Raw genomic sequence first — 115343 nt, 5'->3', positions numbered from 1 at the left:
CCTGGCAGCCCTGGCCGTGGCCATCGGCTTCCGGATGAACCTCTTCAACATCGGCGTCGACGGCCAGTACCGCCTCGCGGCGATGCTGTCCGCGGTGGTCGGTGCCGCCGTCACCCTGCCGGGCCCGCTGCACATCCTGCTGATCGTGCTCGTCGCCATGCTGGTCGGCGCCTCCTGGTCCGGCATCGCCGGCATCCTGAAGGCCAAGCGCGGTGTCAGCGAGGTCGTCTCCACGATCATGCTGAATGCCATCGCGACCAGCCTGATCGCCTGGCTGATCCTGCCGAAGAACCTCGGCGTCCAGCCGGCCGGCTCCAACGACCTGACCACGGGCGACATCGCCGAGTCCGGCTGGTTCCCGGCCGTGTCCCTCGGTGACGGCCTGGAGATCTACGGCTTCACCTTCGTGGCGTTCGCCCTCGGCATCGTCTACTGGTTCGTGCTCAACCGGACCCGCTTCGGCTTCGACCTGCGCGCCACCGGCGCCAGCGAGTCCGCCGCGCAGGCCTCCGGTGTGGACGCCAAGAAGATGATCATCACCTCGATGCTCATCTCGGGCGCCGTCGCCGGCCTCGCCGGCATGCCGGTGCTGCTGGGCGACAGCCACACGTACAGCCTGTCCTTCCCGGTCGGCGTCGGCTTCACCGGCATCACCATCGCGCTGCTCGGCCGCAACAGCCCGGTCGGCATCCTCCTCGCCGCGTTCCTGATGGCCTTCATCGACAAGGCCTCGGCCTCGCTCGACACCGAGGGGTACGCGAAGGAGATCGGCACGATCATGAAGGGCCTGATCGTGATCGCGGTCGTCGTCTCGTACGAGCTCGTCCGCCGCTACGGGATCCGCCGCCAGCAGCAGAAGGTCGGCGAGGAACTCGCCGCCGGCGGCGCCATCAAGACCGACAAGGAGGTCGCGGCGTGAGCACCAGCACCGTTTCCGCGACGGCCGCCGCCCCGAAGAAGTCCGGCGGCCGCAAGAAGCTGTCCCTGCCCTGGATCATGCTGATCATCGCGGCCGCCCTCGCGCTGGTCTCGCTGGTCCGCCTGATCAGCGGGGCCGACGACCTGACCTCCGTCGGCCAGGTCTCCGGCGCGCTCTCGCTCGCCGTGCCGATCGGCCTCGCCGGCCTCGGCGGCCTGTGGGCCGAGCGCGCGGGCGTCGTCAACATCGGCCTCGAAGGCATGATGATCCTCGGCACCTGGTTCGGTGCCTGGGCCGGCTACCAGTGGGGCCCGTGGACCGGTGTCATCGCCGGCATCATCGGCGGCGCCATCGGCGGCCTGCTGCACGCGATCATCACGATCACCTTCAACGTCAACCACATCGTCTCCGGTGTGGCCGTCAACATCCTGGCGCTGGGCTTCACCCAGTACCTGTCGAACTTCACGTTCGCCGAGGCCAAGGGCGGCTCCTCCAAGCAGTCGCCGCAGGTCGAGGGGATCTACAAGATCACAGTGCCGGGGTTGTCGGACTGGATGGCCGACCTCCAGGGCAAGCACTGGTTCTTCATCTCGGACCTCGCCGGGGTCATCGGCGGCCTGGTCACCGAGATCTCGCTGCTCACGATCCTCGCCCTGCTGCTGATCCCCGGCACCTGGTGGGTGCTGTGGCGCACATCCTTCGGCCTGCGCCTGCGCTCCTGCGGTGAGAACCCGGTCGCGGCGGAGTCGCTGGGCGTCAACGTCTACAAGTACAAGTACATCGCCGTGATCGTCTCGGGCGCCCTTGCGGGCCTCGGCGGCGTGTTCCTGTCGATCGTGGCGAGCCCGATCTACCAGGAGGGCCAGACGGGCGGCCGCGGCTACATCGGCCTCGCCGCGATGATCTTCGGCAACTGGATGCCGGGCGGCATGGCGCTGGGCGCGGGCCTGTTCGGCTTCATCGACAGCCTCAAGCTGCGCGGCGGTGCCGAGAACGTCCACGCGATGCTGCTGCTCCTCGCGATCCTGCTGGTCCTGGTCGTGGCCTGGCAGATCTACAAGAAGAAGTACGTCCAGGCCGGCATCGCGGCGGTCTGCGCCGCGGGGCTGTTCCTCTGGTACGCCCTGACCGACGCGGTGCCCAGCCAGTTCGTGGACGCCGCCCCGTACGTGACGACGCTGCTGGTGCTCGCACTGTCGGCGCAGCGGCTGCGGATGCCGAAGGCGGACGGCCTGCCGTACCGCAAGGGCCAGGGCAAGTGACGACGGCGCTCGGCCCCGACTGGGAGTCCCTGCGCAAGGCGGCCCGGGACGCGATGTCCCGGGCGTACGCCCCGTACTCGGGCTTCCCGGTCGGCGTCGCCGCCCTGGTCGACGACGGCCGGGTCGTCGTCGGCTGCAACGTGGAGAACGCGAGCTACGGGCTGGGCCTGTGCGCCGAGTGCGGCCTGGTCTCCTCCCTCCAGGCCACGGGCGGCGGTCGCCTGACGCACTTCACCTGCGTCGACGGCAAGGGCGAGATCCTCGTCCCCTGCGGGCGCTGCCGACAGCTCCTGTACGAATTCGGCGGCCCGGAACTGCTGGTGGAGACCCCCGACGGGATCCTTCCGCTGGCGCAGATGCTGCCGCAGGCCTTCGGGCCCGACCACTTGAGATAACCGCGTCGACGGCCCTTCGCCCTGCCGGGCGGAGGGCCGTCGTACTTGTCTCCCCTCCTGCCACACCCTCCCTCTCTCTATGCGCGTAGAAGGAAGCACATCATGGACGTCATCTCCGTCATCCGTACGAAGCGGGACCGCGGCGAGCTGAGCCCGGAGCAGATCGACTGGGTCATCGACGCCTACACCCGCGGCGTCGTCGCCGACGAGCAGATGTCGGCGCTGGCCATGGCCATCCTGCTCAACGGCATGAACCGTACGGAGATCGCCCGCTGGACCGCCGCGATGATCGCCAGCGGTGAGCGCATGAACTTCGACTCGCTGTCGCGCCCGACCGCCGACAAGCACTCCACCGGCGGCGTCGGCGACAAGATCACGCTGCCGCTGGCCCCGCTCGTCGCCGCCTGCGGTGCGGCCGTGCCGCAGCTGTCCGGCCGAGGCCTCGGCCACACCGGCGGCACCCTGGACAAGCTGGAGTCCATCCCCGGCTGGCGCGCGCTGCTCTCCAACGAGGAGATGCTGAACGTCCTGGACACCACCGGCGCGGTCATCTGCGCGGCGGGCGACGGCCTGGCCCCGGCCGACAAGAAGCTGTACGCCCTGCGCGACGTGACCGGCACCGTCGAGGCCATCCCGCTGATCGCCTCCTCGATCATGTCCAAGAAGATCGCCGAGGGCACGGGCTCGCTGGTCCTGGACGTGAAGGTCGGCACCGGCGCCTTCATGAAGAACATCGCGGACGCCCGCGAGCTGGCCTCCACGATGGTCGGCCTGGGCACCGACCACGGGGTGAAGACCGTCGCGCTGCTCACCGACATGTCCACCCCGCTCGGCCTCACCGCGGGCAACGCCCTGGAGATCCGCGAGTCCGTCGAGGTCCTGGCCGGCGGCGGCCCCTCCGACGTGGTCGAGCTGACCCTGGCCCTGGCCCGGGAGATGCTGGACGCCGCGGGCATCAAGGACGCCGACCCGGAGAAGGCCCTGGCCGACGGCTCCGCGATGGACGTGTGGCGCCGGATGATCGCCGCTCAGGGCGGCGACCCGGACGCGGCGCTGCCCGTGGCCCGCGAGCAGCACGTCGTCACCGCCCCGGAGTCGGGCGTGCTGACGCGCCTGGACGCGTACGGGGTGGGCGTGGGCGCCTGGCGCCTGGGCGCCGGCCGCGCGCGCAAGGAGGACCCGGTGCAGGCGGGCGCGGGCATCGAGCTGCACGCGAAGCCGGGCGACACGGTGACCGCGGGCCAGCCGCTGATGACGCTGCACACGGACACCCCGGAGAAGTTCGAGTACGCCCTCGCCTCGCTGGACGGCACCTTCGACATCGCCCCGGCGGGCACGGCCTTCTCGGCCACGCCGATCGTGCTGGACCGCATCGCGTAGTCCTGCACGCTCACTCGTACAGCTGAACGGGACCAGTGGACGACCGCCGGTCCCGTTCGTCATGCTGGGATCGGTGCCAACAGCTTGAGGAGCACACCATGAGCGCACTCACCGTCCAGCACGAGCCACGAGGTGGCGACGACTGGGACGAGCTCGTTCGTATCCGCGAGGAAGCGAACTGGCCGGAGGGCTGCAAGGTGGAGATCATTGAGGGGATCCTCACCGTGGCACCACAACCGTCCTACGAGCACAATTTCATCGCGGCCAAGACCGCTCGTCGCCTGAACTCCGTGATTCCCGAGGACTGGGAGGTCTACCAGACCTTGGGGTTGGCTCTCCCCGCGCGTAGCGGCCTGTACATCCCCGACCTCGTAGTGGTGCAGGACGGTGTGGAACGCGATCCTGACGGTCACGTACCAGCGGCTGCCGCCGAACTGGTCGTCGAGATCACATCAAGGTCAAACGCCAAGCACGACCGCGTCGCCAAGCTGGCGGGGTACGCACAAGCAGGCGTCCCGCTCTACCTTCTCATCGATGCCTTCGCTGCCCTGGGCCCCACGATCACCCTTCATGGGCAACCTAGGGGTGATCTCTACCGAGTCCTGCGAGTCGGCAAGTTCGGCGAGACGTTCCATCTACCCACGCCCTTCGACGTCGAGCTCGACACGTCGGCATTCCCGACCCCGTGAGGTGATCCCCCGGCGCCGATGAGTTCCAGGCCGCGGGGGAGTCATCACCTCGTGGAGATCATGCGACTCGTGCTGCCCGGGGCGAAACCGACCGCGCAGGACACGGCCCGGCTGTGTGCCCGGCTCTACGCGGACGGGGCGTCCGCCGTGGTGTGCGACGCCGGAGCCGTCACCGAGCCGGGGCTGGCCGACGTGAACGCGCTGGCCCGGCTGCGGCTCGCCGCCGGGGACCGGCCGTTCCGGGTCACCGGGGCCGGTCCGGCGCTACGCGCCCTACTGGACCTCGTAGGACTCGTCGAGCTGCTCGGGGAGCCCGAAGAGGGGGAACCACCGGGCGGTGTCCAGGAAGGCGTTGAGCCCGACGATCTTCCCCTCTGACACCTCCAGGACCTGGAGCGCCCACGGGGTCCAGCCCGGCTGCCCGTCCTCCCGCGGCCGGTACTGGCCGAAGGCGGGCATGCCGTTCGCCGTCGTCGGGAGCAGGCGGGAGCCGCGGCAGCCGATGCCCTGGTTCAGGTGCCAGGCCGCGATGTCCTCGTGGCCGCGGAGCCAGAGGTCGAACGGCGGCATCGACAGCACCGCGTCCTCGTGCAGGAGGGCGGTGAGGCGGGTGATGTCGTACGCCTCGAAGGCCGACAGGTACTGCTCCAGCAGCTTGGCCTGGTCGGTGTCCAACGGGTCGGCGGACTCGCTCTCCCGGATCCGGGTGGCGGCCAGGGTGGCCCGGGCCCGCTGGAGCGCGCTGTTCACCGAGGCCACGGTGGTCTCCAGCAGCGCGGCGACCTCGTCGGCCTTCCAGGCCAGCACCTCGCGCAGGATCAGCACGGCCCGCTGCTTCGCCGGCAGGTGCTGGAGCGCGGCCACGAACGCGAGGCGTACGGACTCCTTCGCCAGCGCCATCTCCGCCGGGTCGGCGGTCTGCGGCAGCACCCGGCCGTCCGGGACCGGCTCCAGCCAGGTCACCTCTGGCCGCTCGTTCAGCACGGCGGAGGCCTGGTGCTGCGGGGCGGTGAGGTCCATGGGGCGGGCCCGCTTGTTCCCCGCGTTCAGCAGGTCCAGGCAGACGTTGGTGGCGATCCGGTACAGCCACGAGCGCAGCGAGGAGCGGCCCTCGAACTTGTCGTAGCTGCGCCAGGCGCGGATGTAGGTGTCCTGCACCGCGTCCTCGGCGTCGAAGGAGGAGCCGAGCATCCGGTAGCAGTAGCCGGTGAGTTCGACCCGGTGGCGGTCCATCGCCGCGTCGAGGTCGCTGCCGGTCGCCGTGTCTGTCATGTCCGTCGATCCCCCTGGTAGAGCCCGATGCTTCGGAACCTACCGGACGGCTCTGACAGCCGCAGCCGGGACGGCGAACCGGGCGGCCCGCGCCGCGTGCGAACCGTACAGGGTGATCGAGACGACGCCGAGCACCGCGAGCAGGGCGATGCCGGTCGTCGCGGCCCAGCCCGCCGAGTGGTAGGCGAGCGCGCCCAGGGTGCCGCCGGCGCTGGAGCCGAGGTAGTACGCCGACTGGTAGAGCGCGGAGGCCTGGGCGCGGCCCGTCTTCGCCGTGCGGCTCACCGCCGCCGCGGCCACCGCGTGGCCCGCGAAGAACCCGGCCGTGATCAGGACCAGGCCCGGCAGGATCGCCGCCAGCGACTGCGAGAGGGACAGCAGCAGGCCCAGCGCGGTGGTGGTGACCGCCAGGTAGAGCGCGCCGCGCCGGCCCACGCGGCCCACCAGCCGGCCGGCGGCCGCGGAGGAGACCGTACCCACCAGGTAGACCAGGAAGATCGAGCCGATCACGCCCTGCCCGAGGGAGAACGGCTCCTCCACCAGGCGGTAGCCGATGACCGTGTACACGGCGCCGAACACGGTCATGAACAGCGCGCCGATCCCGTACAGCCGCAGCAGCAGCGGGTCGCGCAGGTGGCCGGCGACGGTACGGCCCACCGCGCGCGGGTTCAGCGAGGCCGGGCGGAAGAACCGGGCCCGGGGGAGCAGGACGCGGAAGGCGACGGCGCAGGCCAGGGCGAGGACGCCGACCGTGAACAGGGCCGCCCGCCAGCCCCACGCCTGGGCCGCCCAGCCGGTGACGATGCGGCCGCTCATGCCGCCGATGGAGTTGCCCGCCACGAACAGGCCGATCGCGGCGACCAGCGCCTTCGGCTTGACCTCCTCGGCCAGGTACGCCATCGCGGAGGCGGGGATGCCCGCGATCGCCGCGCCCTGGACGGCGCGCAGCGCGACCAGCCACTCCAGGTTCGGCGCGAAGGGGACGAGGAGCGCGACGCCGACGGCCACCGCCATCGACCAGGTCATCATCCGGGTCCGGCCGAACCGCTCGGACAGGGCGCTGAGCGGCAGGACGAACAGCGCCAGCGCTCCGGTGGCCGCGGACACGGTCCAGCTGGCCTGACCCGCCGTCACCCCGAAGCCCTCGGAGATCGCGGGCAGCAGCGCCTGGGTGGAGTAGAGGAGGGCGAAGGTGGCCAGTCCGGCGGCGAAGAGCGCGAGGCTCAGGCGGCGGTAGCCGGGGCGGCCGGGGGAGTGGGCTTCGAACTCCGGTGCGGGGGACGGCGAGGTGGAGGCACCCGCGGTGACGGGTGCCCCGGTATGAGCGGGAGGCATGGGAAAACGGTAGGCCGCGGTTTTTCATGCGTCCAATGCGTGAAATCGCGATAATCGATCCACTGCTGCATCACCACAGCTCAGAGGGGTGTATGTCGATGAACCGTTACGAAGAAGACATGGCCGTGACAAGCGTGCTGGCCCCCCGCCTCGCGTACTTCGTCGCCGTGGCCCGGCACGAGCACGTCACCCGCGCCGCGCACGAGCTGGGTGTCCCGCAGTCCACCCTGTCCCGGGCCATGGTCCGGCTCGAACAGGACCTCGGCGTCACCCTGTTCGCCCGCAAGGGCCGTACGGTCGCACTCACCACGGCGGGCCGGACCTTCCTCGCCTCGGCGCAGCGCTCGCTCGCCGAGATCGCCCGCGCCGCCGGATCCGTACAGCAGGACGCGGACCCGGCCTTCGGGAAGGTCGCCTTCGGCTTCCTGCACACCCTGGGCCCCGAGACCGTGCCCGGGCTGATCCGCGCCTTCCGCGCCGACCATCCGGGCGTGCGGTTCTCCCTCGTGCAGAACTACGGCGAGGCGATGCTGGAGCGGCTGCGTGCGGGCGAGCTCGACCTCTGCCTGACCTCGCCGCTGCCCGACGCCCCCGACCTGGTGGCGCGCCGCCTCGACGAGCAGCGGCTGCGGCTCGTGGTCCCCGACGACCACCGGCTCGCGGGGCGCAAGCGGATCCGGCTGGCCGAGGCCGCGCAGGAGACCTTCGTGACCCTGGAGCCGGGCTACGGACTGCGCCGGATCACCGACGACCTGTGCGCGGAGGCCGGGTTCGCGCCCCGGGTGGCCTTCGAGGGGGAGGAGGCCGAGACCCTGCGCGGCCTCGTCGCGGCGGGCCTGGGGGTGGCCCTGCTGCCGCCGCCCGCCGTGGCCAGGCCGGGCGTGGTCGAGCTGACCGTGACGGCTCCGCGGGCGGTCCGGGAGATCGGCGTGGCCTGGCTCGACGGGCATCCGGACACGCCGCCGGTGGCGGAGTTCAAGCGGTTCCTGCTGTCCCGCCGGGGGCGGCTGCTCCCGGAGATCTGAGGGGCGACGGGCCGGCGCTCGCACCCGCACCCGCGGCGGCCGACAGCAGGAAGCCCGCCTGGAAGCGGGACTTGGCCCCCACCGCGCGCATGACCTCGGCGATGTGGCGCTGGCAGGTGCGCTCCGACATGCCCAGCCGGCGGGCGATGACCTTGTCCTCCAGCCCCTCCGCGAGGAGCCGGACGATGTTCTGGCGCAGCTCGTCGGAGATGGACCGGGCCTGGTCCGGGCCGACCGTCGTGGCGAAGGGCTCGGCCTCGACCCAGGAGCGCTCGAAGGCCTGCACCATGAAGTCGACGACGTTCGGCTCGCGCACCACGAGCGCGGCGGCGGTGTCGTCGCGGACGGCCATGATCCCGGTGTGCTGGTCGATGAGGATCATCCGCATCAGGCCGTCGCCGAGGGTGCGGACCTGACCGCCGCGAGCCGCGACCCGCTCGACGTACGCGGCCGTCGGGCGCGAATAGCGGGCGGTGTGCTGGTAGATCGTACGCATCCGCACCCCCCGGCCCAGCAGCGACTCGTCCCGGTCGATCGCCTGCTCCAGGACCCGGGTGGGGCGGCCGCCGCCCGGATGGGAGGTCAGTACCTCGTGCTCCGCCGCGGCGAGCATGTGCCCGATCAGGTGCTGGATGGCGGCGGGGTCGGTGATCAGCTCCAGGTGCTCCGTCTGTTCCAGGCCGCGTCCCGCGCTGCCCGCCTCGTACGCCGGGACCAGCGCCTCCAGCAGGCCGCGCAGGCGGTCCATCTCGTCGTGGGTGTCGCGTACGCGCAGGGCCAGCGGGGCCAGCGAACGGGCGGCGGCGGCGCGCGGGGACACGGCGCCCCACCGCTCGGCGGCGTCCGGGCCGAAGCCGTCCGGGACGCGCTGGAGCAGGTGGGCGGAGGAGAGCTCGGCGATCGCGGCGCCGGCCGGCGCCCCCAGGGCGGCGGTGGCCTCCGCCCCGGTGAAGGAGCGCCGCTCGACCGCATAGACGTACAGGTGGCGGGCCGCAGGGCTCAGCCGGTCGCCCTCCGGAGGAAGGGAAGCATCCGCTGGCATGTCCATATTCGTCCCGGCCTGTGGCTGTTCGTAAACCCCTCGTGTTCCCGCAAGGCACCAAGACGATGCCCTCCGAACGGCTGGAGCATATGCCGAACAGGCACAGTGGTTCCACGGCGTATTCGGGGGAGGGCGCGGGCCACAGGCCCGCGCCCCGCCGTGCTTCCGGTGGCCGCGCCGGATCTGCCCGTGCCTTCCGTCCGGGAGGGGACGGTTCGGCCGGTACGGGCGGATCCGCGCGGCCACCGGTGGGCGCGCACCACGGACGGCGGACCCCGGTGTCAGATCCGGGTCAGCTGCGGCACCTGCTGTCCGACCGGCCCGCCCGCGGGCTCCGGCGCCGGGGCCGGATCCGGATCCGGGACCAGGGCCGGCTCCGGGAACTCCGACTTCGCGCGCCGGCGCTCCAGCCGGTCCACGGCCGGCGCCGTGACCGCCGTGGTCACCAGCGCCATCAGCACCAGCATGGTGAAGAGCTTCGGACCGATCACGCCCAGCTCCAGGCCGATGTTGAGCACCACCAGCTCCGTCAGGCCCCGGCAGTTCATCAGCGCGCCCAGCGTCATGGCCTGCGACCACGGCCGCCCGGTGGCGCGCGCCGCGAGCGCGGACCCGCCCCACTTCCCGCAGACCGCGACGACGAGCACCGCGCCCGCCCACAGCCACTGCACCGGATCGGCGGCCAGCATCGCCAGGTCGGTCTTCAGCCCGGTGTGCACGAAGAACAGCGGGAGCAGCAGCGGCACGGTGACCGCGCGCAGCCGTCCGGCGGAACGCGTGACCGCGGAGTTGCCCCGCGGGGTGACGACCCCGAAGAGGAACGCGCCGAACAGCGCGTGGATCCCGATCCGGTCGGTGGCCAGCGCGGCCAGGCACAGGCCGCTGAAGAGCACCGCGAGGAGGATGCCGTCGCGGTGGGCGGTGTCGGTGTCGGTGTCCGGGCCGTCGCCGTCCGCGCGGGCCACGATCCGGGCGAGCAGCGGACGTACGACCTTCAGCATCAGCACCACGAAGCCGACGGTGAGCACCGCGGTGACCACCGCGCCCATGGCCGAGCTGCTGGTGGTGACGGCGACGACCACGGCGAGCAGGCACCAGGCGGCCACGTCGTCGACGGCCGCGCAGGCCATCGCGAGCGCCCCGGTCGGGGTGCCGTACATCCCGCGGTCGGTGAGGATCCGGGCGAGCACGGGGAAGGCGGTGACGCTGACCGAGACGGCGACGAACAGCACGAACGGCAGCCGGCCGACGCCCTCGGGGGCGTAGTCCGCGTACAGCGCGAGGGCCAGCGGGACGCCCAGGGCCAGCGGCAGGGCGATGCTCGCCCCGCTCACGCCGAAGGCGGTGCGGCTGTGGCCGCGCAGCGCCTTGAGGTCGAGCTCCAGGCCGACCAGGAACATGAAGGCGAGCAGGCCGATGTTGCCGAGCATCCCGGTGAAGGGGATGACGTAGGACGGGAACAGCCAGGACTGCGAGGCGGGCCAGAGCCAGCCGAGCAGCGAGGGCCCGAGCACGATGCCGGTGGCGATCTCGCCGATGACCGCCGGCTGGCCGAAGCGGCGCACCAGGCTCGCTCCGGCCCGGCACGCCAGGATCACCGCCGGTACGGCGAGCAGCACGGCGGGCAGTGGATCAGGTGCTGCGGCCATGACTGGTGGCTCCTTCCCGGACGGCGGCGGACCACGCGGCGTACCGTCGGCGGCCGTAGAGCAGGGGTGCGTCGTCGGTGTCGCGCAGGGTGACGCGCTCGACGCGGGCGAAGACGGCGGTGTGGTCGCCGAAGGGCATCGTACGGATGACCCGGCAGTCGGCGGTGGCGTGGGCGTCGGCCGTCAGGTGCGGTCCGCCGGCGCCGAGGGGCAGGCGCCACTCGGTGACGCCGAAGCGGTCGGCGGCGGCCGAGGCGAAGAGGTCGGAGGTGGCGCGGGCCCGCTCGTGGAGCAGGTTGATGGCGAACTGGCCGTCGGCCAGGATGGATTCGAGGGTGGGGCTGGCGGTGCGGACGCCGACCATGACGGTGGCCGGGGACAGGGCGACGCTCGCGAGCGAGCTGCAGGTCATCCCGCGGGGTTCGGCGTTCTCGTCGAGGGTGGTCAGTACGGTGACGCCGGTCGGGAAGCCGGCCATGAACGGCCGTATGTCGGCCTCCGCGGCCGGCGTGTGTGGCACTGCTTCGGACATGTCGGTCTCCTGAGTGGGGAGGATGCGGGGCGGCTGCGCGAGCCGGGCGGGCGGTACGGGCGTACGACGCGGTACGGGCGTACGGGCAGTACGGGCGTACAGGCGGTACGGGCGGTACGGGCGCACGCGCCGCCCGGGAGCAGCGCGGCCCGGCCGGCCGGAGGGGGGAGATCCGGGCGGCCGGGCCGTGCGGGGAGCGACTACTGCTTGCCGTGCAGCTGGCGCAGGTAGTCGTAGGTGCTGGGCAGGGTCTCCAGCAGGTTCTGCTGCTGGCGCTTGACCGTGTGGAACAGCGGCTCGGCCCCGGCGACCGACTCAGGCTTGTGCGCGAGGGAGGGCAGCGGGGCGTCCGGCTCCAGGCCGAGGCCCGCGAAGATGCAGTAGTAGCTGCCGTTGGTCCAGAAGTTGCGGAACTCGGCCTCGAAGTTGCCGTAGTACGTGGACTCGTCGGTGATCGGCGAGTTGATGGGCAGGCCCGCCTTGTACGCGGCGATCTTCTCCTGGATGTTCTTCGGGAGCGTGAGCTCCTTGTTGGCCTGCCAGAACGGGGTGTCGTTGCGCGGGGCGTAGTAGAAGTGCGCCTGGATGAAGTCGCGGGTGTCGTCGAACATCACCTCGATCTCGTGGTTGAACGCGTCGACGAGGGCCGGGGTGAAGTTGCGGTCCGGGAAGTGCTTGGCGAGCTGGTAGATCGCGGCGGTGATGAAGTAGATGCCGGTCGACTCCAGCGGCTCCAGGAAGGCGGAGGACAGGCCGATGCTGACGACGTTCTTGACCCAGGCGCGCTCGTTGCGGCCGACGCGGAAGCGGACGTGGTTGAACTTCGTCGTCTCCGGGTCGAGGTTCCAGAGCTTGCAGAACTCCTCGGTGGCCTCGTCCTGCGTGGCGAACTTGCTGGAGTAGACGTAGCCGGTGCCGAAGCGGCCGAGCATCGGGATCTTCCAGGTCCAGCCCGACTTCATGGCGATGGCAGAGGTGTACGGCTCGATGCCGTTGGCGGCGTCGTCGTGCGGGACGGCGGTGGCCACCGCGCTGTCGCACAGGAGGTGGTCGCTCATGTCGATGAACGGCTCGCCCATGGCCTTGTTGATCAGCAGGCCGCGGAAGCCGGAGCAGTCGACGAAGAGGTCGGCGTCGAGGGTGAGGCCGCCCTTGGTCCGCAGGGCCGTGACGTAGCCGCGGTCGTCCTTCTGGACCTCGGTCATCTCGTCCTGGACGTGATTGACCCCGAGCTTCTCGGTGGCGAATCTTCTGAGGAAGTCGGCGACGAGGGCCGCGTCGAAGTGCCAGGCGTAACGGGTGGCCGGGCGGCCGTCCATCCAGCGCGGGGACTTCAGGGCGTCCATGACGGGGGGCTCACGGAAGCACGCGTAGTCGAACGGCTCGGTGGTCAGGCCCTCGTGCTTGCGCTTGAACCAGTAGTGCGAGAGCGGTGTCTGGTCGTAGTCCGGGAGCAGGCCGAAGGGGTGGTAGAAGTGGTCCGGGCCGCCCGCCTCCAGCTCGCGGGCGCCGGCCTCGCCCTCGCCGCCGGTGCGCCAGTTCACGAAGCGGACCGCCATCTTGAAGCTGGCGTTGCACTCCCGCATCCACTCGTCCTCGTTGATGCCGAGGAAGTCGAAGAACGCGCGGTGCAGGTTGGGGACCGTCGCCTCGCCGACACCGATCCGTGGGATCGCGGGGGCCTCCAGCACCGTGATGTCCACAGTGCCCTGCAGGGCCTTGCCGAGGTAGGCGGCGGTCATCCAGCCGGCGGTGCCGCCACCGAGGATGACGACTTTCTGGATGCGTGCGTCGGTGCCGGTCACAGTCATGAGCGGTCTCTCTTCCTGAGCAGGGTGATCGAGTGGATGCCGAAAAGACTCGGGACCCCCGCTATGACGCCCCTATAGGGGATGTCAATGGCCCGCGCTCGCACCGTATGGCTCACGTATAGCCGCCCCGGCCAATCTGAATCCGCTGCTACAGGGCAGCACCGCCCGACGAGAGGAACTCACATGAGCAACAACAACCTCAACAACAACCTGAACAACAACAACTCGAACAACAACCTCAACAACAACAACCTGAACAACAACAACGTGAACGGCAACAACAACAACGACAACGGCAACAACGCCTGACCGTGCCACCCCACGACCCGTGCCCCTGCCGCCGCTCGGCGGCGGGGGCCGGGGCGCGTCCCGCACGTCCCGCGACCCCAGCAGAGGATGGCTGCATCACATGGCGTACGAAAGGAAGGCCGCCGCCGGGCACCTGGCTGCTCCGGGGCTCAAGGGAATCCTGTCGACGGTGGGAGGAACCCCGCTCGTCGAACTGGAGCGAGTCGTACCGGGGTTCACCTCGCGCGTCTTCGCCAAGATCGAACGCTTCAACCCGGGCGGCAGCGTCAAGGACCGCTCCGCGCTGAGCATGGTCCTGGGCCGCATCCGGTCCGGGGAGCTCATCCCCGGCAAGTCCACGGTGATCGAGTCCAGTTCGGGCAACCTCGCCATCGGACTCGCCCAACTGTGCGCGTACTTCGACCTGCGCCTGATCTGCGTGGTCGACGCCCGCACCACCGAGCAGAACATCGCGATCCTGGACGCCTACGGCGCCGAGGTCGAGATCATCACCGAACCCGACCCGGTGACCGGCGAACTGCTGCCCATGCGGCTGCGCCGCGTCGCCGACCTGCTCGCCTCCACCCCGTACGCGTACTGGCCCGACCAGTACGCCAACCCGCGCAACCGGCTCGCCCACGAGACCACGATGGCCGAGATCGCCGAGGCCCTCGACGGCAAGGTCGACCAGCTCATCGTCGCCGCCGGCACCAGCGGCACCCTGGGCGGCTGCGCCGAGTACATCCGGCGCACCGGCATGAACACCACCGTCAACGCCGTCGACGCCCTCGGCAGCGTGCTCTTCGACTCGCCCGTGGCCTGCCCCCGGCTCATCCCCGGCCACGGCGCCTCCGTACGGCCGCCGCTGCTGCGCCGCGGTGACGCCGACCGGGTCCTGCACGTCACCGACCTGGACTGCGTCGTCGGCTGCCGCCGGCTGGTGCGGCGCGAGGCGATCCTGGCGGGCGGCTCCTCCGGCGGAGTCGTCTCCGCGCTGGAGCGGCTCGCCCCTGCCATCGAGCCCGGCTCGAACGTCGTCCTCGTCCTCCCGGACGGCGGCGACCGCTACCTCGACACCATCTACAACGACAACTGGGTGCGCAGGCACTTCGGCGAGGTCGCCCACCTCTGGAAGGACCCGGCCCGCGGTTTCGCGGCCGGCGAGCTGCTGAGGGAGACGGTGCTGTGCTGATCCTCGGACACCGCGAAGTGCGCGACATCCTCAAGCGCAAGGAGCCGGAGGTGCTCCAGGTCGTCGCGGACGCCCACCGGCTCCACGACGCGGGCATCGCGCACTGCTCCGGCAGCGTCTCCAGGGGCACCGCGCGCACCGGCGCCGGCATCGTGCTCGACTCCCCGGCCGACGGCGGCCCCGAGGCGTTCGTCGAGGCCTCGCTCATCCTGGCCAAGAGCGCCGGCGCCTCGGCGGGCCTGGCCGCCGGACTGCTCTCCACGCAGCCCGAACCGCGCGGCCTCGCCCTCGTCGGACTCGGCCCGGTCAACCTGGAAGTGCTGCGTTTCGTCAAGGCGCGCTTCCACTCGCTGATCGAGCTCACCCTCTTCGACCCGGACGAGGAGCGGACGATCGCCTTCGCCCGCGAGGCCCGCAAGATCGTCCCGGGCGCCGGCGTCCAGTACGCCGACACGCCCGAAGAGGCCCTGGCCGCCCACGGGCTGGTCTCGCTGGCCACCGCCGCCGACACCCCCCACCTCGGTCTGGCGGCGGCCCGCCCCGGCACCACGGTCCTGCACCTCTCCCCGCGCGACCTCACCGTCGACGCGGTCCTCGGCGCCCGCAACATCGTCGACGACGCGGACCACGCGTGCCGCGGGCGCACCTCCCTGCACCTGGCCGAACTTGCCACCGGTGGACGGGAGTTCGTGACGGCGACGATCGGCGCGCTGCTGCGCGACCCGGACGCCGTCCGCCCCGACCCCCAACGGGTCACCGTGTACTCGCCGTCCGGCCTGCCCGCCTTCGACCTCGCGCTCGCCCGCTGGGTCACGGATCAGGCCGAGCGGTGGCGGATCGGCGTACGGATCGACGACTTCCTTCCGGCGACCCTCACCGCTCCGGCGGTTCCTGTGACAACGTCGGTCTGACCGGGCCGGCCGGTGACACCGGCCGGCCCGGCTGCCGTCCCAAACCCCCACTGGAGTACTGCACATGCTGAACATCGCCTGGCTCACCCTGCGCAGCAGGTGGGCCGCATTCGGCGGGACCTTCCTGGCGCTCGCCCTGGGTGTGGGGCTGATGTCCGCCATGGGTCTCGTGCTCGCCGCCACCACCAGCAGCCCCGACCGGGGACCGGGCCGGTTCGCCCAGGCCCAGGTCGTCGTCCGGGCCGCGCCCGACCTCACCGTCCCCGCGGACTGGGGCGGCACCCAGAGCCTTCCGCTGGAGGAGCCCCGGGGGCTGCCCGCCGAGGTGGTGGCGGACGTGTCCGCCGTCGGCAGGGCGAGCGTGGACCGCAGCTTCTACGCCCAGCTCGCGGGCGGCCCGTCCACCCAGGTCGGCCACCCGTGGAGCTCGGCCGGCTTCGGCGGCTACCGGCTCCTCGCCGGGCAGGCCCCGGCCGGTGACGACCAGGTCGTGGTCGGCGCCGGGTCCGGTGCGGCCCCGGGCGCACGGGTCCTCGTACAGACGGCCCAGGGGCAGAAGCCGTACACGGTGGCCGGGACGGTCGCGGAACTCCCCTTCGAGCAGGCGGTGTTCTTCACCGACGCCGAGGCCGCGCGGCTCTCGCCGCGGGTCGACGCACTGGTGCTGGACGGCGGGGCCGAAGCGGTACGGGCGGCCGTGGGCTCCCGCGGCGAGGTGCTGACCGGCACCGACCGCGGCCAGGCCGACCCGCAGTACCGCGCGGACGAGTCCGCGCTGATCGGCGTCTCCACCATGCTCGGCATGGCGGCCGGCGTCGGCGGCTTCGTCTCCGTGTTCGTCGTCGGCTCCACCTTCGCCTTCTCCGTCGCCCAGCGCCGCCGCGAACTCGCCCTTTTCCGGGTGTCCGGCGCGACCCCGCAGCAGGTGCGCCGCCTCGTGCTCACCGAGGCCGTCGGCGTCGGCGCCGTCGCCTCCGGGGCCGGTGTGCTGCTCGGCCTGGCCGCGGCGCCCGCGCTCGCCGGGAAGCTCGCCTCCGAGGGGGTCGCGCCCAGCTGGTTCACCGTCCCGGTGGACGCGGTCTCCGTCGCCGTCCTGGCCGTCGTCTTCCTCCTCGGGGTCCTCCTCGCGGTGGTCGGCGCCGGGGCCGCCGCCCTGCGGGCCGGCCGGGTCCGGCCGATCGAGGCGCTGCGCGAAGCCGCCGTCGAGACCAAGACCATGACCTGGCCGCGCTGGCTGGGCGGGCTGGCCGCCCTCACCGCGGGCATCGGCCTGATCGCCGTCGCCCCGCTGCTGCCGCCGCTGTACTGGGCGAGCCTGGCCACCTCCGTCGGCCCCGCCCTGATCCTCGCCTTCGCCCTGCTCTCGCCCGTCGTGATCCCGCTGCTCGCGAAGCTCGCCACGGCGCCGGTCGCCTGGACCCGCGGCGCGGGGGCCATGCTGGTGCGGGCCAACACCGTCACCTCCGTGCGCAGGACCGCCTCCACCGCCGCGCCGGTGCTGATCACGGTGGGCCTGGTGTGCTCGCTGTGGAGCACCTCAGGCTCGCTGGAGGGCGCCCGGGCCAAGGAGGCCGAGAGCCGGGTGGCCAGTGCCGACTTCGTGGTCGCTCCCGCGCACGCCCCGGGGCTGACGCGGGAGGTCGTCGAGAAGGTGTCCGCGCTGCCGGGGATCTCGGTCGCCGCCACCACCCCGACCACCGTCTTCACCGTTCCCGGGCCGGACGCCTTCTCCGACCCCTCCGGCGGCGGCGCGCTGATCCCGTACTCCGCCGAGACCGTCGACCCGGCGGCCATCGGGAACGTACTCGGCCTGCCCGTGGTCGAGGGCGACGCCCGCAAGCTCGACGACGGATCCATCGCCGTCGACCAGTCCTGGAACCGCGAGGTCGGCGACAAGGTCGACGTGTGGATGGGTGACGGAACCAAGCACGAGCTGACCGTCGCCGCCGTCTTCAAGACCAGTACGAGCGGCAACGGCGCGGTGCTCACCCCGGGCCACGCCGGCAGCGAACTGCCCAGCGCGGTCTACGTGAAGCTCAAGGAGGGCGCCGACCCGGCGGCCGTGCGCACCCAGCTCGACGCACTGCTCAAGGGGCAGGCGGCGCGGGCCGTGCCGATCGCCGCGTGGACGGCGGCCGGCGACACGAAGCGCGAGGACGACGCCAGGATGGCGCTGTACGTCATCGGCGGCATCGCGGTCCTCTACACCGGCGTGGCCGTGGCCAACACCCTGGTGATGTCCACCCGCAGGCGCAGCCGCGAGTTCGCACTGCTCCGGCTCACCGGCTCCACCCCGCGCCAGCTCCTGGCGATGGTGGCGGGCGAGTCCCTGCTGGTCGTGGCCGTCGGCGGGCTCCTGGCGGCGGGGGTGGTCGCGGTCAGCCTGAGCGGCCTGTGGGCCGCGTTGCAGCAGCTGGTCGCGGGGGCGCAGGTGGCGGTGCCGCTGGTGCCGTTCCTCGCGACTGCCGGGGCCTGCACGGTGGTCGCGCTGGCCGCCGTACTGATCCCGGCCTGGCTGGCCCTGCGGATCCCCGCCGTCCGGCTCACGGCGGCCGTGGACTGACCCCCGCCGGGTCCGCCCGGTCCGGGTTCGCCCGGTCCGGGTGCGGCGCCGCTGCCGGGGGCCAGCCCCCGGACCTCCGCGCCTCAAACGCCGGCGGGGCCGGTCTTCGGCCGATGCCGCCCGTCGTTCAGGCGCGGGATCGGTGCCGTACCCGTCCCGCACGCCCCGCGCGCGGTGGCCCTGACAGACAGGGTCGCCGCGCGCTTTCGTGTGCCCGCGCCCCGCGCGGGAGGCGCACAGAACCCGTATAGGGCACGGATAGCGCGGCTTCGAAGAATCACTGTCATCAGCTCGTGAACCGTTTTTGCCTGGAGGCAGTGATGAGCGTCAACACCACCGAGACCGGCCTCGACGCCGAACGCAAGGCCGAGATCAAGGACATCGTCTGCGACATCCTCGAACTCGAACTGGACGAGGTCACCGAGACCAGCCTCTTCAAGGAGGAGCACGACGCGGACTCCCTGCGGGCCATCGAGATCCTCGCCAGCCTGGAGCGCGTCTTCGGCATCACCCTCGAACAGTCCGAGCTCAGCCGCATGACGAACCTGGAGGGCGTGTACCGCGTCGTGGCGGAGGCCGAGGGCAAGTGAGCCTCCCGTCGACCGAGAACGCCGCCGGGCAGGCCCAGGGCGCCCGGCACCGCGTGGTCATCACCGGCCTGGGCGTGGTGACGAGCATCGGCACGGGAGTCGGCGCCTTCGCCGAGGGCCTGCGCGAGGGGCGCAGCGGCGCCAAGCCCATCGAGGCCTTCGACACCGAGGGCTTCGCGCACGCCAACGCCTGTGAGATCACCGACTTCGACGCCGAGGCGTACCTGCGCCGGCTGCCCGCCGACGACCTCGGCCGGGCCTCGCAGTTCGCCGTCGCCGCCGGCCGGATGGCCGTGGCCGACGCCGGGCTCACCGAGGACGACGTACGGGCGAGGCGCTCCCTGGTCTCGGTCGGCACGACGGACGGCGAGTCCCGGGACCTCGACCACCTGGTCGGCGTGCAGGTCGCGGCCGGCGAGGACCGCCTCGACCCGGTCGTCGCCCGCCGGGTGTGGCCGGGCCGCCTCTCCGCCGGGATCGTACGGGAGCTGGGCCTGGAGGACGTCGAGACCGTCACCGTCGCCACGGCCTGCGCGGCGGGCAACTACGCCGTCGGGTACGGCTACGACGCCATCAGCACCGGCGACGTGGAGATGGCCCTGTGCGGCGGCGCCGACGCGCTGTGCTTCAAGACCTTCACCGGCTTCTACCGCCTCGGCACCATCGCCCCGGACGTCTGCCGCCCCTTCGACAGCGACCGGCAGGGCATCCTGACCGGCGAGGGCGCCGGGATCCTGCTCATGGAGTCCCTGGAGTCGGCGCTCGCCCGCGGCGCGCGGATCTACGCCGAGGTCCTCGGGTACGGGCTGTCCTGCGACGCGAGCCACCCGGTGGCCCCGGACGGCGACAGCATCGCCCGCTGCATCAAGGCGGCCCACCGCAACTCCGGGATCACTCCCGAGGACGTGGACTTCATCTCCGCGCACGGCACCGGCACCAAGGCCAACGACGTCACCGAAGTGGGCGCCATCCGCCAGGTGTTCGGCGAGGATCTGCCGCGCACCATCTCCATCAAGTCCATGATCGGCCACACCATGGGCGCCGCCAGCGCGCTCGGCGCCGCGGCCTGCGCGCTCGCCCTGCGCGAGGGCTTCGTCCCGCCCACCGTCAACCACCGCGAGACCGACCCCGAGTGCGGTGTCGACTGCGTGCCCAACGAGGCCGTGCCCGCCGACCTGAAGGTCGTCCAGAACAACGGACTGGCCTTCGGGGGCAACAACGCCGTGCTCGTCATGGGCCGTTGGGACGGTCCCGATGCCGCAGCGTCCTGAGAGGAGGGCCACCGTGCCCGAAGTGGAAACCGCCGCACCCGCCGCCTCGCTGGTCGTCTCCGGCTGGGCCGTCGCCTCGCCGTACGGGCTGGGGCGCGAGGAGTTCACGTCCGGCCTGCGGTCCGGGCGCAGCGCCCTGGCCCCGCTGGACGGCGCGCAGTGGCCCGTCCCGTACGAGGAGGCCGGGCTGATCCCCGGCTTCGACGTCCGCGAGGTGCTCGGCAAGAAGGGCACCCGGTCCATGGACCGGGTCACCGGCATCGCCGCCGCGACGGTGGGCATGCTGCTCGCCGACTACGGCGACGGCCTGGAGGCCGACGCCGAGGGCACCGGGCTGGTGCTCGGCACCTCCGGCAGCGTGCAGTCGATCATGGACTTCACGGAGTCGGCGCTGACCGGCGAGAAGCCGTTCCACGTGGACCCGGCGAAGTTCCCCAACACGGTGATGAACTGCCCGGCCGGCCAGAGCGCCATCCGGCACACCCTCAAGGGGCCCAACGTCACCGTCTCCGGCGGCGCCGCCACCGGTCTGCTCGCCCTCAACTACGCCTCCCGGCTGCTGCGCGGCGGCCACGCGAACACCCTGCTGGCCGGCGCCGTCGAGGAGTTCTCCCCGCAGCGCGCCCGGCTGGAGCACGTCGCCGACCACGGCGGCGACGACCCGCAGCCGCTCGGCGAGGGCGCGGCACTGTTCGTCCTGGAGAGCGCGGCGGGCGCACTGGCCGGCGGCCGCACCCCGCTCGCCTCGGTGCTCGGCCTGCGCTTCCGGGCCTTCCCCGACAGCCATCGGGCGCAGTCCGCGCTGGAGCGCTGCGTGGCGGACGTACTCGAAGCCGCGGGCGCCCGGCCCGAGGAACTGGCCCTGGTCGCCCCCGGACTGCCGCCGGGCGTACTCGGCAAGCAGGAGGAGGCCGCCCTCCAGGCGCTGCCCGGCCCGTACCTGACGCTCAGCCCGCGCCGGCTCATCGGCGACACCTCCGCCGCGTCCGGGGCGTTCCAGATCGCCGCGGTACTCGCCGAGTCGGCCGCCAACCCGGCACTGCACGGGCGCCTCGCGCTCGTCACCGCCGTGGACCGGGACGGCACGGCCGGCGCCGGACTGCTGCGCCTGGGCGCGTAATTCCGACCACCCACCCCTGAGGAAGGCGGACGAGCATGTCCGAGACAAGCGGCCCCGCCGCAGCAGTACGGCCGGTGGCGCTCGTCACCGGAGGATCACGCGGCATCGGGCGCGCGATCGTGGAGACCCTGGCCCGCGACGGCTACGACGTGGCGCTGTGCTTCCAGTCGAACGAGGAGGCCGCGGCGCTCACCGCCAAGTCGGCCGCCGAGCACGGCGGCCGGGTCCTCGTCCGCAAGGCCGACGTCACCGACCGCGACGCCGTCCGCGCCCTGGTGGCCGAGGTCGAGGAGGAGTTCGGCCCCGTCGAGGTGCTGGTCACGGCGGCGGGCATCGTCCGCGACAGCCACCTGGCGATGATGAAGGACGAGGACTGGGACGACGTACTGCGCACCAACCTGGACGGCACCTTCAACTTCGCCAAGGCGGTGGCCTTCCCGATGATGAAGCGCCGCCGCGGGACCGTCATCACCCTGTCCTCGGTGGCGGCCGCCGGCCACGCCACCCAGACCAACTACTCCGCCTCCAAGGCCGGGATCATCGGTTTCACCCGGGCCCTGGCGAAGGAGGCCGGGCGGGCGGGCCTGCGGGCCAACGCCGTGGCCCCCGGCTTCATCGACACCGACATGGTCGCGGGACTCTCCGAGAAGCACGTCAAGGAGATGACCGCCAAGATCCCCCTCGGCCGCTTCGGCACCGCCGAGGAGGTCGCCGAGCTGGTGTCCTTCCTCGCCTCCGAGCGCGCCGCCTACATCACCGGCCAGGTCTTCCAGGTCGACGGCGGACTCGTCGTCTGAGCCGGGTCCGGACCGGACCAGCCCCCTTCGAAAGGAGTCGGCCCATGGCGCGCGCGCCCAAGCCACCCCGTTTCTACTTCAGCCTGCGCAGCCCGTACTCGTGGTTCGCGCTGCTGGAGCTGCGCGAACACCATCCGGAGCTCGCCGCCCGGCTCCAGTGGCGGCCGTTCTGGGAGCCCGACGCGACCAGCGCCCGGCTGCTCGGCGAGGCCGGCGGGGAGTTCCCGTACACGCCGATGTCCCGCGCGAAGCAGTTCTACATCCTGCGCGACGTCCGCAGGCTGTCGGCGGCCCGCGGGCTGTCGGTGACCTGGCCGGTGGACAAGGACCCGTGGTGGGAGCCGGCCCACCTCGCCTGGTTCGTCGCCGAACGGCACGGCAAGGGCATCGAGTGGGTCGAGCGCGTCTCCCGCGCCCGCTGGCAGGAGGGGCGCGACATCTGCTCCCTGGCCACGGTGCGCGACCTCGCCGAGTCGATCGGCCTGGACCCGGAGGAGGCGGCCGGTGCGGTGACCGACCCGGAGGTCCGCGCGCAGGGCGTGCGGGCCCTCCAGGACATCCAGCGCGACGGGGTCTTCGGCGTGCCGTACTTCGTGAACGGCTCGGAGCCCTACTGGGGCCTGGACCGGCTGGCCGACTTCACGGCGTCGTTCCCGGCGGAGGTCCCCGCGGAAGTCCGGGCGGTTCCCGCGGCGGTCCCCGCCGAGGTTCCCGTGGAGGTCCCGGATTCCGCGGCCGCCCTGGCCGGGGCGTTCGAGGAGCGCGAGCTCGCGCTCCTCGGCGGACGCACCACCGACATGAGCCACGCCGGAGGCTGCGGATGAGCGCCCCGCTCAGTGCCGTCCAGCGGATGATGTGGGCGGCCTACCGGATCTCCCCGGACAGCTCCGTCTACAACATCGTGATGCCGCTGCGCGTCCGCGGCCCGCTCGACGTGGCCGCGCTCGCCGAGGCCGTCGACCGGACCGTCCGCCGCCAGGCGCAGCTGCGTTCGCGCTTCACCGAGACCGACGGCGTGCCCGTACGCGAGGAGAGCGCCGAGCCGCTCGTGGCCCTGGAGGTCCGCGACGTCCCGGGCATCGGCGAGGACGAGCTGCGGCGGCTGGCCCGCGAGGAGGGCGAGCGGCCGTTCGTGCTGGAGGAGACCGGCGCGCTGCGCGTCGTCCTGCTGCGGCGCTCCGAAGACGACTTCGCGCTCGTCCCGGCCACGCACCACATCATCGGCGACTTCACCTCCCGCTGGCTGCTGGTCCGCGACCTGCTCGACGCCTACCGGGGCATCACGGCCGGCGAGGAGCCGAAGTGGCGCCCGCTGACGAACAGTTACGCCGACCAGGTCGCGGAGGAGCAGTCCTACCTGGAGTCCCCGGCCGGGCTTCGCGGAGCCGCGTACTGGCAGGAGCTCACCGACGGCGTGCCGGCCGCCGAACTCCCCCTGGACCGGCCCCGGCCGCCGCGCCCCGGACACCGCGGGGACACCGTGGCCGTCCCGCTCGACCAGGGGCTGACCGACCGGATCGCCGCCCGCGCCAAGGAGATCGGGCAGACCTCCTTCGCCCTCCACCTCGGCGTCTTCCAGTCCTTGGTGGCCCGCTGGACCGGGCAGGACGACTTCCTCGTCGGCATCCCCGCCAGCAGCCGCATGGGCCGCCACACCCGCGACCTGATCGGCTGCTTCCTCAACACCCTTGTCGCGCGGGGCCGGTTCACCGCCACGACCACCTTCGCCGAGGCCGCCACCGCCGCCGGCGAGGGGATCCTCGGCGGCATGATCAACGCCCGCTATCCGTGCACCCTGATCGGGCCGCGGCCGGCCGGCTCGCCGCTGTTCCGGATCGGTGCGTTCCTGGTCCAGATGGACCGCATGGAGCCGCCGGTCCCGACCGTGCCGCGGGGGCTCGCCGAGGGCCCCGCGCTGGAGTGCGAGGGACTCGGCCTCGCGCTGATCGACGTACCGCAGCAGGAGGGGCAGGTCGACCTGATGCTGCGCCTGGAGCAGGAGCCGGCCGGCACCACGGCCGTCTTCAGCTACGACACCGACCTGTTCGACGCGGCGACCGCCGACCGGTTCGCCTCCGCCTACCTGCGCTTCCTGGAGGCCGCGCTGGCCGACCCGGCCGCGGTGGTGGCCGACGTACCGCTGGCCGGTGAGGACGAGCTGGCGGCGCTGCTCGCCTTCGGCTCCGGCGAGAGCGAAGAGAGCCTGTGGTGACCCGATGATCCGACACATCGCGCTGTTCAAGCTCAAGCCCGGCTACGACTGGGACCACCCGCAGGTCGCCGCCGCCGAGGCGCTGGCCGTCCGGATCGGTGACGAGGTTCCGGAGCTCATGCAGTGGCAGGCCGGGCGCAACGTCACGGACCGGCCGGTCGCCTACGACTACGCCATCGTCGGGCTGGTGCCCGACGAGGCGGCCCTGGGGCGCTACCTCGTCCACCCCTTCCACCAGAGGTCCGCGGACCTGTGGAAGGAGATCAGCACCTGGGTGATCGCGGACCTGGTCGAGTCCGCGGCCTGACGCCGGGCGTTCACCCCACCCCCCGCACGAGAAGAGAGGCTCGCCATGTACACCGTCTACCGGCCGGAACTCGCCGAGATCGCAGGCACGCTGCGCGATCAGCACCGTTCCTTCCTCGCGGGGGAGTGGGACGCCGAGCGCGTCGACGCCCATCAGGCCGCGCTCGCACGCCAGACCGTCCGCTACGTCAAGCAGAACTCGCCCTTCTACCGGGAGCACCTGGCCGCGGTCGACCCGGACCGGATCGTCCGGCTCGACGAGGAGACCCTGGCCGGCATTCCGTTCACCACCAAGGAGGACCTGCGCAGCGCACAACAGGCCATGCTGTCGCGGCCGTTGTCCGACGCCTGGATCTTCTACGAGACGACCGGCACCACCGGGCGCTCCACCCCCTGCCCCCGCGACGACATCGACTCGATCCACAACAACACCGTGCTCACGCACTACTACGGCACCGTGTTCGAGGAGTTCGGCGAGGGCCAGGTCATCGGCTCCAGCGGCCCCACCGAACTGCACGCCTTCTCCGACACCTTCGGGGACGTCTGCCGCAACCTGAACCTCACCGTCGCCAAGATGTGGCCGCACTCCCCGATGGTCGGCTTCGAGCGGGCCCTCCAGGTCATGCGGGACTTCCCGATCACCGGCCTGTTCTGCACCCCCGGCATGGCGATGACGCTCGCCAAGCACGCCGTGCGCGCCGGGCTCGACCCGCGCCGCGACTTCCGCCTCCAGGTCATCATGACCACCGGCGAACTGGCCTCCCCGAACCTCCTCGCCAACCTCGGCGAGCTGTGGGGCGCCCGCGCGCACAACGCCCTGTACGCCTCGCAGGAAGCGAGCGTGAAGGGCGCCGTCGCCGCCGACGGCAAGCTGTACACCGCCCCGCTCATCTCCTACTCCGAGGTCATCGACCCGGACACCGGGCGCTGGGCGCGGCGCGACCCGGCCGGGGTCCGCGAGGGCGAACTCGTCGTCACCCACCTCTACCAGGGCGCCAAGCCGCTCGTGCGCTACCGCACGGGCGACCTCGTCCGCATGCGCGACGCCCGCCCCGGCCAGACCGTGCCCGCCCCCACGCTGGAGGCGCTCGGCCGGGTCCGCGACCGGATCCCGCTCGGCAGCCACAGCCTGACCGGCTACGACCTGGAGAACCTGGTGCTGCGCCACGTCCGGGGCTGGCTCGACTACCAGGTCGTCATCGACCGGGCCGACGGCGTCGACCGGCTCTCGCTGCGCCTGGAGCACCCGTCCGGCCGTACCGCCGACCTGGAGGCCGTCGCCGCGACGCAGGCCGACGTACTGGCCGAGCTCGGGCTCGAACTCGACGTCAGCGAGTCCACCTTCGGCAGCGTCACCAGCACCGGCGCGATGGTCAGCTGGAAGGCCGCCCGCGTGGTGGACCTGCGCACCGGCATCGACGACGTGCACGACCTGGAGGCGCTGGCCGCCGCCGGCATCGCCGCGGGGAGGTCCTGATGACCGCCCAGAGCCTGAAGGACGCGACGGCGCCCGTACGCCCCGGGGTCGCCCCCTGGGTCTTCCACGACGGGACCCTCGTCCCCTTCGCCGAGGTCGGGCTGCCCCTGACCACCCAGGGCCTGCAGTACGGCACCGGGGTCTTCGAGGGCATCCGCGCCTACTCCGTCGCCGGCCGCCCCGGCGAGCTGTCGATCTTCCGGGCCCACGACCACTACGAGCGGTTCCTGCGCTCCTGCCGGCTGCTGCGCATCGACGTCAAGCACACCGCCGAGGAGCTCGTCGAGCGCACCTTCGACCTGCTGCGCCGCAACGCCGTCGCACAGGACACCTACCTGCGCCCGATCGCGTACAAGCTCGGCCTGCTGCCCGGCACCCCGCCCGGCGTCCGGCTGACCGGGCTCAGCGAGAGCGTGTCCATCACCGCCTTCACCCTCGGCGCGTACACCCCGCCCGGCGGGATCCGCTGCGTGATCAGCTCCTGGACCCGCCCGCGCAGCTCCGCCATCCCCGTCCAGGCCAAGGTCACCGGCGGCTACGTCAACAGCGCACTCGCCGTGGAGGAGGCGCGGGCCGCGGGCCACGACGACGCGATCCTGCTCAACGACCGCGGCCAGGTCGCCGAGGCGAGCACCGCGAACGTCTTCGCCCTGCGCGAGGGACGCCTGATCACCCCGCCGCCCAGCGCCGATCTGCTGCCCGGGATCACCCGCGACACCGTCCGGGTGCTCGCCGAGGCCATGGGCGTCGAGACCTGCGAACGCGACCTCCAGGTCCCCGACCTGCTCACCGCCGACGAGGTCTTCCTCACCGGCACCGGCGTCGGCATCACCCCCGTCGTCGCCCTCGCCGGCCGCCCCGTCGGCGACGGCGTCCCCGGCCCGCTCACCACGCGGATCGTCGGGGCGTACGACCGGACCGTCCGGGGCGAGGGCGACCCCCGCCACGACCACTGGCTCACCATCGTTCCGATCGAGCGAGGCTGACTTCCGATGACGATCACCGCGACCCTGCCCGTCCCCATGGCCTCCGCGCTCACCGCGGCCCTCGCCGCGACGGCCGACTGGGTCACCAGACCCCCGCTGGAGCGCCACCCGCTGACCGCCGTCGCCACCCTCGGGCCGCCCGGGACCAGCAGCGAGCAGGCCGCCGGCCAGCTGTGGCAGCGGCTGCCCGACGGCCGCCGCCGCACCCCCGCCCTGCGCCTGTTCGACACGTACGAGGAGGCCGGCGAGGCCCTGCTCGACGGGCGGGCCAGCCACCTCGTCGTCGCCAACGCCTACGCCGGGGTCAACCGGTTCTACATGGACCCGCGCCTGGAGCTGGCCGGAGCCTTCTTCATGGAGACCCCGCCCTACGGCATCGTCGCCCTGCCCAGCGGCACCAACATGAACCGCCCGACCGTCGCCAGCCACCCCGCCCCGGTGCCGATCATCGGCCAGCTCCTCGACGACTCCTTCGGGGAGCCGCACATCTCCCTGGTCAGCTCCACCAGCGCCGCCGCCCGCGCCGTCCGCGAGGGCGAGGCCGACCTGGCCCTCACCACGCTGCCCGCGGCCCGCCGCCACAACCTGGTGCTGATCTCCTCCACCCGCACCATCCAGATGGTGTGGTCCGTCTTCGTCCTGGAGAACTGACGTGCTGCTCCTCGACCGGGACACCGTCCAGCGGGTCTATCCCGTCCGCGCCGCCATCCCCGTCATGGCCGAGGCCATGCGCCGCTACAGCGGCGGCCGGGCCGCGCAGCCGCTGCGCACCATCGTCCGGCCCGCCGGGGAGAGCGGACTGCTCGGCTCCATGCCCGGCCACGTATCGGGGGAGCGGCACGCGGGCTTCGGCGTCAAGGTGATGGCCCTCAAGCCGGAGAACCCGGCCCGCGGCCTCGACCTGCACATCGGCATGGTCATCGTCTTCGACCCGGACACCGCGCAGCCGGTCGGCCTCCTCGACGCCGGGGCCGTCACGGCCGTACGCACCGCCGCGGTCTCCGCCGTGGCCACCGACACCCTCGCCCGCCCCGAGGCCGGCGACCTCGCGATCCTCGGGTCGGGGGTGCAGGCCCGCAGCCACCTGCGCGCCATGCGGGAGGTACGGGCCCTGCGGCGCGTGCGGGTGTGGAGCCGCAGCGGCGAGAACGCGGACGCCTACCGCGACTGGGCCGCCGCCGAACTCGGCATCGACGTCGAGGTCGTGGCCGGCCCCCGGGAGGCCGTCACCGGCGCCGACCTGGTGTGCACCACCACCTCCTCGACGACCCCGCTGCTGGACGCCATCGACCTCGCCCCGGGCGCCCACGTCAACGCCGTGGGCAGCTCCTTCCCCGACCAGCGCGAACTGACCGCCGAGGCCGTCGCCCGCGCCGAACTCTTCGTCGACAGCCGCGAGTCGGCGCTCGCGGAGTCCGGCGACATCCGGGCCGCCCTGGAACAGGGCCTGGCCGGCGCGGACCACCTGCGGGCCGAGCTCGGCGAGGTGCTGCTCGGCCGGCACGGCGGCCGCGGCGGACCCGACGCGGTGACCGTCTACAAGTCCCTCGGCCTCGGCGTGCAGGACATCATGTCCGGCTTCGCCGCGGTCGAGGCAGCGCGCGCCCAGGGCCTGGGGACCACCTTCGACCTGGGCTGAGCGCACCGACGCCCGGCGCCGCAACGGGCGGCGCCGGCCTACGGAGAGGAACCTCTTGAAGTTCCGAATACGGGATGTACGCAAGCTCGCCATGGGCGCCGCCGCCGGGGTGCTGGCCTTCGCCGCCGCACTGCTCCCCGCACCGGGCGCGCAGGCAGCGGGCAACTGGCAGTTCGTCCAGCAGCCGCTGCCGTACAACGTCGCGGTGGACGGGGCCTCGGTCGTGCCCTTCTCGGCCACGTCGGCCGTCATCACCGAGCACGAGGGGCTGTGCGGGATCGGCGGCTGCTGGCTGCCCGAGTACGTGTGGACCTGGAACGGCTCCACCATGACCCCGCAGCAGGCGAGCCACGGCTACGACTACCCCGAGGGCCGCACGACCGGCACCGCGGCCGACGACCTGTGGTCCTTCGGCTACCCGGGCGGCATCGCCAACGGGGGCGTCGAGCACTGGAACGGCAGCACCTGGACCACCTACGGCTTCCCCGACAGGTTCAGCGGCGGCAGCGACGCCATAGCGGTGACCCGGGGCGAGGTCCTGACCATCGGCATCGAGTCCTCGACGTCCACCCGGCGCCCCGCGGTGGGGCGCTGGTCGGGCGGCGCCTGGTCCGTGACGGTCCTTCCCTCGCCCGCGGGCAAGCACGTCGACCTCGACGCCATCCACCAGGCGGGCCCGAACGACATCTGGGTCACCGGCGAGACCACGGTGGCCAAGGGGGTGACGGAGATGTACGTCGCCCGGTTCAACGGCACGACGTGGACCCAGGTCGCCGCGCCCGCCCTCAACGCCCCTTACGACCTGGTGAACCAGCAGATGGCCGGCACCTCCACCGACCTGTGGATCACCGGCAAGAAGACCAAGGACGGCTGCTTCACCTCCCTGCGCTTCAATGGGACGTCCTGGACGACCGTGCCCACCTGTGACGGCACCGAGATCAGCTCGGTCGTGAAGTACGGCACGACCTGGATCGCGAACGGCGGCTCCACGGGGCTGCGCAAGTGGACCGGCACGGCCTGGTCCCCGCTCCCGTCCCCGCGCACCACCGGCACCACGGTCACCCGCTTCACGGCGGAGCCCGGCGGAGCCGGCTTCTGGACCGTGGGCAAGGACACGACCGGACTCTTCGTCTCGCGATTCAGCGGAGCACTGTGATGAACCTGCGCACCCGTACCGTCGGCCGCCTCGCCGTCGCCGCGTCCGCCGCCCTCCTCGCCCTGGCCGGAGTCACCTCGGCCCAGGCGGCGACGGGCACTTGGGAGGACGTGACCCAGCCCGTCCCGGGCTACGGATCCGGACCGGGCGACGGGCGCAGCGGGGTGCTGGCCTTCGCCCCGGACTCCGTGGTCGTGGTGGAGGCCTCGTACGACCCGTGGTGCGACGCCTTCCCGGCCTGCACCTTCCCGCTGACCATGGCGTACTGGAACGGCTCCACCTGGACGCAGAAGCCCGCCCCGCCCGCGGCGAGCGGATCGGCCGACGCCGTCACCGGCACCTCGCCCGACGACGTCTGGGCCCTCGGCCTCCCCACCCTCGGCGCCCCCAGCGCCCACCACTGGGACGGGCAGGCCTGGACCGAGCGGCGCTTCCCCAACGGGTTCTCCTTCGGCAGCGCCGTGTCCACGGCCCCGGGCGAGGTCCTCGTGGCGGGCAGCGACTGGTCGCAGAGCACGATCGTTCCGGTCGTACTGCGCTGGGACGGCAGCGCCTGGGCGCGCACCAACCTGCCGCAGCCCGCCGGGCGTTCGGTCCGGCTGGAGCAGATCCACCGGGCCGGCCCGGGCGACGTCTGGGTGACCGGGACCATCGAGTCCGTGGACCGCAAGACCTCCGAGTTCTACGTGGCCCGCTCCAACGGGACCACCTGGACCCGGATGGCCGCGCCCACCCTGCCCGGCGGCCTCTACGCCACCGACGGCGAGATCGCCGGCACCTCGACGGACCTGTGGCTCGGCGCCCGCGAGACGGGCGCCGGATGCAGCACCGCCGTGCACTGGAACGGCACCGCCTTCCAGACGCCCAAGATCTGCGGGACCGACAAGGTCACCGCACCGATCGTCAGCACCTACACCAAGTACGGCAACGAGTGGCTCGTCGGGCTGTACGCCCAGCGCGGCACCGACGCGCTGCGCCGCTGGAACGGCACGTCCTGGGTCAAGACCGCCTCACCGCTGAGCGCCACGCACATCGAGCGGCTGCGCACCGACCCCGGCGGCACCACCCTGTGGTCCACCGGCCACGCCGGCAGGAGCTTCGTCGCCCGGCTCACCGGCACCCTGCCCCAGTAGGGGCGGTGGCCGGCCCCGCCGGCCCCTCGCGGACGCCCGCGGCACTCCTCCCGTGCCGCGGGCGTCCGCGCGTCCGCGCCCGCTTCCGGCGCCCGTTTCCGGCGCCGGCTCCGTCCGGCTCCGCCCCCGGCTCCGCACATTGGCCGGAAATGGATTCGATAACGCGGTAAAACCCCGGCTCCTTAGCGTCGTGCTCGCCGACCAAACGAACCGACCGCCGAGCCGATCCGAAGGAGCCGGGGTGGACTTCAGTCTGTTCTACTTCGCCAACGACAGCACCGATTCCGGCGACGCCGGGCGCTACGAACTCCTCATCGAGGGCGCCAAGTTCGCCGACCGCAACGGCTTCACGGCCGTGTGGACGCCCGAGCGGCACTTCCACCCCTTCGGCGGCCTCTACCCCAACCCCGCCGTCACCGGCGCCGCCCTCGCCGCGCTCACCGAGCGCATCGGCATCCGCGCCGGCAGCGTCGTCGCCCCGCTCGGCCACCCGCTGCGCATCGCCGAGGACTGGTCGGTCGTCGACAACCTCTCCGGCGGCCGGGCCGGGGTGTCCTTCGCCTCCGGCTGGCACCCCACCGACTTCGTCCTGCGCCCCGAGGCCCACGCGCGCCGCAAGGAACTGCTCACCGAGACGGTGGAGTCCGTACGCGCCCTGTGGCAGGGCGGGAGCGTCACCCTCCCCGACGGCAAGGGCAAGGACGCGGCCGTACGGATCTACCCGCCGGCCGTCCAGCCCGAACTGCCCGTCTGGATCACCAGCGCGGGCAGCGCCGACACCTTCCGCACAGCGGGCGAACTCGGCGCCGGGGTGCTGACCCACCTGCTCGGCCAGGACCTCGACGAACTCGCCGGGAAGCTGGCCGTCTACCGGGCCGCCCTGCGCGAGCACCACGGGGACAAGCCCGGCCACGTCGTACTGATGCTGCACACCTTCCTCGGCACCGACACCGAGGAGGTCCGCGAGCTGGTGCGGCCCTCGCTCTCCGAGTACCTGAAGACCTCCTTCGGACTGCTGTCGGGCACGGTCGACTCCGACCGCGGCTCCTTCGACCCGAAGAGCGTCCAGGAATCCGACGTCGACTACCTCGTGGAGCGGGCCTTCCAGCGGTTCTACGACCGCCAGGGCATGTTCGGCACGGTCGAGCGCGGCCTCGCCGTCGTCGAGCGGCTGGAGGCGCTGGGCATCGACGAAGTGGGCTGCCTCATCGACTTCGGAGTCGATGTGGAGAGCACCCTCAAGAGCCTCGAACACCTCAATGACCTGCGGGTTCGTGCCGCTGGACCCCGTATGGGGTCGATATAGCGACTCCTCGCAGAGTCGTACTCAACTCCGCCCGACCAACCGTTTTGGAGACCGACATGAGTGACGTCCAGACCGACGAGCGCACCTACCGCGTGGTCCGCAACGACGAGGAGCAGTACTCGGTGTGGTGGGCCGACCGCGACCTGCCGGCCGGCTGGCACGCGGAGGGCTTCGAGGGCTCCAAGGAGGCCTGCCTGGACCGGATCGGCGAGGTGTGGACCGACATGCGTCCGCTCAGCCTGCGCCGCCGGATGGAGCAGGCGGCCGCCGGCGAGTCCCTCGCCAACGCCTCCTGACCCAGCCCCCCGCCCCCCGCCCCCCGCCCCCCACCCGCTCGTCCCGGAACCCCCGCACCACCGCACCACCCCACCCCCCCCACCGCGCAGACCGCGCCGGCCCGGCCGCCCCCGCCCGGGCCGGCGCAGCACTTTCACCAGGCAGCCACACCCGCACGCATCCGGCCACATCCGATTCGAGCCGGCCCGTCAACTCATCAAGAGGACCCGAGAGATGACTCCGCAGACCCGTCAGAATGACGCCGGCTCGACCCTCGCCGAGCTGGTCGCCCAGCAGGCGCAGCAGACCCCCGACGCCCCCGCCGTCCTCGCCGACGGCCGGGCCCCGCTCACCTACGCCGAGCTCAACGCCTCCGCCAACCGCCTCGCGCACCGCCTGACCCGGCTCGGCGTCGGCCCCGACACCCTGGTCGGCGTCCACCTGGAGCGCTCCGCCTCGCTGGTCGTCTCGCTGCTCGCCGTCTGGAAGACCGGCGCCGCCTACCTGCCGCTCGACCCGGCGCACCCGGCCGAGCGGCTGCGCTCGCTCGTCGCCGAGGCCCGCCCCGCGGTGGTCCTGACCGCCGGCCGGTCCGCCGGCACCGAACTCGGCGCCCCCCAGGTGGACCTGGACGCCGAGTGGGAGCTGATCGCCTCCCTGCCGGACACCGCCCCCGAGGCCGCGGTCCAGAGCGGCCACCTCGCGTACGTCATCCACACCTCGGGCTCCACCGGCCGCCCCAAGGGCGTGCAGGTCACCCAGGCGGGCATCGCCAACCGCGTGCTGTGGACGGTCCGCACGCACGGCCTCGGCGCCGGCGACCGGGTCCTGCACAAGACGGCCATCGGCTTCGACGCCCACTGCTGGGAGGTCTTCGGCCCCCTGGTCAGCGGCGGTGCCGTCGCCCTCGCCCCGGTCGGCGCCGAGCGCGACCCCCAGGCACTCGTCGCCGCGGCCGCCCGCCTCGGGGCCACCGTGCTCCAGGTGGTGCCCTCCGTACTGCGGCTGCTCGTCGCCGAGCCGGGCTGGCGCGAACTGACCGCGCTGCGCCTGCTGTTCTCCGCCGGCGAGCCCCTCCACGCCGAGCTGTGCCGGCGTGCCCTGGACGGCCACGGCGAGCGCCTGGAGGTCTGGAACACCTACGGGCCCACCGAGTGCTCCATCGACGTCACCGCCCAGCCCTACGACCCCGCGCAGGCGAGCGGCCCCGTCCCGATCGGCCGCCCGCTGCCCGGCACCCGCCTGCTGGTCCTCGACGAGCAGGGCCGCCCGGTCCCCGTCGGCGTCCCCGGCGAGCTCCACATCGGCGGCACCAGCCTGGCCCGCGGCTACCTCGGCCGCCCCGACCTGACCGCCGAGCGCTTCGTGCCCGACCCGTACGGCTCCGCGGGCGGCCGGCTCTACCGCACCGGGGACCTGGTCCGCTGGCGCGCCGACCGCACCCTGGAGTACCGCGGCCGCGCCGACCACCAGGTGAAGGTCAACGGCGTACGCATCGAGCCCGGCGAGGTCGAGGCCGCGCTGCTGGCCCACCCCGAGGTCACCGGCGCCGTGGTCACCGCCCCCGAGGGCGCCGACGGAGCCAAGCGGCTGACCGCCCACCTCACCACCGCCGACGCCGCGCTCCCCGCCGACCTGCGCACCTTCCTGCGCGGGCTGCTGCCCGAGGCGCTGGTGCCGACCGTCCTGATCCCCCTCGCCGCCTTCCCGCTCACCAGCAACGGCAAGCTCGACCGGGCCGCCCTGCCCAGCCCCGTCCAGGACGACGCCGACCGGCCGTACACCGCCCCGCACACCGAGGCCCAGCGGATCGTCGCCGAGGTCTGGCAGGGGCTGCTGCCCGTCGAACGCGTCGGCGTCCACGACGACTTCTTCCGCCTCGGCGGCGACTCCCTGCTCATCACCCGGCTCGCCGCCCGGCTGCGCGAGGCCACCGGCAAGGACGTCACCCCGGCCGAGCTGTTCACCTCCGCCACCGTCGAGGCGCAGGCCGCCCTGCTGACCGCCGCCGGGGTCCGGCCCGCCCTGGTCCCCGTCGACCGGACCGGCGTCCTGCCGCTCTCCTTCGGCCAGCGCCGGCTGCACTTCCAGGACCGGATGAACCCCGGCGGGGCCGAGTGGGTCTCCCCGCTCATCATCGGCCTGCCCGAGGGCGCCGACACCGCGCTCGTCCAGCGCGCCCTGGACGCGCTCGAAGTGCGGCACGAGGCGCTGCGCACCCGCTACCCGGCCGACGCCGACGAGAGCGGCCAGCGCATCGTCGCCGCCGGCCCGGTCGAGCTCGCCGAGACCACCGCCACCCGCGAGGGTCTCGGAGCCCTGGTCGCCGGGCACTTCGGCCGCGGCTTCGACCTCCAGGACGGGCCGCTGTGGCGGGCCCTGCTGGTCCGCGTCGAGGGCCGCAGCCCGGTGCTGGTGATCGCCCTGCACCACATCACCTGCGACGGCTGGTCCTCCGCCCTGCTGGAGCGGGAGTTCGGCGAGCTGTACGCGGCCTTCGCCGCCGGGCGCGCCCCCGAGCTGCCCGAACTCGCCCTCGGCTACGCCGACTACGCCGCCTGGGAGCGCACCGCGCTCACCGAGGAGACCCTGGCCGCCGACCTCGCGTACTGGCGCGAAGCCCTCGACGGGCACTCCCCGCTGGCCCTGGCCACCGACCACCCGCGCCCGGCCGAACGCGACCACCGCGGCGCCGTCGTACCCGTGGTGATCCCCGCCGAGACCGCCGACGCGCTGGCCGAACTGGGCCGCCGCCACGGTGCGACCCCCTTCATGACCCTGCTCACCGGGTACGCGACCCTGCTCGCCCGGCACGGCGGCGAATGGGACGTCACCATCGGCACCCCGGTCGCCGGCCGCGGCCGACCCGAAACAGCCAACCTGGTCGGTTTCTTCCTGAACTCCCTGGCCCTGCGCGCCGGCCTCACCCCCGACCTGGGCTTCGGCGAGGCCCTCGACCGGGTCCGCGAGGTCACCCTGGCCGGCTTCGGCCACCAGGAGGTGCCCTTCGAGCGGGTGGTCGAGGAGGTGCAGGGCGACCGCGACCTCTCCCGCACGCCCGTCTACCAGGCCGCCTTCGACCTGCACGACGAGACGCTGACCACCGGCGGCGCCGACCTGGACGACCTGGAGACCTTCCGGCAGGCCTGGCAGATCGCCAAGACCGACCTGACCCTGTTCCTGCGCCGCCGCCCCGACGGCACGCTCGCCGGTGTCCTGGAGTACGCGACCTCGCTGTTCGAGGACGCCACCGTGCAGCGCCTCGTCGACCACTTCGTGCGCCTCCTCGCCGCGGCCGTCGCAGACCCGGCCACCCCCCTGGGCGCGCTGGAGCTCGCCGGAGCCGCCGAGCGCCACCGCCAGCTCGTCGAGTGGAACACCGGCGCCCACACCACGGTCGCCGAGCCCGCCGAGGCCACCGTGCTCGACCTGTTCGAGGCGCGGGCCGCGGAGCGCCCCGAGGCCACCGCCCTGCGGTACGGGGGCCACAGCACCACCTTCGCCGAACTCGACGCCCGCGCCAACCGCTTCGCCCGGCGGCTGCGCCAGTCCGGTACGACCACCGAGCACCTCGTCGGCGTACTGCTGGACCGCGGCCCCGACCTGCTGGCCGCCTTCCTCGGCAGCTGGAAGACCGGCGCCGGCTACGTGCCCCTGGACCCCGCCCACCCGGCCGCGCGCCTCGCGGGGATGCTCGCCGACGCGGGCGCCCGGGTCCTGGTCACCACCGCCGACCACGCCGTGCGCATGGCGCCCGTCTTCCCCGGCGAACTCGTCGTCGTCGACCGCGACCGGGCCGTTCTCGACGCACTGCCGAGCACCCGGCCGCCGCGTCGGCAGGACCCGCTCGCCATCGCCTACACGATCTTCACCTCGGGCTCCACCGGCCGCCCCAAGGGCGTCGCCGTCGAGCAGAGGGGCCTCGCCAACCACGTCGCCTGGGCTGCCCGCGACCTCGCCGGCAGCCACGGCGGAGGCGCCGCCCTCTTCTCCTCCACCGCCTTCGACCTGGTCGTACCGAACCTGTACGCACCGCTCGTCGCCGGCCAGCCGCTGCACGTCCTGCCCGCCGGACTCGACCTCGCCGACCTCGGCAGCACCCTCGCGCAGGGCGCCCCGTACAGCTTCGTCAAGCTCACCCCCGGCCACCTCGACATCCTGTCCCAGCAGCTCACCGACGAGCAGGCCGAGAGCCTGGCGCGGACCGTGCTCGTCGCCGGCGAGGCCTTCCCCGGCGCCGCGGCCAACCGCTGGCTCGAACTCCTCGGCCCCGGTCGGCTGATCAACGAGTACGGGCCCACCGAATGCTCCGTCGGCACCTGCATCCACCCCGTGGACGCGCCCGAGGCCGGGGTCGTCCCCATCGGCCGCCCGCTGCCCGGCCTGTCGATGTACGTCCTCGACCCGGAGCTGCGCCCCGTACCGCTGGGCGCGATCGGTGAACTCCACGTCGGCGGCACCGGCGTCGCCCGCGGCTACACCGGCCGCCCGGGCCTGACCGCCGAGAAGTTCCTGCCCGACCCGTGGGGCCCGGCCGGCTCCCGCCTCTACCGGACCGGGGACCTGGCCCGGCAGCTGCCCGACGGCACCGTCGCCTTCCTCGGCCGCATCGACCACCAGATCAAGGTCCGCGGGTTCCGCGTCGAGGCCGGAGAGATCCAAGCCGTCCTCACCGCCCACCCCGGCGTCCGCGACGCGGCCATCACCGCCGACCGGGGCCTGACCGCCTACCTGGTCCCCGCCGACGGGCAACTGCCCGACACCGCCGAACTCACCGCGCACTGCGCCCGGCTGCTGCCCGACTACATGCTGCCCAGCGCGTACGTCGCCCTCGACGCCATCCCGCTGACCGCGAACGGCAAGCTCGACCGCGGCCGGCTGCCCGACCCCGCCGAGCCGCAGACGGACGGCGACACCGGCCGCACCGGCCCCCGCGACATCGTCGAGGAGCACATCGCCTCGATCTGGCAGGAACTGCTCGGCGTCGAGCCCGACGTGCACGACGACTTCTTCCAGAGCGGCGGCAACTCGATCCTCGGCATCCGCCTGATCTCCCGGATCCAGGCCGAGTTCCTCGTCTCCCTGCCGCTCCGCGCCATCTTCGAGGGCCCCAGCGTCGCCGGACTCGCCCGCGCCGTCGAGGCGCTGGTCCAGGCCGAACTCGCCGCCGCCGAGCCGCTCGCCGAAGTGGCCGCCCCCACCCACGACTTCTCCGCCTCCACGCAGCTGAAGGAGCACCAGGCATGACCACCAGCGCCGAGCGTACCCAGACTCCCGACCAGCTCCGCGCTGAGCTGCTCCGCAGGCTCACCGCAGGCCGAGCCGGCGCCGCCGGCCACCAGGAGATCCCCCGCGTGGACCGCGGACTCCCGCTGCCGCTCTCCGCCGGACAGCAGCAGATGTGGTTCCTCAACCGCCTGGAGCCGGAGAGCCCCGAATACCTCGTCCCGCTCGCCATCAGACTCACCGGAGACCTCGACGAGAGCGCCCTGCGCACCGCCGTCGACCGGGTCGTGGCCCGCCACGAGGTGCTGCGCACCCGCTACGACCTGTTCGGCGACGAGCCGGCCCAGCTCGTCGACGAGCCCGGCCCGGTGCCGTTCCTCGTAGAGGACCTCGCCGCGCTGCCCGCCGCCGACCGGGAGAGCGTCGCCCGCCAGCTCACGGCCGAGTATGCCCAGCAGGCCTTCGACCTCGCCGGCGAATGGCCGCTGCGGGTCCGCCTCATCCGGCTCTCCGCCACCGAGCACGTCCTCGTACTCGTCTTCCACCACATCGCCTGCGACGCCTGGTCCACGCAGATCTTCGCCCAGGACCTCAGCGCCTACTACCGCGGCTCCCGCCCGGCCTCCGAACTGACCGTCCAGTACGCCGACTTCGCGGCGTGGCAGCAGAAGAACACCGAAGGACCGGCGCTCGACCAGCACCTCGCCTACTGGCGCGACCGGCTCGACGGCGTCGCCCCCCTCGACCTGCCCGCCGACCGCCCCCGCCCCGCCGTCCGCAGCTCCGCCGGCGCGGCCGTCGCCCTCGACCTGCCCGCGCAGCTCGCCGCCTCCCTGCGCGGACTCGCCACCGAGCACCGCACCACCCTCTTCACGGTGCTGCTCACCGCCTACCAGACCCTCCTCGCCAAGTACACGGGCACCAGCGACATCGCCGTCGGCACCGTGGTCTCCGGCCGCACCCGGCCCGAGCTCCAGCAGCTCATCGGCTACGGCATCAACAGCCTCGTCCTGCGCGGCAGCTGGGACGGAGACCCGCGCTTCACGCGGCTGCTGGAGCAGAGCCGCGTCGACGTCCTCGACGCCTTCGACCACCAGGACATGCCCTTCGCCCGCCTCGTCGACGCCATCCAGCCCGAGCGCGACCTGTCCCGCACCCCCCTCTTCCAGGCCGCCTTCACCCTCCACGAGTCCCGCACGGCCGCCTACGACCTGCCCGGCATCACCGTCGAACCGTTCGAGACCCCCGCAGACACCGCCCGCTTCGACCTCCAGCTCCTGGTCGAGGAGGTCCCGGACGGCACCCTGCGCGGCCGCTTCGAGTACGCCACCGCCCTCTTCGACGCCGCCACCGCGCAGCGCCTCGCCGACCACTTCGGCCGCCTGCTGCACTCCATCGCCGCCGACCCGGCCGCCAGGCTGTCCGCCCTCGACGTCCTCGCCCCCGCCGAGCGGGCCCTGGTCATCCAGCCCGCGCCCGAGGAGACCCCCGACCCGCGCTTCGTCCACGAGGTGTTCGAGGCCCAGGTCGCCGCCACCCCCGACGCGGTCGCCGTCAGCGCCGACGGGCAGGAGCTCACGTACGCCGAGCTCAACGCCCGTGCCAACCGCATCGCCCACCACCTGCGCACCCTCGGCGCCGGGCCCGACACCCTCGTCGGCATCTGCCTGGAGCGCGGCCCCGAGCTGATGCCCGCCCTCCTCGGCGTACTGAAGTCCGGCGCCGGCTACCTCCCGCTCGACCCGGCCAACCCGGCCGACCGTCTCGCGTACGTCCTGAAGGACGCCGGCGCCCTCGCCGTGCTCACCGAGACGCGCCACGCCCCGATGATCGAGGAGATCCATGAGGGCCCGCTCGTCGTACTCGACCGAGAGACCGGCTCGCAGCACTGGCAGAGCCTTCCGACTGCGAATCCGTCGCTGGCTGGCCACCCGGATCAGCTGATCTACGTCATCTACACCTCGGGCTCCACCGGCAAGCCCAAGGGCGTGTGCCTCAGCCACCGCAACATCCTGCGCCTGCTCACCACCGCCTACCGGCACTACGGGTTCTCCACCGAAGACGTCTGGCCGCTCTTCCACAGCTACGCCTTCGACGTCTCCGTCTGGGAGATGTGGGGCGCGCTGCTGCACGGCGGCAAGCTCGTCGTCGTCCCCGCCGCCGTCACCCGCTCGCCCGACGAGTTCCTCGACCTGCTCGTCGACCAGCAGGTCACCGTCCTCAACCAGACCCCGTCCGCCTTCCGCTCCCTGGTCGTCGCCGCGGCCGAGGGCGACCCGCGCATCGACCGGCTCGCCCTGCGCGCCGTCGTCTTCGCCGGCGAGAAGCTGACCGTGCCGGACCTGAAGCCGTGGACCGACCGGCGCGGCCTCGCCGCCCCGGCCCTGCTCAACATGTACGGAATCACCGAGACCACCGTCCACACCACCTTCTACGAGGTCACCGAGGCCGACCTCGCCCCCGACGCCAGCAACCCCATCGGCGTCCCCCTCGACGACCTGCGCGTCCACCTCCTCGACGCCTGGGGCGAACCCGTCCCCGTCGGCGTCTTCGGCGAGATCCACGTCGCCGGACCCGGCGTCGCCCGCGGCTACCTCGGCCGCCCCGCCCTGACCGCCGAGCGCTTCGTGCCCGACCCGTGGGGCCCGGCCGGCTCCCGCCTCTACAAGAGCGGCGACATCGCCCGCCGCCGCCCGGACGGCAGCCTCGAATTCCTCGGCCGCGCCGACGGCCAGATCAAGATCCGCGGCTACCGCGTCGAACTCGGCGAGATCCAGGCCGCCCTGGCCGCCCTGCCCGGCATCCACGACGCCGTCGTCGTCCTGCGCGAGGACACCCCCGGCGCCAAGGAGATCGTCGCCTACCTGATCACCGCGGGCGGCGCCGCCCACGACCCCGCCGACCTGCGCGAGGCCCTCGCCCGCGACCTCGCCCCGTACATGATCCCGGCCGCCTTCGTCACCCTGGAGCGGCTGCCGCTCACCACCAACGGCAAGCTCGACAAGCGCGCCCTGCCCGCCCCCGGCAGCGACGCCCGACGCGCCACCGGAACCCGCACGGCCCCCCGTACGCCCGCCGAGCAGCGCATCGCCGACGTCTGGGAAGAGGTCCTCGGCCTCGACGCCCTCGGCGTCGACGACAGCTTCTTCGAACTCGGCGGCGACTCCATCCGCGCCGTCGCCCTCGTCGGCTCCCTGCGCGCCGCCGGCTTCGACGTCACCGTCCGCGACGTCTTCGACCGCCGCACGGTGGCCCGCCTCGCCGAACTCGTCACCGGCCGGACCGCGCCCGCCGAACTCCCCGAGCCCGTCCGCCCGTTCCAGCTGATCCGGCCGGGCGACCGCGACCGGCTCCCGGCGGGCCTCACCGACGCCTACCCGCTCTCCCAGGTGCAGACCGGCATGGTGCTGGAGATGGCCCTGCCCGGCAGCGCGAACAACTACCACAACGTCACCAGCTTCCGGATCCGCGACGAGCGCCCCTTCCACCACGCCGCCCTCGTCGAGGCCGCCCGCATCGTCACCGCGCGCCACGAGGTGCTGCGCACCTCCATCGACCTCGACGGCTACTCCGTACCGATGCAGCTCGTGCACGCCGAGGCCGAGATGGCCGTCGGCAGCCAGAGCCTGCGCGGCCTCGACGAGGACGAGATCCGCGCCGCGATCCTCGACCACACCGCCCGCGAGCGCGCCGACGTCTTCGACCTCGCCGTCCCGGCCCTGATGCGCCTGTACGCGCACGACACCGGCACCGGCGGCTGGTGGCTGTCGGTCACCGAATGCCACCCCGTCCTGGAGGGCTGGAGCCACCACTCCCTCCTGATGGAGATCCTCGACCTGTACGCCGCCCTGCGCGACGGCCGTCCGGTCCGGGAGCCCGAGCCGACCGCGATCCGCTTCGCCGACTTCATCGCCGAGGAGGCCCGGGCGCTGGAGGACGAGACCCACCACGCCTACTGGTCCCGGATCACCGACGAGTACGCCCCGATCGCCGCCCCCGCGGGCTGGGGCGAGGCCCCCGGCTCCCCGCGCGCCATCCACGTCATCGAGGTCCCCGTCGAGGACCTGTACGACCGGCTGCGCACCCTCGCCACCCGCAGCCGCGCCTCGTTCAAGAGCGTCATGCTCGCCGCCCACCTCAAGGTGATGAGCCAGCTCACCGAGCAGACCCGCTTCACCGCGGGCCTGGTCTGCGACTCCCGCCCCGAACTGCTCGACGCGGACCGGGTGTACGGCATGTACCTCAACACCCTGCCCTTCGCACACGACGCCGGCGCCGCCGCCACCTGGAGCGAGCTCGTCGCCCAGGTCTTCGCCGCCGAGGTCGAGCTGTGGCCGCACCGCCGCTTCCCGCTGCCCGCAGTGCAGCGCCTGGCCGGCGGCCGCCAGCTCATCGAGGTGTACTTCAACTACCAGGACTTCCACCAGGTCGACCTGGACCGCGTCGACTACCTCGCCAGCATCGACGACAGCCCGACCGAGTTCCCGCTGACGGTCTCCAGCCGCGCCGGGCACATCATCGTCACCGCCAACGGGCGGGCCCTCTCCCGGGACAACGCGGAGCGGGTCGCCGCGATGTACCGCCGGGTGCTCGTGGCCATGGCCGCGGACCCCGAGGGCGACGCGCGGGCCGTGCTGCTGCCCGCCGACGAGCGGGCCCGGGTGCTGGAGGAGTGGAACGACTCCTCCACGGCCGCCTCCGCGGGGACGGTGCCCGAGCTGTTCGCGGCGCGGGTGGCTGCGTCTGCGGACGCGGTGGCCGTCACCAGCGGTGGCGTGTCGCTGTCGTACGCCGAGCTGGATGCCCGGTCGGAGGCGCTGGCGCACCGGCTGGTCGCCGAGGGCGTGCGTCCGGGTGACGTGGTGGGTGTGCTGCTGGAGCGCGGTGTCGAGCTGCTGGTCGCGCTGCTCGCCGTACAGCGTGCGGGTGGTGCGTACCTGCCGATGGACGCCTCGCACCCGGCCTCCCGGCTCGCCGGGATCGTCGCGGACGCGGCGCCGGTGGCACTGATCGCGCAGCCCTCGCTGGCGGCCACCGCCGACGAGATCCACCCGGGCGGCTGGCTGCCCGTGGACGGCGCCCCGGTGGACGCGGTCGGCGCACTGCCGGCCGTGGACGCGGCCGCGGTGGCGTACGTGCTCTACACCTCGGGTTCTACCGGCAAGCCGAAGGGCGTGCAGGTCACGCACGGGGCGCTGGGCAACCTGCTCGTCGGCATCCGCCGGGTGCTGGGCGAGGCCCGGGCGGAGGAGTCCTGGCTGGCTTCGACCTCCGTCTCCTTCGACATCTCGGGGCTGGAGCTCTACCTGCCCCTGACCGGCGGCCACCGCGTGGTCATCGCCGAGGCCGGGGACGACCTGACCGAACTGGTCGCCGCCGAGCGCGTGACCCACGTCCAGGCCACCCCGTCCGGCTGGAAGCTGCTCCGCGAGGCGGGCTTCTCCGACCGCGCGGTGACCGCGCTGGTCGGCGGCGAGGCCCTGCCGGTCGAGCTGGCCCGCGAACTGCGCGGCCACGTGGCCCGGTTGGTGAACGTCTACGGTCCGACCGAGACGACCATCTGGTCCGCCACCTGGGAGGTGCCGGCCGAGGCCGCAGCGATCTCCATCGGCTCCCCGATCGACAACACCCAGCTGTACGTGGTGGATGCGTTGATGCAGCCGGTGCCGCTGGGTGTGGTGGGTGAGCTGTGCATCGCCGGTGACGGCGTGGCGCAGGGATACCTGGGTCGTCCGGATCTGACGGCGGAACGTTTCGCCCCGGACCCGTTCGGGCCTGCCGGTACGCGTCTGTACAAGACGGGTGACCTGGCGCGGCGTCTGTTCGACGGTTCGCTGGAGTTCCTCGGTCGTACCGACCACCAGGTGAAGATCCGTGGTTACCGCATCGAGCTGGGTGAGATCGAGTCCCGGCTGCTGGCCCACCCGCAGGTGCGTGACGCGGCGGTGATCGCCCGTACGGAGGAGTCGGGGGACACCTGGCTCGTCGGCTATGTGATCCCGGCCGAGGGCGCCATCGACCAGGCCGCCGTACGCGGCTTCCTGCGCGAGGAACTGCCCGACTACATGGTCCCCGGCGCCTTCGTGGAACTCGACGCCTGGCCGCTCAACACGGCCGGGAAGCTCGACCGCAAGGCGCTGCCCGCCCCCACCGAGTTCGCGGCCGCCGCCGAGTACGTGGCGCCCCGTACCGAGACCGAGGCCCGTCTCGCCGAGGCCTGGGCCACCGCCCTGGGCCACGAGCAGGTCAGTGTCGAGGACAGCTTCTTCGACCTCGGCGGCGACTCCATCCGCGCCATCGGTCTGGCCTCCGAGGTCCGCGCCGCGGGCTTCCAGGTCTCCGTGCCCGACATCTTCACCCACAACAGCGTGGCCGCTCTCGCCCGCCACCTCGACGGCCGCGAGGCCCCGGCCGTCACGGCCGCGGAGTACGTCCGGCCGTACGCGCTGCTCTCCGACGCCGACCGGGCCGCCCTGCCCGCCGGGGTCACCGACGCCTACCCGGTCTCCCAGGTGCAGCTCGGCATGCTCGTCGAGATGGACCTGGACGACGAGCAGGCGGCGTACCACAACGTCGACGGCTTCGAGGTCCAGGACGACCGGCCCTTCGACGCCGCCGCCCTCCAGCGGGCCGCCGAGGAGGTCATCGCCCGCCACGAGGTGCTGCGCACCGGCTTCGACCTGACCTCGTACAGCACCCCGCTCCAGCTGGTCCGCGCGAGCGCGCCCACCACGGTCGCGGTCGCCGACCTGTCGCTGCTGGACCCGCGGGCCCGCGAGCGTGCCGTCATCGCGCACGAACAGGCCGAACGGCAGGCGGTGTTCGCCGTCGCCGAGCCGCCGCTCGTCCGGTTCTCCGCGCAGGTCCTGACCACCGGCTCCTGGCACCTGACCCTCACCTACGCGCACCCCGTGCTGGAGGGCTGGAGCTACCACGCCCTCCTCGGCGAACTCCTCGCCGTCTACCGGGAGATCCGCGACACGGGCGCCGCCACGGCTCCCGCGGCCACCCCCGCCCGCTACGCCGACTTCATCGCGGGTGAGCTGGACTCCCTCGCCGATGACGCCGACCGCGCCTACTGGCAGTCCGTCGTCGACGGCAACGCGGCCCTGGAACTGCCCGCGGGCTGGGGCGGGGAGCCCGGTGTGCGCCGCGCCCCGGTCGCCTTCGGGGACCTGGAGCCGCGGCTGCGCGAGCTCGCGGCCGCGACGGGCACCTCGTTCAAGAGCGTGCTGCTCGCCGCGCACCTGGCGGTGATGAGCCGGCTCACCCCCGAGCAGTCCTTCCACAGCGGCCTGGTGGCCGACGCCCGTCCCGAACTCCCGGGCTCGGAGCGGGTGCTGGGCATGCACCTCAACACCCTGCCGTTCGCCCACGACCGCAGCGCCGCCACGTGGAGCGAGCTCGTCGCCCAGGTCTTCGCCGCCGAGATCGGGGCCTGGTCCCACCGGCGCCACCCGCTGCCGGCCATCCAGCGCCTCGCGGGCGGCCGCCAGCTGCTGAACGTGTACTTCAACTACCAGGACTACGGGCGGGTCACCGACGGCAGCCTGGAGCACGCGGGCGCCTCGGCGCAGCTCGCCGACCCCCAGGAAGGCCCGACGGAGTTCCCGCTGACCGTCGCCACCCGCAAGGGGCACCTGGTGCTCACCGCGCACGGAGCGGTGCTCTCGCAGGAGAACACTGATCGCATCGCGGCCATGTACCGCCTGGCCCTGGAGGCGATGGCCGCCGACCCCGAGGGTGACGCCCAGGCGCCGCTGCTGCCCGAGGGCGAGCGCGCCCGGGTCCTGGCGGAGGGTAACGACACCGCCACCGCCGCCACGGCCGGGACCGTCACCGCGCTGTTCGCGGCCCGGGTCCTGGACACCCCGGAGGCGCGGGCCGTCACCTCCGGCGGCCGGTCCCTCTCGTACGGGGAGCTGGACGCCCGCTCCAACCGGTTCGCCCGCCACCTGCTCGCCATGGGCGTGCGCCCGGGTGACGTGGTCGGTGTGCTGCTGGAGCGCGGTGTGGAGCTGCTGGTCGCGCTGCTCGCCGTACAGAAGGCGGGGGCGGCGTACCTGCCGCTCGACGCCTCGCACCCGGCCTCCCGGCTCGGCGGGATCGTCGCCGACGCCCGCCCCTCCGTCCTGGTCACCCAGGACGCGCTCGGGCCGGTGGCCGACGAGATCCACTCCGGGGAGTGGCTGCTGGTCGACGGTACGGACGCGGCCGTCACCGCCGAACTGGACTCGGACCCGCTGGACATCGCGGTCGACCCGGCCGCGGTGGCGTACGTGCTCTACACCTCGGGCTCCACCGGCAAGCCGAAGGGCGTGCAGGTCACGCACGGGGCGCTGGGCAACCTGCTCGTCGGCATCCGCCGGGTGCTCGGCGCCGGCTGGGGCGAGTCCTGGCTGGCCTCCACCTCCGTCTCCTTCGACATCTCGGGGCTGGAGCTCTACCTGCCCCTGATCGGTGGCCACCGCGTGGTCATCGCCGAGGCCGGGGACGACCTGGCCGAGCTCGTCCGCGAGCAGGAGGTCACGCACGTCCAGGCCACCCCGTCGGGCTGGAAGCTGCTGCTGGAATCGGGCTTCGCCGACGGAGGCGTGACGGCCCTGGTGGGCGGTGAGGCGCTGCCGGTGGAGCTGGCGCGTGAACTGCGCGCGCGTGTCGGTCGGTTGGTGAACGTCTACGGTCCGACGGAGACGACGATCTGGTCGTCGGCGTGGGAGGTGCCCGAGGGCGCTGAGGCGGTTTCGATCGGTGCTCCGATCGACAACACGCAGTTCTATGTGGTGGATGCGTTGATGCAGCCGGTTCCGCTGGGTGTGGTGGGTGAGCTGTGCATCGCCGGTGACGGCGTGGCGCAGGGATACCTGGGTCGTCCGGATCTGACGGCGGAACGTTTCGCCCCGGACCCGTTCGGGCCTGCCGGTACGCGTCTGTACAAGACGGGTGACCTGGCGCGGCGTCTGTTCGACGGTTCGCTGGAGTTCCTCGGTCGTACCGACCACCAGGTGAAGATCCGTGGTTACCGCATCGAGCTCGGCGAGATCGAGTCCCGGCTGCTGGCCCACCCGCAGGTCCGCGACGCGGCCGTGATCGCCCGTACCGAGGAGTCGGGGGACACCTGGCTCGTCGGGTACGTGATCCCGGCCGAGGGCGCCATCGACCAGGCCGCCGTACGCGGCTTCCTGCGCGAGGAACTGCCCGACTACATGGTCCCCGGCGCCTTCGTGGAACTCGACGCCTGGCCGCTCAACACGGCCGGCAAGCTCGACCGCAAGGCCCTGCCCGCCCCCACCCGCGGCGCCGAGAGCACTTATATAGCTCCCCGCACAGACGCCGAGGCGAGCATCGCTCATGCCTGGGAATCAGCTCTCGGGCTCGAACGGGTGAGCGTCGAGGACAGCTTCTTCGACCTCGGCGGCGACTCCATCCGGGCGGTCTCCGTCGTCGGCGCGCTGAAGGCTCTCGGCCACCGACTCTCCGTTCGAACGATCTTCACGTACCAGACCGTCGCCGAGCTGGCGGACCATCTCGCGGCGCAGGCACAGCAGGAGGACACCGTGTCACCGACGAACATCTCCACCCGGACGGCAGGGGCGGCCGACGCGGCAGAGGCGCTTGCCGGTGCGCTCGCGGCGGCCGGCATCGACCTCGCCGCCGACGGCCTCTCCGACCAGACCTCGGTCGCCGACCTCCTCGCCCTGCTCCGCACCCAGGCCGCGCCGACGGCCGCCGAGCCGCAGCCCGCGCCGGGGGAGGGAGGCCTCGCCCCTTTCGCCCTGCTCACCGATGAGGACAGGGAACGGATACCCGAGGGCCTCGCCGACGCCTACCCGCTCTCGCAGGTGCAGACCGGCATGGCCGTGGAGACCCTGGTCGAGGACGGCGGGGACGACTACCACCGCGTGACCTCCTTCCGGGTCCGCGACGGGCACGCCTTCTCCCGCACCGCGCTGGAGGCGGCTGCCCGTACCGTCGCCGCCCGGCACGAGGTCCTGCGCACGTCGATCGACCTCACCGGCTACTCCGTGCCGATGCAGCTCGTCCACGCCACCGCCGAGATCCCCCTCCACGTGGAGGACCTGACGGGCATCCGCGACGAGGAGTCGCTGACCCGTGCCGTCCAGGCCCACGTCGCGGTCGAGGAGTCCCGCCCCTTCGCCCTCGGCGACCACTCCCTGCTGCGCATCGCCGCCCTCGTCGAGAGCGACCGGGCATGGTGGCTCTCCCTGACCCACAGCCACATCATCCTGGAGGGCTGGAGCCACCACTCCCTCCTGATGGAGATCCTCGACGTCTACCGCACGGTCCGCGAGGGCGGCGACCCCGACGCCGGCCGCGAGCCCGTGCCCGCCCGCTACGCCGACTTCATCGCCGGCGAGCTGGAGTCCCTCGCGGACGAAGGCGACCGCGAGTACTGGGCGCACACCGTCGACGCCTACCCCGCCCTCTCCCTCCCGGCCGGCTGGGGCGAGCCCACCGCCGAGGACGGCCGCGGTTACCGCCTGCCGGTGGCCTACTCCGACCTGGAGCCCGGGCTGAAGAAACTGGCCGAGCGGGCCCGCGTCTCCGCCAAGAGCGTGCTGATCGCCGCCCACCTGAAGGTGATGAGCCAGCTCACCGAGGAGTCCCGCTTCTCGGCCGGCCTGGTCACCGACGCCCGCCCCGAACTGCTGGGCGCCGAGCGGGTCTGCGGCATGCACCTCAACACCGTGCCCTTCGCCCACGAGGCCGGGCTCGCGACCACCTGGGCCGGGCTCGTGCGCCAGGTCTTCGACCGCGAGATGGAGCTCTTCGACCACCGCCGCTACCCGCTGCCGGCGATCCAGCGGCTGGCCGAGCCCGGCCAGTCCGTCGTCGAGGTGCTCTTCACGTACCAGAACTACCACCAGGTCGACACCGAGCTGATCGACGTCGAGGCCAACCTCGGCGACGCCACCTCGCAGTTCCCGCTCGCCGTCACCACCCTCGCCGGACACCTGGTCCTGACCGCCAACGAGCGGGACCTCGCCCGGCCGCAGGCCCAGCGGGTCGCGGACATGTACCGCCTCGTCCTGGAGGCCATGGCCGCGGACCCCGAGGGCGACGCACGGGCCGTGCTGCTGCCCGCCGACGAGGAGGCCCTCGTCGTCACCGGCTGGAACGACACCGCCACCGAGACCCCGGCCCCGACGGTGCCCGAGCTGTTCGCGGCGCGGGTGGCTGCGTCTGCGGACGCGGTGGCCGTCACCAGCGGTGGCGTGTCGCTGTCGTACGCCGAGGTGGACGCCCGGTCGGAGGCGCTGGCGCACCGGCTGGTCGCCGAGGGCGTGCGTCCGGGTGACGTGGTGGGTGTGCTGCTGGAGCGCGGTGTCGAGCTGCTGGTCGCGCTGCTCGCCGTACAGAAGTCCGGCGGCGCGTACCTGCCGATGGACGCCGCGCACCCCGCGGCCCGCCTCGCCGGGATCGTCACCGACGCGGCGCCTGCCGTCCTCGTCACCCAGGACTCGCTGGCCGCCGTGGCCGCCGAGATCCACTCCGGGACGCGGATCTCGGTGTCCGACACGGCCGACGCCCCCGGCCGCCTCCCGGCGATCGACCGGGACGCGGTGGCGTACGTGCTCTACACCTCGGGTTCTACCGGCAAGCCGAAGGGCGTGCAGGTCACGCACGGGGCGCTGGGCAACCTGCTCGTCGGCATCCGCCGGGTGCTGGGCGAGGCCCGGGCGGAGGAGTCCTGGCTGGCTTCGACCTCCGTCTCCTTCGACATCTCGGGGCTGGAGCTCTACCTGCCGCTGACCGGCGGCCACCGCGTGGTCATCGCCGAGGCCGGGGACGACCTGACCGAACTGGTCGCCGCCGAGCGCGTGACCCACGTCCAGGCCACCCCGTCCGGCTGGAAGCTGCTCCGCGAGGCGGGCTTCTCCGACCGCGCGGTGACCGCGCTGGTCGGCGGCGAGGCCCTGCCGGTCGAGCTGGCCCGCGAACTGCGCGGCCACGTGGCCCGGCTGGTGAACGTCTACGGTCCGACCGAGACGACCATCTGGTCCGCCACCTGGGAGGTGCCGGCCGAGGCCGCAGCGATCTCCATCGGCTCCCCGATCGACAACACCCAGCTGTACGTGGTGGATGCGCTGATGCAGCCGGTTCCGCTGGGTGTGGTGGGTGAGCTGTGCATCGCGGGTGACGGTGTGGCTCAGGGGTATCTGGGTCGTCCGGATCTGACGGCGGAACGTTTCGCCCCGGACCCGTTCGGGCCTGCCGGTACGCGTCTGTACAAGACGGGTGACCTGGCGCGGCGTCTGTTCGACGGTTCGCTGGAGTTCCTGGGCCGTACCGACCACCAGGTGAAGATCCGTGGTTACCGCATCGAGCTGGGTGAGATCGAGTCCCGGCTGCTGGCCCACCCGCAGGTGCGTGACGCGGCCGTGATCGCCCGTACCGAGGAGTCGGGGGACACCTGGCTCGTCGGCTATGTGATCCCGGCCGAGGGCGCCATCGACCAGGCCGCCGTACGCGGCTTCCTGCGCGAGGAACTGCCCGACTACATGGTGCCGGGTGCCTTCGTGGAGCTGGAGGCCTGGCCGCTCAACACCGCGGGCAAGCTCGACCGCAAGGCGCTGCCCGCCCCCACCGAGTTCGCGGCCGCCGCCGAGTACGTGGCGCCCCGTACCGAGACCGAGGCCCGTCTCGCCGAGGCCTGGGCCACCGCCCTGGGCCACGAGCAGGTCAGTGTCGAGGACAGCTTCTTCGACCTCGGCGGCGACTCCATCCGCGCCATCGTCCTCGTCGGCGCCATCCGCTCGGCCGGCTTCCAGGTCGCCGTGCAGGACGTCTTCGAGCACCGCACCATCGCCGCCCTGGCCCGCCACCTCGGCGGCCCGGCGGACTCCGGCGAGGCCCCCGGCCCCGTGGAGGAGGTGTACGTCCAGCCGTACGCGCTGCTCTCCGACGCCGACCGGGCCGCCCTGCCCGCCGGGGTCACCGACGCCTACCCGGTCTCCCAGGTGCAGCTCGGCATGCTCGTCGAGATGACGCTGGACGAAGACGGCGCCGCCTACCACAACGTCGACGCCTTCCGGGTCCGCGACGGCCGCCCCTTCGACGCCGCCGCCCTCCAGCGGGCCGCCGAGGAACTGGTCCTGCGCCACGAGGTGCTGCGCACCGGCTTCGACCTCACCGGCTACGGCACCCCCCTCCAGCTCGTCCACGCCGACGTGCCCGTCGAGGTCCCCGTCACCGACCTCAGCGCGCTCTCCGCCGAGGCCTTCGGCCCGGCCCTGCGCGCCGTCAACGCCGAGGAGAGCGCCCGTCCCTTCGACACGGCCCGCCCGCCGCTGCTGCGGGTGCGCGCCGTCCTGGAGGACGACACCTCCTGGTGGCTCGTCCTCACCCACGCCCACCCCATCCTGGAGGGCTGGAGCTACCACTCCCTGATGAGTGAACTGCTCGTCTGCTACCGGGAGTTCGCCGATCAGGGGTTCTTCACCCCCACCGACCGCCCGGCAAGCCGCTACGCCGACTTCATCGCCGCCGAACTGGCCTCGCTGGCCGACCCGGTAGAAGAGGAGTACTGGCGCACGGCCGTTGCCGAGCACGCCGTCCTCGAACTCCCCGCTGCCTGGGGCGACCCCCAGGGCGCGGAGGGCGAGGCGGAAGGGGACCGGCCGTACGACACGGTCCAGGTCAACGTGCCCACGTACGACCTGATGCCCCGCCTGCGCGAGCTGGCCACCACCTCCGGCACCTCCCTCAAGAGTGTCTTCCTCGCCGCCCACCTCAAGGTGCTCAGCCAGGTCACCGAGGAAGCCTCCTTCCACACCGGTCTCGCCATCGACGCCCGGCCGGAGACCGCCGGCGCCGACCGGGTCGCGGGCATGCACCTCAACACCGTGCCCTTCGCCCACCTGCGCACCGCCGGCACCTGGCGCGAGCTGGTCCGCCAGGTCTTCGACCGCGAACTCGCGCTGTGGCCGCACCGCCGCCACCCGCTGCCCGCCATCCAGCGGGCCGCGGGCGGCCGCCGCCTCCTCAACAGCGTCTTCAACTACCTGGACTTCCACCAGGTCGACGCGGAACTCGTCGACGAGGAGGCCAGCACCGGCATCGGTTCGACCGAGTTCCCGCTCGCCGTGATCTCTCGCGGCGGCTGGCTCGGCCTGCGCTCCGACACCCGCCACCTCACCCCCGCCCAGGCGGAGGGCCTCGGCGAGATGTACCGCCAGGTCCTCCGGGCCATGGCCGCCGACGCCGAGGGCGACGCCCGCGCCACCTTCCTCCCCGCGGCCGACCGGGCACTGGTCCTGCGCGCCCCGGCCTCCATTGCCACCGCCCCCGTCACCACCACCCTGCACTCCCTCTTCGAGGAGCAGGCCGCCGAACGCCCCGACGCGGGCGCCGTCACCGCGGCCGGCACGACCCTCTCGTACGGCGAGCTCAACGCCCGCGCCAACCGCATCGCGCACCGGCTGCGCGCCCTCGGCGTCGGTGCCGAGGACATCGTCGGCCTGTGCGTGGCCCGCGGCCCCGAGCTCGTGCCCGCGCTGCTCGGCATCCTCAAGGCGGGCGCCGCCTACCTGCCGATGGACCCGGCCCAGCCCGCCGCCCGCCTCGCCTTCATGGCCGAGGACCAGGGCCTCAAGGTGGTCCTCACCGAGTCCGCCCACCAGCAGGCCGCCGTCGCCGCCCACTCCGGGTCGGTGCTCGTCCTCGACGCCGCCGACACCACCGCCGACCTGGCGGCGCTGCCCGACACCGACCCGGCGCCCGTCGCCGAGTCCGGCAACCTCGCCTACGTCATCTACACCTCCGGCTCCACCGGAGTCCCCAAGGGTGTCGGCGTCACCCACGCCAACGCCGTGCGCCTGATGCTCGCCACCGAGGAGCGCTTCCCGCTCGACGACCGGCACGTGTGGCCGCTGATCCACAGCTACGCCTTCGACGTCTCCGTCTTCGAGCTGTGGGCCGCCCTGCTCTACGGCTCCCGCCTGGTCGTCGTCGACGCCGACACCGCCCGCAACCCCGACGAGCTGCTCGACCTGCTCGTCGCCGAGAAGATGACGGTCCTGCTCAACAGCCCGTCCGCCTTCCGCGGCCTCGCCGCCGCCGTCCAGCAGGGCGACCCGCGGACCGAGGAACTCAACCTGCGCGCCATGTTCTTCGGCGGGGAGAAGCACGACGGAGCCGCCCTGGCCCCCTGGACCGACCGCTTCGGCCTGGACGCCCCGCAGCTCGTCGAGCTGTACGGGCCCACCGAGGCCACCGTCCAGGTCACCCACCACCGCATCACCGAGGCCGACCTGGCGAGCGAGCACGGCATCCCGCTCGGCCGCCCGCTCGCCGACACGCGGATCCTCGTACTCGACGAGGACGCCCGGCCCGTCCCGGTCGGCGTCCCCGGCGAACTGGCCATCGGCGGCCCGGCGCTCAGCCGCGGCTACCTCGGCCGACCGGCCCTGACCGCCGACCGCTTCGTGCCCGACCCGTACGGGGAGCCGGGCGGCCGGCTCTACCGGACCGGCGACCTGGCGCGGCTGCGCCCGGACGGCGGCCTGGAGTTCCTCGGCCGCACCGACAACCAGATCAAGATCCGCGGCTACCGCGTCGAGCTCGGCGAGATCCAGTCCGTGCTCGTCGCCCACCCCGCCGTCCACCAGGCCGTCGTCGTCACCGACGAGAGCGCCCCGGGCGACCCGCGGATCGCGGCCTACGCCGTGCCCGCCGACCCGGAGGCGAGCCTGCCCTCCCCGGCCGAGCTGGCCGAGTACTGCCGCGAGCGGCTGCCGGAGTACATGGTCCCGGGCGCGTTCACGGCCCTCGCCGCGATCCCGCTGATCTCCAACACCAAGGTCGACCGCAAGGCGCTGCCGGCGCCCGACTGGGCGGCGCTCGCCGCCGACCAGCCGTACGTCGCCCCGCGCACCGGCGACGAGGAGCGCATCGCGGCCGTCTGGGCCGAGGTGCTGGGCCTGCCCCGGGTCGGTGCCGAGGACGCCTTCTTCGACATCGGCGGCGACTCCATCCGCGCCGTCTCCCTCGTCGGCGCCCTGCGCGCCGCCGGGTACGCCCTGTCCGTCCGCGACGTCTTCGACGCCCGTACGGTCGCCGGCCTCGCGGCCCTCGCGGCCGCCGGCGCCGGCCGGGGCACCGACGGGCACCGCGCGGTCGAGCCCTTCGCCCTGGTCCCGGCCGCCGACCTGGCGGCCCTGCCGGCCGGCCTCACCGACGCCTACCCGGTCTCCCAGGGCCAGCTCGGCATCCTCGTCGAGATGCTCGCCGAGCCGGCCGGGCACAAGTACCTCAACGTCAACGCCTTCCGGATCCGGGACGACCGGCCCTTCGACGCCGCAGCCCTCGGAAAGGCAGTGGCGATCCTCGCCGGGCGCCACGAGGTCCTGCGCACCGGCTTCGACCTGACCGGGCACAGCGTTCCGCTCCAGCTCGTGCACACCGACGTGACCCTGCCGGTCGCCGTGCGCAGCCTGGCCGGACTGGACGCCGAGGGCGTGGACGCGGCCGTCGGCCGCTACCTCGCCGAGCAGCGGGCCACCCCCTTCGACCTGGCCGTGCCCTCGCTGCTGCGGGTGTCCGCGCTGGTCGAGGACGCGTCCGCGGACGGCCAGGTGTGGTGGCTCGGCCTCGCCGAGTGCCACGCCATCACCGAGGGCTGGAGCCACCACTCCATGCTCATGGAACTCCTCGGCCTCTACCGCCAGTTGCGCGACGGCCGCGAGCCCGAGGGCTGGACCGCCCCCGAGGTCCGCTACGCCGACTTCGTGGCCGGCGAGCTGGAGTCCCTGGCCTCCGCCGAGGACGAGGCGTACTGGCGCCGGATCACCGCCCGCTACGAGCCCTTCGCCCTCCCCGAGGGCTGGGGCGACGCGGACTCCACCCCCGAACCCTTCCTCGTCCGGGTGCCGTTCGCCGACGTCGAGCCGGGCCTGCGCGAGCTGGCCCGCCGCTCCCGCGCCTCGATGAAGTCCGTCCTGCACGCCGTCCACCTGGCCGTGCTGGCCCGCCTCACCGACCAGCAGGAGTTCTCGGCGGGACTCGCCACCGACGCCCGCCCCGAGGCACTCGGCGCCGAGCGGGTCCTGGGCATGCACCTCAACACGGTGCCCTTCGCCCACGACTCCTCCGCCCGCACCTGGCGCGAGCTGGTGGCCGGGGTGTACGAGCGGGAGGCCGCCATCTGGCCGCACCGCCGCCACCCGCTCCCCGCCATCCAGCGGCTCGCGGGCGGCCGCCGCCTCGTCGACGTCGCCTTCAACTACCAGGACTACAAGCAGCTCGACACCGACCTGATCGACATCGGCTCCAGCGCCGGCGCCGCCGCCACCGAGTTCTCGCTGATCGTCACCACCCTCAACGGGCACCTCAGCCTCGCCACCCACACCGGCGTGCTGCGCCGCGAGGAGGCCGAGCGCATCGCCTCCATGTACCGCGGTGTCGTCCTGGCCATGGCCGCCGACCCCGAGGGCGAGGCCCTGGCGCCGCTCCCGGACGGCGAGCGCGAACTGCTCGCCGCCTGGGGTGCCAAGGACGTACGGGACTGCGCGTCCACGGTGACCTCGCTGTTCGCCGCCCGCGTCGCCGAGGCCCCGGACTCCGTGGCCGTCTCCGCCGGCGACCTGGCGCTCAGCTACCGCGAGCTCGACGGGCGCGCCGCCCGCCTCGCCGCCCGCCTGCGCTCCGCAGGAGTCGGCCGGGGCTCGGTCGTCGCCGTCGGCCTCGACCGCAGCGCCGAACTGCCCGTCGCCCTGCTCGGCGTGCTCAAGGCCGGCGCGGCCTACCTGCCGCTCGACCCGGCCTACCCGGCCGACCGGCTCGCCTTCATGCTGGCCGACTCCGGAGCGGCCGCCCTGCTCACCGCCGAGCGCCTGGCGGGCTCCCTGCCCGACTGGGACGGCCCGGCCCTGCTGGTCGACGCCGCCGCGGCGGACGAGGACGGCCCGCTCGCCCCCGCGCTGGAGCAGCACCCGGACGAGCTCGCCTACGTGATGTACACCTCCGGCTCCACGGGCACCCCCAAGGCCACCGAGGTCACCCACCGCGGAGTCGTCCGCACCGCCACCGACGACGCGCTGACCCGCGTCGGCCCCGAGGACGTCGTCTCGCACGTCGCCAGCGTCTCCTTCGACGGCGCGACCTGGGAGCTGTGGAGCGCCCTGCTCGGCGGCGCCCGCCTGGAGGTCCTCGACCGGGACACCGTCCTGGACACCCAGGCCCTGGCCGCCGCCGTGGAGAGCCGCGGGATCACCGCGATGATCCTCACCACCTCGCTGTTCAACCACGTCGCCCGCACCATCCCGGGCACCCTCGCCGGGGTCCGCACGGTGATCTTCGGCGGTGAGACCGCCGACGCCTCCACCGTCCGCGACCTGGTCCGCTCCGGCGGCCCCCGCCACCTGGTGCACGGATACGGCCCGACCGAGAACACCACCTTCTCCACCGTCCACGAGGTCACCGACGTCCCCGACGGCGCGACCTCCGTCCCGATCGGCGGCCCGGTCGCGGGCTCCCGCCTCCACGTCCTGGACGCCGAGCAGCGGCCCGTACCGCGCGGGGTCACCGGCGAGCTCTACGTCGGCGGCCCGGGCCTGGCCCGCGGCTACCGCGGACAGCCCGCCCTGACCGCCGCCCGGTTCGTGCCCGACCCGTACGCCGGGCCCGGCGCCCTGATGTACCGCACCGGCGACCTGGTGCGCTGGCAGGCCGACGGCACGATCGACTTCGTCGGCCGCGCCGACCACCAGATCAAGCTGCGCGGCTACCGCATCGAGCCGGGCGAGATCGAGTCCGCGCTCCAGACCCACCCCGCCCTCGACCACGCGGCCGTCGTGCTGCGCGAGGACAACCCGGGCGAGAAGCGCCTCGTCGCCTACGTCGTCCCCGTACCCGGCGCCGAGGAGGTGCCGCTCCCCGCGGACCTGCAGGGCCACCTCGCCGAGAGCCTGCCCGACTACATGGTCCCCGCGGCCTTCGTGGTCCTGGACCGGATGCCGCTCACCGCCAACGGCAAGCTCGACACCCGCGCCCTGCCCGTCCCCGGTACGGACGCCCTCGCCGCCGCCCGCGGCGGGGCCGCCCCCGCCACCGAGGACGAGATCCGCATCGCCGCCGTCTGGACCGAGGTCCTCGGCGTCGACGGGATCTCCGTCACCGACAGCTTCTTCGACCTCGGCGGCGACTCCATCCGAGCCGTCACCCTCGTCGGCGCCCTCAAGACGGCCGGCTACAGCGTCACCGTCAGCGAGGTCTTCGAACACCGCACGGTCGGCAAGCTGGCCGTCGCGGTCGCCGGCCGCGAGGTCAGCGAGACGCGCTACGTCCAACCGTTCGAGCTGATCGGCGAGGCGGACCGGGCCCTGGTGCCCGCGGGCGTCACCGACGTCTACCCGCTCTCCCAGCTCCAGACCGGCATGCTCGTCGAGCTGCTGGCCTACGACGGCCCGGCGGCGAACAACTACCACAACACCACCTCCTTCGACATCCGCGACGGCATCCCCTTCGACGCCGACGCGATGCGCGAGGCGGCCCGCCGGGTCACCGCACGCCACGAGGCCCTGCGCACCTGCATCGACCTGGACACGTACTCGGTGCCCATGCAGCTCGTACACGCCGAGGCCGAGATGCCGGTGACCGTCCACGACCTGACCGGCCTGGACGACGACGGCTGGCGCACCCGGGTCCTGGAGATCAGCAACGGCGAGCAGGAGCGCCTGTTCGACATGGCGAAGCCGCCGTTCGTGCGGCTCAACTTCGCCGTCGGCGACACCGGCTGGCGCATGTTCCTCAGCCTCAACCACACCATCCTCGAAGGCTGGGGCCACTACAGCCTGTGGATGGAGCTGCTCACCACCTACGCCGCCCTGCGCGACGGCGAGGAGCCCGCCCCCGCGGCCCTGCCGCCGCTGCGCTTCGCCGACTTCATCGCCGGCGAGCACGAGTCCCTGGCCTCGGCCGAGGAGCGCGCGTACTGGCGCGGGATCGTCACCGACCACGCCCAGTTCACCCTCCCGGCGGCCTGGCGGCAGCCCGAGGAGAGCGGCAAGGCCTTCTCCGTCACCGTCTCCCTGCGCGACATCCAGCCGCGCATCAAGGCGGTGGCCAGCGCGGCCGACGTCCCGGTCAAGAGCGTGCTGCTGGCCGCCCACCTGAAGGTGATGGCCCAGCTCACCGAGGAGCGGGACTTCTACACCGGTCTCGTCTGCGACACCCGGCCCGAACTCCCCGGCGCCGACCTCGTGTACGGCATGTACCTGAACACGCTGCCCATCCACCACAAGGGCGGCGCGGCCACCTGGCGCGAGCTGCTCACACAGGTCTTCGCCCAGGAGACCGAGCTGTGGCCCAACCGCCGCTTCCCGCTGCCGGAGGTGCAGCGCGAGGCGGGCGGCCGCCGGATCATCGACGTCTTCTTCAACTACCTCGACTTCCGGCAGATCGACACCGACCTGATGGACCTCGGCTCCAGCCTGCGCGAGGGCGGCACCGAGTTCGACCTGGCCGTCACCACCATGGCCGGCGAGCTCGGACTGCTCACCGACACCCGGGTGATGAGCCGCGAGCAGGCCCGGCGGCTCGGCCGGATGTACCGCCTCGTACTGGAGGCGATCATCGCCGACCTCGACGGCGACGCCACCGCCGTCCTGCTGCCCGAGGAGGAGCGCGAGCTGCTCCTCGGCGAGTGGGCCGGACCGGCCGCCGCCGCGTACGACACCACCCCGGTGCACCGGCGCTTCGCCGCACGGGCCGCCGAGAACCCCGCGGCCACCGCCGTGGTCACGGCCGGCGCGGCACTGAGCTACGGCGAACTCGACGCCCGCGCCAACCGGTTCGCCCACCACCTCGTGGAACTGGGCGTCGGACGCGGCGAGTTCGTCGCGATCCTGCTGGAGCGCGGTCCCGACATGCTGGTCGCCGTACTCGGCGCGCTCAAGGCCGGCGCCGCCTACCTGCCGCTCGACCCGGAGACCCCGGCCGAGCGCCTGACGTACCAGCTCGCCGACAGCGAGGCACCGGTCCTGGTCACCCAGGAGTCCCTGCTGGCCGCGGTCCCCGCGGACAGCTCGGCCCGCCTCGTGGTCCTGGAGCGGGAGGCCGGCCCGATCGCCGCCCGCCCGCAGCACGACCCGGCGGTGGCCGTCGACGCCGACGACCTCGTCTACACCATCTACACCTCCGGCTCCACGGGCCGCCCCAAGGGCGTGCTCATCACCCACGGCGGCCTCGCCAACTACCTCGGCTGGGCCCTGGAGTACTACGGCATGGACGGGGCGAACGGGGCGCCGATGTTCGGCTCCATCGCCTTCGACCTGGCCGTGCCCAGCTTCCTGCTCCCGCTGATCTCCGGGCGCGACGTCACCATGGTCCCCGGCGACCGCGGCCAGGAGGCCCTGCCCGACCTGCTGCGGGCGGGCGGCGACTACAGCATCCTCAAGATCACCCCGGCCCACCTGGACCTGGTCACCGCCGCCCTCGGCGAGGACACCGTCCTGGACTCCGTACGCACCTTCGTGGTCGGCGGCGAGGAGATGAAGCCGGAGATGGTCGCCGGCTGGCGGCGCACCGCCCCCCGTGCCCGGATCGTCAACGAGTACGGCCCGACCGAGACCGTCGTCGGCTGCGTCGTCCACACGGTGGCATCCGACGAGGGCACCGCGACCGATACGGCCGCGGACGGCGTACCGGTGCCGATCGGCCGCCCCATCACCAACACCGAGGTGTACGTGCTGGACGCCGGGATGCGCCCGGTGCCCGCCGGAGTCGTCGGCGAGCTCTACCTCGGCGGCGCGGGCGTGGCCCGCGGCTACGGCGGGCGGCCCTCGCTCACCGCCGAGAAGTTCGTCCCGCACCCCTTCACCGACCGCCCCGGCGCCCGCCTCTACCGCACCGGCGACCTCGCCCGGTTCCGCCGCGACGGCAGCCTGGACTTCCTGGGCCGCGGCGACGACCAGGTCAAGATCCGCGGCTACCGCGTCGAACTCGGCGAGATCGAGGCCACCCTGCTGCTCGCCCCCGGCGTCAAGGACGCCGTGGTGCTGGCCCGTCAGGACCGCCCCGGCGAACGCCGCCTCGTCGCCTACGTCGTCCCCGCCGACGGCGCCTCGCCCACCCCGGCCGAACTGGCCGCGGAGCTGCGCCGCACCCTGCCGGCCTACATGGTCCCCGCGGTGTTCATCGCCCTCGACGCACTCCCGCTGGCCGTCTCCGGCAAGGTGGACCGCAAGGCCCTGCCGGCTCCCGGCCAGGACCGGATGCCCGACACCGGACGGCCCCCGTACGTCGCCCCGGGCACCGCCACCGAAGAACTGCTCGCCCGCATCTGGGGCGAGGCCCTCGGCATCGACAAGGTCGGCGCCCACGACAGCTTCTTCGACCTCGGCGGCGACTCGATCATGGTGCTCCCGCTGATCTCCGCCGCCCGCAAGGCCGGCCTCGCGATCTCGCTGCGCACCCTGTACGAGAGCGAGACCCTCGCCGAACTGGCCGCGGCCGTCGCGCCCCGAGCGGCGGCTCCCCGTACCGTCCGGGGCATCCCCGCCCCGGCCGAGGCGATGATCGAGCACCAGGTGCCGGGCGTCAGCGTCGCCGTCATCCGCGACGGCGAACTCGCCGAGGTCCGCGGCTTCGGCGTCACCTCGGCGGGCGGCGGCGCCCGGGTCACCCCGGACACGCTCTTCCCGGCCGCGTCCATGAGCAAGTTCGTCTCCGCGCTCGGCGTCCTGCGCCTGGCCAAGGACGGGCTCATCGACCTCGACGGGGACGTCAGCCGGCACCTGACGAGCTGGCAGGTCCCCGGCGGGGCCGTGGTCACCGCCGACCAGCTGCTCCGCTTCACCGCGGGCATCACCCACCCCGAGACCGCCCTGGAGAACCACTTCTACGGGCGCGGCGAGCCCCGGCCCACCGCGGCCGAGATCCTCCACGGCCGGGCCCCGGCCAAGACCCCGCCGGTGGTGCTGGAAGGCGTACCGGGCCGGGTGTTCATGAAGAACAACGTCAGCTACACCGTCCTGCAGCAGCTCGTCGAGGACGTCACCGGCACCCCCTTCCCGCAGTACATGCGGGAGAAGGTGTTCGCCCCGCTGGGCATGACCGCCAGCTTCTACGAGCCCGAACTCCCGCCGGCCGCGGCCGCGGTCGCCGTCGGCCACGGAGAGGACGGCGCCCCGCTCGCCGAAGGGTCCATGGCCCACCCCGACACCGCGGCCGCCGGACTGTGGACCACCGCGGGCGACCTGGCCCGAGTGCTCCTGGAGATCCGCCGCGCCCACCGCGGCGAAGCCTCCGAGGTGCTCGACCCGGCCCTCGCCGGCCGGATGCTCACCGTCGTCGAACCCGGCCGCTTCTACGGCACCGGCTCCATCGTCGACACCACCGGCGGCGACCTCGAATACGGCCACACCGGCCGCACCTCCGGCTTCCACGCCCTGGCGCTCAGCCGCCTCGGCTCCGGCACCGGTGTCGTGGTCCTCACCAACGCCGACTCCGGGCGGGCCGTGCTCAAGCAGGTGCTGGCCTCCGTACGCGACGAGGACGAGGCGTGGGCCGGCCAGGGCGAGATGACCCGGCTGTGGGAGCAGGGCCGGATCAACCCCGACGCACAGGACTGACCGGCAGTGCCGGACGGGGCGGGCGCCCCGCACCAGCGGTCGCGCCCGCCCCACCCCCACCCACCACGAACAGGAAGGAGCACCCGATGACCACGCACACCCGGCAGCTGCTCTCCATCGACGACCTGACCGACGAGGACCTCCACTCGATCGTCGCCCGCGGCGCCCACTTCGCCTCCGGCGCCGGCCGCACCGAACAGCCCCTGGAGGGCTGGATCGCCGGCATCTACTTCAAGAAGACCTCCACCCGCACCCGTACGGCCTTCTCCGCCGGCGCGCTGCGGCTCGGCGCCCGCATCCTCACCTACGGCCCCGCCGACCTCCAGCTCAACACCGGCGAGACCGTCGAGGACACCGGCCAGGTCATGGCCCGCATGCTCGACGTCCTCGTCGCCCGCACCGCCGGCCCCGACGAGGAGCTGCGCGGCCTGTCCGGCGGCGGCCGGCTGCCCGTGGTCAACGCCATGAGCGCCGCCGAGCACCCCACCCAGGGCCTCACCGACCTCACCACCCTCCAGCTGAGGTTCGGCCGCATCGAAGGCCTGTCCATCCTGTACGTCGGCGAGGGCAACAACACCGCCTCCGCCCTGGCCCTCGCGCTCAGCCGCTACCCCGGCACCACCCTGGAGCTGCGCACCCCGCCCGGCTACGGGGTCGACCCCGCGATCCTCGCCCGCGCCGCCGCCCAGGCCGCCCGCAACGGCTCCACCGTCACCGAGCACCACCACATGGACGGCCTGCCCGAGCAGCCCGACGCCATCTACACCACCCGCTGGCAGACCACCGGTACCACCAAGCCCGACGCGAACTGGCGGGAGATCTTCGCCCCGTTCCAGGTCACCGAGCGGCTCTGGCACGCGGCCCCCAAGGCCGTCTTCCTGCACGACCTGCCCGCCCACCGCGGCGAGGAGGTAACCGCCGAGGTCCTCGACGGCCCGGCGAGCATCGCCTTCGACCAGGCCGAGAACAAGATGCACAGCGCCATGGCCGTCCTGGAGTGGATCAGGCACGGCGCCGTCAGCGGACCCGCCCCGGAAGGACGCCTGTCATGACCGCGCTCCACCCCGCCCCCGAAGAGACCCCCGAGGCGGCGGTCGCCGACGCCGAAGCGCCCCGCCCGCCCTCGCTGCGCCGCAACCGGGACTTCGTCCTGCTGTGGGTCGGCGCCGGGGCCACCGCGCTCGGTGCCCGCGTCAGCTCCATCGCGTACCCGCTGCTGGTCATCTGGGCCACCGGCTCGGCGAGCGCCGCCGGCCTCGTCGGCTTCGCCGCCGCCCTGCCCAACCTGGTCGTCCAGCTCCACGCCGGAGCCCTCGTCGACCGCTGGGACCGCCGCCGCCTGATGATCCTGTGCGACCTCGGCTGCCTGCTCTCCGCCGCGGCCGTCGGCGTCTCCGTCTTCTCCGGCCACGTGTGGATCCCGCTGCTGATGGCCGCCGCCTTCGTCCAGGGCAGCCTGGCGATCTTCTACCGGCTCGCCGAACGGGCCGCCGTACGCCACGTCGTGCCCGGCGAGCAGCTGCCCGCCGCCATGGCGGGCAACGAGGCCCGCGGCCAGGCGGCCGGACTGCTCGGCCTGCCCGCCGGCAGCGTCCTGTACACCGTCGCCCGCTCCGCGCCCTTCCTCTTCTCCGCCGTCGCGCACACCGTCTCGCTGATCTCGCTCCTGCTCATCCGCAAGAACTTCCAGGACGAGCGCACCCAGGCCCCCGGCAACCTCCGCGCCGAACTGGCCGAAGGCCTCGGCTGGACCTGGAAGCAGCGGTTCCTGCGCTGGGGCATGCTCCTGATCTCCGGCTCCAACCTGCTCTTCCAGGCCCTCTCCCTCGCCCTGATCGTCGTCGTCAACGAAGCGGGCGGCTCGGCCGCCGCCATCGGCGTCATCACCGCCGTCAGCGGCATGGGCGGCATGTTCGGCGCCCTCACCGGCACCTTCTGGATGCGCCGGGTCAGCCTGCGCGGTCTGCTCATCGGCGGCGCCATCGGCTGGGCCCTGCTCATGCCGCTCGTCGCCCTCACCGGCAACCCGGTGCTCCTCGGCCTGATCTTCCTGGCCGCCGCCATGATCGGCAGCATCACCAACGTCGCCGGCGGCGTCTACCAGGTCGGCATCACCCCCGACCGGCTCCAGGGCCGCGTCGGCGGGGCGATGGGCCTGATCGGCTCCGGCGCCGCCTCCCTCGGCATGCTCGGCGGCGGCTTCGCCCTGGAGGCCTTCGGAGCCACCCACACCGTCTACGGCATCGCCGCGGCCATGGCGGCCCTCGCTCTCCTCTCGCTGCTGCTGCCGCACGCCGACTACCCCGAATCCCTCCGCCGCCCGGGTCCCGCCGCCGCACCGGCCGACCAGGACGCACCCGTCACCACCCCGGAAGCGAAGTGACCCCATGACCACCGCCACCACGACCTGGACCCCGTACGAGATCCACCCCGCCGACCTCGGCATCGACGCGACCGCCGAGGCGCTCACCGCCCACCTCGCCGACACCGCCGCCGTCGACCGGCTGCTCGCCGAGCAGAAGGCCCTCGTCTTCCGGGGCTTCGGCATCACCCCCGACACCCTCGGCGCGGTCCTCGACCTCCTGCTGCGCAACCGCCTCGCCTACGTGAACGGCAACTCCCCGCGCACCAAGGTCGGCGACAACGTCTACACCTCCACCGAATACCCGGCGCAGTTCACCATCTCCATGCACAACGAGCTCTCGTACGCCGAGAGCTGGCCCACCCGCCTCGCCTTCTTCTGCCAGCAGGCCCCCGAGACCGGCGGCGCCACCCCCATCGTCGACGGCGTGCGCTGGCTGGAGTCCCTCGACCCCGAGCTCCGCGCGGCCTTCGCCCCGGGCGTGCGCTACACCCAGAACCTCCACGACGGCCTGGGCCTGGGCAAGAGCTGGCAGGACACCTTCGAGACCCGGGACCGCGCCGAGGTCGAGGCGTACCTGAACGGCACCGGCGCCGACTGGCACTGGCGCGCCGACGGCGGACTGCACATCAGCCACCTGCGCCCCGCCACCGTCATCCACCCGCAGACCGGCCGGGAGGTCTGGTTCAACCAGGCCGACCAGTTCCACCCGGCCTCGCTCGGCGACGAGACCGCCGCCGCCCTCGCCCAGCTGCTGCCGCCCGAGGAACTCCCGCAGTACGTCACCCTCGCCGACGGCTCGCCGATCCCCGACGAGTACGTCCTCCAGGTCCGCGACCGCGGCCTGGAGAACGCGGTGGACGTGGACTGGGAGACCGGCGACCTCATGGTCATCGACAACCTCGCGGTGGGCCACGGCCGCCGGCCCTTCACGGGCCCGCGCCGCGTCCTCGTCGCGATGACCGACTGATGCCCGCCGCGACAGGCGTCCTGGCCGCACCGGCACCCGCATCCGCGGGGGCGTACGACAGCCAGGACGGCGCCCGCTGGTTCCGCCGCCACAGCCGCGCCGCGGCCCCCCGCATCAGGCTGGTCTGCTTCCCGCACGCGGGCGGCGCCGCCAGCCTCTACCGGGACTGGCCCGACCGGCTGCCCGCCGGGATCGAGGTGCTCGCCGCCCGCTACCCGGGCCGCCAGGACCGCTTCCACGAGCCCTGCGTCGAGACCATGGCGGAGCTGGCCGACCGCATCACCGCGGCCCTGCGCCCCTACCTCGGCGCACCGCTCGCCTTCTTCGGGCACAGCCTCGGCTCGGACGTCGCCTACGAGGTGGCCCGCCGGCTGGAGGCACGGCACGGCATCAGCCCGGAACGGATCTTCGTGTCGGGGGCGGCGGCCGCGCACGTCTCCGACCCCGTCGACCTCGGCGCCTACACCGACGCCCAGCTGGTCTCGGAGATGGACCGCCTCGCCTCGCCCGGCGCCGACATCATGGCCGACCCGGAACTCGCGGCCCTGCTGCTGCCGTCGCTGCGCGCCGACTACCGGCTCAGCGCCGGATACCGGCCGTCGCTGGAGGAACTGGGCACCGTGCGCGCCCCGCTGACCGCCTTCATCGGCGACAGCGACCCGCTGCTGCCGCCGCAGGACGCACTGAGCTGGGGAGAGCTGACCACCGGGGGATTCACCCACCGGGTCTTCCCCGGCGGGCACTTCTACCTGGAGCAGGCGGAGCAGCGCGCGACGCTGCTGCGGCTGATCACCGCGGCGCTGCTGCCGGCCGCCTGAACGGCCCGCCGTATCCCCCGTATAGAGCGCTGCAAGCCCGGGGCATGCAGCGCGTGGGCTCAATGGAAACCGAATCAAACAGTACGAAGGGAGATGCCATGCCCGTACCCCACGACCTGCCCGGCAGCCTGACCCTGGAATCCGGTCTGACCGCCCGCGCCGCCGTGGCCGTACGCAGACTGCGGACCTCGGGCGAGGTGCACGTGTGGTGCTGGGAACTGCCCGCCCGCACCGACCCCGACGACCTGGCCCTGCTCAGCACGCAGGAGTACGAGCGGGTGCTCTCCTTCCACCAGGAGCGCGACGCGGCCGCCTTCGTCCGCAGCCACGCCGCGGCCCGCCGGGCCGTCGGCGAACTGCTCGGCGTACCGGCCTCGGAGGTCGCCTTCGGCCGCCGGGACTGCCCCGGCTGCGGGGACACCGGCCACGGCCCGCCGAGCGTGACCCGGCCTGCCGTACCGCTCGCCATCAGCCTCTCGCGGACCGCGGGGCGCGGGGTCCTCGCGGTGCGGGCCGGCACCCGGGTCGGCGTCGACATCGAGGCGCTGCGCGGGATCCACTCGCAGAACGTCGTCGACATGGTCACCACCGAGGCCGAGCGCGCCGTCCTGCAGGCACTGACCCCGGGCGACGAGCGGGACCGGGCCTTCCACCGGGTGTGGACCCGCAAGGAGGCCGTGGTCAAGGCCGTCGGCGTCGGCCTGATCGGCACCGAGCTGAACGAGCTGGACGTACGGGCCGACCGGACCGGCCGGGTCGAGGTCCAGCACACCTTCCAGGGCCGCCACACCCTGTGGGCCGTCGAGGACCTGGACGTCGGACCCGACTGGACGGCCTGCGTGGCCCGGCCCGCCGACACCGCGACCGGACCGGTCCGCCTGCACTCCGTTCAACTGCCCATTTCCTGACACCGAACAGACCGCCCATTCATTGCACGCATGCCGTGCAAGAGACGCAAGAGCAACAGGGAGACAACGATGACGCTCGAAGCCACCGAGAAGACCTTCCCGCAGCTCACCGAGGCCGACGAGGAGCTGTGGGACGGCTACCACGCGCTGCTGGAGACCGTGGTGCAGCAGTCCGATCCGGGACCCGGCGAGCACGGCTGGGAGGCCCGTGAGCGGATGCGCGTCTCCGCCTGGGTGCGCCACGTGTACCAGCACCCGCTCTCGCCGGCCGTCTTCGCCGCCCCGGTCTGCGCCTCCCGGGCCGCAGCGGAGCGCGTCGAGGCAGCCGAGCTGGCCTTCCGGATGGACGTCGGCCGCGGCGCCGCCCGCCCGGCCCGTCCCTCCGCGGACGTCCGCGCCGTCGCCGCCGTCGCCGCGATGCGGGCGATCACCGCCACGGCCCTCGCGCAGACCCCGCCGACCCCGCGCGAGCGCGTGGTCTCGGACGTCTGGGCCGTGGTCCGCGAGACCATCGCCCCGCTCGTCGAGCGCGGCGTACCGGTGTTCCAGCGGGCGCGCAACTCCTGGTGACGGTGCGGCTGTCCGCCGCCTCCGGTCCCGAGAGCGGGGGACCCGACCGCAGTACGACGGCGGTCAGGGTCCCCCTTTCCCGTGGCGGCCGCGTACGTCACGAGCTGACCGACACCGTTCCGCCCAGGGTGCGGAGCTTGAGGTTGTGGCCCGAGGCGGGGTCGGTGCGCACGCTCACCTTCTCGCCGCCGCCGACACCCTTCGCGTCGACCGCGTAGGCGGCCGACCCCGGCACCTTCACCTTGACGTCACCGCCGCTGGTCCCCGCGTCGACCTTCTCCGGCGGCGCCGTGAAACTGGCCTCCACGTCCCCGCCGTTGGCCTTCGCGAGCAGGCTCTTGGCGCCGAGCTCCTTGCCGTGCACCGAGCCGCCGGTGGTCCGTACGTCGATGGCGCCCGACACGTTCCTGACGGTGATGTCCCCGCCGAACGCCACCAGCTTCACGGACAGCCCGCCCGGCACCTCCACCTTGTAACTGATCTTGCAGTCCGAGTCGTTGCCGCAGTCGGGCCCGCCGCCCAGCGTCAGCTCGCCGCCCGACACCGTCTGGTCCGTCTTCGGGTTCGTGCCGCTGTACGTGACGGTCTCGGTCACCTTCACGCTGTCGCCGGAGCCCCCGACGACCTCGATGTCCCCGTCCGGCGACTGCACCGAGAGGGCGGTCACCTTCTGCGACACCGTGTAGTTGCGTACGTCCGTCTCGCTGCCCAGCATCGAGCAGCCGGTCAGCGTCCCGCCGGCCAGCGCGGTCACCAGGACGGGCATGGCCAGGACATGGGCCCGGGTCCGGGTCCGGTTCTTCGTCGGGAGTGTGGCGATCGGCACGGTGGTCATGTTCTCTCCAGGGGTCACCACGCCGCGCTGGCGTGGGTTCGGGGGGCGGACTGCCCGGCGAGCAGCCGGACGAGTTCATGGCAGCGGTAGAGCGGCCGCCCCTGCGGGTCGACCCCGCTGAGGTCCAGCAGCGCCGCGTCGACCAGGCTCTCCAGCCCCGCCTCGGCCACTGCCTCGGAGATCTCCAGCGCAAGCGCGATCCGGTGCGCGCCGAACGGCTCCGCGCCCGCGGCCGCCAGCGCCGGCAGCACCGTACGGGCCCGCGCGTCGAGCCGGGCACCCGGCGGCAGCAGGGCGCCCCGCACGTTCAGCTCGGCGAAGCTCAGCTCGCCCAGCCGCGTCCGCGGATCGGCCAGCCGCTCGGCGAGCCGGGCCGCCGGCCAGTGCGGCCGCGAGGCCAGCCGGGTCCCGGCGATCCGCAGCGCGAGCGGCAGCCCCGCGCAGTACGCCACCAGGTCGTCCGAGGCGTCCGGGTCGGCGGTGATCCGGGCGCGGCCCGCCGCGGAGGCGAGCAGTTCCAGCGCCGTGTCGTCGTCCAGCGGGGACAGCGCCACCGAGTACGCCCCCGCCACCCGGGCGAGCTGGGTACGGCAGGTCACCAGCACGGTGGTCTCCGTGGAGCCGGGCAGCAGCGGCCCGACCTGGAGGTCGCCGGCCGCGTTGTCCAGCAGGAGCAGCATCCGCTTGCCGGCGGTCCGGGTCCGGTAGAGGCGTACCAGCTCCTCCAGGTCGCCCGCCGCGTCCGGGCCCTCCAGCCCGGCCTCGCCGAGCGCGCGCAGCAACCGCACCAGCACCTCGCCGGGGTCGCGGGGCGAGCCGTCCGCCTCGCGCAGGTCGGCGTACAGCTGCCCGTCCGGGTAGCGGGCGGCGCTGGCGTGCGCCACCCGCACCGCGAGGGCCGTCTTGCCGATGCCCGCCATGCCGGTGATCAGGAACCGGCGCGGACGCCAGGCGCCGGTCTCGGCCCCGGCCGGGGCCAGCATCGCGCCGAGCGCGGCCAGTTCCTCCTCGCGCCCGGTGAAGTCGTCGATGTCCGGCGGCAGCATCGCGGGGACGTCGGCCCTGCGGGCGGCCGGCCCGATCGGGGCGGGGGACTCCAGCCCCAGCTCGCCGCCGAGCACCGCCTTGTACGTGTCCCCGAGCGCGACACCGGGGTCCACGCCCAGCTGTTCGGCGAGCACCCGGCGGCCCTCGTGGTAGGTGTTCAGGGCGTCCGCCTGGCGGCCGCACCGGTACAGGGCGGTCATCAACTGCGCCCGCAGCCGCTCCCGGGTCGGGAACCGCGCGACGAGACCGCTCAGTTCACCCGTCACCCGCTCGTGCCGGCCCAGTGCGAGATCCGCCTCGATCCGCTGCTCCAGCGCCTGGGTGCGGGCCTCCTCCAGCGGCTGCAGCTCCTCCGCCTGCATGTGCTCGGTGACGTTCGCCAGCGCCGGGCCGCGCCACAGCTCCAGCGCCCGCGTCAGCAGTTCGCCGGCCTCCTCGTACGCCCCCGCGCGCAGCGCCTGGCGGCCGTCGCGCTCCAGCTTCTCGAAGTCGACGAGGTCGATGGCGCTGTCGCCGGTGTGCAGCAGGTAGCCCGGCTGCTGCCGCACGATCTCCACGCCGTCGCCCAGGTGCTTGCGCAGCCTCGACATGTACGTGTAGATCTGCGCTCCGGCCGTGGCGGGTGGATCCCAGCCCCACAACAGCGTGTTGAGCCGGGCGTCCGACACCACGCGCCCGCGGGCGAGCAGCAGGGCCGCCAGGACCGTGTGCACCTTCGACCCCGACAGTGCGATCCGGGTACCGCCTCGCCTCGCTTCGACCGGTCCGAGAATCCGGAAGTCCATGCCTCGTCACCCCGTTGCTCTGATGAATGTGTCTCGAGCTCAGTCACCGAAGCTAGAGACCGGGGCTGTCGGGCCGATTTCACTTCGATTTCGGCCACCGGGCGGATCGATCCCGGCCAACGGACCGCTGGGTTCCGGCCGGAACCCCCGCAGTCGCCCCCGTTAGGGGCAGTCGCATAGAAGGAAAAGAGGAAGACAGTGCACTGTGGTGGGGCTGGTTCCGTCCGAGGGGCGGGCCGGCGCACCACGCCCCGACAGCGAGAGGACCCCGGCGTCCATGAGGCCCACCACGATGAGCGCGCCGCCCCGCGGCGGCGACCAGACGACGGAGTACGCGCTGCGGCTGGACGCGGTGACCAAGGTGTACGGCAAGGGCGGCAGCCAGGTCCGCGCCCTCGACGGGGTGACGGTGGGAGTCCCGCGCGGATCGTTCACCGCCGTGATGGGCCCCTCCGGGTCCGGCAAGTCGACCTTCCTGCACTGCGCGGCCGGCCTGGACATGCCGTCCACGGGCTCCGCGTACATCGGCGAGACCGAGCTGAACGGTCTCAACGAGACCGAACTGACCAAGCTGCGGCGCAAGCGGATCGGCTTCGTCTTCCAGGCCTTCAACCTGGTGGCCTCGCTGACCGTCCGCCAGAACATCGAACTGCCGCTGCGCCTGGCGAAGGAGAAGCTGGACGCGGCCTGGCTGGAGGAGGTCCTGGGCCGGGTCGGACTGACCGGACGCGCCTCGCACCGCCCCGGCGAGCTCTCCGGCGGCCAGCAGCAGCGCGTGGCCATCGCCCGCGCCCTGATCACCCGCCCCGACGTGCTGTTCGGCGACGAGCCCACCGGCGCGCTGGACACGGTGACGGCCAAGGAGATCCTGGCGCTGCTGCGCAGCAGCGTCGACGAGACCGGCCAGACGGTCGTCATGGTCACCCATGACCCGGTCGCCGCCTCGTACGCCGACACCGTGCTGTTCCTCGCCGACGGACGCCTCGCCGACCGCATGGACCAGCCGACGCCCGACCGGGTCGCCGAGCGCATGACCAGCCTCGGAGCCTGGGGAACCTGAGCGATTTCGTTTCCCGCAACCGCTCGAAATCGAAGCGATATCGAGCCGACAGAGCCTCTCCTTAGCGTTCATCCCGTCGCACCGCACCGGCGGCGAGCAAGGTCAGAAACGACTGAGGAGAATTCCGATGCGCAGCACCCGCACCCGCACCGCTTTCGTCGCCGCCCTGGGTACCGTGACGGCCGTCTGCGCCCTCTCCCTGGGCTCGGCCACCACGGCGGCGGCGAGCGAGGTTCCGGGCACCGAGCTGGTCCAGGAGATCGTCTGCCCCGTGGTCGGCCCGGTCGTCGACCCGATCGTCGGCCCGGTGACCGGTCCGGTCTGCGACATCAACGAGGAGAACCCGTGGAGCTGATCCACACCTGCTGAGCATTCGAGCGCGACAGGGGCCCGGGCCCGCCGAGACGGCGGACCCGGGCCCCTGTGTTCGTATGTGTTCGTATAGGTTGCGCCGTATACGGAGCCGGCGGCCCGCGCGGCCGCTCAGCCCTCCAGCAGTGCGGCCAGCGCCTGCGGGCTCAGCGCCCCGGGCTCCCCGTCGGCAACGGCCCGCGTGACCTCCTCGGCCCGCCGCTGCCACTCGGCGGCTCCGAGCTCGGTGAACGCCTCCACCGCCCGGCCGAGCGGCTCGCGCGCCTGCGGCTCGCCGCGCAGGACCAGCGCGCAGGCCAGGTCGAGCGATATCCGTGCCTGGAGGAACCGGTCCTGCACCTCCCGCGCGGCCACCAGCGCCTCCGCCAGCACGGTCTCGGCGTCCGCGGACCGGCCCTGGCGCCAGCGCGCCTCGCCGATCCCGCGCAGCGCGTACGCCTCGCCGAGCCGGTCCCCGCCCTCACGGGTGAGCCGCAGCACCGTCATGCAGGTCTGCTCGGCCTCCGTCAGGTCGCCGAGCCGCAGCAGCGCCTCGGCCAGCCGGTAGGTGTTCTGGTTCTCGCCCCGTCCGCTGCCGGCCTCCCGGCTCTTGGCGATGGCCTCGGTGCACAGGGCGATGCCGACGGCGAGGTTGCCCCGCTCCATCTCCACCTGGGCCAGCAGGCCCATCACATGGGACTCGCCGGCCACGTCGCCCGCCTCGCGGAAGCACTCCAGGGACTCCCGGGCATCGCGCGCGGCGCCCTCCAGGTCACCGAAGAACCGTGCGCACAGCGCCAGGCTGCGCAGCGCCAGGGCCTTGCCGTGGACCTCGCCGAGCCGGTCCCACAGGGGCGCCGCCCGGGTCAGCCAGCCCCAGGCCTCGCGGTAGTCGCGCCGGTAGATCGCCAGCGTGCCCAGCGAGCGGAGCATCGTGGCCTCGCCGAGCAGGTCGCCCGCCAGTTCCGCGGCGCGCAGCGAGTGCTCGGCGCAGGAGCGCCAGTCCTCCCAGTAGTTGCGCACCTCGAACAGCGGGGTGCTGTTCTGGGTCAGCGCCCACGCGTAGGCGGACCGCTCCGAACCGGAGGCCTGCTCGATCACGTCGGTCAGGGCGTTGCGCTCGGACTCGAACCACTCCATCGGGTCCGCGAGCAGCTCCTCCACCAGCTCCGGTTCTAACGTCATCCGCTCCACCTCGCCGTAGCTGATGGCGCGTTCCCCGCCGTACGTCAGCAGCCGGGCGGCGTCGGCCAGCGCCAGCCAGCCGCCGTACGCCCGCTCCAGCGCGGCCCCGCGCTCCTCCTCGGTCTCCTCGGCCTGGGCCATCTCCCAGGCGAAGAGCCGCAGCAGGTCCTGGAAGCGGTAGCGGGTGACCGGCCCCGAGGCGGTGGCCACCTCCAGGAGCTGGGCGTCGACCAGCTGCTCCAGGAGGTTCTCCGCGTCCATCTGGTCGGCGTCGATGAGCGCGGCGCCCACCCACGCGGCGAAGTCGGGCACGTTCAGCAGGCCGACCCGCCGGTAGAGCTGGCGCGCGGCTGCGGACAGGTCGCGGTAGCTGAGCCGAAAGCCGGCCCGTACGCCGCCCTCGCCCGGGCTCAGTTCGTCGAGCCTGCGCCGCTGGTTCTCCAGCCGGCCCACGAGGCTGCGCACCGACCAGTGCGGCTTGGCGGCGAGCCGGGCGCCCGCGATGCGCAGCGCGAGCGGCAGCCGGTCGCACAGTTCGCCCAGGCGGGCGGTGGCGACCGGGTCGGCGCCGATCCGGTGGTCTCCGGCCACCTCCCCGAGCAGCGCGGAGGCCTCCTCGGGGTCCATGGACTGGAGCCCGACCTGCAGGACGGCGTAGTCGCCGATCATCTCGCCCATGACGTCGCGGCCGGTGATCAGCACGCAGCAGCGGCCGTTGCCGGGCAGCAGCGGGCGGATCTGCTGGAAGGAGCGGGCGTTGTCGAGGACGATCAGGACCCGCTTCCCGCCGAGCACGCTCCGGTAGAGCGCGGCGCGGTCACCGGGGTCGGCCGGGATCTGCTGGGCGGGCACGCCGAGGGCGCGCAGGAAGCGGTCGAGCGTGGTGGCGGGCTGGACGGGCTCGTCCTTCTCGTCGTACCCGCGCAGGTCGGTGAAGAGCTGGCCGTCGGGGAAGCGGGCGGCGACGTTGTTCGCCCAGCGCACGGCGAGGGCGGTCTTGCCGACCCCGCCTATGCCGCTGATCGCGGCGATGGTCAGCGGCGACTGGCCCAGGCGCTCGTCCAGCATCCGGTCCATGGCACTGAGTTCCTTGGTCCGGCCGGTGAAGGAGGCCGAGTCCACGGGCAGCTGGGCCGGCACGTTCGCGGCCATCGGCTGGGCGAGCTGGGTGGCGGGCTGCGAGAGCTCCGGCGAGTCCTGGAGGACCAGGTCGTGCAGACCCTGCAGGACCGGTCCGGGCTCGATGCCCAGCTCGTCCACCAGCAGGCGGCGGCCCTCGCGGAACACGTTCAGGGCATCGGCGCGGCGGCCCGCGCGGTAGTTCGCCAGGATCAGGTGGGCGCGGGCCTGCTCGCGCAGCGGGTGCTCCGCCACGAGCGAGGTGAGCGCCGGGATGAGCGTGTGGTGACGGCCGAGCTGGAGCTGTAGTCCGGCGTACTCCTCGTGGACGTCCAGGCGCAGCTCCTCCAGCCGGACGGCCTCCTGCTCGATGTGGTTCCCGGTGACCCCGTCCATGGCCCGGCCGCGCCACAGGGACAGCGCCTCGGCGAACACCTCGCAGGCCTCGGCCCCCTGGCCGCCGCGGGCGAGTTCGCGGGCCTGGCCCACCCGGTCCTGGAAGTCGACCGCGTCGATGCGGTGTTCCAGCGGGTTGAGGATGTATCCGGGGTGCGAGGTCAGGATCAGCTCGTTCACCCCGACCGTGTCCTTGAAGACCTTGCGCAGTCCGGCGACGCAGATGGCGATCTGGTTGCGCGCGGTGGTCGGCCCGCCGTTCGGCCAGACGGCTTCGATCAGCGAGTCCACCGAGACGACCCGGCAGGGCGAGAGCAGCAGCATCGTCAGTACGGTCCTCTGGCGCGCCCCCCCGATCCGCAGAGCTTCTCCGCCGACCTGCACCTCCAGTGGTCCCAGCAACCTGAACACGGCCTGATGCAAGGCAACTCCATTTCACAACAAGGCACCCCCCCGGTGCACCCGCGCCCATTGTGATCACTTACTGGCCAGTAATTCACTCCTGTCACGGGCCAGAATCGTTTGTGTTACGTCCGGTAGCCCGGTTGTCGCGCATTTGGCACGGGTTCGTCCTTGCCGCGCGACCACCTGTTGGACGGTCCGGCCACCCTCCCGTGTGAACGGTGGCCGAAATCCAGGCCACGCGGACGGGCGCGGAAGGGCGCGGAAGCGGCCTGCCGGGCTATCGGCCCGGCGTACCGCGCAGCGACCGGCCGAACCCGGAGGCGAGCGGCATGCGCAGCCCGAGCGGCGGCGGGGCCGCCAGGGCGTCGGTCACGGGCCGGGAATACGGGGCCGAGAAGACCGAGCCGAGGACGAAGTCCACGGACAGGGCGACGACCTCCGCCTGGTGCTCGCGCAGGCCATGCCCGTCGGAGTGCACTTCGAAACGGCATGTCGTGCGATTGGCCTTTTTTGCCCTGGTCGCGAGCCGGAAGGACAGCTCCGGGTCGCTGCGGGCGTCGTTGGTGCCGTGCACGATCAGCACCCGGCGGCCTAAGAGCTGTTTCACCGGTTCAGGGGAGGCGCCGGCGGACGGCTGGGGCAGGCAAGGGGCGAGCGCGAGCACGGAGTTGACGGCCTCGTGGCCCGCCGCCGCGAGCGCCGCCAGGCCGCCCGCGCCGTACCCGGCCAGGCATACCGGCACGTCCCCGTACCGGCGGACCACCTCGTCCGCCGCCCACCCCGCGCCCTCGGTGCGGGAGCCGCCCCCGTGCAGGACCCTGTGCGCCACCAGCCCCTGCCCCGTGCCCGCCCGGGCCAGGGCCCGCGCGAGCGGGCGCAGTGGACCGGGGGGCAGTCTGGTCGCCCCGGGAAGCAGGAGCACCACACCACTGACCGTGCTTCGTGTCGAACCCGAGCCGTTCACGCCGAGCGCCCGCCCGAGGCGGGCACCGCGCGCCGGCGGCGCATGCTGTGCCATGGCCGAACAGTCTCAGACCGGCGGGTGTCCACACCACAGTCCGGTCAAGGTCACCGGGCGAGAAGTCAATGTTCTGCATCGACCGGCCGTCGAAGCGTAGCTCTACGCGCGTAGGAGCTAGAGTGCCCAGATGACGAGCGAGACCCCCAACCTGCCCACCCCGGATCAGATCCGCCGCTCCCCGAAGGTGCTCCTGCACGACCACCTCGACGGTGGCCTGCGCCCCGGGACGATCATCGAGCTGGCCCGCGAGGTCGGCTACGAGAGCCTCCCGGAGAGCGACGCCGACAAGCTCGGCATCTGGTTCCGCGAAGCCGCCGACTCCGGCTCCCTGCCGCGCTACCTGGAGACGTTCGCGCACACCTGCGCCGTCATGCAGACGAAGGCGGCCCTCTTCCGGGTCGCCGCCGAGTGCGCCGAGGACCTGGCCGAGGACGGCGTCGTGTACGCCGAGATCCGGTACGCCCCCGAGCAGCACCTGGAAGCCGGCCTGACCCTCGAAGAGGTCGTCGAGGCGGTCAACGCCGGCTTCCGCGAGGGCGAGCGCCGCGCGAAGGCCAACGGCCACCGCATCCGCGTCGGCGCCCTGCTGACCGCCATGCGCCACGCGGCCCGCGCGCTGGAGATCGCCGAGCTGGCGAACCGCTACCGCGACAACGGCGTGGTCGGCTTCGACATCGCCGGCGCCGAGGCCGGGTTCCCTCCCACCCGCCACCTCGACGCGTTCGAGTACCTCAAGCGCGAGAACAACCACTTCACGATCCACGCGGGCGAGGCCTTCGGCCTGCCGTCGATCTGGCAGGCCCTGCAGTGGTGCGGCGCCGACCGCCTGGGCCACGGCGTGAAGATCATCGACGACATCGAGGTCGCCGAGGACGGCTCCGTGACGCTGGGCCGCCTGGCCTCGTACGTCCGGGACAAGCGCATCCCCCTGGAGATGTGCCCGACGTCGAACCTCCAGACGGCCGCGGCCGCCTCGTACGCCGAGCACCCGATCGGCCTGCTGCGGAAGCTGCACTTCAGGCTCACCGTCAACACCGACAACCGGCTCATGAGCGGCACCAGCATGAGCCGCGAGTTCGAGCACCTGGTAGAGGCCTTCGGCTACTCGCTCGACGACATGCAGTGGTTCACCGTCAATGCGATGAAGTCCGCGTTCATTCCTTTCGATGAACGACTGGCCATGATCAACGAGGTCATCAAGCCCGGCTACGCGGAGCTGAAGTCGGAGTGGCTGTTCCAGCAGACCGCTTCCACCAGCGGTTCTGTCTCGGCATAGGCCAGAGCATGACGTACTGAAGGCGCCCGGGAGAGGCAATTCCCGGGCGCCTTCTCATATTTAAGGATGTTTGCGGCCGGGGGTTTGAAGTGACTAGTTTGCGGAGCCGCTCAATTCCCCGTCGCAAGGACACGTTTTCATGAAGCAGTCAGCTGCCAAGACCCTCGGTGTCGCCGCTCTCGGTGCCGCCTTCGCCGCCGTCGCCGCCGGTTCCGCCTCGGCCGCCGTCCCCGCCGTCGGCCTCACCGACGCGCTGGGCACCGCCACCACCGCGGTCCAGGGCCTCACCAGCCAGCAGCAGGTGAAGCCGGCCGAGGGCCAGGAGTCCAGCGACCCGGGCCAGGCGCTCGGCGCGGTGACCGGTCTGCTCGGGGGCCTGCCCACCAGCAACCTCGGCGCCTGACCCACGCCGCACCGCTCGGGATCCGTACGCGATCCGTACGGAATTCGTACGCGCGCAACGGCCGCGCACACCCTTTCGATCGGGTGTGCGCAGCGCCGTGCCGTGTGCCACGATCACCAGCAACTGCCCGCCGACGCACGGGGTATTGAGGTCATCGGTCATGCGCATGAAGCCACGAGTCACGGTCCGGACGGCCGCCGCCACCCTGCTCCCCGCGCTGCTCCTCGCAGCCGTGGGCTGCGGCAGTACGGACACCCCAGCGGCCGGCAACGCGCCGGACCCCAAGGGCTCCGCGGCCGCGTCCGGCTCCCCGGACGGCGCATCGACCGGTCCGGGCGGCTCGGGCGGCCCCGGTGGCACCGCGGCGCCCAAGGCGGGCGGCAGCAGGCTGGAGCGGTCCGCGCTCGAACAGGGCGACCTGCCCGGCTACACGATCTCCGCCCAGGGCAAGAACCCCAACGCCCCGGACGGTCAGCCGCAGGCCGACCGGAAGGCCTGCCAGCCGCTGGCCGACATCATGGGCGACAAGCCGGACCCGGCCGCGCGCGAGACCGTCAACCGCGGCATCGGCTCCCAGAAGCAGGTCGGACTCGCCGTCTCCGCCTCCGTCAGCTCCTACGCCGAATCCGACGCCAAGACGCTGATCTCCCGGCTGAGGAGCGCGGTCGCGGCCTGCGGTACGGGCTTCTCCGCGACCGTGGAGGACCAGACCGGCAGCTACCGCGACGTGCAGGCGGCCGACTACAGGACGGGCGGCGACGAGAGCGTCAGCTGGACCACGACCGCGGCCGCCGGAGGCGTCGCGGCACCGGTGCACCTGGTCGTCGTACGCCAGGGGGACACCGTCGTGAGGCTGATGGCCCTCAACGTGACGGCCGCGCAGCAGAAGGCACAGGTCCCGCACGAGGTCGCGGACAAGCAGCTCGAAAAGGTCCGCAAGGCCGGCCCCTAGGGGCGTGCCCGCGCATTACCAGTCGGTGGAGACGGACGACTTCTCGTTCGGCAGCAGTACCCACAGCGCTATGTAGATCAGGAACTGCGGGCCGGGCAGGATGCACGAGAGTATGAAGATGGCGCGCATCACGGCGGTCGGCATTTTGAAACGCCGCGCCAGTCCGGCGCAGACTCCGCCGATCCATCGTCCGTCGCGGGGGCGAACAAGGGCGCTCATGGTTACTCCTTCGTAGGTATCGCTTTCCTTTGCGATGCCTCAATACTCCCGCTGAACCGCCGACAGAACGTCGGTCCAGGGGCCGAGCCCGACCCTGGGAATTCTCGGGGTCGCCCCCTGAGATCCCGGCCCCGATTCCGATCCGGCCCGCCGGGACAGCGCCTGCGAGCGCCGCTTCCGGGCGCGCAGCGCCGGTACGACGGCCACGTGGGCCAGCACGACGCCCGCGGTGTTCAACAGCAGCGAGTCGATGTCGACGACCCGGCCCGGCACCGCGGTCTGGAGCATTCCGATGCCCACCGAGACCAGCGCGCCCGCGGCGGCGGTCCGGGCCAGCGAGGACCAGGCGGCCAGCGGCGACAGCTCGATCCGCCCGCTGATCAACGGGAGCAGCACCCCGAGCGGGGCGAGCAGCGCCAGCCCCTCGCCGAAGCGCCGGGCGGCCTCCAGCGGCCCGGCGGCGATGGCGGCCCTTATCCCCTCCAGCGGGGTCAGATTGGCGGCCGGGGTCCACGGGACGTCCAGTGGCCGCAGGGTCAGCCAGCCGACGAGGAGGAGGTGGGCGGCCAGCAGGACCCCGGAGAGGGTCCGGTGCCGGAGGGTGATGACGGCGCTGTGGCCGGCCTCTTGACGCTGCACACCTGCGAAGACGCAGCGTGCGGTACCCGCGGTTCCGCCGTGTTCGCCGGTCAGCCGGTGGCGAGCAGCACAATCGTGAGCAGCGCGCCGACGAGCGCGGGGGCGATGATCTCGTACGACCAACGGACCCGGACGTCGCCCTGGGCCCCGGCCCGCGTGGCGCCGCGCTCGTGGAGTTCCCGCAGCTCGTCGACGACCCGGTCGGCGCCCGCCCTGCGCGGCTCGGCCTGCGCCTCGCCGCCCTGCGGGGCGGGCTCCGCCATGCCCTTGCCCAGGAGCCCGCGGCGCCGGCTGAACTGCTGCCGGTTCGCCTTCTTGCGCTCCCGCAGCGAGACGGGGACGGACCAGAGCTGGTACTTCGACCCCTCGGCCAGCACCTCGGCCGAGTACCCGGCTCGTACGGTGTCGACGGCGGCCCAGGGCAGCTCGATGACCCGGAACGGGTTCCGTACGCGCAGCCGGTCGTCATTGGCGAACACCGCCGGCCGGATCGTGAAGGCCACGGTCAGCGGAACCGCGCACAGCGCGATGGCGAGCGCGACCCACGGCGTGTTGCCGGAGCCGCGCACGACGGCGTCCCCGCACAGCCACGCGATGAGCGCGAGCAGCAGCACCCCGGTGACGACGGCCATGGGGGAGCGGTAGACCCGGTCGTCGTAGACCGGCTCGTCGGGGGAGGGCGTAGTCATGGCCCGATTGTGCCGTACGCCCCCGCGCCTCACATGACGGCCGTCACGCCCATATGTGCGGGGTGGGGGGTGACAGGCAGCTACGCGCGTAGATATGCTCATGTGGTGACCATGCCCACCACCCTCACCGCATTCGCTGACGTGACGACGTCCGACAGTGCGCTGCGCCGCTTCCTGCACGGGCTGCCCGGCGTCGACGCTGTCGGCCTGGAGGCCCGCGCGGCCTCCCTCGGCACCCGCTCGATCAAGACGACGGCCAAGGCGTACGCCATCGACCTGGCCATCTCGATGATCGACCTGACGACGCTGGAAGGCGCGGACACCCCGGGCAAGGTCCGGGCGCTCTCCGCCAAGGCCGTCAATCCCGATCCGACCGACCGCACCACGCCCATGACGGCCGCCGTCTGCGTGTACCCCGACATGGTGGCCACCGCCAAGGCCGCCCTGAACGGCGCCGACGTGAAGGTGGCCTCCGTCGCGACGGCGTTCCCCGCCGGCCGCGCCGCCCTCCCCGTCAAGCTCGCGGACACGGCCGACGCCGTGGCCGCCGGCGCCGACGAGATCGACATGGTCATCGACCGTGGCGCCTTCCTCGCCGGCCGCTACCTGGACACGTACGAGCTGATCAAGGCCGTCAAGGAGGCGTGCGTCCGCCCCGACGGCACCGCCGCCCGCCTCAAGGTCATCTTCGAGACCGGCGAGCTGTCCACGTACGACAACATCCGCCGGGCCTCCTGGATCGGCATGCTCGCGGGCGCCGACTTCATCAAGACCTCCACCGGCAAGGTGGGAGTGAACGCCACCCCCGCCAACACCCTGCTCATGCTCGAAGCCGTCCGCGACTTCAAGGAGCAGACTGGAATCCAGATCGGCGTGAAGCCGGCCGGCGGCATCCGCACCACCAAGGACGCCATCAAGTTCCTGGTCCTGGTCAACGAGACCGCGGGCGAGGACTGGCTGAGCAACCACTGGTTCCGCTTCGGCGCCTCCAGCCTGCTCAACGACCTGCTGATGCAGCGGCAGAAGCTGAGCACCGGCCGTTACTCCGGTCCCGACTACGTGACGGTGGACTGATCACCATGGCATCCCTCTTCGAGTACGCACCGGCTCCCGAGTCCCGCTCGGTCGTCGACATCGCCCCCTCCTACGGGCTCTTCATCGACGGCGAGTTCACCGACGCCGCCGACGGCAAGGTCTTCAAGACCGTCTCGCCGAGCAGCGAGGAAGTGCTGGCCGAGGTCGCGCAGGCCGGCGCCGCCGACGTCGACCGCGCCGTGAAGGCCGCCCGCAAGGCCTTCGAGAAGTGGTCCGCGCTGCCCGGCTCCGAGCGCGCCAAGTACCTCTACCGCATCGCCCGGATCATCCAGGAGCGCAGCCGCGAGCTGGCCGTCCTGGAGACCCTGGACAACGGCAAGCCGATCAAGGAGACCCGCGACGCGGACCTCCCGCTGGTCGCCGCGCACTTCTTCTACTACGCGGGCTGGGCCGACAAGCTCGACCACGCCGGCTACGGCCCGAACCCGCGCCCGCTCGGCGTGGCCGGCCAGGTCATCCCGTGGAACTTCCCGCTCCTGATGCTCGCGTGGAAGATCGCCCCGGCGCTCGCCACCGGCAACACGGTCGTGCTGAAGCCCGCCGAGACCACCCCGCTCTCCGCCCTGTTCTTCGCGGACATCTGCCGCCAGGCGGGTCTGCCCAAGGGTGTCGTCAACATCCTCACGGGCTACGGGGACGCGGGCGCGGCCCTCGTCGAGCACCCGGACGTCAACAAGGTCGCCTTCACCGGCTCGACCGCCGTGGGCAAGAAGATCGCCCGCCACGTCGCCGGCACCGACAAGAAGGTCACCCTGGAGCTGGGCGGCAAGGGCGCCAACATCGTCTTCGACGACGCCCCCATCGACCAGGCCGTCGAGGGAATCGTCACCGGCATCTTCTTCAACCAGGGCCAGGTCTGCTGCGCGGGCTCGCGCCTGCTGGTCCAGGAGTCGATCCACGACGAGCTCCTCGACTCGCTCAAGCGCCGCCTCTCCACGCTGCGCCTGGGCGACCCGCTGGACAAGAACACCGACATCGGCGCGATCAACTCCGCCGAGCAGCTCGCCCGGATCACCGCGCTCGCGGAGACCGGCGAGGCCGAGGGCGCCGAGCGCTGGTCCCCGGCGTGCGAGCTGCCGTCCGCCGGCTACTGGTTCGCCCCGACGCTCTTCACGAACGTCACCCAGGCGCACACCGTCGCCCGCGACGAGATCTTCGGCCCGGTGCTGTCCGTACTGACCTTCCGCACGCCCGACGAGGCCGTCGCCAAGGCCAACAACAGCCAGTACGGCCTGTCCGCCGGCATCTGGACGGAGAAGGGCTCGCGCATCCTCGCGGTCGCGAACAAGCTCCGCGCGGGTGTGGTGTGGGCCAACACGTTCAACAAGTTCGACCCGACCTCGCCCTTCGGCGGCTACAAGGAGTCGGGCTTCGGCCGCGAGGGCGGTCGCCACGGCCTGGAGGGCTACCTCGATGTCTGAGTCTTCTGCGACCCGCCTGAACGTCTTCAAGACCTACAAGCTGTACGTCGGGGGCAAGTTCCCCCGCTCCGAGAGCGGCCGGGTGTACGAGGTGACGGACTCCAAGGGCAACTGGCTGGCCAATGCGCCGCTGTCCTCCCGCAAGGACGCGCGTGACGCGGTCGTCGCGGCCCGCAAGGCCTTCGGCGGCTGGTCGGGCGCGACCGCGTACAACCGCGGGCAGATCCTCTACCGCATCGCCGAGATGCTGGAGGGCCGCCGCGAGCAGTTCGTCCGCGAGGTCGGCGAGGCCGAGGGCCTGTCCAAGGCGAAGGCAGGCGCCGTCGTCGACGCGGCCATCGACCGCTGGGTCTGGTACGCGGGCTGGACCGACAAGATCGGCCAGATCACGGGCGGCGCCAACCCGGTCGCGGGCCCGTTCTTCAACCTCTCCACCCCCGAGCCGACGGGCGTCGTGACCGTGGTCGCGCCCCAGGGGTCCTCCTTCCTGGGCCTGGTCTCGGTGATCGCCCCGGTCATCGCGACGGGCAACACGGCCGTGGTCATCGCCAGCGAGAAGTCCCCGCTGCCCGCCCTGTCCCTGGGCGAGGTGCTCGCCACCTCCGACCTGCCGGGCGGCGTGGTCAACATCCTGTCCGGCAAGGCCGCCGAGATGGGCCCGCACCTGGCGTCCCACCAGGACGTCAACGCGATCGACCTGGCGGGCGCGGACTCCGCGCTGGCCAAGGAGCTGGAGATCGCGGCCGCGGACAACCTCAAGCGCGTGCTGCGTCCACAGCCTGTGGACGACTGGAACGCGGACCCGGGCACCTCGCGCATGACGGCGTTCCTGGAGACCAAGACCGTCTGGCACCCCACGGGTTCGCTGGGCGCGGGCGGCTCGTCCTACTAGGACCGGCCCCCTTCCGAGAACCGGCCCCGGCAGTGTCCCCCGCACTGCCGGGGCCTTCTCGTACCCGCAGCTACTTCTTGGGCGTGATCGGTGCGAGCAGCGAGGACACGGCGGCGGTGGGCAGCTCGCCGATCGAGGAACCCCTGGTCAGGCTGCCGGTGACCATGCCGGTGCCGACCGAGGGGAAGTCCGCGATCTTGGTGGCGATGCCGTTGTTCAGCGGGTCCACGCCGGTGTTGGCCAGCGGATTGACCTTGAGGTTGGAGATCGGGTCGGCGACCCCGGCCAGGGCCGCCGGGACCGAGAGCTCGCCCGCCTGGGCGCCGCCGGCCGCCATCGCCAGGGCCGCGCCGGCCATGGAGAGGGTCAGCCCGGCGCTGCGGAGCCGCTTCGGTGGGGTGGGAGCTGCGTGACGTGCCATGGGTTCCCGCCTGTGGTCGTAGTCGCGTGCGCACACAGCGTAGCGGCGGCGGGTCGCCGGATTCCAACCGGCGGTGCGCGGGGGCGGTGTGAGGGTTCTCGCAGGCGGTGTCGGCGGTGTGTTGATACGCCGGGTCATGCCTCACACTGGTGTCCCGTGAGCAGTTCCTCTCCCTTGCCTACGCGTGTCGCCCTGCTGACCGGCCCCTCGGGGTCCGGCAAGTCCTCCCTGGCGGCGCGGTCCGGCCTTCCCGTGCTGCGCCTGGACGACTTCTACAAGGAGGCGGGCGACCCGACCCTGCCGCTGGTCGCGGGCAGCTCCGACATCGACTGGGACTCCCCGCTGTCGTGGGACGCCGACGCCGCGGTCGCCGCCGTCGCGGAGCTGTGCGCGGCGGGCCGTACCGAAGTCCCCGTGTACGACATCGCCAGCAGCTCCCGTACGGGCGCCGAGGCGCTGGACATCTCCCGGACCCCGCTGTTCATCGCCGAGGGCATCTTCGCGGCGGACATCGCGGCGCGCTGCCAGGAGCTCGGGCTGCTGGCCGACGCGATCTGCCTGCGCGGCCGCCCCTCGACCACCTTCCGCCGGCGCCTCGCGCGGGATCTGCGCGAGGGCCGCAAGTCGGTCCTGTTCCTGCTGCGCCGGGGCTGGCGGCTGATGCGCGCCGAGCGCGGCATCGTGGCCCGCCACGTCGCCCTCGGAGCCCACGCCTGCGGCCGCGATGAGGCCCTCGGCCGCCTGGCCGCCGCCGCGGCCGGCCGCCACCGCACGGCAGCCCCCGCGTAACCGCCGGCACCGCCCGCGGCCCGGGCCGCAGCCCGCGCACGCGAAAAGGCGGGACCGAGCGGACCCCCGGCCGCCTGATCCCGCCTCTTCCCCCCGCGGCCCCCGTCCCACCCCCGTAGGACGGGCCCCCTGGCCCCATGGTCTGTGTGCGCCGCTTACGCGACGAGCTCCTCGAAGGACTCCGCCTCGTCACGGCCGAAGCTCAGCGCCTCGTCGTCCCGCAGCCGCCGCAGCGTCCGCCAGATGCTCGACTTCACGGTGCCGACGCTGATGTCCAGGATCTCCGCGATCTCCGGGTCCGTGCGGCCCTCGTAGTACCGCAGCACCAGCATCGTGCGCTGCGGCTCCGGAATGCGGGACAGCGCCTGCCACAGCACCGCGCGCAGTTCGGTGCCGCGCATCGCGTCCGTGTCCGAGGCCGTCTCCGGCAGTTCCTCCGTCGGGTACTCGTTCAGCTTCCGCCGACGCCACGCACTGATGTGCAGGTTCGTCATCGTGCGCCGCAGGTAACCGCCCACGGCCGCCTTGTCGCTGATCCGGTCCCATGCCCGGTACGTCGAGAACAACGCGCTCTGCAGCAGGTCCTCGGCCTCGTAGCGGTCGCCGGTCAGGTGGAAGGCCGTCGCGTAGAGCGCGGCCCGCCGTTCCTGGACGTACGCCGTGAACTCCGCCTCCGAGGCGGCGGAGGGCGAGGTGCGCTGCGCGGGAACCGTCGCCGGCTGCTGGTACGTGTTCGCGTCGATGGCCACCACGTGCGCCGGCCGCGGACGGGCGACCGTCACCGTACGGACACCTGCCCGGCGGTTCACATCGTGCAGCCGCGTGACAACCGCGCTGGTCGTGGTGCTGTGCAGCGTGTTCATCTCGCGCCCCCCGTCGTGGAGTCTGCTTCGGTCCGTTGTCTCGATGACAAAAGACTGCCCGCCCGACATAACCGGGGTGTCCTTCGACTGTCACAGGCCTGTCACAGCGACCCGGTGCACGGGCCCGCCGCGGACCCGGCACGATCCGAGCCGCACGACGGTCGAAGTCCCGAGGGCCGATGGGACAGAATGAGCCCGTGCCTTTCCTGTTGCTGATCGAGGACGACGACGCCATCCGCACGGCCCTCGAACTCTCCCTGTCACGCCAGGGCCACCGTGTGGCCACCGCGGCGACGGGTGAGGACGGCCTGAAACTGCTGCGCGAGCAGCGGCCGGACCTGATCGTGCTCGACGTCATGCTGCCCGGGATCGACGGTTTCGAGGTGTGCCGGCGCATCCGCCGCACCGACCAGCTGCCGATCATCCTGCTCACCGCGCGGAGCGACGACATCGATGTCGTCGTCGGCCTGGAGTCCGGAGCGGACGACTACGTCGTCAAGCCCGTGCAGGGCCGGGTGCTCGACGCCCGCATCCGGGCCGTGCTGCGCCGCGGCGAGCGCGAGGCGAGCGACTCGGCCGTCTTCGGCTCCCTGGTCATCGACCGGGCCGCCATGACGGTCACCAAGAACGGCGAGGACCTCCAGCTCACCCCGACCGAGCTGCGGCTGCTGCTGGAGCTCAGCCGGCGGCCCGGCCAGGCGCTCTCGCGCCAGCAACTGCTGCGGCTGGTGTGGGAGCACGACTACCTCGGGGACTCCCGCCTCGTCGACGCCTGCGTACAGCGGCTGCGCGCCAAGGTGGAGGAAGTGCCCTCGTCGCCGACCCTGATCCGTACCGTCCGCGGCGTCGGCTACCGGCTGGACTCCCCGCAGTGATCAAAGCCCTGTTCGCGGGCCGGCGCTGGACCAGCCTGCGGCTGCGGCTCCTCGTGGTGTTCGCGCTGGTCGCGCTGACGGCCGCGGTCTCCGCCTCCGGCATCGCGTACTGGCTCAACCGGGAGGCCGTGCTGACCCGGACCCAGGACGCCGCCCTCGGCGACTTCCGGCAGGAGATGCAGAACCGCGCCGCGGCCCTGCCCGGGGACCCGACCCAGGAGGAGATGCAGCGCACCGCCGAGCTGATGGCGGGCAGCAGCCCCGGGTACAGCGTGCTGCTGGTGCAGGAGCGCAAGGACGGCCGCAAGGTCTTCGGCGCGGCGGGCCCCGATGCCTTCGGGCTGGGCGACGTACCGAAGTCCCTCCAGCACGCGGTGAACGACCGGCAGAAGACGACGGCCGCCAACGACGCCGAGTACCACATGTACTGGCAGCGGACGAAGCCGAAGGGGAACCCGTACCTGGTCGGCGGCACGCGCATCGTCGGCGGCGGGCCGACCGGCTACATGTACAAGTCGCTGGCCACGGAGCGGGACGACCTCAACGCCCTCGGCTGGTCCCTGACCATCGCGACCTGCCTGGCGCTGCTCGGGTCCGCGCTGCTGGCGCAGGCCGCTGCCCGTACCGTGCTCAAGCCCGTACAGCGCCTGGGCGATGCGGCCCGGCGCCTCGGCGAGGGCGAGCTGGACCACCGGCTCGACGTGTCGGGCACCGATGAACTGGCGGATCTTTCGCACACCTTCAACAAGACGGCGGAAGCGCTGGAGAAGAAGGTCGCCGACATGAGCGCGCGGGAGGAGTCCAGCCGGCGGTTCGTCGCGGACATGTCCCACGAACTGCGCACGCCGCTGACGGCGTTGACGGCCGTGGCCGAGGTGCTGGAGGAGGAGGTCGACGACCTCGATCCGATGATCGCGCCGGCGGTGGCGCTGGTCGTCAGCGAGACGCGCCGCCTCAACGACCTGGTGGAGAACCTGATGGAGGTCACCCGCTTCGACGCGGGCACGGCCCGGCTGGTGCTGGACGACGTGGACGTCGCCGACCAGGTCACGGCCTGCATCGACGCCCGGGCCTGGCTCGACGCCGTCGAACTCGACGCCGAGCGCGGGATCGTGGCGCGGCTCGACCCGCGGCGGCTCGACGTCATCCTGGCCAACCTGATCGGCAACGCGCTCAAGCACGGCGGATCGCCGGTACGGGTCTCCGTGCGGGTGGAGGGGGAGTGGCTGGTCATCGCGGTCAAGGACAACGGCCCCGGCATCCCGGAGGCTGTCCTGCCGCACGTCTTCGACCGCTTCTACAAGGCCAGCGCGTCCCGCCCGAAGTCCGACGGGAGCGGGCTGGGACTGTCCATCGCGATGGAGAACGCGCACATCCACGGCGGTGACATCAGCGCCGCCAACGCGGCGGGCGGCGGTGCGCTGTTCACGCTGCGCCTGCCGGTGGACGTGGGGAAGGTGATCGCGGGTGAAGACGCGTAGACGGGCCGCGGTGCTGCTGGCCGTGTCCGCGGTGGCCTCGGTGTCCGCGCTGTGCGGGTGCGGGATCCGCGCCACCGCCGTGCCGGTGGACGTGGGCGCGGCGCCCTCGCGCGTGTCGTGCGACACCCCGGCGCAGCCGACGGGCGGGGTGAGCGGGGTCCAGGGCTTCCGGGCCACGATCGCGCTGGTCTGCGGATCGCAGCTGGTGGGGGTGGAGCGGCTGGTGCCGGTGCCGGAGAAGCGGCCCGTACGCGAGCCCGTGGGCCTGGTGGCGCAGGCCCTGCTGGAGGCGCTGCAGAAGTCGCCGTCGGCGGAGGAGAGGGACGCGGGCTTCACGACCGGCGTCCCCGAAGGGCTCACGGCCGTGTCCCCGCGCCCCGGCGACCCGGCGGGCGCGGTGCGGCTCAGCCGCAAGCCCGAGGACCTGCCGCCGGTGGCCCTGTCGCAGATCGTGTGCACGCTGTCGGACAGCGACGCGGTGTCGGCGGGCCCGGGCCCCGTGGTCCTCGGCGGCCCGGACGCGGATCCGCCGCGGGCGTGGGAGTGCACCGACGCCGTCCGCTCCCGCCCGGAGTCGGTCCCCACCCTGGGCGACGTGGTCCGCACCCCGTCCCCGACCCCCGGCCCTTCGCGCTCCTGAGGCGCCCCTGAGGCGCGAAGACCCCTCCGAGCGGGTGCTCGGAGCCTTCGGCGTGCGCAAGATCAATCTGTTCGAGCCAAAGGCCGGGCTGCGGACTTGCGTGCTCCGGTACGGCGGGTTACCGGGGGCCTCCCTTTCCCCGTAACCGGTTCCCGCGGCAAGCGGAGGCAGAGGGCCCGTCGGCTTCAGGCCAGGGCGGTTTCCGGACGAGCGAATTCCTGATGCCTGAGTTCGTCATGCCTGCATATGGTCCGTTCGGCTTCCCGGAACAGTCCGGCAAGAACACGAGATCGGCCAACTGGTGGGAACCGTACGGGCGTTGTCGTGATGAGCCGGTCGGATGAAACGATCGAAAGTGACGATATTCAGATGGATGCGCCGTCCGTGGTGGCCGAACTCGATGCGAAGCCAAGACTGTTCACGACATCGTGGTGGTGGCGGTGGGCGCTCGGCACCTGCTTCGCGCGCATTACGGAGCCGATGGCGACACTGGCGCTCATCAGCCTGGGAACCTATGTCAGCGGGTATGCGTACGGGGCGTTCCTGGTGAGTGTCTACGTGCTCACCGGCGCCCTGACGGCCACCGCCTCGGGAAAGGCGCTCGACCGCGCCAGGAATCCACGGCAAATGGTCATGATCATGACGGTTTCGTCATTTCTCCTGCATGTGGCCCTGGCGCTTGCCGGTACGTTCCGACTCTCGTCGGTGGCGATTACCGCGACCACTGCGCTGTGTGCCGCACTGCCGGGCGGTCTGCCGGGCCTGTCGCGTTCGGTACTCGTCAAGTACGCCGATGCGCGCGTGATGAAGACGGCGCTCTCGTGGGACTCGATCATGACGGAAGTGGGCTGGATCCTCGGCCCCGTGGCCATCGCCGGCCTGAGCCTGTTCGGGCTCCCGTGGGTCGAGGTCGTGGCCATGGCCGTCACGTTCCTGGGGGTCTCCCTCTTCCTCGGTCCGCTGGTCGGAGCCGCGCCGGCCGAGGCGCGACCGCAGCACGAGAAGGCCGAATCCGCATCCGCATCCGAATCCGGGTCCCTGTGGTCGTACCGCTTGGCGCGCCCCAGCCTGGTCGACTCGATCTCGGTCGGCATGGCGGTGACGGGAATCGTGTCGGCGCTCCCCATCCTGCTGTCGCAGGCCGGGGCGTCGTCGTCGTGGTCCGGCATCCTGGTCAGCGTGCTGGCCGGCACGGGAATCGCCGGAACGCTCTGTTACGGGAAGGCGGCCGGCCGGATCGCGGTGCACATCACCGTCCAGTCGTTCATCACGCTCTTCGGTGTGATCGCGTCCGTGGTCGGTCTGGCGTTCTCCGACAGCCCCGTATGGATGGCGATCTGGGTCGGGATTTCGGGGTTCTTCATCACTCCGTTCAACACGCAGCGATCGATAAGCCTCGAAGCGAGTATCCCGGCCTCGCTGCATACTCAGGGGTTTTCGGCGCAATTCGCGCTGTTCGGACTGGGGTCGGCGATCAGTGCTGGAATGCTCGCGCTGATCAGCGATGTCCCGTCGGCGCTGCTTGCCATCGGAGTGATCAGCCTTTCGATTTCGGCGGCCACGAATGCCGCTGTACGCAAACAGATTGTCGCGAGCATGAACGATCAGGCGAGGAAATAATGCACCGGTACGGTACGCAGGGTGTGAACGGTCGCGGGCATCTGGAGATCGGCGGATGCGATGCCCTGGACCTGGCGAAGGAATACGGGACGCCGGTCTACGTGATCGACGAGTCGGATGTACGTGCCCGATGCCGCAGCTATGTCGAAGCGTTCGGCTCGGAATGGCCCTTCATCGATGTCGCCTACGCCTCGAAGGCGTTCCTGGTGGGCGAGATGGTCCGGCTCGCGGTGGACGAGGGTCTCAGTCTCGACGTCGTATCGGCCGGCGAGCTGCGCCTCGCGCTCTGGGCCGGCGCGGAACCTTCGAAGATCACGTTCCACGGCAACTACAAGACCCGGGAAGACATCGAGCTGGCGGTGCGCAGCCGGGTCCGGTCCCTGGTGGTCGACTGCATCGACGAAGTCGACGTCATCGATCACTACGCCCGGGAACACGACCACGTCCAGGCCGTGGACATCCGTCTGAATCTCGGGATCGACATCAACACCGATCCCAAGTACACGACGGGCAGCCTGGAGTCGAAGTTCGGGCTGCAGACACGGAACGGCGACGCGGCCGCCGTCATCGCGAAGATCCTCCGGTCCGGCGCGCTCCGGCTGCGCGGCCTGCACTTCCACCTCGGTGCGCAGGTGCTGGAGACGAAGTATCACCGACAGGCGCTGTACGACGTGGGCGAATTCATCCGGACGGTCGGTGCCACCGTTCCATGGAGGCCGGAAAGCATCACGATCGGGGGTGGTATGGGGGTCAATTACGACGGAGTCTCGACCCCGCCCACGCCCGCGGAATGGGCTCGGGACGTCGTCTCCGTGTTCGCCCGGCAGGTGGCCCCCCACTGCGCCGAGAACGTGGTGCTCGGAATCGAGCCGGGCAGGTCGATCATTGCCGAGGGCGGGACGACGCTGTACACCGTCGGTCCGACGAAGAAGAGCGGAACACGTCGGCTGGTGGCCGTCGACGGCGGTTTGTCGGACAATCCGCGCCCGATCATGTACCAGTCGGTGCACAACGTCGTCCTCGCGTCGAATCCCGAACTGGTGGGTGCGCGGCTCCACGAGTCGAGGATCTTCGGGCGGCACTGCGAGACGGACAAGCTGATCGACAGTGTGATGCTGCCCGAACTGCCGCCCGGTGAGGTACTGGCCGTCCAGTGCACCGGAGCGTACACCCACTCGATGTTCAACCAGCACAACAGGTTCGACAAACCGCCCGTCGTCTTCGTCAGGGACGGCGAATCCCGGCTCGTTGTTCGCAGGGAAACATTTTCGGAAACGATTCTGACGGAGATCCAGGGCGCAACAGCCAATTCTTTTGATAAGTACGTGGAGAACTAGTGCGTTTCGCTGTCGCAATCCCGGTTTCGCCGGCCATGACCGAGTCCCTGGCCGACGACGGCGTCCAATGCCGTTCAGACCTGCACGGGGCGGACGACCTCACCCTTGCCGCCGCCCTCGGTGAACTCCGCCCGAATGCGCTCATCACCGACCGCCCGGCCGGCCGTGAAGTCCTGCGCCTCTGGCGTGAGGCGATGCCCGACGAGCCGATCGCCCTGATCCGGCTCTCCGCATCCCACGGCACGCTCAGGCGTCTTCCGACCATGCACGCGCGACCGACATCGGCGATCCTTCCGTTCAGCATTCCGATGTACACCGTTCCGCGGCAGCCCGGCGCCGAGGACTGCGCTGACGAGGACGCGAACGTATGGGAGGCGCTCGCCGTCGCCGAACGGTTCGCGCAGGACCGCGAACTCTCCATCGAACTGCCCCGGTTATCGCGGCGGTCGCCGGGCTCGGCACCCGCCCGTGGGCGGGAGTCGGTCCTGGTGATCGGCGGTGGCGTCGTGAACCTGATGACCGCACGCGCGCTCCACACCGAGGGCTACGAGGTCACGATCGTCGACGCTGCGCCGGACCCGCGAACCGGTCGGCCCTGGCAGGAATACGGCACGTCGCGCGGCGGCGGCAACGCACGCATGTTCACCTACACCGAAATGGACGACTACCACGCGAAGTCGGCCGACGAGCTGGAGTGCATGACGGTCTTCGACCGCCCGCCGGCTCAACTCGGCTGGGACGTCCGCCGCTACGACACCGAGGAGGACCGGCAGTGGGTGCAGGACTTCCAGCGCGTCCAGCCCTGGCTGGCAAAGGCCTACAACGGTGACATCCTCGGGCTGAACAGGAGGAGCGGGGAACTGTGGCAGGCCTGGCTGTCCACGCAGCCGCAACTGTTCGACCAGGTGGAACTGCGTCATGACATCCTGCGCCTCTATCAGGACCCGGCGCAGCTGGCGGCCGCCCGGTACCGACAGGAGGCAGTGGGCGCCACCGTCGCCTCCTGCACCCCCGCCGAGATCCGTGAGAGGTTCCCGGCACTGGCACATGCCGCCCCGCAGGCCTTCGCCGGCGGCATCGTCGTCGAAGGCTTCACCGTCAACGTCCACGACTTCATGGCCCGCCTGCTCGACTCCATGGAGGCCGGCGGCGTCCGCATGCGCTTCGGGCTGCGCGTCGAGGAGATCATGCGGGACGAGAGCTCCGCGGTGACCGGCGTGCTGACCGCCGACGGCCCGCTGGTCTACGACCACTACGTGGTGTCGCCCGGCGTCGACAACGACTCGTTGCGCCGCCAGATCCCGTCCCTGCGGCAGGTCCATGGAGTCCTCGGCTGCTGGGCCACGATCCCGAACAGCGTCCCCGGGCTCGAACACTCACTGAAGGTGGCGCGGCGCGGTCACACAGCGGAGGACGCGAACGTCACCGTGGGCCGTGACGAATTCGGAGAGGACGTGCTCATGGTGGGCTCCGGCTACGGCTGGACCGGGAGCGACCCGCACAACATCGACGAGCGGAAGCTGGAGGACATCCACGCCGCCGTCGCGGATACGGTGCGGATCCTCTTCCCCGAGGCCTACGAGAGCGTCGGCGGCCGGGACGGGCTGCGCCGTACGCAGAAGCACTGCGTACGGCCCTGGACCGCCTCGAACCTCGGAATCTTCGACATCGGCGCCGCGAGCAACGGGGCGTTCGTCGTCTCGGCAGGGCACAACACCGGTGGCTTCGCCCAGGCGCCCGTCATCGCCGAAGCGGTCGTGCACGCGGTGCAGGGGACCCGGCACCCCATGCACACGCTCTACCATCCGCTCCGGACGCAGCGCACGGTCAACGCGATGGCCGGGCTCGGCGGTACGCCGTAGCACCGGGCCCCTGATGCGCGAAGGCCCCCCGAGCGGGTGCTCGGGGGGCCTGGCCCCGCCGGACGGAGTCCGGCGCGGGAAGGATCAGATGCCCATCGACACCGCTAGGTCCTTCTTGATCGCGTCCAGGATCTCCTGGCCGCGGGTGCGGGCCGCGGCCAGGTCCGAGGCCTCCGCCACCGGGACCACGACCTCCAGGTAGCACTTCAGCTTCGGCTCCGTGCCCGACGGGCGGACGATGACCCGGGCCTTGTAGTCCCCGTCGAGGTAGTACCGCAGGCCGTCCGTCGGCGGGAGGGCGGCCGAACCGACCGACAGGTCCTCCGCCGAGACCACCCGCAGGCCCGCGAGCGAGACCGGGGGCTCCGCGCGCAGCGCCGCCATCGCCGAGGCGATGACCGACAGGTCCGATACGCGGACCGACAGCTGGTCGGTGGCGTGCAGCCCGTGGGCCATGGCCAGGTCGTCCAGCAGGTCGGTCAGGGTGCGGCCCTGCTCCTTCAGCTCCGAGGCCAGCTCCGCCACCAGCAGGGCGGCGGTGATGCCGTCCTTGTCGCGGACGCCCTCGGGGTCCACGCAGTAGCCGAGCGCCTCCTCGTAGCCGTAGCGCAGGCCCTCGACGCGGGAGATCCACTTGAAGCCCGTGAGGGTCTCCTCGTAGCCCACGCCCGCCGCCTCCGCGATCCGGCCGAGGAGCGAGGAGGAGACGATGGACTCGGCGAAGACGCCCCGCGCACCCTTGTGCACCAGGTGGGCGGCCAGCAGCGCGCCGACCTCGTCGCCGCGCAGCATCCGCCAGCCGGAGGCGGCCGAGTCGTCCGGGACGGCCACCGCGCAGCGGTCGGCGTCCGGGTCGTTCGCGATGACGATGTCCGGGTTCACCCGGGCGGCCGTCGCGAAGGACAGGTCCATCGCGCCGGGCTCCTCCGGGTTGGGGAAGGCCACCGTCGGGAAGGCCGGGTCCGGCTCGGCCTGCTCGGCGACGAGCACCGGCTCCGGGAAGCCGGCGCGGGCGAAGGCCGCCAGGACGACGTCCTTGCCGACGCCGTGCATGGCCGTGTAGACGGTGCGCACGCCCCGGGGGGACCCCGGGGTCAGGACGGCGTCCGTGCGCGCCAGGTAGGCCTCCAGGACCTCGTCACCGAGGTCCTCCCAGCCGGACTCGGGGCGCGGGACGTCGGCCAGGGCCGCGATCCGGTCGATCTCCGCCGCGATCTCGGCATCCGCAGGGGACACGATCTGCGAGCCGTCGCCGAGGTAGACCTTGTAGCCGTTGTCCCGGGGCGGGTTGTGGCTCGCGGTCACCTCGACGCCGGCGACGGCACCCAGGTGCCGTATGGCGTACGCGAGGACGGGCGTCGGCAGCGGGCGGGGCAGGACGGCCGCGCGCAGTCCCGCGCCGGTCATCACGGCGGCGGTGTCGCGCGCGAAGTCCGCCGACTTGTAGCGGGCGTCGTAGCCGACGACGACCAGGCCGCCGGCGTGGCCCTGGGCCTTCAGGTAGGCCGCCAGGCCCGCCGCGGCCCGGATGACCACGGCGCGGTTCATCCGCATCGGACCCGCGCCGAGCTCGCCGCGCAGTCCGGCGGTGCCGAACTGGAGCATCCCGGAGAACCGGTCCGCGAGCTCGGCGGTGTCGCCGGCCCCGATGAGCTTGCCGAGTTCCTCGGCCGTCTCCCGGTCGGGGTCCTCGGCCAGCCAGGCCTGGGCCCGGGTGATCAGGTCGTCCTGTGCCTGTTCCTGCACTACTTCCGCCTTACCTCTCGTATGTCGGTCAGATGCGGGCGAGGACCTGGGTCAGCAGCGTGCCCATGCGCGCGGCCGAGTCGCGGCCGGCCTGGAGCACCTCTTCGTGGTTCAGCGGCTCTCCGGAGAGGCCCGCCGCCAGGTTGGTGACCAGGGAGATGCCGAGCACCTCGGCGCCGGCCTCACGGGCGGCGATGGCCTCCAGCACGGTGGACATGCCGACCAGGTCGGCGCCCATCACGCGGATCATGTTGATCTCGGCCGGGGTCTCGTAGTGCGGGCCGGGGAACTGGACGTAGACGCCCTCTTCGAGGGTCTCGTCGATCTCCTTGCACATCGCGCGCAGCCGCGGCGAGTACAGGTCGGTCAGGTCCACGAAGTTCGCGCCGACGATCGGCGAGGTGGCCGTCAGGTTGAGGTGGTCGCTGATCAGGACGGGCTGGCCGGGCTTCATGCCCTCGCGCAGGCCGCCGCAGCCGTTGGTCAGGACGACGGTCTTGCAGCCGGCGGCGACGGCGGTGCGGACACCGTGGGCGACGGCGGCGACGCCGCGGCCCTCGTAGTAGTGGGTCCGGCCGAGGAAGACCAGCGCGCGCTTGTCGCCGATCTTGTACGAGCGGACCTTGCCGCCGTGGCCCTCGACGGCGGCGGGCGGGAAGCCGGGCAGCTCGGTGACGAGGAACTCGGCCTCGGGGGCGCCGAGCGCCTCCGCGGCGGGGGCCCAGCCGGAGCCCATCACGAGGGCGACGTCGTGGGTCTCGGCGCCGGTCAGCTCGCGCAGACGGGCGGCTGCGGCGTCGGCGGCGGCGAAGGGGTCGGTAACAGATGCGTTCACGCGGACGAGCGTAGCCGCTCAATCCCTACGCGCGTAGATGGCACAGCTCACGGTGTTCGGATCGTTGCCTTGTCGTTTCCGCCGAATCGTCCCCGACGGGTGTTTCCGGCACCCGCCGCCGCCCAGGCCGCGCCCCCCGGAACCCCGCCCGGCCGGAGGGCCGACGGAGCCCGGCGCGCGTCAGGAAGGGGTCAGCACGGGCGCTTGCGCAGTTCCATCACGTAGTCGTGCGGAGCACCCGCGGACTCGGCCGCGTCGGCGATCTCGCCCAGGTAGCGCGCCGACGGCAGACCGCCCTCGTAGCCGTTCAGGACGTACACCCAGGCCGCCTCCTCGCCGTCCAGCGTGTGCACGCGCACCCGCATGCGGCGGTAGATGTCGAGCCCGACGCCCTCCCACCGGTCCATGGAGTCCTCGTCCAGTGGAGCGATGTCGTACAGGGCGACGAACACCTGGTGGCGCGGGGCTTCGACGATCGTGGCGAGTGCGCCCTCCCAGCCCATCTGCTCGCCGCCGAAGGTCAGCCGCCAGTCGTTGATCCAGCCCGTGCCGCGCAGCGGCGAATGCGGAGCGCGGCGCGTCATCAGCCGCGGGTCGAGGTTGCCGGCGTACGCGGCGTAGAGCGACATGAGGTCGAGGGTACGGGAGGGGCGGCCCGGGCCGCCCGCCCGGATGGCGGGACCGGGCGCGAAGCACCTTGATGCGTGCGGGACAATGGGGCACGGAATGCATCCCCCGGGGAGACCCCCCGGAACCCCGGCCGGGGCGGCAGCCGGCCGGGTAGACGTGAGGCGGACTTTTCGTGACCCGGATCGTGATCATCGGCGGCGGACCCGGCGGGTATGAGGCGGCCCTCGTGGGGGCACAGCTCGGCGCGGAGGTGACCGTCGTGGACTGTGACGGCCTCGGCGGCGCTTCGGTCCTGACCGACTGCGTACCTTCCAAGACCCTCATCGCGACCGCCGAGGTCATGACGACCTTCGACTCGTCGTACGAGGAACTCGGCATCGTCGTCGCGGACGACACCCCGCACATCGAGCAGGCCGCGCGCGTGGTCGGCGTCGACCTCGGCAAGGTGAACCGGCGCGTCAAGCGCCTGGCGCTCGCCCAGTCCCACGACATCACCGCCTCCGTCACCCGGGCCGGCGCCCGCGTCGTACGGGGCCGCGGCAAGCTCGGCGGGCCGCAGGGCATCGACGGCACGCGGGACGTCATCGTCACCGCCGCCGACGGCTCCGAGACGATCCTGACCGCCGACGCCGTGCTGATCGCCACCGGCGGCACCCCGCGCGAGATCCCGGACGCGATGCCCGACGGCGAGCGGATCCTGAACTGGACCCAGGTCTACGACCTGGAGGAGCTCCCCGAGGAGCTCATCGTGGTCGGCTCCGGCGTGACCGGCGCCGAGTTCGCCGGCGCGTACCAGGCCCTCGGCTCCCGGGTCACGCTGGTCTCCTCCCGCGACCGCGTGCTGCCCGGCGAGGACCCGGACGCGGCCGCCGTGCTGGAGGACGTGTTCCGCCGCCGCGGCATGAACGTCATCGGGCGCTCGCGCGCCGAGTCCGCCAAGCGCGTCGGCGACCGCGTCGAGGTCACCCTCTCCGACGGGCGGGTCATCTCCGGCACCCACTGCCTGATGGCCGTCGGCGCCATCCCGAACACCAAGAACATGAACCTGGAGGAGTCCGGGGTCCGGCTCAAGGAGTCCGGGCACATCTGGACCGACAAGGTCTCGCGCACCTCGACGCCCGGCGTGTACGCGGCCGGCGACGTGACGGGCATCTTCGCCCTCGCCTCCGTCGCGGCCATGCAGGGCCGTATCGCGATGTACCACTTCCTGGGCGACGCGGTGGCCCCGCTGAACCTCAAGACGGTGTCCTCGAACGTCTTCACCGACCCGGAGATCGCCACCGTCGGCTACACGCAGGCCGACGTCGACTCCGGCAAGATCGACGCCCGCGTGGTGAAGCTCCCGCTGCTGCGCAACCCGCGCGCCAAGATGCAGGGCATCCGCGACGGCTTCGTGAAGCTGTTCTGCCGCCCGGGCACCGGGATCGTGGTGGGCGGCGTGGTCGTCTCGCCCCGGGCGAGCGAGCTGATCCACCCGATTTCGATCGCCGTCGACAACAACCTGACGGTCGAGCAGATCGCAAACGCGTTCACCGTGTACCCCTCGCTGTCCGGATCGATCGCCGAGGTGGCGCGCCAGCTGCACACGCGGAAGGCCGCCGGGGAGGCCTGAGCCCGGCCAACCGCCGTGTGCCGCAAGGGGTTTGAGGTGGGGCGGCGACCCGTGGTGTGAAGTTCACGCGGTCGCCCGGCCCCGTATACCACTAGTCGCCTCACCTTATGGACAACTTCGGTATTCCGGCGCAAAGAGCTGAAAGCAGACGGTCGTTGGGGTTACTGTCAGTTTCGTGTTCGCTGCAGAACGTCGCCAATTGATCCTCGAAATGGTGCGGGCCAACGGAGCGGTATCGCTCCGGGAGCTCGCCCGCGTCGTCCAGACCTCCGAAGTGACCGTACGGCGGGACGTGCGGGCACTGGAGGCCGAAGGACTCCTCGACCGCCGACACGGCGGTGCGGTATTGCCGGGCGGTTTCACGCGGGAGTCCGGCTTTCCGCAAAAGTCCCATCTCGCGACGGCGGAGAAGACCGCCATTGCCGATGTCGCCGCCGGCCTCGTCGAAGAAGGCGAGGCCGTCGTCGTCGGCGCGGGCACCACGACCCAGGAGCTGGCCCGCCGGCTCGCCCGGGTGCCCGGCCTGACCGTCGTCACCAACTCGCTGCTCGTCGCCCAGGCGCTGGCCCATGCCAACCGGGTGGAGGTGGTGATGACCGGCGGCACCCTGCGCGGGTCCAACTACGCCCTCGTGGGGAGCGGTGCCGAGCAGTCCCTGCAAGGGCTGCGGGTCTCCCGGGCCTTCCTGTCCGGGAGCGGGCTGACCGCCGAGCGCGGGCTGTCCACGTCCAACATGCTCTCCGCGAGCGTGGACCGGGCGCTGGTGCAGGCGGCGGCGGAGGTGGTGGTGCTGGCCGACCACACGAAGCTCGGGACGGACACGATGTTCCAGACCGTGCCGACCGACGTCATCACCCGGCTGGTGACCGACGAGCCGCCCGCGCACGACGACCGGGCGGCGACGGAGCTCCAGGCGCTGGCCGACCAGGGCGTGCAGATCACCGTGGCCGGGTCGGCCGCCTCCGGCGGTGGCGAGGGGATGGTCGGGCGGCGCCCGCGCCGGGACTCCCCGCTGCCGGTGCAGCGCCGCGGCGGGCCGACGGCGCAGCTGCGCACTGCGCCTGCGGCGATGCTGGAGCAGCAGGCGGGGGAGCGGGCGCGGGTCGCGGACATGCGGCGCCGCTGAAGACCGAACGCCGGTGGGGCTGCGAAAGCAGCCCCACCGGCGTTTGAGGTGCGGGGTCCGGTGCGGAGCCCCGTAAGGACGTCAGTCCTTGATCTCACAGATCGTCGCGCCCGCCGTCAGCGAGGCACCGACCTCCGCCGAGAGGCCGACGATGGTGCCCGTGCGGTGGGCGTTGAGCGGCTGCTCCATCTTCATGGCCTCCAGGACGACGATCAGGTCGCCCTCGTTGACCTGCTGGCCCTCCTCGACCGCGACCTTGACGATCGTGCCCTGCATCGGGGACGCGAGGGTGTCGCCGGAGGCGGCCGGGCCCGACTTCTTGGCCGCGCGGCGCTTCGGCTTCGCGCCGCCCGCCGCCGCCGTGCGGGCCAGGGTCATGCCCAGCGAGGACGGGAGCGAGACCTCCAGGCGCTTGCCGCCGACCTCGACGACCACCGTCTCGCGGCCCGGCTCGTCCTCGACGTCGTCCGCGGCGGGGACCACGAACGCCGGGATCTCGTTGACGAACTCGGTCTCGATCCACCGGGTGTAGACCGTGAACGGGTTGCCGTCCGCCGGGGCGAACGCCGGGTCCGCGACGACCGCGCGGTGGAACGGGATGGCCGTGGCCATGCCCTCCACCTCGAACTCGGCCAGCGCGCGCGCCGCCCGCTGCAGGGCCTGCTCGCGCGTGGCACCCGTGACGATCAGCTTGGCGAGCAGGGAGTCCCAGGCCGGGCCGATGACCGAGCCGGACTCGACGCCCGTGTCGAGGCGGACGCCCGGACCCGTCGGCGGGGCGAACTTGGTGACCGTGCCGGGGGCCGGCAGGAAGCCGCGGCCCGGGTCCTCGCCGTTGATGCGGAACTCGATGGAGTGGCCGCGCAGGACCGGGTCCCCGTAACCGAGCTCCTCGCCGTCGGCGATGCGGAACATCTCGCGGACCAGGTCGATGCCGCTGACCTCTTCGGTGACCGGGTGCTCGACCTGAAGACGGGTGTTGACCTCCAGGAAGGAGATCAGGCCGTCCGCGGAGACCAGGAACTCGACCGTTCCGGCGCCGACGTAGCCGGCCTCCTTCAGGATCGCCTTCGAGGCGGCGTACAGCTCGGCGTTCTGGGCCTCGCTCAGGAACGGCGCGGGGGCCTCCTCCACCAGCTTCTGGTGGCGGCGCTGGAGCGAGCAGTCACGGGTGGAGACGACGACCACGTTGCCGTGGGAGTCGGCGAGGCACTGGGTCTCGACGTGCCGCGGCTTGTCGAGGTAGCGCTCGACGAAGCACTCGCCGCGGCCGAAGGCGGCGACCGCCTCGCGGACGGCGGACTCGTAGAGCTCCGGGACCTCTTCGAGGTTCCGGGCGACCTTCAGGCCGCGACCGCCGCCGCCGAAGGCGGCCTTGATCGCGATCGGCAGGCCGTGCTCCTTGGCGAACTCGACGACCTCGTCCGCCCCGGAGACCGGGTCGGGCGTGCCGGCCACGAGCGGCGCACCGGCGCGCTGCGCGATGTGCCGGGCGGCGACCTTGTCGCCGAGGTCGCGGATGGCCTGCGGCGGCGGTCCGATCCAGATCAGGCCCGCGTCGATGACGGCCTGCGCGAAGTCGGCGTTCTCGGAGAGGAAGCCGTATCCGGGATGGATGGCGTCCGCGCCGGAATCGGCGGCGGCCTGCAGGACCTTGGAGATGTCCAAGTAGCTGGCGGCCGGGGTGTCACCGCCCAACGCGAACGCTTCGTCGGCCGCGCGGACGTGCAGAGCGTCCCGGTCCGGGTCGGCGTAGACGGCTACGCTCGCGATCCCGGCATCCCGGCAGGCCCGAGCAACGCGGACTGCGATTTCGCCACGGTTGGCGATGAGCACCTTGCGCACGATGGCTCCCTCCTTGAAACAAGCTGAGTTTAGGGACAGCCCACACGGCCTTTCGACCCTTCTCCAGAGGTGACCTTGCCCACACGGAGTGTGATTCGAGTCCACCTCGAGCCGAAAAAACCCAAGTGGCGCCCCAGGTCAGGGGGATCCCCGACTGCACAGTAACCCTGTCGTGTGCCCAAGGTCTCTGTGCGGCCGGTCAGCGGCCCCGGGTGATTCTTTGTCGAGTCCCTACGAACGGCCCACACATTCCTTGCGTGGCCGGTGCACGGGTGCCCCACCGTAACGAAGCTGCCCCGACCCCTTGTCCGCGGGTTTACCCGTTAGTAGCCTCCAGGCGTCGAACAGGCTTGTGCTTGTGGGGGGTGGGGGCGTCGTGGGTGTGGGTGTCGTGCTGCGCAGACTCGTGGCCGCAGTGGCCGGAATCGCACTGTTGGCCGAAGCGGCGGTGCTCGTTTTCGTCCACATCGTCCTCGGGCGGACCACGCACAACCAGTCGATGTCCATAGCGGGCATGGATCCGGATGTCATGTCCAAGGCAACGTACGCAATGGGGGCGGGCATGGGCGCCTTCCTCCTGCTCTGCGCCGCCCTCCTCGCCGTCGCCGCGATCCGCGACCGGGCCCCCGGCCGCTTCGCCCGCGTCGTGCTCGTCGGCGCCGCCGTGACCCACGGACTGCTCGGCGCCATCGCCGTGGGCCTCTTCGGCTGGATCGTCTTCACCGCGCTGATGGTGATGCTCTGCCTGCTCGTACTGAGCCTGATGCTCTACGCGGCCAAGGGTGCCGGGGGCGGCGGAGACGGCGGCGCGGCCGCCCCGCAGAGGGGTCTCACGCCCACAAGTCCGTGATGGACACGCCCAGTTCCGCGAACAGGGAGCGGAGCAGCGGCATCGAGATCCCGATCACATTGCCGTGGTCCCCGTCGATGCCCTCGATGAACGGCGCCGACAGCCCGTCCAGGGTGAAGGCGCCCGCCACGTGCAGCGGCTCCCCGCTCGCCACGTACGCCGCCACCTCCGCGTCCGTCGGCTCGCCGAAGCGGACCGTCGTCGAAGCCGTGGCCGAAACCTGACGTCCGGTGGCCGTGTCGATCACGCAGTGCCCGGTGCGCAGTACGCCGGCCCGCCCGCGCATCGACTTCCAGCGGGCCGTGGCCTCCTCGGCGTCCGCCGGCTTGCCCAGCGCCTCGCCGTCCAGCTCCAGCACCGAGTCGCAGCCGACCACCAGGGCGCCCGCGGCCTCCTCCAGGGCCGCCACGACGCCCGCCTTGGCCTCCGCCAGGGCGAGGGCCAGGTCGGCCGGGTTGTCGTGGTTCAACGTGTCCTCGTCGAAGCCGCTGACGATCACGTGCGGGGCGAGCCCGGCCTGGCGCAGCAGGTTCAGCCGCGCGGGCGAGGCGGAGGCGAGGATGAGGGCGTGGCGGGTTTCGGCAGTCATGCCCGCCATCGTAGGGGCGGGCCGGAACACGTCCTAGAAGCCCCTGGAACCCCCTCGATGCGCCTGGAAACCCCTAGAAGCCGCCGATGCCCAGGACGTAGACCACGACGAGCATCGCGATGACGACCACGACGGTCATCCGCCGGAGCATCGTCTGGACGTCGCGCATCTCCTTGGGCGGCTCGTCCTTCGGGTCTGACCAGAGCATGCTCCGATCCTGTCCCGGAGACGGGTGTGGCGCCTGAGTACGGGTACTCAGGCGCCACACCCAGTTCGAGCCATGTTCGGCTCAGCCCTGACCGGGCCAGTAGGTACGGCCCCACGCGCGGGCCCCCGGCTGCGGAAGCGTCCGCCGGGCCACCCGGCCCGGCGCCGACCACGCGTCCGCCACCCGCGGGGCGCCCGACGGCGCGGCCGAGGCCAGCACCGCCGCGCGCGCTCGGACCACCGCCAGTGCGGCGGCCAGCTCCTCCGGGGTCGGGTTGCCCTTGACGACCTTGATCACCACAGAGACCTCCTGGAGGGGCTAGAGGGGGATGTTGCCGTGCTTCTTCGGCGGCAGGGACTCCCGCTTGCTGCGCAGCTGCCGCAGCCCCTTCACCACGTGCGCCCGGGTCTCGGACGGCATGGTCACCGCGTCGATGTACCCGCGCTCGGCGGCCGTGTACGGGTTGAGCAGCGTGTCCTCGTACTCGCTGATCAGCCGTGCACGCACCTCCTCCACATCATCCGCCCCCGCCTCCGCCTCGGCGATCGTGCGGCGGTGCAGGATGTTCACCGCGCCCTGAGCGCCCATGACGGCGATCTGCGCGGTCGGCCAGGCGAGGTTGAGGTCCGCGCCCAGGTGCTTGGAGCCCATGACGTCGTACGCGCCGCCGAAGGCCTTGCGGGTGATGACGGTGATCAGGGGGACGGTGGCTTCGGCGTACGCGTAGATCAGCTTCGCGCCGCGCCGGATGATTCCGTTGTACTCCTGGTCCGTGCCCGGCAGGAAGCCCGGCACGTCGACGAAGGTCAGCACCGGGATGTTGAAGGCGTCGCAGGTCCGCACGAAGCGGGCGGCCTTCTCGGAGGCGTTGATGTCCAGGCAGCCGGCGAACTGCATCGGCTGGTTGGCGACGATGCCGACCGGGTGCCCCTCGACGCGTCCGAAGCCGGTGAGGATGTTCGGAGCGAAGAGCGACTGGGTCTCCAGGAACTCCGCGTCGTCCAGCACGTGCTCGATCACCGCGTGCATGTCGTACGGCTGGTTCGCGCTGTCCGGGATCAGGACGTCGAGCTCGCGGTCGGTGTCGGAGACCTCGGTGTCCGCCTCCTCGGGGAAGACGGGCGGCTCGGAGAGGTTGTTCGACGGCAGGTACGCGAGGAGGGACTTCACGTACTCGATGGCGTCCTTCTCGTCGCCCGCCATGTGGTGGGCGACGCCGGACGTGCTGTTGTGCGTACGGGCGCCGCCCAGCTCCTCGAAGCCGACGTCCTCGCCGGTGACGGTCTTGATGACGTCGGGGCCGGTGATGAACATGTGCGAGGTCTGGTCGACCATGACCGTGAAGTCGGTGATGGCGGGGGAGTACACGGCGCCGCCCGCGCAGGGCCCGACGACCAGGCTGATCTGCGGGATCACGCCGGAGGCGTGCACGTTGCGGCGGAAGATCTCGCCGTACATGCCCAGCGCGCTGACGCCCTCCTGGATGCGGGCGCCGCCGGAGTCGTTGATGCCGATGACCGGGCAGCCGGTCTTCAGCGCGAAGTCCATCACCTTGATGATCTTCTGGCCGTAGACCTCGCCGAGGGCCCCGCCGAAGACGGTGAAGTCCTGCGAGAACACGGCGACGCAGCGCCCGTCGACGGTGCCGTAGCCCGTGACGACGCCGTCCCCGTACGGGCGGGTGTTCTCCAGGCCGAAGTTGGTCGACCGGTGCCGGGCGAGCTCGTCCAGCTCGACGAACGAGCCCTCGTCCAGCAGCAGGGCCACCCGCTCACGCGCCGTCAGCTTGCCCTTCGCGTGCTGCTTCTCCACCGCGCGCTCGGACCCGGCGTGGGTGGCTTCATCGATGCGACGCTGCAGATCCGCGATCTTTCCCGCGGTGGTGTGCATGTCGATCGGCTCTGACGGTTGTGACATCGGGGTCGCGGCTCCCTGTGTGGTGTCAACTGCCTGGTCAATTGGTTGACCACTGCTGGCTACTGGTGCGTAGCGTATCGGCGGGCATGGCGCTCGGCAGTGCGGCGTTTGACACACCTACTGTGGGTTGCATGACGCCATCAGATGCATCAGGCGGGACTCCGACCGGAGCCGCCGCGGGTCGCTGGTCGAGCCTCGACCGGCCGCCGTTGAACGCCGCCGCGCTGCAGCGGGCACTCGTGACCGACGGGGGGCTGTGGACCTCGGTGGAGGTGGTCGCCGCCACCGGGTCGACCAATACCGACCTCGCGGCGCGGGCCGCGGAGCTGCCCGAGGGGGCCGTGCTCGTCGCCGAGGAGCAGACCGCCGGGCGCGGGCGGCTCGACCGCAGCTGGACCGCGCCGGCGCGGTCCGGTCTGTTCTTCTCCGTGCTGCTGAAGCCGGGGCCGGACGTACCCGCCGAGCGCTGGGGGTGGCTGACCCTGCTGGCCGGGGTGGCCGTCGCGAGCGGGCTGTCGCGGGCCGCCGGGGTGGACACCGCACTCAAGTGGCCCAACGACCTGCTGGTAGGTGTGGAGGGCGAGGAGCGCAAGGTCGGCGGGATCCTCGCCGAGCGCGTCGCCGACGGGGTCGTCATCGGCATCGGGCTCAACGTCACCCTCACCGAGGACGAGCTGCCGGTGGACACCGCCGGTTCGCTCGTGCTGGCCAAGGCCGCCGTCACCGACCGGGACCCGTTGCTGAAGGCCGTACTGCGCTCCCTGGAGCAGTGGTACGGGGACTGGCGCGCGGCCGGCGGGGACCCGGCGGCCAGCGGTCTGCAGGAGACGTACGCGGCGGGCTGCGCCACCCTCGGCAAGCACGTACGGGCCGAGCTGCCCGGCGGGCGCACCCTCACCGGGACGGCCGAAGCGGTGGACGCGGACGGGCGGCTCGTCGTGCGGACGGCGGACGAGGAGCGGGAAGCAGTCGGGGCAGGGGACGTGGTCCATCTGCGCTCGGTGCGGTAGCCCGGGAAGAGGTCGGGGAGTGGGGAGTGAGCTACGGCACACCTGCCGTATGGTTTAGGCGATCCCGGTCCTCCCGGCGATCACCCGGTTCGGCAGGGCAGTGTGCGCACGGAATGGACAGGAGGCGGCCCTTGACCGTCGACGACCCTACGTCCAGCGCGTCCGCCCCCGGGCCCGCCGGGCCCTCCGGTCCGGGCACCCCGATCGGGCGCGACCAGCACACTCCCCACCACGAGGTCGACCACACGGCCCAGCCGACGGCCGACCCGCTCGCGATCCGGCTGGAGCAGCTGATCCTGGGCGCCGAGCGCCGGTACACCCCGTTCCAGGCGGCCCGCAGCGCCGGTGTCTCGATGGAGCTCGCGTCCCGCTTCTGGCGGGCCATGGGCTTCGCGGACATCGGCCAGGCCAAGGCGCTGACGGAGGCGGACGTACTGGCGCTGCGCCGCCTGGCGGGCCTGGTGGAGGCCGGGCTGCTGAGCGAGCCGATGGCGGTGCAGGTGGCGCGCTCCACCGGGCAGACCACGGCGCGCCTCGCGGAGTGGCAGATCGACTCCTTCCTGGAGGGGCTGACGGAGCCGCCGGAGCCGGGGATGACCCGTACGGAGGTCACGTACCCCCTCGTGGAACTGCTGCTGCCCGAGCTGGAGGAGTTCCTCGTGTACGTGTGGCGGCGCCAGCTGGCGGCCGCGACCGGGCGCGTGGTGCAGGTCGCGGACGACGAGGAGATGGTCGACCGGCGGCTCGCGGTGGGCTTCGCGGACCTGGTGGGCTTCACGCGGCTCACGCGCCGGCTGGAGGAGGAGGAGCTCGGCGAGCTGGTCGAGGCCTTCGAGACGACGGCGGCGGACCTGGTCGCGGCGCACGGCGGCCGGCTGATCAAGACGCTGGGCGACGAGGTCCTGTACTGCGCCGACGACGCGGCGACGGCGGCGGAGATCGCGCTGCGGCTGATCGAGACGATGGAGGTCGATCCGCAGATGCCGGAGCTGCGCGTCGGCATCGCCTTCGGCACGGTGACGACCCGGATGGGCGACGTGTTCGGGACGACGGTGAACCTGGCGAGCCGGCTGACGTCCATAGCGCCGAAGGACGCGGTCCTGGTGGACGGGGCGATGGCGGAGGAGCTGGGGCGTACGGGTGCGGCGCCGGTCTCGGAGAAGGAGGCCGAGTCGGAGGAGGGCGGCGGCGGGTACCGCTTCGCGCTCCAGCCGATGTGGCAGCGGCCGGTGCGCGGGCTGGGTGTCGTGGAGCCGTGGTCGCTGACGCGGCGGAAGCGGCCGACGGCCTGAGGGCTAGGATCCCCGGATAAACGTTCGTTAACCGGGAGGGCCGCTGTGGTGTCTGGGTCGGAGTTCGTTTCGGTACGTCGGCACGGTGACGACGGGGTCGTCGAGCTGGTGCTGGACCGCCCGAAGGCGATGAACGCGGTGTCGACGGAGATGGCCCGGGCCATCGGGGCCGCCTGCGCGGGGCTGGCCGCGGATCCCTCCGTGCGGGTGGTCGTGCTCTCCTCCGCGGCCGAGAGGGCGTTCTGCGTCGGGGCGGACCTCAAGGAGCGCAACTCCCTGTCGGACGCGGAGCTGGTGCGCCAGCGGCCGACCACGCGGGGTGCGTACGGCGGCGTGCTGGAGCTGCCGATGCCGACGATCGCGGCCGTGCACGGCTTCGCCCTCGGCGGCGGCTTCGAGCTGGCGCTGGCCTGTGACGTGATCGTGGCCGACGAGACGGCGGTGGTGGGCCTGCCGGAGGTGTCGGTGGGCGTGATCCCGGGCGGCGGCGGCACGCAGCTGCTGCCCCGTCGGGTGGGCGCGGCCCGAGCGGCGGAGCTGATCTTCACGGCGCGCCGGGTGGAGGCGGCCGAGGCGCTGTCCCTGGGCCTGGTGGACTCGGTGGTCGCGGCCGGGACGGACACGTCCGAGGCGCTGGCGCTGGCGGCGCGGATGGCCGCGAACTCCCCGGTCGGGCTGCGGGCCGCGAAGCGGGCGCTGCGGCTGGGGCACGGGATGGACCTGGCGGCCGGGCTGGAGATCGAGGACGCGGCCTGGCGGACGGTGGCCTTCTCGGGCGACCGGGCGGAGGGCGTGGCGGCGTTCAACGAGAAGCGCAAGCCGAGCTGGCCGGGGCAGTAGCGGGTCCGGGTCAGGGGGGTGGGGGCCGTACGCCCTCACCCTTTGTGATCTTGGTGCCACCGAAAGTCGCGCCAATTGTCACCAAATCAGACAAAACTCCCTAACCTGGGGTGATGGGAGTCGACGGGCGGCTGCGAGCCGTCGTGGGCCTCGCGCAGGCCATGGCCGCCGCGTGTGCGCCACGGGACAGTGTGCGGGCCGCGGCGCGCGGGGCGCGGCTGGCGATGGACGGGTCCTTCGCCGCCATCTCTGCCTGGGAGCGCGAGCGCGGCCGCCTGCGGGTGCTCGTGAACGAGGGCGAGCGCCGGGTCGGCGAGGAGGAGTTCCCCGAGGACGAGTCCTATCCCGTCCACGACTTCCCGGAGATCACCGAGTTCCTCCACGAGCGCTGGGTCGGCGGCGGCGGGCCGCACGCCTGGGTGGAGAGCGCGGTCGGCGACCGCCCCGGGCGCCGCGGGGAGGCCCTGCGCCGCCGCGGGCGCGGGAGCTGCGTGGTCGCGCCCATCGTGCTGAGCGGGCGGGCCTGGGGTGAGCTCTACGTCGCCCGCGACGAGGGGCTGGCGGACTTCGACGAGGACGACGCCGAGTTCGCGACCGTGCTGGCCGCGGTCGTCGCCGCCGGACTCGCGCAGAACGAGCGCCTGGAAGAGGCCCGCCGGCTGGCCTTCACCGACCCGCTGACCGGCCTCGCGAACCGGCGGGCCGTCGACATGCGGCTCGACGAGGCCCTGGAGGAGCACCGGCGGACCGGGGCCGTGGTCAGCCTGGTCGTCTGCGACCTGAACGGCCTGAAGAAGGTCAACGACACCCTCGGCCACGCCATGGGCGACCGGCTGCTGGAGCGGTTCGGGTCCGTACTGAGCCTGTGCGGGGCCATGCTGCCCGGCGCGCTCGTCGCCCGGCTCGGCGGCGACGAGTTCTGCCTCGTGGGGGTCGGGCCCCCCGCGGACGAGGTGGTGCGGGTGACCGAGGAGCTGTGCGTACGGGCCGCCGAGCTGGAGCTGGGGGAGGGCGTGGCCTGCGGCGTGGCCTCCACAGGGGACCCCATCGGCCCGGTCAAGTCCTCCCGGCGGCTGTTCCGGCTCGCCGACGCCGCCCAGTACAAGGCCAAGGCCGCGCGCTCTCCGAAGCCCGTCGTCGCCGGGCGGGACACCGCCGTGGTGCGGCTCGCCGACGCCGCGCAGGAGGCGATGGGCGAGCGCCGCCGCTTCCGCGGCCGGGCCTAGTGCCGTGGCCCCGTGCCCCGTGACCCCGCCGTCGGCAGGCTAGTGACATGAAGCGATTCAGTCCGTAGGGTGCTGAATATGGATATGCACACTGTCGTGGTGGGAACGTCCGGGACCACCGCCGAGGACGTCATCGCCGTCGCCCGCGGCAACGCACGCGTCGAACTGTCCGGCGAGGCGCTCGAAGCGCTCACCCGCGCCCGCGAGATCGTGGACGCCCTGGCCGCCAAGCCCGAGCCCGTCTACGGGGTGTCCACCGGGTTCGGCGCCCTCGCCTCCCGGCACATCAGTCCCGAGCTGCGCGCGCAGCTCCAGCGCAACATCGTCCGCTCGCACGCCGCCGGCATGGGCCCGCGCGTCGAGCGCGAGGTCGTGCGCGCGCTGATGTTCCTGCGCCTGAAGACCGTCTGCTCCGGCCACACCGGCGTACGGCCCTCCGTCGCCCAGAGCATGGCCGACATGCTCAACGCGGGCATCACCCCCGTCGTGCACGAGTACGGCTCCCTGGGCTGCTCCGGCGACCTCGCGCCGCTCTCCCACTGCGCGCTCGCGCTCATGGGCGAGGGCGACGCCGAGGGCCCGGACGGGACGGTCCGCCCCGCCGGCGATCTGCTCGCCGAGGCCGGGATCAAGCCGGTCGAGCTCCGCGAGAAGGAGGGCCTCGCCCTCCTCAACGGCACCGACGGCATGCTCGGCATGCTGGTCATGGCCCTCGCGGACCTCGGCAAGCTGTACACCGCCGCCGACATCACCGCAGCCATGACCCTGGAGGCGCTGCTCGGCACCGAGAAGGTGCTCGCCCCCGAGCTGCACGCCATAAGGCCGCACCCGGGCCAGGGCGCGGCCGCCGCCAACATGGCCGCCGTACTGGAGGGCTCCGGCCTCGTCCGCCACTTCCAGGAGGAGTCGGCGCCCCGCGTCCAGGACGCGTACTCCGTGCGCTGCGCCCCGCAGGTGGCCGGCGCGGGCCGCGACACCATGGCGCACGCCGCCCTGGTCGCCTCCCGCGAGCTGGCCGCCGCCGTCGACAACCCGGTGGTCCTGCCCGACGGGCGCGTCGAGTCCAACGGCAACTTCCACGGCGCCCCCGTCGCGTACGTGCTGGACTTCCTGGCCATCGCTGCGGCCGACCTCGGCTCCATCGCCGAGCGCCGCACCGACCGGCTGCTCGACCACAACCGCAGCCACGGCCTGCCGCCGTTCCTCGCGGACGACGCCGGTGTGGACTCCGGTCTGATGATCGCCCAGTACACGCAGGCCGCCCTGGTCAGCGAGATGAAGCGGCTCGCGGTACCGGCCTCCGCCGACTCGATCCCCTCCTCCGCCATGCAGGAGGACCACGTCTCCATGGGGTGGTCGGCCGCGCGCAAGCTGCGTACCGCCATCGACAACCTGACCCGGATCATCGCCGTCGAGATGTACGCGGCCACCCGCGCCATCGAGCTGCGCCACGGGCTCACCCCGGCCCCGGCCAGCCGGGCCGCCATCGCGGCGGCGCGGGCGGCGGGCGTCCAGGGCCCCGGGCCGGATCGTTTCCTCGCGCCTGACCTGGCCGCCGCCGACGCGTTCATCCGTACGGGTGCTCTCGTCGCCGCGGTGGAAGAGGTGACGGGCCCGCTCGCGTAACGCACGCGCGAACGAACAGGGGCCGCGCCCGGGGACACGACCCGGGGCGCGGCCCTTCGCCGTTCCCGGCGCCGCCCGCGGGGGCGTCCTACAGGGCGCGCGAGCGGCGTACGGAGAAGGTCACGAACCCGGCTCCGAGACCCAGGCAGAGCGTGCCGCCGAGGAGGTACGGGGTGGTGTCGATACTGCCGGTGTCGGCGAGCCCGAGGGTGACCTCGCCGGAACCCGTGAGCTCGGCGGACCCGGCGGTCTGCACGCTCAGCCCCTCGGAGGGCGCGCCGGAGGCGTCCGTGCCGTGCCCGGGCGCGGTGGCATTGGCCGATGGCACGAACCAGAGGACGGCGAGGAGGGTGGTCGCTCCGAGAGCGGTGAGCATCGATCGACGTGCGGACACGGTGCGATCCCCCTTGTGGCAGCAGCGAATTGGCCCCGTGCGGTGATGCTACGGAAAGGGGCGGGTCGTGGGAAAGCCGGGGGTTCCGCGGGCTTACTCTCCGTCGTATGAACCCTTCTGAGACATCACGATACGTACGGCTTCGGGTCGATTTGGTCCTCGAAGTGCCGGACTCCGCGGCACTCACCGACGCCGCGCTCGCACACATCAAGGCCGACGAATTCATGCCGGACGAGGAGCGGGGCCACGCGGAGGCCGCCGTCCGGGAGGACGAATCGGAGGCGCTGGCCTACCTGGTGGACCCGACCGACCTGGTCGCGGAGATCCCCGGGGTGGAGCTGGCGCAGGCCTCCTGGAGCAGCGAGTCCGTGGAATACGACCCCGAGTCAATGGAGTGGGACCTCGGCGAGGAAGATGGGGACTTCGACGAAGAGACCGACAACGCCTGACCGTGGGATGGACCACATCCCAACGGGATGCGGAACCGATCCGGGCCGTGAACGCGTTGTCACAACGAGGCAGGGGGGTCTGTCCCCCCTGCCCGGGGATGTACGGGGTTCCGGCAACGATGGAGTGGCGTGTGAGGACGGACAGCAAGCGACGGAGAAGGTCCCTGGTGGCCATATCCGCCGTGCTCGGTGGCGTACTGATGCTCTCGGCCTGCAACGACGGGGGCGGCGACCAGCCCAAGGGCAGCGGGGAAGCGTCCGCGAAGTCCCAGGCGGACGTCGACGCGGCGGCGGCCAAGGACACGTCCAAGGCCCGAATAACCATCACGCCGAAGGACGGCGCCACCAACGTCGGCCTGAACGACGCCGCCAACGTGGCCGTCAGTGACGGAACCCTCACCCAGGTCGAGCTGAAGACCTCCGAAGGCGCGGCCGTGACCGGCAAGATAGCCGCCGACGGCAAGAGCTGGAAGCCGGACGCCGCGCTGAAGCGCTCCACGAAGTACGCCCTGTCGGCGACGGCGAAGGACGAGGCGGGCCGCGAGGCGCACGAGAACGCCTCCTTCACCACCGTCTCCCCGGAGAACAGCTTCGTCGGCTCCTTCATGCCGGACGAGGGCAAGACCGTCGGCGTGGGCATGCCGGTCTCGATCACCTTCAACAAGCCGATCAAGGACAAGAAGGCCGTCCAGGCGGCCATCAACGTCACCTCCAGCAGCGGCCAGGAGGTCGTGGGGCACTGGTTCGGCGCGCAGCGCCTGGACTTCCGCCCGGAGAAGTACTGGACGGCGAACTCCACCGTCACGCTGAAGATGGCGCTGGACGGGGTGCAGGGCGCTCCCGGCATCCAGGGCGTGCAGAACCGCACCGCCACCTTCAAGATCGGCCGCAGCCAGGTCACCACGGTCGACGTGAAGACGAAGAAGATGGTCGTCACCCGTGACGGCGCGGTCCTCAAGACCATCCCGATCTCGGCCGGCTCCCCGGAGAACCCGACCTACAACGGTCAGATGGTGATCTCCGAGAAGTTCAAGGAGACCCGGATGAACGGTGCCACCGTCGGCTTCACGGACGACGACGGCAAGGGCGAGTACGACATCAAGGACGTTCCGCACGCGATGCGGCTGTCGAACTCCGGCACCTTCGTCCACGGCAACTACTGGGGATCGGACTCGATCTTCGGCTCCGCCAACACCAGCCACGGCTGCATCGGCCTGAACGACGTCAAGGGCGCCGGCGACCCGAACCAGCAGGGCGCGTGGTTCTTCGACAACTCGCTCATCGGCGACGTGGTCGTCGTGGTCAACTCCCCGGACAAGACCATCAAGCCCGACAACGGCCTCAACGGCTGGAACCTGAGCTGGGCGGACTGGAAGGCCGGCTCGGCCGTCTGACGCACCGCAGCGACTGAACCCCGGCGGACGGCGGGGAACCCTTCACCGGGGTTCCCCGCCGTCCGTCTTTTCCGTCCGCCTGCTCGTTTCCGTCCGCCTTCTCCTCCGGCTCTTGTCCGAGGCCTGTCCGGCGATCAGGGCCGCTGCCCAGTTTCGGCCGCATGTCCTTCACCTACCTCCGGCGCGGGGGCGGGGCTGGGGTCCGTGGCATGACGATCGCGAAGCTCTCCGGCCCCCCGGCCGACGCCGAGGTGGACGGCTGGGCCGCGACCCTGGTCGCGGCCCACGCCGCCGATCTGCCGGGCGTGCCCGCGCCGACCCGGGTGGAGATCGCGGGCCGGCTCCAGGTGCCGCCGGCCCGCGGCCGGGCCGCGCTCTGGATCGCCGACGGCAGCGCGGCCGTGGCCGGGCTGCTGCTGTTCACGGACGAGGCCAACAGCCACACCGCGTTCCTCGACGTGCTGGCGGTACGTCCGGACGCGCGCCGGCAGGGCATCGGTACGGCCGTGTGGCAGCGGGTCCGCGAGGAACTCCTCGCGCAGGGACGGACCTCGGTCGAGGCGATGGTGGACCTGGGCGGCCCCGGGCAGGCGTTCGCGGAGTCCCTCGGGTTCCGCAACGTCCTGCCGATGGCCTGGTACGTACAGGACGTCACCCGCCCGCAGCCGCCGCAGGCTGCGGTCACCCCGGGATACGAGCTGCGCGCCTGGCACGGCCCGGTGTCCGACGACTGGGCGCGGCCGGTGGCCGAGGCGCACGGGGCGATGGAGGACGCACCCATGGGGGACGTGGAGGAGAAGATCGAGCCCTGGACCCCGGAGCGGCTGCACGCGGCGTACCGGCTGATCCTGGACCGGGGCGGCGAGGTGACCACGGTCGCCGCGGTGACCGGGTCGGGCGAGGTGGCGGCGTACACCGAGCTGGTCCTGCCCGACCCCGGCGGCGAACGCGCCCTCCAGTACGACACGGTCGTCGTCCCCGCCCACCGCGGCCGGGGCCTCGGCCGCGCGGTGAAGCTGCGCATGCTGGAACTGGCGGCACAGCGGTACCCGGGCCTGCGGCAGATCGCCACCACGGTGGCGGACGAGAACACCCCGATGCGTACGGTGAACGAGTCCCACCGCGCCGAAGTCGCCGAACACCGCCGCCGCCAGCCGGTTCCAGCCCAGCACGTCCTGGCGCCGCCCCACCAGGTACGCCGGTACGTCCTCCATGGCGTCCAGCAGCGTCCGCAGCCCCGGGCGGACCTGCTGCGGGCGCGGAGCCGCGCGCCGCTTGCGGGGCCTGGGCTGCGCCAGGTGGTTGAGGTGCTCGGTCTCGGTGGCGCCCAGGCGCAGCGCCCGCGCGATGGCGTCCAGGATCTCCGCCGACACGTTGTGCCCGCTGCCCTGCTCCAGGCGCGTGTAGTACGCGACCGACACCCCGGCCAGCATCGCCAGCTCCTCGCGGCGCAGCCCGGGAACGCGCCGGTGGCGCCCGTGGTCGGGCAGCCCCACGTCCTCGGGGCGCAGGCGCGCCCGCCGGGAGCGGAGGAACTCGCCGAGCTCGGCTCGCTGGTCAGGCTGGTCCATGCACCCCAGTATCGCCGGGCGGTGCTGCGGGCGGCGGGCTGTGCCTGACCCTGCCAGGGGTAGGCACGCCAGTCCTAGGCAGAACAGGGCAGGACAGGGAGCTGGGTGGCGGCCCCCGGGTCCGGCAGGCTGGGAACCACCCCAGACGTTCCGAGGAGCACCCCCATGTCAGTCACGCCCATCACACCCCTCACCCGCGTCGCCGCCGTAGCCGCCCCCGCCCCCAAGGCCCCGCTGGAGCGCACCACCGTCCCGCGCCGTCCGGTCGGCGAGCACGACGTGCTCATCGCCATCAAGTACGCGGGCATCTGCCACTCCGACATCCACCAGGTCACCGACGGCTGGGGCGAGGGCATCTACCCCATGGTCCCGGGCCACGAGATCGCCGGCGTCGTCACCGAGGTCGGCCCGGGCGTCACCCGGTTCGCGGTGGGCGACCGGGTCGGCGTGGGCTGCTTCGTCGACTCCTGCCGGGAGTGCGAGTACTGCCTGCGCGGGCAGGAGCAGTACTGCGCCAAGGGCATGACCGGCACGTACAACGCCCTCGACAAGAGCGGCGAGCCCACCTACGGCGGCTACTCCACCCACATCGTCGTCGACGAGAACTACACCGTCCGGATACCCGACGGCCTCCCCCTCGACGTCGCCGCCCCGCTGCTGTGCGCCGGCATCACCCTCTACTCCCCGCTCAAGCACTGGGGGGCGGGCCCCGGCAAGAAGGTCGCGATCGTCGGCCTCGGGGGCCTCGGCCACATGGGCGTCAAGATCGCGCACGCCCTGGGCGCGGAGGTGACCGTACTGTCGCAGACCCTGCGCAAGCAGGAGGACGGGCTGAAGCTCGGCGCCGACCAATTCCACGCCACGAGCGACGAGGCCACCTTCGAGGAGCTGGCCGGCCGCTTCGACCTGATCGTCTCCACCGTCTCCGCGCCCCTCGGCTTCGACGCCTACCTCGGCCTGCTGAAGGTGGACGGCGCGCTGGTGAACGTGGGCGCCCCGGAGGAGCCGGTCGCGCTGAACCTGTTCTCCGTCATCGGCGGCCGCAAGACGCTGGCCGGCTCGATGATCGGCGGGATCGCCGAGACCCAGGAGATGCTCGACTTCTGCGCCGAGCACGGGCTCGGCGCCGAGGTCGAGGTGATCGGCGCCGACCAGATCAACGAGGCCTACGTCCGGGTCCAGGCGGGCGACGTCCGCTACCGGTTCGTCATCGACGCCGCGACGATCTGACCCGGGCAGTCCGGAGGCCCGGCAGTCCGGCCCGCTAGGGGACGTACCACTGCTGGGTCTTGAGCCCGGGGGTGCAGTTGACGACGGTCAGCTCGTTTCCGGGGCCGTTGTCGGTCAGGCACTGCACGCCGCGGCCGTCCTTGATGTAGTACGCCCCCGAGGTGGGCGCCTTCTCCAGCGTCCACGCGAAGGTGCCGGCCGCGCCGCCGCCGTAGACGGCGAGGAGCCGCACCTTTCCGACGGTGCCGTACGGCACGCCGAGCAGCGGACCGCTCAGGCTGCACGCGTTGAAC

General features: G+C 72.5%; 85 protein-coding genes and 2 pseudogenes (2 of these 87 cut by a window edge). 61 read left to right on the top strand and 26 right to left on the bottom strand.

What is annotated here, in order from left to right; all coding sequences use genetic code 11:
• The 6 genes from AB0M99_RS07500 to AB0M99_RS07475 all read left to right on the top strand — a co-directional run.
• Positions 1-919, top strand: the 3' portion of a protein-coding gene (locus tag AB0M99_RS07500; protein WP_365917718.1) for an ABC transporter permease. The gene continues 197 nt to the left of window position 1, outside the view; the window shows 919 of its 1116 coding nt (coding positions 198-1116); the start codon falls outside the window, past its left edge; the stop codon is at positions 917-919.
• Positions 916-2181 (top strand): ABC transporter permease, encoded by a 1266-nt coding sequence (locus AB0M99_RS07495; protein ID WP_365917717.1) that lies wholly within the window; start codon positions 916-918, stop codon positions 2179-2181. Before AB0M99_RS07500 ends, AB0M99_RS07495 begins: the two co-directional genes overlap by 4 nt.
• On the top strand, positions 2178-2576 hold the full coding sequence (locus tag AB0M99_RS07490; RefSeq protein WP_365917716.1) for a cytidine deaminase: 399 nt from the start codon (positions 2178-2180) through the stop codon (positions 2574-2576). Before AB0M99_RS07495 ends, AB0M99_RS07490 begins: the two co-directional genes overlap by 4 nt.
• 102 nt (positions 2577-2678) lie before the next feature.
• Positions 2679-3956 carry a thymidine phosphorylase gene (locus AB0M99_RS07485; RefSeq protein WP_365917715.1) on the top strand — a complete coding sequence of 426 codons (1278 nt, stop codon included), beginning with the start codon at positions 2679-2681 and terminating at the stop codon, positions 3954-3956.
• 98 nt (positions 3957-4054) lie between these two features.
• A complete protein-coding gene (locus tag AB0M99_RS07480; RefSeq protein ID WP_365917714.1) occupies positions 4055-4645 on the top strand; it encodes a Uma2 family endonuclease in 591 nt (196 codons plus the stop codon).
• 60 nt (positions 4646-4705) lie between these two features.
• Positions 4706-5023 carry a hypothetical protein gene (locus tag AB0M99_RS07475; protein ID WP_365917785.1) on the top strand — a complete coding sequence of 106 codons (318 nt, stop codon included), beginning with the start codon at positions 4706-4708 and terminating at the stop codon, positions 5021-5023.
• Here the strand turns inward: AB0M99_RS07475 and AB0M99_RS07470 are convergent.
• Positions 4919-5917 carry a sigma-70 family RNA polymerase sigma factor gene (locus tag AB0M99_RS07470; RefSeq protein ID WP_365917713.1) on the bottom strand — a complete coding sequence of 333 codons (999 nt, stop codon included), beginning with the start codon at positions 5915-5917 and terminating at the stop codon, positions 4919-4921. The genes AB0M99_RS07475 and AB0M99_RS07470 overlap by 105 nt on opposite strands.
• Before the next feature lie 39 nt (positions 5918-5956).
• Positions 5957-7252, bottom strand: coding sequence for an MFS transporter (locus AB0M99_RS07465; RefSeq protein ID WP_365917712.1), 1296 nt, complete (start codon positions 7250-7252; stop codon positions 5957-5959).
• 98 nt (positions 7253-7350) lie between these two features.
• Between AB0M99_RS07465 and AB0M99_RS07460 the strand changes: the two genes are divergently transcribed.
• Positions 7351-8277: a LysR family transcriptional regulator gene (locus AB0M99_RS07460; protein ID WP_365917711.1), complete on the top strand. Its 927-nt coding sequence runs from the start codon at positions 7351-7353 to the stop codon at positions 8275-8277.
• Here the strand turns inward: AB0M99_RS07460 and AB0M99_RS07455 are convergent.
• The 4 genes from AB0M99_RS07455 to AB0M99_RS07440 form a co-directional block, all read right to left on the bottom strand.
• Positions 8228-9319, bottom strand: coding sequence for a helix-turn-helix transcriptional regulator (locus tag AB0M99_RS07455; RefSeq protein ID WP_365917710.1), 1092 nt, complete (start codon positions 9317-9319; stop codon positions 8228-8230). The genes AB0M99_RS07460 and AB0M99_RS07455 overlap by 50 nt on opposite strands.
• A gap of 281 nt (positions 9320-9600) precedes the next feature.
• Positions 9601-10968: a cation:proton antiporter gene (locus AB0M99_RS07450; protein ID WP_365917709.1), complete on the bottom strand. Its 1368-nt coding sequence runs from the start codon at positions 10966-10968 to the stop codon at positions 9601-9603.
• Complete coding sequence (locus AB0M99_RS07445) at positions 10952-11500, bottom strand: flavin reductase family protein (protein WP_365917708.1); 549 nt, start codon at positions 11498-11500, stop codon at positions 10952-10954. The genes AB0M99_RS07450 and AB0M99_RS07445 overlap by 17 nt, the downstream gene beginning before the upstream one ends.
• Positions 11501-11700: 200 nt before the next feature.
• A complete protein-coding gene (locus tag AB0M99_RS07440) occupies positions 11701-13311 on the bottom strand; it encodes a tryptophan halogenase family protein (protein ID WP_365917707.1) in 1611 nt (536 codons plus the stop codon).
• Between the two features lie 183 nt (positions 13312-13494).
• Between AB0M99_RS07440 and AB0M99_RS07435 the strand changes: the two genes are divergently transcribed.
• The 27 genes from AB0M99_RS07435 to AB0M99_RS07305 all read left to right on the top strand — a co-directional run bounded on the left by AB0M99_RS07435 (position 13495) and on the right by AB0M99_RS07305 (position 66982).
• Positions 13495-13620 carry a hypothetical protein gene (locus AB0M99_RS07435; protein ID WP_365917706.1) on the top strand — a complete coding sequence of 42 codons (126 nt, stop codon included), beginning with the start codon at positions 13495-13497 and terminating at the stop codon, positions 13618-13620.
• Positions 13621-13720: 100 nt separating this feature from the next.
• A complete protein-coding gene (gene sbnA / locus AB0M99_RS07430) occupies positions 13721-14791 on the top strand; it encodes a 2,3-diaminopropionate biosynthesis protein SbnA (protein WP_365917705.1) in 1071 nt (356 codons plus the stop codon).
• Complete coding sequence (locus AB0M99_RS07425; protein ID WP_365917704.1) at positions 14785-15702, top strand: 2,3-diaminopropionate biosynthesis protein SbnB; 918 nt, start codon at positions 14785-14787, stop codon at positions 15700-15702. The genes sbnA and AB0M99_RS07425 overlap by 7 nt, the downstream gene beginning before the upstream one ends.
• Positions 15703-15766: 64 nt before the next feature.
• Entirely contained in the window at positions 15767-18265 is a 2499-nt protein-coding gene (locus AB0M99_RS07420) for an ABC transporter permease (protein WP_365917703.1), read from the top strand.
• Positions 18266-18585: 320 nt separating this feature from the next.
• A complete protein-coding gene (locus AB0M99_RS07415; RefSeq protein WP_365917702.1) occupies positions 18586-18855 on the top strand; it encodes an acyl carrier protein in 270 nt (89 codons plus the stop codon).
• Complete coding sequence (locus tag AB0M99_RS07410; protein WP_365917701.1) at positions 18852-20126, top strand: beta-ketoacyl-[acyl-carrier-protein] synthase family protein; 1275 nt, start codon at positions 18852-18854, stop codon at positions 20124-20126. Before AB0M99_RS07415 ends, AB0M99_RS07410 begins: the two co-directional genes overlap by 4 nt.
• Before the next feature lie 13 nt (positions 20127-20139).
• On the top strand, positions 20140-21246 hold the full coding sequence (locus tag AB0M99_RS07405) for a beta-ketoacyl synthase N-terminal-like domain-containing protein (RefSeq protein ID WP_365917700.1): 1107 nt from the start codon (positions 20140-20142) through the stop codon (positions 21244-21246).
• Positions 21247-21281: 35 nt separating this feature from the next.
• Entirely contained in the window at positions 21282-22043 is a 762-nt protein-coding gene (fabG, locus tag AB0M99_RS07400) for a 3-oxoacyl-[acyl-carrier-protein] reductase (RefSeq protein ID WP_365917699.1), read from the top strand.
• A gap of 44 nt (positions 22044-22087) precedes the next feature.
• The gene (locus tag AB0M99_RS07395) at positions 22088-22867 is read left to right on the top strand and encodes a DsbA family protein (protein WP_365917698.1); all 780 of its coding nucleotides are present in this window, start codon (positions 22088-22090) and stop codon (positions 22865-22867) included.
• On the top strand, positions 22864-24255 hold the full coding sequence (locus AB0M99_RS07390) for a condensation domain-containing protein (protein ID WP_365917697.1): 1392 nt from the start codon (positions 22864-22866) through the stop codon (positions 24253-24255). The genes AB0M99_RS07395 and AB0M99_RS07390 overlap by 4 nt, the downstream gene beginning before the upstream one ends.
• Before the next feature lie 4 nt (positions 24256-24259).
• Positions 24260-24562 (top strand): Dabb family protein, encoded by a 303-nt coding sequence (locus AB0M99_RS07385; RefSeq protein WP_365917696.1) that lies wholly within the window; start codon positions 24260-24262, stop codon positions 24560-24562.
• 45 nt (positions 24563-24607) lie between these two features.
• Entirely contained in the window at positions 24608-26038 is a 1431-nt protein-coding gene (locus tag AB0M99_RS07380; RefSeq protein WP_365917695.1) for a phenylacetate--CoA ligase family protein, read from the top strand.
• A complete protein-coding gene (locus tag AB0M99_RS07375) occupies positions 26038-27024 on the top strand; it encodes a branched-chain amino acid transaminase (protein ID WP_365917694.1) in 987 nt (328 codons plus the stop codon). The genes AB0M99_RS07380 and AB0M99_RS07375 overlap by 1 nt, the downstream gene beginning before the upstream one ends.
• Positions 27025-27030: 6 nt before the next feature.
• Positions 27031-27675 (top strand): hypothetical protein, encoded by a 645-nt coding sequence (locus AB0M99_RS07370; RefSeq protein ID WP_365917693.1) that lies wholly within the window; start codon positions 27031-27033, stop codon positions 27673-27675.
• Position 27676: 1 nt separating this feature from the next.
• On the top strand, positions 27677-28663 hold the full coding sequence (locus AB0M99_RS07365) for an ornithine cyclodeaminase family protein (protein ID WP_365917692.1): 987 nt from the start codon (positions 27677-27679) through the stop codon (positions 28661-28663).
• A 55-nt stretch (positions 28664-28718) separates the two neighbouring features.
• Positions 28719-29819 carry a hypothetical protein gene (locus tag AB0M99_RS07360; RefSeq protein ID WP_365917691.1) on the top strand — a complete coding sequence of 367 codons (1101 nt, stop codon included), beginning with the start codon at positions 28719-28721 and terminating at the stop codon, positions 29817-29819.
• Positions 29819-30952 carry a hypothetical protein gene (locus AB0M99_RS07355; RefSeq protein ID WP_365917690.1) on the top strand — a complete coding sequence of 378 codons (1134 nt, stop codon included), beginning with the start codon at positions 29819-29821 and terminating at the stop codon, positions 30950-30952. The genes AB0M99_RS07360 and AB0M99_RS07355 overlap by 1 nt, the downstream gene beginning before the upstream one ends.
• Positions 30953-31193: 241 nt before the next feature.
• Positions 31194-32258, top strand: coding sequence for an LLM class flavin-dependent oxidoreductase (locus AB0M99_RS07350; protein WP_365917689.1), 1065 nt, complete (start codon positions 31194-31196; stop codon positions 32256-32258).
• A 56-nt stretch (positions 32259-32314) separates the two neighbouring features.
• Positions 32315-32554, top strand: coding sequence for an MbtH family NRPS accessory protein (locus AB0M99_RS07345; protein ID WP_365917688.1), 240 nt, complete (start codon positions 32315-32317; stop codon positions 32552-32554).
• Positions 32555-32768: 214 nt separating this feature from the next.
• On the top strand, positions 32769-37781 hold the full coding sequence (locus tag AB0M99_RS07340; RefSeq protein WP_365917687.1) for an amino acid adenylation domain-containing protein: 5013 nt from the start codon (positions 32769-32771) through the stop codon (positions 37779-37781).
• Positions 37778-61354 carry a non-ribosomal peptide synthase/polyketide synthase gene (locus tag AB0M99_RS07335; RefSeq protein ID WP_365917686.1) on the top strand — a complete coding sequence of 7859 codons (23577 nt, stop codon included), beginning with the start codon at positions 37778-37780 and terminating at the stop codon, positions 61352-61354. Before AB0M99_RS07340 ends, AB0M99_RS07335 begins: the two co-directional genes overlap by 4 nt.
• An 86-nt stretch (positions 61355-61440) precedes the next feature.
• Positions 61441-62406 carry an ornithine carbamoyltransferase gene (locus AB0M99_RS07330; RefSeq protein ID WP_365917685.1) on the top strand — a complete coding sequence of 322 codons (966 nt, stop codon included), beginning with the start codon at positions 61441-61443 and terminating at the stop codon, positions 62404-62406.
• Positions 62403-63737, top strand: a complete 1335-nt coding sequence (locus AB0M99_RS07325; RefSeq protein ID WP_365917684.1) for an MFS transporter — start codon at positions 62403-62405, stop codon at positions 63735-63737. Before AB0M99_RS07330 ends, AB0M99_RS07325 begins: the two co-directional genes overlap by 4 nt.
• Positions 63738-63741: 4 nt before the next feature.
• A complete protein-coding gene (locus AB0M99_RS07320; RefSeq protein ID WP_365917682.1) occupies positions 63742-64686 on the top strand; it encodes a TauD/TfdA family dioxygenase in 945 nt (314 codons plus the stop codon).
• Positions 64686-65504: a thioesterase domain-containing protein gene (locus AB0M99_RS07315; protein WP_365917680.1), complete on the top strand. Its 819-nt coding sequence runs from the start codon at positions 64686-64688 to the stop codon at positions 65502-65504. Before AB0M99_RS07320 ends, AB0M99_RS07315 begins: the two co-directional genes overlap by 1 nt.
• Positions 65505-65602: 98 nt before the next feature.
• Complete coding sequence (locus tag AB0M99_RS07310) at positions 65603-66412, top strand: 4'-phosphopantetheinyl transferase superfamily protein (RefSeq protein WP_365917679.1); 810 nt, start codon at positions 65603-65605, stop codon at positions 66410-66412.
• A gap of 69 nt (positions 66413-66481) precedes the next feature.
• The gene (locus AB0M99_RS07305; protein WP_365917678.1) at positions 66482-66982 is read left to right on the top strand and encodes a hypothetical protein; all 501 of its coding nucleotides are present in this window, start codon (positions 66482-66484) and stop codon (positions 66980-66982) included.
• A 97-nt stretch (positions 66983-67079) separates the two neighbouring features.
• On the opposite strand, the gene AB0M99_RS07300 is transcribed toward AB0M99_RS07305, so the two are convergent.
• Entirely contained in the window at positions 67080-67817 is a 738-nt protein-coding gene (locus tag AB0M99_RS07300; RefSeq protein WP_365917677.1) for a DUF4097 family beta strand repeat-containing protein, read from the bottom strand.
• A gap of 14 nt (positions 67818-67831) precedes the next feature.
• Positions 67832-69649, bottom strand: coding sequence for a BTAD domain-containing putative transcriptional regulator (locus tag AB0M99_RS07295; RefSeq protein ID WP_365917676.1), 1818 nt, complete (start codon positions 69647-69649; stop codon positions 67832-67834).
• Positions 69650-69926: 277 nt separating this feature from the next.
• Between AB0M99_RS07295 and AB0M99_RS07290 the strand changes: the two genes are divergently transcribed.
• Positions 69927-70709: an ABC transporter ATP-binding protein gene (locus AB0M99_RS07290; RefSeq protein ID WP_365917675.1), complete on the top strand. Its 783-nt coding sequence runs from the start codon at positions 69927-69929 to the stop codon at positions 70707-70709.
• Between the two features lie 127 nt (positions 70710-70836).
• Complete coding sequence (locus tag AB0M99_RS07285; RefSeq protein WP_365917674.1) at positions 70837-71064, top strand: hypothetical protein; 228 nt, start codon at positions 70837-70839, stop codon at positions 71062-71064.
• Positions 71065-71192: 128 nt separating this feature from the next.
• Here AB0M99_RS07285 and AB0M99_RS07280 read toward each other — a convergent pair whose 3' ends face one another.
• Both AB0M99_RS07280 and AB0M99_RS07275 read right to left on the bottom strand, forming a co-directional pair.
• Positions 71193-74144, bottom strand: coding sequence for a BTAD domain-containing putative transcriptional regulator (locus AB0M99_RS07280; RefSeq protein ID WP_365917784.1), 2952 nt, complete (start codon positions 74142-74144; stop codon positions 71193-71195).
• Positions 74145-74442: 298 nt separating this feature from the next.
• The gene (locus tag AB0M99_RS07275) at positions 74443-75183 is read right to left on the bottom strand and encodes an alpha/beta hydrolase (RefSeq protein ID WP_365917673.1); all 741 of its coding nucleotides are present in this window, start codon (positions 75181-75183) and stop codon (positions 74443-74445) included.
• Between the two features lie 130 nt (positions 75184-75313).
• Here AB0M99_RS07275 and AB0M99_RS07270 point away from each other — a divergent pair, with 130 nt between their 5' ends.
• The 3 genes from AB0M99_RS07270 to AB0M99_RS07260 all read left to right on the top strand — a co-directional run bounded on the left by AB0M99_RS07270 (position 75314) and on the right by AB0M99_RS07260 (position 77817).
• A complete protein-coding gene (locus tag AB0M99_RS07270) occupies positions 75314-76462 on the top strand; it encodes an adenosine deaminase (protein ID WP_365917672.1) in 1149 nt (382 codons plus the stop codon).
• Positions 76463-76601: 139 nt separating this feature from the next.
• A complete protein-coding gene (locus AB0M99_RS07265; RefSeq protein ID WP_365917671.1) occupies positions 76602-76865 on the top strand; it encodes a hypothetical protein in 264 nt (87 codons plus the stop codon).
• Positions 76866-77031: 166 nt separating this feature from the next.
• On the top strand, positions 77032-77817 hold the full coding sequence (locus AB0M99_RS07260; RefSeq protein ID WP_365917670.1) for a hypothetical protein: 786 nt from the start codon (positions 77032-77034) through the stop codon (positions 77815-77817).
• Positions 77818-77832: 15 nt separating this feature from the next.
• Here the strand turns inward: AB0M99_RS07260 and AB0M99_RS07255 are convergent, their stop codons facing one another.
• Genes AB0M99_RS07255 through AB0M99_RS07245 form a run of 3 tightly spaced genes read right to left on the bottom strand, consistent with a single transcriptional unit; the run spans position 77833 to position 79364 of the window.
• Positions 77833-78036, bottom strand: coding sequence for a PspC domain-containing protein (locus AB0M99_RS07255; RefSeq protein ID WP_365917669.1), 204 nt, complete (start codon positions 78034-78036; stop codon positions 77833-77835).
• Between the two features lie 39 nt (positions 78037-78075).
• Complete coding sequence (locus AB0M99_RS07250) at positions 78076-78675, bottom strand: VanZ family protein (RefSeq protein ID WP_365917667.1); 600 nt, start codon at positions 78673-78675, stop codon at positions 78076-78078.
• A 50-nt stretch (positions 78676-78725) separates the two neighbouring features.
• The gene (locus tag AB0M99_RS07245) at positions 78726-79364 is read right to left on the bottom strand and encodes a PH domain-containing protein (RefSeq protein WP_365917666.1); all 639 of its coding nucleotides are present in this window, start codon (positions 79362-79364) and stop codon (positions 78726-78728) included.
• A gap of 111 nt (positions 79365-79475) precedes the next feature.
• On the opposite strand from AB0M99_RS07245, the gene deoC reads away from it, so the two are divergent.
• The 3 genes from deoC to AB0M99_RS07230 are packed head-to-tail and all read left to right on the top strand — an operon-like array spanning position 79476 to position 82772.
• A complete protein-coding gene (gene deoC, locus AB0M99_RS07240; RefSeq protein ID WP_365917783.1) occupies positions 79476-80438 on the top strand; it encodes a deoxyribose-phosphate aldolase in 963 nt (320 codons plus the stop codon).
• A 5-nt stretch (positions 80439-80443) separates the two neighbouring features.
• Positions 80444-81880, top strand: coding sequence for an aldehyde dehydrogenase family protein (locus tag AB0M99_RS07235; protein WP_365917665.1), 1437 nt, complete (start codon positions 80444-80446; stop codon positions 81878-81880).
• A complete protein-coding gene (locus AB0M99_RS07230; RefSeq protein WP_365917664.1) occupies positions 81873-82772 on the top strand; it encodes an aldehyde dehydrogenase family protein in 900 nt (299 codons plus the stop codon). Before AB0M99_RS07235 ends, AB0M99_RS07230 begins: the two co-directional genes overlap by 8 nt.
• A gap of 70 nt (positions 82773-82842) precedes the next feature.
• On the opposite strand, the gene AB0M99_RS07225 is transcribed toward AB0M99_RS07230, so the two are convergent.
• On the bottom strand, positions 82843-83193 hold the full coding sequence (locus tag AB0M99_RS07225; protein ID WP_365917663.1) for a hypothetical protein: 351 nt from the start codon (positions 83191-83193) through the stop codon (positions 82843-82845).
• 174 nt (positions 83194-83367) lie between these two features.
• Between AB0M99_RS07225 and AB0M99_RS07220 the strand changes: the two genes are divergently transcribed.
• On the top strand, positions 83368-83982 hold the full coding sequence (locus AB0M99_RS07220) for an ATP-binding protein (RefSeq protein WP_365917662.1): 615 nt from the start codon (positions 83368-83370) through the stop codon (positions 83980-83982).
• Positions 83983-84137: 155 nt separating this feature from the next.
• Here AB0M99_RS07220 and AB0M99_RS07215 read toward each other — a convergent pair whose 3' ends face one another.
• Positions 84138-84845 (bottom strand): SigE family RNA polymerase sigma factor, encoded by a 708-nt coding sequence (locus AB0M99_RS07215; RefSeq protein ID WP_365917661.1) that lies wholly within the window; start codon positions 84843-84845, stop codon positions 84138-84140.
• A 197-nt stretch (positions 84846-85042) separates the two neighbouring features.
• On the opposite strand from AB0M99_RS07215, the gene afsQ1 reads away from it, so the two are divergent.
• The 6 genes from afsQ1 (at position 85043) to AB0M99_RS07185 (ending at position 92660) form a co-directional block, all read left to right on the top strand.
• On the top strand, positions 85043-85720 hold the full coding sequence (gene afsQ1 / locus AB0M99_RS07210) for a two-component system response regulator AfsQ1 (protein ID WP_180291024.1): 678 nt from the start codon (positions 85043-85045) through the stop codon (positions 85718-85720).
• The gene (locus tag AB0M99_RS07205) at positions 85717-87201 is read left to right on the top strand and encodes an ATP-binding protein (protein WP_365917660.1); all 1485 of its coding nucleotides are present in this window, start codon (positions 85717-85719) and stop codon (positions 87199-87201) included. Before afsQ1 ends, AB0M99_RS07205 begins: the two co-directional genes overlap by 4 nt.
• On the top strand, positions 87188-87841 hold the full coding sequence (locus AB0M99_RS07200; RefSeq protein WP_365917659.1) for a GerMN domain-containing protein: 654 nt from the start codon (positions 87188-87190) through the stop codon (positions 87839-87841). The genes AB0M99_RS07205 and AB0M99_RS07200 overlap by 14 nt, the downstream gene beginning before the upstream one ends.
• A gap of 327 nt (positions 87842-88168) precedes the next feature.
• On the top strand, positions 88169-89461 hold the full coding sequence (locus tag AB0M99_RS07195) for an MFS transporter (protein ID WP_365917658.1): 1293 nt from the start codon (positions 88169-88171) through the stop codon (positions 89459-89461).
• A gap of 23 nt (positions 89462-89484) precedes the next feature.
• A complete protein-coding gene (gene lysA, locus AB0M99_RS07190; RefSeq protein WP_365917657.1) occupies positions 89485-90798 on the top strand; it encodes a diaminopimelate decarboxylase in 1314 nt (437 codons plus the stop codon).
• A 35-nt stretch (positions 90799-90833) separates the two neighbouring features.
• A complete protein-coding gene (locus AB0M99_RS07185; protein ID WP_365917656.1) occupies positions 90834-92660 on the top strand; it encodes an FAD-dependent oxidoreductase in 1827 nt (608 codons plus the stop codon).
• A gap of 84 nt (positions 92661-92744) precedes the next feature.
• On the opposite strand, the gene AB0M99_RS07180 is transcribed toward AB0M99_RS07185, so the two are convergent.
• The 3 genes from AB0M99_RS07180 to AB0M99_RS07170 all read right to left on the bottom strand — a co-directional run bounded on the left by AB0M99_RS07180 (position 92745) and on the right by AB0M99_RS07170 (position 95870).
• Positions 92745-94406 carry a phospho-sugar mutase gene (locus AB0M99_RS07180; RefSeq protein WP_365917655.1) on the bottom strand — a complete coding sequence of 554 codons (1662 nt, stop codon included), beginning with the start codon at positions 94404-94406 and terminating at the stop codon, positions 92745-92747.
• Between the two features lie 28 nt (positions 94407-94434).
• Positions 94435-95241 carry a purine-nucleoside phosphorylase gene (locus AB0M99_RS07175; RefSeq protein WP_365917654.1) on the bottom strand — a complete coding sequence of 269 codons (807 nt, stop codon included), beginning with the start codon at positions 95239-95241 and terminating at the stop codon, positions 94435-94437.
• Between the two features lie 191 nt (positions 95242-95432).
• Positions 95433-95870, bottom strand: a complete 438-nt coding sequence (locus AB0M99_RS07170; RefSeq protein ID WP_069921661.1) for a gamma-glutamylcyclotransferase — start codon at positions 95868-95870, stop codon at positions 95433-95435.
• Between the two features lie 173 nt (positions 95871-96043).
• On the opposite strand from AB0M99_RS07170, the gene AB0M99_RS07165 reads away from it, so the two are divergent.
• The gene (locus tag AB0M99_RS07165) at positions 96044-97483 is read left to right on the top strand and encodes an NAD(P)H-quinone dehydrogenase (RefSeq protein ID WP_365917653.1); all 1440 of its coding nucleotides are present in this window, start codon (positions 96044-96046) and stop codon (positions 97481-97483) included.
• Between the two features lie 175 nt (positions 97484-97658).
• The gene (locus AB0M99_RS07160; protein WP_365917652.1) at positions 97659-98609 is read left to right on the top strand and encodes a DeoR/GlpR family DNA-binding transcription regulator; all 951 of its coding nucleotides are present in this window, start codon (positions 97659-97661) and stop codon (positions 98607-98609) included.
• An 81-nt stretch (positions 98610-98690) separates the two neighbouring features.
• Here the strand turns inward: AB0M99_RS07160 and AB0M99_RS07155 are convergent, their stop codons facing one another.
• Positions 98691-100454 (bottom strand): biotin carboxylase N-terminal domain-containing protein, encoded by a 1764-nt coding sequence (locus tag AB0M99_RS07155; protein ID WP_365917651.1) that lies wholly within the window; start codon positions 100452-100454, stop codon positions 98691-98693.
• A gap of 376 nt (positions 100455-100830) precedes the next feature.
• On the opposite strand from AB0M99_RS07155, the gene AB0M99_RS07150 reads away from it, so the two are divergent.
• Complete coding sequence (locus tag AB0M99_RS07150) at positions 100831-101304, top strand: hypothetical protein (protein WP_365917650.1); 474 nt, start codon at positions 100831-100833, stop codon at positions 101302-101304.
• On the opposite strand, the gene AB0M99_RS07145 is transcribed toward AB0M99_RS07150, so the two are convergent.
• The 4 genes from AB0M99_RS07145 to AB0M99_RS07130 form a co-directional block, all read right to left on the bottom strand.
• Positions 101285-101893 (bottom strand): nucleoside triphosphate pyrophosphatase, encoded by a 609-nt coding sequence (locus AB0M99_RS07145; RefSeq protein WP_365917649.1) that lies wholly within the window; start codon positions 101891-101893, stop codon positions 101285-101287. The two genes, AB0M99_RS07150 and AB0M99_RS07145, sit on opposite strands and share 20 nt — an antisense overlap.
• Positions 101894-101966: 73 nt before the next feature.
• On the bottom strand, positions 101967-102101 hold the full coding sequence (locus tag AB0M99_RS07140) for a hypothetical protein (protein ID WP_365917648.1): 135 nt from the start codon (positions 102099-102101) through the stop codon (positions 101967-101969).
• Between the two features lie 81 nt (positions 102102-102182).
• Positions 102183-102398 (bottom strand): acyl-CoA carboxylase epsilon subunit, encoded by a 216-nt coding sequence (locus AB0M99_RS07135; protein WP_365917782.1) that lies wholly within the window; start codon positions 102396-102398, stop codon positions 102183-102185.
• A 21-nt stretch (positions 102399-102419) separates the two neighbouring features.
• Positions 102420-104018 (bottom strand): acyl-CoA carboxylase subunit beta, encoded by a 1599-nt coding sequence (locus AB0M99_RS07130; protein WP_365917647.1) that lies wholly within the window; start codon positions 104016-104018, stop codon positions 102420-102422.
• 131 nt (positions 104019-104149) lie between these two features.
• Here AB0M99_RS07130 and AB0M99_RS07125 point away from each other — a divergent pair, with 131 nt between their 5' ends.
• The 5 genes from AB0M99_RS07125 (at position 104150) to hutH (ending at position 110012) form a co-directional block, all read left to right on the top strand.
• Entirely contained in the window at positions 104150-105028 is an 879-nt protein-coding gene (locus tag AB0M99_RS07125) for a biotin--[acetyl-CoA-carboxylase] ligase (RefSeq protein WP_365917646.1), read from the top strand.
• Between the two features lie 203 nt (positions 105029-105231).
• On the top strand, positions 105232-106320 hold the full coding sequence (locus AB0M99_RS07120; RefSeq protein WP_365917781.1) for an adenylate/guanylate cyclase domain-containing protein: 1089 nt from the start codon (positions 105232-105234) through the stop codon (positions 106318-106320).
• A gap of 45 nt (positions 106321-106365) precedes the next feature.
• The gene (locus AB0M99_RS07115) at positions 106366-107160 is read left to right on the top strand and encodes an enoyl-CoA hydratase-related protein (protein ID WP_365917645.1); all 795 of its coding nucleotides are present in this window, start codon (positions 106366-106368) and stop codon (positions 107158-107160) included.
• A gap of 113 nt (positions 107161-107273) precedes the next feature.
• A complete protein-coding gene (locus tag AB0M99_RS07110; protein ID WP_365917644.1) occupies positions 107274-108386 on the top strand; it encodes a GGDEF domain-containing protein in 1113 nt (370 codons plus the stop codon).
• 84 nt (positions 108387-108470) lie between these two features.
• Positions 108471-110012, top strand: a complete 1542-nt coding sequence (gene hutH / locus AB0M99_RS07105) for a histidine ammonia-lyase (protein ID WP_365917780.1) — start codon at positions 108471-108473, stop codon at positions 110010-110012.
• 88 nt (positions 110013-110100) lie between these two features.
• On the opposite strand, the gene AB0M99_RS07100 is transcribed toward hutH, so the two are convergent.
• A complete protein-coding gene (locus tag AB0M99_RS07100; RefSeq protein WP_365917779.1) occupies positions 110101-110388 on the bottom strand; it encodes an LPXTG cell wall anchor domain-containing protein in 288 nt (95 codons plus the stop codon).
• A gap of 182 nt (positions 110389-110570) precedes the next feature.
• On the opposite strand from AB0M99_RS07100, the gene AB0M99_RS07095 reads away from it, so the two are divergent.
• The 3 genes and pseudogenes from AB0M99_RS07095 to AB0M99_RS07085 form a co-directional block, all read left to right on the top strand.
• Positions 110571-110855 carry a hypothetical protein gene (locus tag AB0M99_RS07095; protein WP_365917643.1) on the top strand — a complete coding sequence of 95 codons (285 nt, stop codon included), beginning with the start codon at positions 110571-110573 and terminating at the stop codon, positions 110853-110855.
• Positions 110856-110974: 119 nt separating this feature from the next.
• Positions 110975-112249, top strand: a complete 1275-nt coding sequence (locus AB0M99_RS07090; protein WP_365917642.1) for an Ig-like domain-containing protein — start codon at positions 110975-110977, stop codon at positions 112247-112249.
• Positions 112250-112410: 161 nt separating this feature from the next.
• Positions 112411-113337 (top strand): annotated as a pseudogene (locus tag AB0M99_RS07085) (GNAT family N-acetyltransferase); the annotation flags it as partial.
• A gap of 30 nt (positions 113338-113367) precedes the next feature.
• On the opposite strand, the pseudogene AB0M99_RS07080 reads toward AB0M99_RS07085, so the two are convergent.
• Positions 113368-113820 (bottom strand): annotated as a pseudogene (locus tag AB0M99_RS07080) (helix-turn-helix domain-containing protein); the annotation flags it as partial.
• 165 nt (positions 113821-113985) lie between these two features.
• Here AB0M99_RS07080 and AB0M99_RS07075 point away from each other — a divergent pair.
• Complete coding sequence (locus AB0M99_RS07075) at positions 113986-115050, top strand: NAD(P)-dependent alcohol dehydrogenase (protein WP_365917641.1); 1065 nt, start codon at positions 113986-113988, stop codon at positions 115048-115050.
• Between the two features lie 34 nt (positions 115051-115084).
• Here AB0M99_RS07075 and AB0M99_RS07070 read toward each other — a convergent pair whose 3' ends face one another.
• Positions 115085-115343, bottom strand: the 3' end of a protein-coding gene (locus AB0M99_RS07070) for a serine/threonine-protein kinase (protein ID WP_365917640.1). The gene runs 1466 nt beyond the window's last position; only the last 259 of its 1725 coding nucleotides appear in the window; its start codon lies beyond the right edge, outside the window; the stop codon is at positions 115085-115087.

The organism is Streptomyces sp. NPDC051183 (genome assembly GCF_040682455.1).
Lineage (GTDB): Bacteria > Actinomycetota > Actinomycetes > Streptomycetales > Streptomycetaceae > Streptomyces.
The sequence above is the reverse complement of the archived record's forward strand: the minus strand, read 5'-3'. Positions and strand labels throughout refer to the sequence as shown.

Bases quoted from the DNA above. Each gene is read 5' to 3' on its own strand.
- AB0M99_RS07485 (WP_365917715.1), top strand. From the start codon at position 2,679: ATGGACGTCATCTCCGTCATCCGTACGAAGCGGGACCGCGGCGAGCTG.
- AB0M99_RS07480 (WP_365917714.1), top strand. From the start codon at position 4,055: ATGAGCGCACTCACCGTCCAGCACGAGCCACGAGGTGGCGACGACTGG.
- AB0M99_RS07475 (WP_365917785.1), top strand. From the start codon at position 4,706: ATGCGACTCGTGCTGCCCGGGGCGAAACCGACCGCGCAGGACACGGCC.
- AB0M99_RS07470 (WP_365917713.1), bottom strand. From the start codon at position 5,917: ATGACAGACACGGCGACCGGCAGCGACCTCGACGCGGCGATGGACCGC.
- AB0M99_RS07465 (WP_365917712.1), bottom strand. From the start codon at position 7,252: ATGCCTCCCGCTCATACCGGGGCACCCGTCACCGCGGGTGCCTCCACC.
- AB0M99_RS07460 (WP_365917711.1), top strand. From the start codon at position 7,351: ATGAACCGTTACGAAGAAGACATGGCCGTGACAAGCGTGCTGGCCCCC.
- AB0M99_RS07455 (WP_365917710.1), bottom strand. From the start codon at position 9,319: ATGCCAGCGGATGCTTCCCTTCCTCCGGAGGGCGACCGGCTGAGCCCT.
- AB0M99_RS07450 (WP_365917709.1), bottom strand. From the start codon at position 10,968: ATGGCCGCAGCACCTGATCCACTGCCCGCCGTGCTGCTCGCCGTACCG.
- AB0M99_RS07445 (WP_365917708.1), bottom strand. From the start codon at position 11,500: ATGTCCGAAGCAGTGCCACACACGCCGGCCGCGGAGGCCGACATACGG.
- AB0M99_RS07440 (WP_365917707.1), bottom strand. From the start codon at position 13,311: ATGACTGTGACCGGCACCGACGCACGCATCCAGAAAGTCGTCATCCTC.
- AB0M99_RS07435 (WP_365917706.1), top strand. From the start codon at position 13,495: ATGAGCAACAACAACCTCAACAACAACCTGAACAACAACAACTCGAAC.
- sbnA (WP_365917705.1), top strand. From the start codon at position 13,721: ATGGCGTACGAAAGGAAGGCCGCCGCCGGGCACCTGGCTGCTCCGGGG.
- AB0M99_RS07420 (WP_365917703.1), top strand. From the start codon at position 15,767: ATGCTGAACATCGCCTGGCTCACCCTGCGCAGCAGGTGGGCCGCATTC.
- AB0M99_RS07415 (WP_365917702.1), top strand. From the start codon at position 18,586: ATGAGCGTCAACACCACCGAGACCGGCCTCGACGCCGAACGCAAGGCC.
- fabG (WP_365917699.1), top strand. From the start codon at position 21,282: ATGTCCGAGACAAGCGGCCCCGCCGCAGCAGTACGGCCGGTGGCGCTC.
- AB0M99_RS07395 (WP_365917698.1), top strand. From the start codon at position 22,088: ATGGCGCGCGCGCCCAAGCCACCCCGTTTCTACTTCAGCCTGCGCAGC.
- AB0M99_RS07390 (WP_365917697.1), top strand. From the start codon at position 22,864: ATGAGCGCCCCGCTCAGTGCCGTCCAGCGGATGATGTGGGCGGCCTAC.
- AB0M99_RS07385 (WP_365917696.1), top strand. From the start codon at position 24,260: ATGATCCGACACATCGCGCTGTTCAAGCTCAAGCCCGGCTACGACTGG.
- AB0M99_RS07380 (WP_365917695.1), top strand. From the start codon at position 24,608: ATGTACACCGTCTACCGGCCGGAACTCGCCGAGATCGCAGGCACGCTG.
- AB0M99_RS07375 (WP_365917694.1), top strand. From the start codon at position 26,038: ATGACCGCCCAGAGCCTGAAGGACGCGACGGCGCCCGTACGCCCCGGG.
- AB0M99_RS07370 (WP_365917693.1), top strand. From the start codon at position 27,031: ATGACGATCACCGCGACCCTGCCCGTCCCCATGGCCTCCGCGCTCACC.
- AB0M99_RS07355 (WP_365917690.1), top strand. From the start codon at position 29,819: ATGAACCTGCGCACCCGTACCGTCGGCCGCCTCGCCGTCGCCGCGTCC.
- AB0M99_RS07345 (WP_365917688.1), top strand. From the start codon at position 32,315: ATGAGTGACGTCCAGACCGACGAGCGCACCTACCGCGTGGTCCGCAAC.
- AB0M99_RS07340 (WP_365917687.1), top strand. From the start codon at position 32,769: ATGACTCCGCAGACCCGTCAGAATGACGCCGGCTCGACCCTCGCCGAG.
- AB0M99_RS07335 (WP_365917686.1), top strand. From the start codon at position 37,778: ATGACCACCAGCGCCGAGCGTACCCAGACTCCCGACCAGCTCCGCGCT.
- AB0M99_RS07330 (WP_365917685.1), top strand. From the start codon at position 61,441: ATGACCACGCACACCCGGCAGCTGCTCTCCATCGACGACCTGACCGAC.
- AB0M99_RS07325 (WP_365917684.1), top strand. From the start codon at position 62,403: ATGACCGCGCTCCACCCCGCCCCCGAAGAGACCCCCGAGGCGGCGGTC.
- AB0M99_RS07320 (WP_365917682.1), top strand. From the start codon at position 63,742: ATGACCACCGCCACCACGACCTGGACCCCGTACGAGATCCACCCCGCC.
- AB0M99_RS07315 (WP_365917680.1), top strand. From the start codon at position 64,686: ATGCCCGCCGCGACAGGCGTCCTGGCCGCACCGGCACCCGCATCCGCG.
- AB0M99_RS07310 (WP_365917679.1), top strand. From the start codon at position 65,603: ATGCCCGTACCCCACGACCTGCCCGGCAGCCTGACCCTGGAATCCGGT.
- AB0M99_RS07305 (WP_365917678.1), top strand. From the start codon at position 66,482: ATGACGCTCGAAGCCACCGAGAAGACCTTCCCGCAGCTCACCGAGGCC.
- AB0M99_RS07300 (WP_365917677.1), bottom strand. From the start codon at position 67,817: ATGACCACCGTGCCGATCGCCACACTCCCGACGAAGAACCGGACCCGG.
- AB0M99_RS07295 (WP_365917676.1), bottom strand. From the start codon at position 69,649: ATGGACTTCCGGATTCTCGGACCGGTCGAAGCGAGGCGAGGCGGTACC.
- AB0M99_RS07290 (WP_365917675.1), top strand. From the start codon at position 69,927: ATGAGGCCCACCACGATGAGCGCGCCGCCCCGCGGCGGCGACCAGACG.
- AB0M99_RS07285 (WP_365917674.1), top strand. From the start codon at position 70,837: ATGCGCAGCACCCGCACCCGCACCGCTTTCGTCGCCGCCCTGGGTACC.
- AB0M99_RS07275 (WP_365917673.1), bottom strand. From the start codon at position 75,183: ATGGCACAGCATGCGCCGCCGGCGCGCGGTGCCCGCCTCGGGCGGGCG.
- AB0M99_RS07270 (WP_365917672.1), top strand. From the start codon at position 75,314: ATGACGAGCGAGACCCCCAACCTGCCCACCCCGGATCAGATCCGCCGC.
- AB0M99_RS07265 (WP_365917671.1), top strand. From the start codon at position 76,602: ATGAAGCAGTCAGCTGCCAAGACCCTCGGTGTCGCCGCTCTCGGTGCC.
- AB0M99_RS07260 (WP_365917670.1), top strand. From the start codon at position 77,032: ATGAAGCCACGAGTCACGGTCCGGACGGCCGCCGCCACCCTGCTCCCC.
- AB0M99_RS07255 (WP_365917669.1), bottom strand. From the start codon at position 78,036: ATGAGCGCCCTTGTTCGCCCCCGCGACGGACGATGGATCGGCGGAGTC.
- AB0M99_RS07245 (WP_365917666.1), bottom strand. From the start codon at position 79,364: ATGACTACGCCCTCCCCCGACGAGCCGGTCTACGACGACCGGGTCTAC.
- deoC (WP_365917783.1), top strand. From the start codon at position 79,476: ATGCCCACCACCCTCACCGCATTCGCTGACGTGACGACGTCCGACAGT.
- AB0M99_RS07235 (WP_365917665.1), top strand. From the start codon at position 80,444: ATGGCATCCCTCTTCGAGTACGCACCGGCTCCCGAGTCCCGCTCGGTC.
- AB0M99_RS07230 (WP_365917664.1), top strand. From the start codon at position 81,873: ATGTCTGAGTCTTCTGCGACCCGCCTGAACGTCTTCAAGACCTACAAG.
- AB0M99_RS07225 (WP_365917663.1), bottom strand. From the start codon at position 83,193: ATGGCACGTCACGCAGCTCCCACCCCACCGAAGCGGCTCCGCAGCGCC.
- AB0M99_RS07215 (WP_365917661.1), bottom strand. From the start codon at position 84,845: ATGAACACGCTGCACAGCACCACGACCAGCGCGGTTGTCACGCGGCTG.
- AB0M99_RS07195 (WP_365917658.1), top strand. From the start codon at position 88,169: ATGAGCCGGTCGGATGAAACGATCGAAAGTGACGATATTCAGATGGAT.
- AB0M99_RS07185 (WP_365917656.1), top strand. From the start codon at position 90,834: ATGACCGAGTCCCTGGCCGACGACGGCGTCCAATGCCGTTCAGACCTG.
- AB0M99_RS07170 (WP_069921661.1), bottom strand. From the start codon at position 95,870: ATGTCGCTCTACGCCGCGTACGCCGGCAACCTCGACCCGCGGCTGATG.
- AB0M99_RS07145 (WP_365917649.1), bottom strand. From the start codon at position 101,893: ATGACTGCCGAAACCCGCCACGCCCTCATCCTCGCCTCCGCCTCGCCC.
- AB0M99_RS07140 (WP_365917648.1), bottom strand. From the start codon at position 102,101: ATGCTCTGGTCAGACCCGAAGGACGAGCCGCCCAAGGAGATGCGCGAC.
- AB0M99_RS07130 (WP_365917647.1), bottom strand. From the start codon at position 104,018: ATGTCACAACCGTCAGAGCCGATCGACATGCACACCACCGCGGGAAAG.
- AB0M99_RS07125 (WP_365917646.1), top strand. From the start codon at position 104,150: ATGACGCCATCAGATGCATCAGGCGGGACTCCGACCGGAGCCGCCGCG.
- AB0M99_RS07110 (WP_365917644.1), top strand. From the start codon at position 107,274: ATGGGAGTCGACGGGCGGCTGCGAGCCGTCGTGGGCCTCGCGCAGGCC.
- hutH (WP_365917780.1), top strand. From the start codon at position 108,471: ATGCACACTGTCGTGGTGGGAACGTCCGGGACCACCGCCGAGGACGTC.
- AB0M99_RS07100 (WP_365917779.1), bottom strand. From the start codon at position 110,388: ATGCTCACCGCTCTCGGAGCGACCACCCTCCTCGCCGTCCTCTGGTTC.
- AB0M99_RS07090 (WP_365917642.1), top strand. From the start codon at position 110,975: ATGGAGTGGCGTGTGAGGACGGACAGCAAGCGACGGAGAAGGTCCCTG.
- AB0M99_RS07075 (WP_365917641.1), top strand. From the start codon at position 113,986: ATGTCAGTCACGCCCATCACACCCCTCACCCGCGTCGCCGCCGTAGCC.